This window comes from Neomesorhizobium albiziae (genome assembly GCF_900114255.1).
Taxonomy (GTDB): domain Bacteria; phylum Pseudomonadota; class Alphaproteobacteria; order Rhizobiales; family Rhizobiaceae; genus Neomesorhizobium; species Neomesorhizobium albiziae.
In genome coordinates this window covers 55,413-167,656 of the sequence record NZ_FOSL01000005.1, presented here as the reverse complement: position 1 = coordinate 167,656, position 112,244 = coordinate 55,413, and the positions used below count along the sequence as shown (strand labels likewise).

Genomic DNA, 112,244 nt, shown 5'->3' with positions numbered 1-112,244 from the left:
GGCGGCGCCTTGCCGGTCCATGACGCCAGCCACTCGGCGATGTCCTCCAGCCGCCCAAGCGATCCCTTCGGCTTGCCGGTTCGCGCGTAGAGCGCGCGGACCCGTGCGGCCGCTTCCTCGTTCGGCCCGTCGAGACGGGCCAGCAGATTGCGAAAATCGTCGAATGGGAGGCCGCTTGTCATCTGCTGTCCACCTGTGCCGGCGCCTCGGCGCGGATAATTCAAACCATATTGTTGCGCATAGACGCGCTTGTCGCTGCACACAATCACATAGGCTTGAAAATCGTGTGGCGCAGACGCGGCTATTCCCGGCGAATTCGAAGGGGCTTGCATTGGCTTTGCGGCTGCACCATGTGGGATGAGCGAAAATGGGATCGCCATGACGGCCATCGAATCACCCTGCATCCTTGTCTGCTCCGTCGACATGAAGACCGGCTATTGTTTCGGCTGCGGCCGCACGCGTGACGAGATCGCCGGCTGGATCGGCATGACGCCGGAAATGCGCCGCGAGGTGATGGCCGTGCTGCCGGCGCGGCTGGAGACGGTCGAGCGCAGGCCGCGCCGGGAAACGCGCCGCACCCGCATGGCGCGCGAACGCGGTGTCGCCGGCTAGCATGGGCCGCTCTCTCTGGATCATTCTTGCGGTGCTGGGCGGCGGGCTGATCCTGCTCATCGTCAACGATTCCAGCGGCGAGACCTTCGGCATGAGCAACGATGCCTTCGGCCAGACGCTCTATCTCGGCGTCTGGGGAGCCGTCGTGGCGGCTGGCATACTGGGGTCGGGCATGCGTCTCGGCTACGTCGCCCGCAGCCTGGCGCTGTGGATGCTTTTGATCCTGGTGTTCATCGCCGGCTACCAGTACCGCTACGAATTGCAGGATTTCGCCAGCCGCGTCACCGCCGGGCTGGTGCCGGGCAGCCCGCTGTCGATCACCGACAGCGATGGCAACCACACCGTCATGCTGGACAAGCTTTCGAACGGCCATTTCGGCACACGCGCCGTCATCAACGGCGCAGCAATAAACGTGCTGGTCGATACCGGCGCCACCTCGACCGTGCTGACTGCCGCCGACGCGCGGCGCGCCGGCTTCGACACGTCGAAGCTCAGTTTCACCATTCCGGTCTCTACGGCCAACGGCATGGCGCGCGCCGCGCAGGTGACCGCCGACGAGATTTCCATCGGCGCCATCGTGCGCCGCCGCGTGCCGATGCTGGTCGCCGAAAGCAATGCGCTCGACCAGACGCTGCTCGGCATGAATTTCATCGGCACGCTGTCCGGCTTCGACGTGCGCGGCGACAGGATGATTCTTCGCGACTAGTTTCCGATCTTGTTTGGGATGTCCGGCGCCATCAGTCCGGGCATTCCGCCGGCCGGCAGCGCCAGTGGCGCGTTGATGTTGCGGCGTTCGTAGATGTGGTCGACGATGCCCCAATCGCGCGCCTCCTCGGCGCTCATGAAGTAATCGCGGTCGAGCACCCGCTCGACTTCCTCGAGCGTCTGGCCGCAATGCCGCGCGTAAAGCTCGATCATCCGCCGCTTGGTCCTGGCGACGTTGTCGGCATGCCGCGTTATGTCCGAAGCCTGGCCCTGAAACCCACCCAGCGGCTGGTGCAGCACGACATCGGAATTGGGCAGCGCGATGCGCAGCCCCGGCGTGCCGGCCATCAACAGGAACGACGCCATCGAGCGCGCCGTGCCCATGCACACCGTCGAGATCGGGCTCGATATGTACTGCATCGTGTCGTAGATGGCGAAGCCGCTGGTGACCGCGCCGCCCGGCGAGTTGATGTAGAGCGCGATTTCCTTCTTCGGATTGTCGGATTCCAGCGACAGAAGCTGCGCGCAGACCAGCGCCGAAACGTTGTCGTCGATGGGGCCGTTGAGAAAGATGATGCGCTCGCGCAAAAGCCGCGAGAAGATGTCGAAGGACCGCTCGCCGCGGCTCGACTGCTCGATCACCATCGGGACAAGATTGTTCATCGGAATATCTCCTGGCTCGAACCGCTCATGCGGCGCGCAGCATTATGGTTGGACGGTTCGAATTGGCAGCCGACATCAGTACCGGCTTGCCGACCTCGGCGCGCGGCAGGACACTGTGCGCAATGCGCAGATGCGTGCCGCCGGCCTCGGTGCGCACCAGTTCGAAAGTGACGGTGGAATCAAGCGAATTGCGGCGCTGATCTTCGTCGCGCCAGGAATAGCGGATCAGCCGTTGCGGCTCGATGTCCAGCACTTCGCATTCGACCTCACCGCCCTCGCCCGGCCTGCCGCTGAACGTGAAGCGGGCGCCCTGCTCCGGTTTGAGATCGTTGGGCATCAGCCATGCCGCGACGAGTTCCGGCACGGTGAGCGCCCGCCAAACCTTTTCGGGAGCTTCGGGAAGCTCGTATTCGAAGGCGATCTCCTGCTCTTGCGCCGGAGCCTTCACCGTCGTTTCAACGTCGGTCATTGGTCCATCTCCTTCAGAACATCCTTGAGCTTGTCGATCTTCGCCGGCCAGAAGCCGCGGTAGCGGTCGACCCAGCCGGCCAAGGGCTGCAAACCCGTCGGGCTGATGGAATAGAAAGCGTGACGGCCTTCGCGCCGCTCCTCCACAAGCCCAGCCTTGCGCAAGGCGGCCAGATGCTGCGACACGGCCGGCTGCGAGATGTCGAAACCCGACTTCAGCTCGCCAACGCTCTTCTCGCCCGTCGCCAGGCTTTCAAACACCGCGCGGCGTGTCGGATCAGCCAGCGCGCGAAAGATTTCCGATTCCATCATGCCAAACATATAAGTGAATACTTATTCGATTGGCAAGCGACAATCGTGCGGGCCGAAGGACGGCCCGCGACAAGCCGGGGTTTATCCAGCGAAGGTCAGGCGGCAGCGCGGAGGGATGAGAGGTCGACCGTCGCGAAGGCGGCATGCAAGACCTCCGGCCCGGCGCCGGGCCGCGATGCGTCGGTCGAGAGTATCTGCCGGTAACGACGGGCGCCGGGCAGGCCGTGGAACAGCCCCACCATATGGCGGGTGACATGGGCAAGCCGCCCGCCCCGTTCGATGTGGCGCGCCGCGTAACCTGCCATCGCGTCGATCACGCCGGCAAAATCGACCGGCTCGGCCGCGTCTCCGTAGAGGCGGGAATCGGCCTGCACCAGGATGCCGGGCGTGTGGTAGGCTGCACGGCCGAGCATCGCGCCATCGGTGTGGCGAAGATGCGCAACTGCCTCATCAAGCGTTTGAATGCCGCCGTTTATCCCTATGAAGCGGTTTGGATTTTTATTCTTCAGCCTATAGACCCGATCGTAGTCGAGCGGCGGGATGTCACGGTTTTCCTTCGGCGAGAGGCCTTCCAGCCAGGCTTTGCGTGCATGCACCCATAGGGCATCCGCCCCTGCTGCGAAAACCTTGTCCGACAGTTCGTCGAGCGCGATTTCGGGATCCTGGTCGTCGACGCCGATGCGGCATTTGACGGTGACCGGGATTTTTGCCACCGCAGCCTTCATCGCCGCCACACCTTCGGCAACGAGATCCGGTGTCTTCATCAGGCAGGCGCCGAACGTGCCGGACTGCACGCGGTCGGACGGGCAGCCGACGTTCAGGTTGATCTCGTCATAGCCGAACGTCTCGCCGATGCGCGCGGCCTCGGCAAGCTTGGCCGGATCGGACCCGCCGAGCTGTAACGCCACCGGATGTTCGGCCACGTCGAAGCCGAGCAAGCGATCGCGGGCGCCATGGATGACTGCATCGACCACCACCATCTCGGTGTAGAGCAGCGCACGCCGCGTCAGCTGGCGATGGAAGAACCGGCAATGACGGTCGGTCCAATCCATCATCGGGGCAATGGCGAGCTTGAAGTCCTGGTAATTGCTCATCTTCTTCTAGTCTATGACTTACGTTCGATCCTGGCAGCGCCAAATTTTCCAACTTCGACGACTTCGCGCTCTTTCCCAACTGGGGTACTACGTTGCCGCCCATCCTGTACCGCGATCGGAACCGAGACGCCATGGGTACTGTGGGCTGCAGGTAAACGAGAGGACGCCCCACGGACCAGGCGTACAGGTTTTTCCGGGTAAATGGCACGACGGCTCGAGTCCCAAGCTTGGTGATCTATGATCAGGAGACCGATCCGGCGACCCGCCAAGATCAATCGATCGGTCGCTGCTCCGCACGCGCCTCGTCCATCGCGAGGCGTGATGCATCGCCGGCACGGTCGTAGACCAGCCATTTGAGCGAATTCGCGCCGACATGAAACACAGCCTTGGCCAGCGTATTCTCGTGATCGGGGCCGTCGGGTTGCGTGCGATAGATGGGAAGCGCCTCGGTGCCGCGGTCCCACAGGATATTGGCCGACGGGTGAGCCGCAGGGAACCCCGTGCGCGCGGCTACCCTTCATTGCAGGGCATGAAACCGGAAAAGCCGGGCGCCGTCGGCCGGATCGGTGACGATGCTTGCGCGCACGCCGAAAACCGCGTGCAGGCGCTCGACGGTCAGCACCTCATGTGGAGCACCGAGTGCGACGAGCCTGCCGCGGGCCAGAACGCCAACACGGTCACAGGCTAATGCCTGGTTGAGGTCGTGCAGCGCAACGATCGAAGTTACCGGCAGCCGGGCGACCAGTTCGAGTATGGAAAGCTGATGGTGGACGTCAAGGTGGTTGGTCGGCTCGTCCAGAAGAAGGATTTCCGGGCATTGCGCCAGGGCGCGCGCGAGGTGGACGCGCTGACGCTCACCGCCGGAGAGCGTCGCCCAGGAGCGCTGTCCAAACCCCGCCATGTCGACGTCGGCCAGGGACTGCGCGACGATCGATTCGTCCTTGTGGGACCATGGCTGCAGCGCGGTCAGCCAGGGCGTGCGGCCAAGTTCGACCGCGTCGCGCACCGTGATTGCCTCGGACGTCTCGGCATGCTGCTCCAGAAAGGCTATGGATTGCGCCGCTTCGCGACGCCGCATTGCGGCCAGCGGCCTGCCCTTTACGGCGACCGACCCGCTGCTCGGCTTGCGGATGCCGGCCAGCAACTTCAGCAAGGTCGACTTTCCCGAACCGTTGGGGCCGACCAGTCCAAGTGTTTCGCCCGCGATAACATCGAGGTCGATTGCCTCGACGATCGGAAGGCCCCGCGCGGACCAACCGAGATTTCTTGTTTGCATGATCATCGTGCGCGCCGCCCCCGAATGAGAACCAGCGCGAAGGCCGGCGCGCCGACCAAAGCTGTGATGACGCCGATCGGCAGCACCTGACCGGCAATCATGGTGCGCGAAAGGATGTCGGCGGCAATCAGGAATGCCGCGCCGATGAGCGCGGTCGCCGGCACCAGCCGGCCGTGGCGCACCCCGACCAGGAAGCGGGCGGCGTGCGGGATGACGAGGCCGACGAAACCGATGGAGCCGACGATGCTCACCATGACGGCGGTTACCAATGCCGTGGCCCCAATCAACATAACCTGCACGGCGCGAACGGGAACGCCCAGCGAGGCGGCAGACTCCGCACCGAAGGCAAATGCATCGAGCGCCCGCGCATGCCAGATGCAGGCGACGAGCCCCAGGAGGACAACCGGCATGGCCAGCCACACATCCGGCCAGCGCGCGCCGCTGAGGTTTCCGAGCAGCCAGAACATGATGCCGCGCGCCTGCTCGGCATTGGCGGACTTCGTGATGATGAAAGAGGTCAGCGCGTTGAAAAGCTGCGATCCGGCAATACCGGCAAGCACGATCTGTCCGGTGCCGTGCAGGGTGACGCCGCCGCCGGCAGCGCGCGCCAGCATCGCAACCAGCAGGAAAGCCGTCACGGCGCCCGCGAATGCACCGAGCGAGAGCGAGACCACACCCGCCCCGAGCCCTGCGATGGTGACAGCCACCGCGCCGGTGGAGGCGCCAGCGGAAATACCGAGCAGATAGGGATCGGCCAGGGCGTTGCGCAGCAGGGATTGGAGCACCAGCCCAGATATCGCCAGCCCTGCCCCGCAGCAGGCCGCGACGATGGCGCGTGGCAGCCGGTAATTCCAGATGATGCCGGCCTCGATCGGATCAAGCGGATAGGCAGCGCCAAAAATCTTGTTCGCGAGCGTCTGGAGTGCGACCGCCACAGATATGGGTGTTTCCCCGATGCAAGCTCCCGCCAGAACCGCCACCGCAAGCAGGGCGAGCGCAATCGTCCCCCGGCCAAGCCGGGAGACGTTGTGATGCCGGATCGCCGCAAGGCTCATTTTGCCTGGCCGGACTTATCGAGCGCGTCGGCGAGAACCTCGATTCCGGAAATGGTGCGGATCGTGGCGTCCATTGCATGCGCATCCATGACGACGATGCGCCCATTCTTGACCGCGTCCATCTGGCTGGCGACGGGATCGCTCTTGAGGAACTCCAGCTTCTTCTCGTGGTCATCGGCGGGATAACGGCGCCGGTCCATTTTTGCGATCACGATGAGCGTGGGATTGGCTTTCGCGATCGTCTCCCAGCCGACCACCGGCCATTCTTCATCCGACTCGATGATGTTTCGAATGCCGAGCTTGTCCATCATGTAGGCCGGCGCTCCTTTGCGGCCCGCCACATAGGGATCGATGTCCTTCTCCGGGCTGGAAAACCAGAACACCGCGGACACATCCCTAGGGTTGAGCGCCCTCGCCCGTTCGACAGCAGCGGCTTCACGCTTCTTCAGGTCGGCGACGAGTGCTTCGCCCTTGTCCTGGACATCGAAAATGGTGGCCAGTTCACGCACGCCCTGATGGATGCTTTCGGTCGAGAACAGCGCGCTGCGGGTGCCGTCGCTGCCGACCGTGTTGTCCTTGGCCACGCAGTCGGCGGGCAGCACATATGTCGGAATGCCCACATCGTGGAATTGCGTGCGCGTGGCGACGATCCCTTCCGGGCCGACATGCCAAACGAACTGCACGGCGACGAGGCCAGGCCGCTTGGCGACGACGCTCTCGAAGCTCGGATCGTTGTCCGCCAGCCGCTCGACCTTGTCGTTGACAGCCTTGAATTCAGGCAGCACCTCGTTGAACCAGACCGAGGTGCCGGTGACCTTGTCGCCCAGCCCGAGCGAATACAGCACCTCTGTTGCCGCCTGACCGACCGTCACGGTCGTTGCCGGTGCTTTTTCGAAACTGATGGTTTCGCCACAGTTCTGCAGCGTCAGCGGATATTTCGTCGGCTCGGCATCAGCCGCGGTGACGAGAAGTGTGAAACTGGCGGCAGCCAGTGCGAGGCGGAAGACGGTCATGACCCGAATAACTCCGATCGGTTGTTGGCGTGGATCGGAGGAAACGGGCCAGGACGGCAATGATCGAACCCATGTCCCAAAGGACATTAGGCGGCTGCACCTCAGGTGTGGCTAACGACATCGACAACCTTCCCCGGACACCCCGCCCGGCGCGTTAAGTTACAGGTGTCGGTAGGTCTCCTGACTGACGGGTCGTCATCCTCTCGGCCTTCCCGGGGGCAATCCCCCAGTGGCGTGATTCGAGACCGGACTCACCGTCTACAGTTGCGGGGGCAGTTTCGTTTCGCAGCCAGTGTGGGCCGCGCCGAATTCCCTGTTATTTCCTTGCGGAAACCGACACCACTCCCGTAGCCAATTGCGCCGCCCCGATCAAGCGGCGCGCGCCTGTTTCCGAATTTATTCGCCGGACTTGGACAAGAGAGCCCGTACCCCCCTGTCTATTGGGGATGAGCCATCTCGCCGACTGCTGACCTCCAACGCTCCACGTAGTCGCTCCAGTCTTCCGGATCGAGGCGGCTGGCGGAATGTGAGGGCATGACCGGGAAGCCCTCGGGTGCCGCCAGAAGTGCCGCGCCGACGCTTGTGCCGGTGGCGGCGGCGGCGTCAGCCACTGCCGGGCGACGCGTGGCGGCGGCAAGCATGCGCACGAATGCTGCATTCCTGGCGAAGGGCCCCTCGACGACCGTCGGCCCGTCGGCGCCGATGAGGTCGAGGCAGGTCGCGGTCATCAGCGCGAGGTAGAAGGAAGCCGCGACGGCTCGCTTTGCGTCGGCCTGCGGCTCGCTCGGAGCCCAATGTGCCTTCAACGTGCCGAAAGGACCCGATCCTCGCTGAACGGCGGGTAAGAGCATAACGCCGCTGCTCAGCACTTCCCGCAGATCAGCTTCCTCCCAATGCGTGGAGCGTCCGTTCATCAACGTTTCGAATTCCCGCCCGCCCATGAAGCGGGCTGAGGGCACGGGATCGCCGAGAGCATTCACGTTGATGAGCGTGTCGCGCGTGGGATCGAGGCTCACCGGCCTGCCCCCGACCGCCATCGACACCACCCAGGTTCCGGTAGACACGACCGCGAACGGTTTTGCGCGCGAGAGCAGGTGCGGCAGCAGCGACGCGTTGGAATCGTGAATGCCGCAATGGACCGGCGTGCCAGGCGCTAACCCTGTCTTTTTCGCTATTTCGGGAAGAACGGAACCAAGCCTGTGACGGGCAGGACGAACCGGCGCCATCAGCGCGCGCCAGCCCTGCCCACTGACGAGCGAGGAATATTCGCAAGCCGCCGGGTTCCAGAGATCGGTGTGGCAGCCAAGCGACGTCACTTCGTTGGCAAGCACGCCCGACAGGCGATGCGACCAGTACTGCGCATACATGACGATAGAGGCTACGCCGGCGAACGCGCGCGGAAATGTCTTCGCCTGCCAGAATATCTGCGCCCCGACATTGAGCCCCGCAGGCAGGCGCGGCGAGCCGGTTTCCTCGAACGACGGGCGAACCGCAGCGTATTCGGCAGCCAGCGTATCGGGGCCGGTGTGTTCGTAATCGAGCACGGGAAGCGCCAGGTTTCCCTGCGCATCGAGCAGTGCTGCGGTAGCGCCGTGCGTCGTCACCGAAATCGCGTCGACGGGGTGTTCGCGCCGGACACCCGCGAGACCGCCGAGAACGAAATCCCACAGAGCCTCGACATCGAAATGCGGGTATGGTCCGTCGCGCAGCACTGAATTCGGCCGCGTGCGCATCGCGATTTCCCGCATCTCTCCCAGATCGACCAATGCCACCTTGGCATTGGTCTTGCCGATGTCGATGACGGCGACGTAGCGGGTCATTTCATGTGGAAGACGGTTTCGAGCGGCACGGCCACCGGCTCGTTGTCCGGCTTCGTCTCCATGATGTCGGCCATGTGAGCCCACCAGCGCTTCATCACGGCATGGTTGGGCAGGTCGTCCATCGTGTGGCCGTCACGCCGCCACAGGACAGCAAACAGCGTATTCGTCTCTTCGTCGAGATGGATGGAATAATCGGAAATGCCCGCATCCCTGAGCAGCGCCACGAGTTCCGGAAAAATCGCGTCGTGCCGCTTCCTGTATTCGGCCTTGCGGCCAGGAAGCAATTTCATCTTGAAGGCGTATTTCTCCATGGCTCACCGGATCGGGCGCACGCGCACCTTGTCGAGGATGCGCGGGATGGCGATGACGGCGATCAGCAGCGCGCCGATGTAGACACTGACCACCTGGCCCGGGATATTGTTTAGCGACATGCCGAAAGTGACGAGGCCGAGCACCAGCACCGCAAGCACCACGCCAAGAATGGAGCCGACGCCGCCGGCGATCGAGACGCCACCGAGGATGACCATGGTGACGATGTCGAGTTCCCAGCCGACGCCGATGTTGGAGCGCATGGAGCCGAGGCGCGCGGTAAGCAGTGCGCCGGCAAGGCCCGACAGCATGCCGGAAACTACAAAAAGCAGGAAGCGGAGCTTATCGACGGGGATGCCGGAGAAACGGGCGGCAACGGGATTCGAGCCGATGGCGAAGAGCTGGCGCCCTACCGCCGTCTTGTGGAGGACAAGCCCGAACAGCACGGCAAGCACCAGGAAAATCAGGAACGACAACGGCACCGGCGGCACAAACAGCCAGGAGATGCCCGTCTCTTTCATCTTGATGAAATAGCTCTGGCCGAGGTCGAGGAATTCCTGCGGATATTTCGTCTTGGCCTGATCGCCGAGTATCACCTGCGTGATGCCGCGAAACAGCGACATGGTGCCGATGGTGACGACGATGGAAGGCAGGCTGAACCAGGTGACAAGCATGCCGTTGAAGGCGCCGCACAGAAGCCCGATGCCGATGCCGGTGGCAAACAGCCCGACGGGACCGAAGCCGGCTTCGGCTGCATAACCGATGCCCATGGCGGCTAGCGCGACGATGGCGGCGACCGACAGGTCGATCTCGCGCACCAGGATCAGCAGCGCCATGGCGAGCGCGATGATGGCCTTTTCGGAAAAATTGAACGTCGCGTCGGCAAGATTGAAGACATCGAGGAAGTAAGGCGAGACGATCGTGTTCACCACGATTGTCGCGACCAGCAGGATGACGAGAATGACTTCCCAGCGCAAAAGCACGTCGCGCAGGCGGCGCGGCGGCGCATCGAGAACGATGTAACGGTCCACGGGTGGCACGGGCGTGTCCATGTTCATACCCGCCTCAAGCGCCTTGCTTCGGGCAATATGAGCTTGTCCGGCCGGCGTTCAGCCCGCGCGTTGATGACGACTGCGGCGAGGATCACGGCGCCGGAGATGGCCATCTGCCAGAACGGGGATATCTGCAGGACGGGAAGCGCGGTCATGACGATGCCGAGGAACAGCGCGCCGAGCAGCGTGCCGGCGACCGAGCCGACACCACCGCCGATCGATACGCCGCCGATGACGCAGGCAGCGATAACGGTCAGTTCATAGCCGCTGGCGATCTCCGAATAAGCGACGCCGTAGCGGGCCACCCAGAGATAGCCGCACAGGCCGGCGACCGCGCCGGAGATGACGTAGGCAAGCAGTTCCTGCCGGCGCTGGTCGATGCCACAATAACGCGCTGCAACCGGATTGCCGCCGACGGCGTAGAGCCCGCGTCCGGCCCGGGTGTAGTTGAGGAATATCCAGAACAGCAGTGATACGGCGATGGCTATCCACACCGGGCTGGCAAGGCCGAGGAATATCTGCTTCGGAAACGCCTGGAAAGCCGCACCCATCTCCGATGCGTTCACCTGGTCGCCGCCGGCGATGATGATGATGAGGCCGCGGAAAATGGCCAACGTGCCGAGCGTCATGACAATGGGCGGGATGCCGAGAAAGGCTATCAGGAGCCCGTTGAAAAGACCAAGGATAAGGCCGCAGACAACGCCGGTGAGGATCATCAGGACGAGCGGTATCTCGGGATAATACTGGCTGACGAGAGCGGCGAGCATGCCCGACAGGGCGAGATTGGCCGCGACTGACAGGTCGATGCCGCGCGTCAGGATGACCACCATCTGCGCCAATGCCATCATGAACAGCACCGACGTCTCGGTCAGCATGTCGCTGATGTTGCCCCAGCGCAGGAAAGCCGGCTGATAGGCGCCGATCGCCGCGATGCCAACCAAGAGGATCGACGCCAGGATCAGCTCGCGATAGTTGAACAGGCCCTTCACGCGGCCTCCTTCGCGGCGCCAGTGGCGGCGCCCACGATCGCCTCGGCGCTCCATTGGCCTCGTTTGAAGGCATCGACGACCCGGCCCTCCTTCATGACCAGAACCCGATCGGCAAGGCCCATCACCTCCGGGAGTTCCGACGTGATCAAAACGACCGCGAGCCCCTCGCTCGCCAGTTCGCCGATGAAATCATGCACAGCCGCCTTGGAGCCGACATCGATGCCTTTGGTCGGCTCGTCGAGCACGATCACTTTCGGCCGCGTGGCGAGCCATTTGGCGATCACCACCTTCTGCTGGTTGCCGCCGGAAAGCTCAGCCAGCTTCTGCTCCCAATTTGCCGCCTTCACGGCAAGGCGCTTGCCGAGGCGACGCGTTTCCGCTTGCTCGGACGTGCGGGACAGGAACAGGCCACGGATATATTTCGACAGATTGGCCAGGGTCACGTTCTCGCGGATGCCAAGCGACACGATCGCACCCTGTTCCTGGCGGTCTTCCGGAACGTAGGAAATGCCGGCCGTTATGGCGTCGGACGGAGCGCCGATCGACAATCTCCTGCCCTCCAGCGTAACGGTGCCGCGCGTCTTCGGCGTGATGCCGAACAAGCCCTGCATGGCTTCGGTGCGGCCAGCGCCGACAAGGCCATAGAGACCCAGGATCTCGCCCTTGCGCAGATCGAAGGAAACATCGGCATATTCCGTCGCATTGGAAAGGCCCGCGACCGACAGGACGACGTCTCCAATGGCAACGTCGCGCTTGGGGAACACTTGATCGACGGGACGCCCCACCATCATGCGCACCAACTGCGGCTCGGTAACGGAGGCTATTGCGCCCTCGCCCACTTTCTCGCCATCGCGCAGGCAGACGAAATCATCGGCTATGCGGAAGATTTCATCGAACTTGTGGGAGATAAACAGGACAGCGCGGCCTTCCGCCTTCAATTGCGCGACGATGCGGAAAAGGTCGTCAATCTCGTTGGCCGAGAGAGCGGCGGTCGGTTCGTCCATGATGACGACCTGAGCCTCATGGGAGAGCGCACGGGCGATTTCCACCAGGTGCTTCTGCGCGACCGAGAGGCGCTTAAGCTTGAATTCGGGAGGTATCGCGGCGTCGATGCGCTTCAGAAGGGCTGCCGCCCTGGCATGCATCTCGCTCCAGTCGACGAAACGCGCCGGGCCCGTCGGCATATGGCCCATGAAAATGTTCTCGGCCACCGAAAGCTCGTCGAACATCACCGTTTCCTGATGGATTGCGGCAATGCCGGCCGCCCATGCATCGCGCGGCGAGGAAAACGATTTCAGTTCACCGCGGACGCGAATTTCGCCATCGCTCGGGCGGTATATGCCGGTCAGAACTTTGACGATCGTGGACTTGCCGGCGCCGTTTTCGCCCAGAATGGCGGTGACGCTTCCCGGTCGAAGCGAAAGGCTGACATCGTGCAGCGCCCTGACGCCGGGAAAGCTCTTCGAAAGGCCGGAAAGGGTGAGAATGGGCTGAGACACGGCAATCCGGCGAATTCAGACACTCGGTTACAGTCATGACCGGAAAAGCACCCGGTCATGACCATTCACGCTTCCAGGCGCAGCGGCCTAGAAGATTTTCGCGAACTCTTCGACGTTGGTCTTGTTGAACTCGAATGGCTCGCCCATCACGGCCTCGCCATCCTTGCCCACCGTCGTCTCGCCCTTCTTGCCCATCGAGAGCTTTGCACCCTCGGCGGTGTCCTTGCCGCTGAGGATGTCGGCCATGATCATGGTCGAGGAGTAGCCATACTCGACAGGGTTCCAGATCGCGAAGGAATCGCAGGCCCCGGCAAGCACGTAGTCCTTCATTTCAGAAGGCAGGCCGAGACCCGTGATGAAGACCTTGCCGGTCAGGCCGCCGTCGACGATAGCCTTGGCGCCGGAGCGGATGCCGATGGTGGTCGGCGAGATCACGCCTTTCAGGTTCGGATGCGCCTTCACCAGGCCCTGCATCTCGCGGTAGCTCTTGTCATCCTGGTCGTCGCCATAGACGGTCGCCACCAGCGGCATATCCTTGTATTCCGGCTTCTTCCACTCCTCCTTCATGGCCTCGATCCAGGAATTCTGATTGGTCATGGTGGAGGCAGCCGAAAGAATGGCCACTTCGCCCTTGCCGCCGAGCGTCTTGGCGATCATCTGCACCTGCTTGGCGCCGATGAGCGGGGTCGACGACGCGGACAGATGGACGATGCGGCCGGCAGGCGCGATGGCGCTGTCGAAGCTGATCACCTTGATGCCGCGTTCCATCGCCTTCTTGCCGACCGGCACCAAGGCGTCGGCGTCGTTGGCCGAAACGATGATGCCGTCGACTTTCTGCGCGATCTGCGCGTCAATCACCGCGATCTGCTCTTCGGCGGTCGGCTTGGCTGAAGCGGTGTAGATGATCTCGATGCCGCCGAGTTCCTTGGCGGCTTCCTTGGCGCCGTTGGCGCAGGCGTCAAAGTAGCTGTTGCCGAGATTCTTGACGATCATGGCGATGCGCTTGTCGGCGGCGCGCGCCGGCCGCGTCAGGATCGCTGGAGCGGCGGCGACGAACACCGTTCCGCCGGCAAGTTTCAAAAGAGTGCGACGCGTAGTCTTCATGGCAATTCACCTCCCAATCTTCTTTTCACTTCCCCAGGCCGGCGCTTGCCGGCCTAACCGCCCGCTGGCATTTTCCTGCCGCGGAAACGATCTGCTTTACCGCGACGGACTGCCTCCTCATGCATTCCGTCATGGCATTCCTCCATGCGTCCGGCTCCTCAGCCCTGCCGGGCCTGCTTATCCTGCGTCGCCGACGCAGCAGCCGCAACGACCAATTTCACGCCCGCTTCTTCCAGCATCTTCGCATCGCGATCCTCGATGCCGGCGTCCGTCACCACCGTCGCGATGCGCGACAGGCGGCACAGGATGAGGCTCGAGCGCTGCCGGAATTTCGATGAATCGATCAGCACGACCAACTCGTCGGCCTGGTCGATAAGCTTCTGCTCGGCCTGGATCAGAAGCGGATCGCCTTCCATCAGGCCGAGCGGGCTGAGGCCCTGCGCGCCCATGAACATGCGCTTGGCGTAGAAGTTGCGCGTGACGTCATTCTCGAACGGCGAGAGGATGACGTTCTGCTCTCGGTAGATGACGCCGCCGGAGAGCATCACGGTGTTCTTCGAATGCTTCAGCAGGTGATCGGCGATCGGGAACGAATTTGTGAAAATCGTCATCCGCCGGTTCGACAGGAAATGCACCATCTGGAAGGTTGTGGTGCCGCCATTGATGATGATCGGCTCGCCGTCCCGGCACAGTTCGACCGCTTCCCTGGCGATGGCGCGCTTTTCCGCCTGATGCAGCGTTTCGTTGACGCTGAAGGGGCGGCCAGCAATGCCCATGAACTGGGGCGGCGTGATCGATTCAGCGCCACCGCGCACACGGCGCAGGCGCTTCTGCAGATGGAGGGCAGCGATATCGCGTCGGATCGTTGCCTCGGAAGAGTCCGTCAGTTCGACCAGCTCCGCCACCGTCGCAACAGGTTTTTCCTGGACGGCGGACAGAATGATCCTGTGGCGCTCTTTCTCGTGCATCTCTCCTCCCAGCCTTGCAATCTAGGCGGCAGCTTTGCGCAATGTCAATCAAGTTCGATCAGATTAATTCATTGTGCGATGCAATATGATTGCTCTTGATCGTTTCTGATTGACACTTTGGAAACGATCATGCGAGGCTTAACACCAAAATACGTGCCGGCTTCGCCGCACACGGGAGGATGCCTGTCATGCCTGAAACGCGAACCGCTTCGCGCCTCTCCAATCTTTGGAATGATGGAAAAGCTGCCGCGATGACTGAAGCGGAGCGGCTTCTTTACCGTTCGAACCTGCTTGGCTCGGACAAGCGCATCACCAATTATGGCGGCGGCAATACGTCGGCCAAGGCAATGGAAACCGATCCGCTGACCGGCGAAAGCGTCGAGGTGCTTTGGGTCAAAGGCTCCGGCGGCGACGTTGGTACGATCAAGCTCGACGGCTTCGCCACGCTTTACATGGAAAAGCTCGAAGCGCTGAAAAAACTCTACCGGGGCGTCGAGCACGAAGATGAGATGGTCGGCTATCTGCCGCATTGCACCTTCAACCTCAACCCGCGCGCCGCCTCGATCGACACGCCCCTGCACGCTTATGTGCCGAAGAAACATGTCGACCATATGCATCCGGACGCGGTGATCGCGATTGCCGCTTCGAAAAACAGCAAGGAACTGACGCAGAAGATCTACGGCGGCGAGATTGGCTGGCTGCCATGGAAGCGGCCGGGCTTCGAACTCGGCCTCTGGCTGGAAAAATTCGCTCGCGAAAACCCCGATGCGGTCGGCGTCGTGCTCGAAAGCCATGGTCTCTTCACATGGGCCGACACCGCCAGGGAGTGCTACGAAACGACGGTCCGCGTCATCAACCGCGCGATCGCATGGTTCGAGGCCGAGACGCGCGGCAAGACGATTTTCGGCGGCGAGGCGGTGAAAGCGCTGCCGGCCGAAACACGCCGTGCCATCGCCTCGAAACTGATGCCGGCGATCCGGGGCATGATCTCGGCCTCGGAGTACAAGGTCGGGCATTTCGACGACCAGGAAGCGGTGCTTGAGTTTGTCGGCTCGAAGGATGTTCGAAAACTCGCGGCCCTTGGCACCAGCTGTCCCGACCATTTCCTGCGCACCAAGATCAGCCCGCTGGTGATCGAGTTCGACCCGGCGCAACCGGATGTGGAAAAGACGCTTGCGGCTTTGCCCGCCGCGATCGAGGCCTACCGCCGGGGCCACACCGCCTATTACGAGCGGTGCAAGCTGGCGGATTCGCCGCCGATGCGCGACACCAACGCCGTCGTCTACCTCGTTCCCGGCGTCGGCATGATCACCTTCGCCAAGGACAAGGCAACCGCTCGCATCTCCGGCGAATTCTATGTCAACGCAATCAATGTGATGCGCGGCGCCTCGACCGTGTCAAGTTACATGGGCCTCCCGGAAAAGGAAGCATTCGGCATCGAATACTGGCAGCTCGAGGAAGCCAAGCTGCAACGCCTGCCGAAGCCGAGACCGCTTGCCGGGCAGATCGCGCTCGTGACCGGAGGCGCCGGCGGTATTGGCAAGGCAAGCGCCAGCCGTCTGCTCGCCGACGGAGCCTGCGTGGTGCTTGCCGATATCGACGAGGCGGCGCTGAATTCGGCCGCCGCAGAACTTGCCAAAACCGCAGGCAGCGATTTCGTCCGCGCGGTGACGCTCGACGTCACCAGGGAGGATGCGGTGATTGCCGGCTTTGGCGAGGCTTCGGTGGAGTTCGGCGGCATCGACATACTGGTTTCCAATGCCGGCCTTGCCTCGTCCGCGCCAATCGAGGAGACGACGCTTGCGCTCTGGAACAAGAACATGGACATCCTGTCGACAGGCTATTTCCTTGTCAGTCGCGAGGCGTTCAAGCTGTTTCGCGCGCAGGGGATCGGCGGCAAGGTGGTGTTCGTGGCGTCGAAGAATGGGCTTGCCGCGTCGCCCAATGCCGCCGCCTACTGCACGGCGAAGGCCGCGGAAATCCACCTCGCACGCTGCCTGGCGCTAGAGGGCGCGGAAGGGCAGATCAGGGTCAACGTTGTCAACCCGGATGCGGTTTTGCGCGGGTCCAAGATCTGGAGTGGAGAGTGGAAGGAACAGCGCGCCGCCGCCTACAAATTGTCGACCGACGAACTGGAAGAACATTACCGCTCCCGCTCCATGCTGAAGCGGTCTGTTTTTCCGGAGGACATCGCCGAGGCGGTCTATTTCTTCGCCTCGGAGCTGTCGGCCAAGTCGACCGGCAACATCATCAACGTCGACGCAGGCAACGCGATGAGCTTTCCGCGCTGAACGGGCGGCGCAGCACCCGGACCGGGAGGAACAATGTCGGAGCAGTTGATTGCCGCTGAGATCGTCGCCAGCGAGAATGCGTCGCGCGAAGCGGTCTTGAAGCGTGACTATGAGGCGCTTGGCGAACAGCTCTCTCGCCGGAACATCTCAATCGACGACATCAGGAAAAAGGTCGCGGAATTCGGCGTCGCCATCCCCTCCTGGGGCGTGGGCACCGGCGGAACACGCTTCGCGCGTTTTCCCGGCGGCGGCGAGCCGCGCGACATCTTCGACAAGATCGAAGACTGCGCGGTGATCGCACAACTGACCCAGGCGACGCCGACTGTTTCGCTGCACATCCCCTGGGACAAGGCCGACCCGAAACGCCTCAAACAGGCGGCGTCACGCTTCGGCCTGCGCTTCGACGCCATGAATTCCAACACTTTTTCGGACGCCCGGGATCAGAAGCTCTCCTACAAATACGGCTCGCTGAGCCACGCCGACGCCGCCGTGCGCAAGCAGGCGGTCGAGCACAACATCGAATGCATCGAGATCGGCAAGACGCTCGGGTCCAAGGCTCTGACGGTGTGGATCGGCGACGGGTCGAACTTTCCGGGCCAGGTGAATTTCGCTACAGCCTTTCGCCGCTATCTCGACGCCATGCAGGAGATTTACGCCGAACTGCCGGATGACTGGCGGCTGTTCACCGAACACAAGATGTACGAGCCGGCCTTCTACTCGACCGTCGTGCAGGACTGGGGCACAAATTACCTGATCGCGCAGGAGCTTGGCCCGAAGGCCTTTTGCCTGGTCGACCTTGGCCATCATGCGCCCAACGTCAACATCGAGATGATCGTTTCCCGCCTGATCCAGTTCGGCAAGCTCGGCGGCTTTCATTTCAACGATTCGAAGTATGGCGACGATGATCTCGACGCCGGCTCAATAGACCCCTACCGGCTCTTCCTCGTCTTCAACGAACTGGTCGACGCCGAGCTTTCGGGCGCCAAGGGGTTCGATCCCGCCCACATGCTCGACCAGAGCCACAACGTCACCGATCCGATCGAAAGCCTGATGCTCTCGGCGGTCGAAGTGCAGCGCGCTTATGCGCAGGCGCTGCTGGTGGATCGCAGGGCGCTGGAGACCTATCAAGGTTCAAACGACGCGCTGATGGCGACCCAAACGCTGAAGGCCGCCTACCGCACCGACGTGGAGCCGATCCTGGCCATGGCGCGTTTCGAAAAGGGCGGCGCCATCGATCCCGTCTCTGCCTATCGGGCGGCGGGCTATCGCGCCAAAGTCTCGACTGAGCGGCCCGCCGTTGCCTCGGCGGGCGGCGGGATTGTTTGACTGGAGCAGCGTGCGCACTTTCCGGCCCAACCCGCTGAAGTTGCCAGCGTTCCCGAAAATAAGTTCGCGTAGGCCTGGCCGGGGTTACGAGGTCGCCGGGGTGGTCGAGGAACTGGCTTCTTCCTGCTTTTCCGCCGCGAGACGCTCTTCCTCGCGTTTGCGTTCGACCATGCGGGCCGTCCAGATGGAAACCTCGTAGAGCAGGATGGTGGGGATGGCGAGGCCGATCTGGCTGACCGGATCAGGCGGCGTAAGCACCGCGGCGACAATGAAGGCAATCACGATCGCCCATTTGCGCTTGTCCTTGAGCCCCTGCGAGGTCAGAAGCCCGACGCGCGCCATCAGGGTCGTCACGACCGGCAGCTGGAAGACCAGGCCGAACGAGAAGATCAGCGTCATGATGAGGCTGAGATATTCCGAGACCTTCGGCAAAAGCGAGATCTGCACGTCGCTGCCGGGGCCGGTCTGCTGCATGGCGAGGAAGAACCACATAACCATGGGCGTGAAGAAGAAATAGACCAGCGAGGCGCCCATCAGGAACAGGACCGGCGACGCGATGAGGAAGGGCAGGAAGGCGGCGCGCTCGTTCTTGTAGAGGCCGGGCGCCACAAATTTGTAGAGCTGCGCGGCGATCAGCGGAAAGGCGATGATCAGGCCGCCGAACATTGCCAGCTTCACCTGCGTGAAGAAGAACTCCTGCGGCGCGGTATAGATCAACTCGACCTTCTGGTTGGCGAGGCCTGCCCAATGGACCGCCCATTTGAATGGGATGACCAGCAGGTTGAACAACTGTTTGGCGAAATAGAAGCAGACGAGGAAGGCGACGAAGAAGCCGCCGAGCGCCCATATCAGCCGCGAGCGCAGCTCGATCAGATGCTCGATCAGCGGCGCCGAGGATTTTTCGATTTCGTCGTCTTCGGCACTCACGAGGCGGTTCCCGCTTTCTTTTTCCCGGGCTTGGGGGCAGCCTGGGCTGCGATCTTGACCGGGGCAACTTTGGCCGCCGGCTTTGCGGGCGCTGATTTCGCAGCCGGCTTAGCAGGTGTCGCCTTCGCCGCCGCCGTGGATTTACCGGCCGCGGGTTTCGCTGCGACTTTTGCCTTGACCGCAGCAGTGGCTTTCGCCGGCTCGCTGTTCACTGCCGCAGGCACCGGATCAGACATGACCGGGAACAACGGTGCCGTGGAAGGCATCGCCGTCGGGCCGGCAACGATCGATGCGGTTGCACCGTTGACGACCGATGCGGTCGTGCTCGGCATTTCGGTGGCGCCGTTCTTCAACGGCTCTGCCGCATGAACGTCCGGCGCGGCCGGTTCGGCTGGCTGAGCGCTGGGTTGCTTCAGCGAATCGAGGCCGGCCCGCACGTCCTGTGCAGCCTTTTCGAACGGGTTGAGCTGCTTCCTGACCTCGTTGCGCGGATCGAGGCTGCGCAGCTCGTCGACCGATTTCTTGACGTCGTCTAGTTCGGCTTCCTTGAGCGCCTCGTTGAACTGTTTCTGGAAATCGCCGGCCATCGACCTGAGTTTCGCCGTGGTCTTGCCGAAGGTCCGCAGCATGCGCGGCAAATCCTTCGGTCCGACGACGACGATCATCACGATCGCGATGACCAGCATTTCGGTCCAGCCGATGTCAAACATGCGTTTCGTTCCGGCTCAGAGCGGCGGGATCACCAGGATCCTGTAAAAAATCAGGACTTGGTCGCCTTTTGCTTCGCCGCGTCGATGGTCTCATCGTTGCGGTGCTCGACGGTTTTGGCGTTTTCAGCCTCTTCCTCGTCCGACATGCCCTTCTTGAAGCTCTTGATGCCCTTGGCCATATCGCCCATCAGCTCCGGAATCTTGCCGCGCCCGAACAGCAACAGCACGACCACAAGCACGATGAGCCAGTGCCAGATTGAAAAGGAACCCATTATTTTGTCTCTCTTTCGACCGTTTCCCTAAGTATCGAGTTCAGCCGATGTATCCAGCCTGAATCTCAACACGCCCATTTGTTGATTTATGCGCTTTCGGTCTGTCTTTCAAACACAAGCACATCGGACTTCCGAAGCGACAGGTAAATATCGCGTGCGCCAGTGGACAAAGCGCCGCACCTCACCCGCGCCCTGACCGAAGTCTCGGAACCCTCTACAGCCAGATCGAGCAGTTCGACAACACCCAGATAGCGGCGTGACAGGATGCGCGCGGCAACCTCGCCTTCCGTTTCGCTGACGTCGAAGCCCGACATACGCACAGCGACCGTGGCCATGGCCCCCTCACCGAGCCCAGGTGCTGCGACCCTGCCGAGCGGCGTTTCCGCCATGCCGCCCCGGATTTTGGCCTCAAAAACGTTGAGTTCGGAAAAGAAACCGGCCGCGAACAGGTCGGCCGGCCGCTGGTAGAGCTCTTCGGCCTTGCCGATCTGCACCAGCCGGCCGTTCTTCAGAAGCGCGATGCGGTCGCCCATGCGCATTGCCTCCTCGGCATCGTGGGTGACAACGATGGCGGTGGCGCGGCTGTGACGCAGGATATCGAGCGTTTCGGCGCGCACGCTGTCCTTCAGCCGCGAATCCAGCCCGGAAAACGGTTCGTCCATCAAAAGCACCGAGGGCCGCGGCGCCAGCGCACGGGCGAGCGCGACGCGCTGCTGCTCGCCGCCGGAGAGCACGTGCGGATAGGAAGACGCATAATGTTCGAGCCCGACCCTGGACAGAGCGATCATAGCCTCGCGCCGGGCCTCGTCGCGTGAGAGGGCGGTGAGGCCGAAACGAACATTGTCGAGGATGGTCAAGTGCGGAAACAGCGCGAAATCCTGGAAAACCAGGCCGATTGAGCGCTGTTCTGGCGGCAAGAACACCGACGGGCCTGCGATTTCGCGGTCGTTCATCAAAACGCGGCCGGTGGACTGGCTCTCGATGCCCGCGGCGATCCGCAACAGCGTCGTCTTGCCGGAACCGGACGGCCCGAGCAGGCACAGCACTTCACCAGGCTCAGCCGACAGGCTGATATCGCTCAGTGTCTCGGTATCCGGGCCGAATGCATGGCTGATGTTCTCGAACGACAGGCGCGCAGCGAAGGTGACGCCGGCGGTGACGCGCGATGCCGGATGCGTTTCCTGCCTTGCCAAGGGAAAACCTTCAGACGCTGAACAACTTTACCCGGTCAATCATCCTCGACGCGGGGTGTCAACAGGCCGAGTTCCTCTAGGTCGATATCGGTCAGCGGATCCTCGTCGTCGGTCAGGGCATCGGGATCGGAGGGCGGCACCGGCATCGAGAAGTTCGAGGGCATGCGCGTGGACAACAGCCCTGCCCCCTTTAACTCTTCCATACCCGGCAGATCGCGGATCTCCTCGAGCTGGAAATGATCGAGGAACTTTTCGGTGGTGCCGTAGGTGACCGGCCTGCCGGGCGTCTTGCGGCGACCGCGCATTCTCACCCACTCGGTCTCCAGCAGCGTATCCAGCGTGCCCTTGGAAGTCTCGACGCCGCGGATATCCTCGATCTCGGCACGGGTTACCGGCTGGTGGTAGGCGATGATGGCCAGAACTTCGAGGGCGGCGCGGGAGAGTTTCTTCTGCTGCACCGTATCCCGGCTCATCAGGAAGGCAAGGTCGCCGGCGGTGCGGAAGGCCCAGCCGTCGCCGACATGGACCAGATTGACGCCGCGCTTCTCGTAGATCTTCTGTAGTTCCAGCATGACCGCCGGGATGCTGATGCCATCCGGAAGGCGGCCGGCAAGCTGTTTTTCCGAAATCGGCTCGGCACTGGCAAAGACCAGCGCTTCCGCCATGCGGACGGCTTCGGCAAGGAACAGCCGTTCGGCGGGATTGTCGTCGTGCATGTCGCCGTCGGCCTCCTCGTCGATAACGAAGGGGATCACCGCCGCGTTGCGGCTGTCGCTCATGCTGTCACCTCGATGGCTTTCGGCTTCTCAAGCCGGTTGCGCATGTAGAGCGGCGCGAACGCCTCGTGCTGGCGGATTTCGATCTGGCCTTCCCGTACCATTTCCAGTGAAGCGGCAAAGGAGCTGGCAAGGGCCGTCGCGCGATCTTCCGGGCTGGAGAGATACTTGATCAGGAAGCTGTCGAGCGCGGTCCAATCCTTGAATTCGCCGATCATGCGGCCGAGAACCTCGCGCGCCTGCTTCAACGACCAGACACCGCGCTTGGCGATCAAAACGTTGGTGATGGCCTGGCGCTGGCGCTGCGAGGCGTAGGCAGTCAGGAGGTCGTAGAGGCTCGCCGAATATTCATTGCGCTTCTCGACGATGACCAGTTCGGGCATGCCGCGCGCAAACACGTCGCGACCGAGCCGGTTGCGGTTGACCAGGCGGGCGGCGGCATCGCGCATTGCCTCTAGCCGCTTCAGCCGGAATTGCAGCACGGCGGCCAGTTCTTCGCCGCTTTCGCCCTCGTCGCCGGCCTGCTTGGGGATCAGAAGCTTGGATTTGAGATAGGCGAGCCAGGCGGCCATGACGAGGTAGTCGGCGGCAAGTTCCAGCCGCAGCGCCCGAGCCTGCTCGACAAAAATCAGATACTGCTCGGCCAGCGCCAGGATCGAGATGCGCGCCAGGTCGACTTTCTGGGTGCGCGCCAGATGCAGCAGGAGATCGAGCGGGCCTTCGAAACCGGTGACATCGACGACAAGCGAGGGCTCGCTGACACCGCGTGAATCGTCATTCTCGGCCCAGAGACGATCCATCGGTGCGGCCTTCCCCGCTTTTTTGTCTTCTGTCTCCGCCACCTTGCCTCGTTTTCACTCCATGCAGGTTATGCGACCGCCTCGAAATATTGTCCGAACTCGGCGCGCAGTTCCGTCTCGTCCTTGCCATCGTGGCCGCTGACCGAGGCAAGCGCCCGGTTGGCCCGCTCCAGCGCCTTGCCTTCCAGCGGCCTTGCCCGCGAAGCGATAGCGACCATTTCCTCCATGACGCCATTGCAGTGAAGTACCAGATCGACGCCCGCCGCAAGGATCGAGGCGGCCTTTGTCTGGAAATCCCCAGAAAGTGCCTTCATGGAGGTGTCGTCGGACACTAAGAGCCCGTCGAAACCGATCTCGCCGCGGATGATTTCCTCAACGACCCTGCCCGACGTCGTGGCCGGATTGTGCGGATCCACGGCGCTGAAGATGACATGCGCGGTCATCGCGATCGGCAGATGGTTGAGCGCCTGGAATGGGGCGAAATCATGCTTGCGCAGGTCCCTCAGAGGAGTCGTCACTGTCGGCAGTTCGAAATGGGTGTCGGCAAAAGCGCGGCCGTGGCCGGGAATGTGTTTCATCACCGGGATGACCCCGCCGGCCATCAGGCCTTCGGCCGATGCGCGCCCAAGCGCGGTGACGATGGAAGGATCCTTGCCGTAGGCCCGTGCGCCGATGACATCGCTGGCACCCTCGACCGGAACGTCGAGCACCGGCAGGCAGTCGGCGGTGATACCGTAGCGCGACAGGTCGATGGCATGCAGCCGGGCAAGCAGCCAGGCGGCGCGCAGGCCCGCCTCCTCGTCGTCGCGATAGAGCGCGCCAAGCGCCCCGCCCGCCGGATAGTTCGGCGCCAGAGGCGGCCGCAGCCGCTGCACGCGCCCGCCCTCCTGGTCTATGAAGACCGGTGCGCCAGGACGGTCGACGCAGTCGCGCATCTCGGCGACCAGATCGCGTATCTGCTCCGGCTCGGCGACGTTGCGGGCAAACAGGATGAAACCCCAGGGAGCTTCGCCCCGGTAGAAGCTTTTTTCCTCACGAGAGAGCGATTTCCCGGCACAGCCGAGGATGAGTGTTTGCGATTCGGTCATGCCTTAACTCTAAAGGTTTCGGCCGGCCAAGGGAATCCACGGCGGTGAACGGCCGCAAACCGTCCCTCTTTCCCGACCTTTAGCTCAAAACGCAGAAGGGCGCAGCCAAGGCCGCGCCCTTCCAGATGAAATCCGACTTAGGCTTACTTCGAGACGAAGCAGTTGCCGCCGGCGGCCTTGTAGCTCTCGCAGAGCGAGATGGCGTCGTTGCGCGAACCGGCCGGTACGCGAACCCGCCAGAAAGTGCCCTTGCCGGCGATCTCGGCCTTGACGATGTTGACACCCTTGTCGCCGATCACGCTGCCATAGCGGCGGGCGAGATCCTGATAGCTCGACTGGGCGGCGGCTTCGCTGGGCTGCGACGCGATTTGCATCGACCAGGAACCCGCGGCGGCGGCACCGCTGGCGGCAGCGACCTGCTGCGGCTTGACCTCGCCAACGACGTCGACCGGCTGATCCGCGGGACGCGACGGGGCGACCGGGCCGGAATCCGGCATCGCCGCCTGGGCAGCAGGCGCAGCCGGGGCAGCGGCGGCTGTTTCAGCCGGCGCGGCGGGCGTCAGCGATCCGGTTGCGTCCGTCGCGATCGGATCGGCAAGGCTCTTCGATGGATCGGCAGGTTCAAGCGCGGAAGCCGTGGCCTGGTCGGCCTGCGGCTCTGCGGCGACAGGCGCCGGTGCTTCGCTCGGAACCAGGGTGCCGTCGGCGCGGACGACCATCGTGCGGACACGGCGTGGCGCAACCGCTGCAACCTCGTTGTTGGCGGTGGTCGTCGTTGCGTCCGGCGCGAGACGGTCCTCGCCCTTCGGCGCCGCGGCGATCTCGGCGGCGACCGGATCCTCTCCGTCGGCGGCCATTTCGTCGTCGCCCGTCAACGGCGCGTCCTCGATGGCTGCCTCACCGTCTTCGGCTGTCTGCGGGGTAACATCGCGCGGCGCGGCGCGGGCTGCGACGTCAACCGGCTCTTCGGTTCCCGAAATCAGCTTTTCCTGCGTCGGGCCAGTCGCCTTGTCGGTCCCGTTCATGGTCTGGAAGACCTTGTTATCCTGGTTCGGTACGCTGGTGCCGCCGGGATTTTCCGGACGCACCTTGACCGGATCGGTGTCGGCGAGGACGACTGCGGGAGCATCAGAACCGCTGCCGCCACCGAACAGGACATAAGCACCGACACCGCCGATCAGAACCACGCCACCGACGATCGCCGCCATCATCAGGCCACGCCGGTTGCCGGAAGATTGGCGCTCGGCGGCTTCATGATAGGCCGGGATCGCCATGTCCTCGTTGAGCTCGGGATCGTAGGCGAGATCGTCATCGTCCATGGCGCGATCAGCGCCCTGTGCCTGGCCGCCAGCCGGAGTACGGCCGTTGGGGTCGGCATAACGGTCATCTGCATAAGCGGCCGGCTGAGCCGGCTGGGCCGGAGCATAGGCAGTAGACGCAGCCGCCGCAGCGGCTATCGCCGCAGCGCCATAATAGCCCTGCTCAGCTGGTGTCGGCTGCTGTTGGTACTGTGCATATTCGTGCTGGTAGGCCTGGCGCGGAACGTCGCGCACCGGCTCGGCAGCAGGGTGCGCAACCGGCTGCGGGTTGAATGCGCTCGCCAGTTCGGCTTCGAAATCGTCGAAATCGGTGGCCGGCGGCAGATCATCCTCGAAAGTGAGTTCCGGAATATCGAGATCGTCGGCAAGCGCCACCGCCGTCTCGGGCACATCGATGGTGTCGATGTCCGGCACGTTGACCGGTGCGCGATTGGCATGTGAACGGCTCTGATACTGATACTCGGTCGTCGACACTGAACTCTCACTGACTTTGGGAGCTTCGCTCCGCGGTAGATCCTGGAAACTCATGCTGGCCGAAGCCGGCGACCGGACAGTTTGCTGGGCGACCGGCGGGGTGTCCCGCACCATGGCGGCGAGCATCGCGAACGGATCTTCTTCCTCGGCCTCGACCGGCGCCGGCTGCGGCGCCCTGGGCGCCGACGGAGGCGCGAACGCGGCCTTTGTCGCCTGCGACTGTTCCGAAACAATCGGTTGCTCAGCCAAAGCGGCAGCGACCGGTTCGTCATCCAGCACCAGGTCGTCAAGACCGAGATCGATGTCATCCTCGAGCCCGGCAAGCTCGGCTTCAAGCTCCTGCTCGACGACAAACTCGCTCAGCGGGTCGTCTTCTTCCTGTCCAGACTGTTCCCAGGACATCGTCTCGGCGACGATTTCGGCGGGTGCTTCTGTCGGCGCGGCATAAGCCGCCGGCTGAACGATCGCGTAGGGAGCTGAGGTATAGGCCGGCTGTTCTGCGGCATAGGCCGGTGTCTCAACCGGCTGATAATCTGCATCCTCGGCAAATTCGTCCCGTTCGTCGGCCATGAGCGGCTCGTCGAAATACGGCTCGACATCGGCTTCAGCGGTTTCCGCTGCCGCCAAATATTCCGGCTCGGGGGAAATCTCCTCGGCAACAGCCTCGGCGACCATGGGCTGCGGGTCCTCGTGGTCTGCAGACCAGTCGTCCATGGACACCGCCGGTTCATCGGCGGAGTATTCTGGTTCGTCCTGCTCGGCGGCTTCCGCGATTGCCGGCGCCGCAACCGGCGTCAGGGCGGACTTGCCCTTGCCGAGCAACGCGCTCAATTCAGATTCGAGATCGTAATCGTCCGCCTCTGCCTCCCCGGCGGTGGCCGGAGCATCGAAGGACTGCGACCGTTCGCTGTTCAGTTCGGCGTCGAAGTTGCTATCGATCGAGGCAAAATGCTCGTCGGCATGCGCAAGATCGCGAGCCGCACCAAGCGGGATCAGCGGCGCATCCTCAACTTCGTCGCAGGCCCGGGCTTCTTCGGCAACCGGCTCGGGCGCTTCCACCGCGACAGCCGCGAATTCGGATTCGGAAACGAGGTGGGGTTCGGCCAAAAACTCCGGCTCGACCGCAGGTTCCTGCAGTTCCGGCTCGGCAGCCACCGGCTCCTCCGCCATATCGGCAGAAAGATGATCATCAAAATGCGCAGCGAAGGTATCGCCGATCTCGGCAGCCAGACCATCTGCAAGCGCTGCACCGTGCTCTTCGGCGACCGTGTCGTCGGCGTAAACCGTCTCGATTTCACCAACCGCCAGGTCGTCTTCCACCGCCTGCAACGGCGCAGGCTCTTCGGCTTCACCATCAAACGCGGTTTCGAACTCGTCCGCCAGGGCCTCGTCTTCGAGCGGAACAGGAACAAGCTCGGCAGCCACGGGTTGCTCGACGGGGATTTCGTCGGCAAATGCAACGGCGTCCATTTCGGCAGCACCTGATTCGCGGACCGGCTCGGCGCCGAAGGCAGCGTCCAGTTCGTCGGCAAGCGCCTGATGGGCGGCCGCGGCGATGGCGGGATCCTGTTCGGGAGCCGCTACATCGGCATCGAAGACAAAGTCGAAGTCTTCGACCGCAGCGTTGTCGACCGGCGCATTGTCCTGGTCGTGCGCCACCTGGGCGGCTGCATAAGACGTCACTTCAGCGTCTTCTTGCAAGCCGTCAAACTCGCCCATCAACTCCTTTTCGAGGTCGATCGAAAAATCGTCCTCTTGGGCGGCGAGCGCTGCAAGCTTTTCCATCGCTGGCGGCTGTCGCGGCGTAACCGGGACGCGCGGATCGAACCCCATGATACGGGTCAGTTCAGCGAACGGATCATCTTCTGCGATTGGCTTCTCGGGGGCTTTTTTAAGCTGATTTCTGTCTGCCATGGTCTTTTCCGCACTCACACTCAGTCGGACGCCGGCGACGTCACTTGGGGTTGGCCCTACCAGCGCAATGTGGGCAAATGGTGACAGGCAATCCCGTGGTTTTCCTAGCGCATCTCCGTCGGAGCCTCGGCTCCGATCAACGCCAGGCCGGATGTCAAAACATCCGAAACGGCCTGCACCAGCCCTAGTCTGGCATGAGTCAATTGTGGGTCGTTAACCTTAACAAAACGTAAGTCCACATTATCGGTGCCACGATTCCAGTGTCCATGGAACGTGCTGGCCAAGTCATAAAGGTAAAAAGCCAGCCTATGTGGCTCGTGCGCTAGCGCTGCACTTTCGATCAGCCGGGGATATTCAGCGAGCTTCTTGATGAGCGCGATCTCGCCCTCGTCGGTCAACCGGCCGGCAGCGGCCTTCAGCGACGCCCGGTCGAACGGCAGGTCGCCGAGCTGTTCCCGCGCCTGGCGGAACACCGAATGGGTGCGCGCCGAGGCATACTGGACGTAGAACACCGGGTTGTCCTTCGACTGCTCCGTTACCTTGGCGAAATCGAAATCGAGGGGCGCGTCGTTCTTGCGGTAGAGCATCATGAAGCGGATGGGATCGCGGCCCACCTCCTCCACCACTTCGCGCAGCGTCACGAATTCGCCCGCGCGCTTCGACATGCGGACTGGCTCGCCGTCGCGGTAGAGCTTGACCAGCTGGCAGATCAGGATGGTGAGCGATGCCGCGCCGCCGGACACGGCCTTGGCCAGCGCTTCCATGCGCTTGATGTAGCCGCTGTGGTCGGCGCCCAGCACGAAGATCAGGTCGTTGAAGCCCCGGTCGAGCTTGTCCTTGATGTAGGCGACGTCGGCGGCGAAATAGGTGTAGCTGCCGTCGGACTTGACCAGCGGCCTGTCGATGTCGTCGCCGACATCGGTGGAGCGAAACAGCGTCTGCTCGCGATCCTCCCAGTCCTCGTCCTTCTGGCCCTTGGGCGGCGGCAGCGTGCCCTTGTAGACGTGGCCCTTCAGGGTCAGGTCGGTGATCGCCGAACGGATCGCCTTGGCGTTGTCGGCGTGCAACTTGCGCTCGGAGAAAAACACTTCGTGGTTGACGTTGAGCAGCGCCAGATCCTCGCGGATCATCGCCAGCATGGCGTCGATCGTGCGATCGGCGATGAGGCCGAGTGCCTCGTCTTCCGGTTTCTGCAGCAGATCGCGGCCGAATTCCTTGGCCAGGGCCTGGCCAACCGGCACGAGATAATCGCCGGGATAGAGGCCCGCCGGTATTTCGCCGATGTCGTCGCCCAGCGCCTCCCGGTAGCGCAGCAGCGCCGAGCGGGCGAGGACGCCGATCTGCACGCCTGCGTCGTTGATGTAATATTCCTTGGTCACATCGTGGCCGGAGAACGCCAGGATGTTGGCCAGCGCGTCGCCGACGACGGCGCCACGGCAGTGACCGACATGCATCGGGCCGGTAGGGTTGGCCGAAACATATTCGACGTTGACCTTGCGACCGGCCCCGATCTCGGAGCGGCCATAGTCGGTGGCTTCGTCAAGTATGCCGGCAAGGCGGGCCTGCCAGAAACCGTCGTTGAGCCTCAAATTGACGAAACCCGGCCCGGCGACCTCCACACCGACCACATCGGCGTCGCGCTTCAGTTCGGCAGCGATGCGCTCGGCAACCGCGCGCGGATTTTCGCCCACCTGCTTAGCGAGAACCATCGCGGCGTTGATCGCCAGATCGCCATGCGATGCGTCGCGCGGCGGCTCGACGGCGATGCGCGAAAGGTCAAGCGCGCCGCCGTCTTGGGCTTTCAGTTCAAGCGTTTCTACGATCTTTTTGATCCGCTCGTTGAAATCGGCGAAAATGTTCATCATCAAGGTCCAGGAATTTCGGGGATGCGCCGGCAAAAAACAGCCGGAAAACTGGGTTCGCCCTAACTCAAATCCGGCGTGTGGTCAAACAAGCGGCGGTGTTCCTTGAGGGCGTAGGTGTCGGTCATGCCGGCCAGGAAGTCGGCCACATGGCGCGCCTTGATGCGGTCCTCGGCGCGGCCGAGGATTTCGCGCCAGCCCTCCGGCATGATCGCCGGGTCGGCGAAATAGGCGTCGAACAGGTCGCGCACCACCTGATCCGCATCGGCGCGCACCCGCATCACTTCTTCGGCTCGGTAAAGGTTCTTGTAAAGAAACGCCTTCAGCGACTTCTCCGCCTCGCCCATTTCCACGGAGAAGGAAACCATGGCCCGGCCGGCGGCGTGTACATCGTCGGGGCTTTGCGGGTCGATCTCGGCAATGTTTGCGGTTGCTGTCGCGATGACGTCCTCGACCATGTGGGTGATCTGCCGGCGCATCAGCTCGTGGCCAGTGCGGACGGGATCGAGGACCGGGTAGCGGGTGCGCACGCCTTTCAGGATTTCGCCCGACAGCGGCACCTCCTCCAGCATCTCCAGGCTGAGCAGCCCTGCCCTCAGGCCGTCGTCGATATCATGGGTGTTGTAGGCGATGTCGTCGGCAATCGCCGCGCACTGCGCTTCCACGCTGGCGAAACGGTCGAGTTCGAGGTCGTGCAGGGTGGAATAGTCGAGGATGGTCTTGGGCACCGGGCGTTTCATCGCGGCCCCGCTGGCGTCGGTGAGCGGGCCGTTGTGCTTGACCAGGCCTTCCAGCGTTTCCCAGGTCAGGTTCAGCCCGTCGAATTCGGCGTAGCGCTTCTCAAGACTGGTCACGACACGCAGCGACTGCGCGTTGTGGTCGAAGCCGCCCCATGCCGCCATCTTTTCGTTGAGCGCATCCTCGCCGGTGTGGCCAAATGGCGTGTGGCCGAAATCGTGGACCAGCGCCACCGCTTCGGCGAGATCCTCGTCGCAGCGCAGCGCACGCGCCAGAGCGCGGGCGATCTGCGCCACTTCAATGGTATGAGTAAGCCGGGTGCGGTAGTGGTCGCCTTCATGGGCGACAAACACTTGCGTCTTGTGCTTCAGCCGGCGGAAGGCGGTCGAATGAATGATGCGGTCGCGATCGCGCTGGAACGGCGTGCGGGTCGGGCTCTCGACCTCGTCGCAAAAGCGCCCGCGCGACTTCGCCGGATCGCAGGCATAGGCGGCCCGCGGCCGGTAGCCGAAGCCGATATCGCCGAGCTTTGCAGGTACCATCCGCTGATGCCGCCGGTTGACTTGCCCCTCGCCCGTTCATACCTATGGTGCAGAGACGAAAGCAAGGTGACGTCGATGGGCGCCGATGCCAAGACTGCCATGAAAGTGGAGATGACCGAAGCCGCGGCAAAGCGGATCGCCAAGATCGTCGCCGACGAGCCGGGCAAGATCGCGCTGCGCATCTCCGTCGAAGGCGGCGGCTGTTCCGGGTTTTCCTACAAGTTCGATCTGGTCGATGGCCGCAACGATGACGATGTCGCCATCGAAAAGGATGGCGCGACGCTGCTCGTCGATGACCTGTCCCTCGTCTACATGGGCGGCTCGGTGGTCGATTTCGTCGACGACCTGATGGGCCAGTCGTTCCAGATCAAGAACCCCAACGCGGTCGCTGGCTGCGGCTGCGGCACCAGTTTTTCAATCTGATCCAATGGGTGGGGCGGTCCAGCGCCCGAACGCGATACGACAGGTCGCACTTGCCGCCGGCCCCGATCTCGACGCCACGCTCGCCTATTGGCGCGACATTCTTCTCGTTCCCACCCACGCCCGCTTCGATCCCCCCGGCATCGCTTTCGTGATGATCGGCGGTGTGCGCCTGTTCTTTTCCGCCACCAATAAGCCGGCAACGACCTATCTCGACATCGCGGATATCGACAGCTTCTGTGCGGGAATTACGGTGAAAGGCGTCGACATCGCCATTCCCGCCGAACTTGTTCACACGGATATGGCCGGCCAGTTCGGCCCGGCCGGCGAAAGCGAGTGGATGGCTTTCGTGAAAGATCCTGCCGGCAATACAATCGCGCTGGTCGAGCGCAAGCCGAGCTGAACGCCCTCCCATACTTCGGCCCGCATCGAAACATCGCGCCATGGTGGCGCGCTAGAACAGCCTCATCGAAAACACATGAGGACGCCTGCGATGCCCGCCAAGACCAACCAACCCACCGAACTTGCCCTGCTTCTCGTGCTGGCGACGCTATGGGGCGCCTCTTACACCTTCATCAAGATCGGCGTGGAGACCATCCCGCCGCTGACGCTGATCGCCATGCGCACGCTGATTGCGGGATCGATCCTGCTGGCGGTGCTGCGCTGGCGCGGGCTGAGACTGCCGCTTGATGTGGCAACGTGGGGAAAATTCCTGTTCCAGGCCTGCCTGAACAGCGCCATCCCCTTTACGCTGATCGCCTGGGCCGAGCGTTCCATCGATGCCGGGCTGGCCGCCATCCTGAACTCGATGACGCCGATCTTCGCCTTCCTGCTCACCGTGCTGGTGACCCGCCACGAACAGGTGACGGCGCGAAAACTGTTCGGCGTGGTAGCGGGATTGGCCGGCGTCTGCCTGATCATCGGCGTGCAGGCGCTGAACGGTCTCGGCGACCAGTTGTGGGCGCAGCTCGCCGTCGTCGCCGCAACCGTCTGCTATGCCGCGGCCGCGACCTTCGGCAAAAGCTTCGGGGATTTCGATCCGATGGTGCCGGCTGCCGGTTCACTGATTTCGGGCGCAGCGATCCTGATGCCGCTAAGCCTTGTGATCGACCGGCCGTGGACGCTGACGCCGTCGATGGATTCCATGCTGGCGCTCGCCGCGCTTTCGGTCTTCTCGACCGCACTCGCCTTCGCCATCTATTTCAGGCTGCTCCGCACGCTGGGTTCGGTTGCCGCTACCGCGCAGGCCTACATAAGGGTGCCTGTCGGCGTAGCGATCGGTGTGGTCTTCCTCGGCGAAGCGGTTACCACCACCGCCGGCATCGGGCTGGTCTGTGTCATCGCAGGCGTGGTTGCCATGACGATGCCTGCCCGCAAGCGCGCGACAATAGCGGCTTGATGGACGCCAAACGCAGAAAGGGCCGCATTACGCAGGCCCTTTCCTTGTTTCAGGCGATCAAGCCTCGGCGGCCATCGCCGCTTCGCGCATTTCGGCCTCGTCGACGCGGGTGCCGTTGAAGAAGGCGTTGAGCACGACCGCCGATACCGTCGCCAGCAGGATGCCGGATTCGACCAGCGGATGGATGGCGTGAGGCAGCCACATCTTGAAGTCGGGCGCCACAAGCGGGATCATGCCGAGGCCAACCGACACCGCGACAACGAACATGTTGTTGCGCTGCGTCTTGAAGTCGACATTTGACAGGATGCGAATGCCCGTCGCGGCGACCATGCCGAACATCACCAGTCCGGCGCCGCCAAGCACCACGGTCGGCAGCGCCTCGACCAGCGCGCCCATCTTCGGCACCAGGCCGAAGATGACGAGGATGACACCGCCGGCGACGCAGACAAAGCGGCTCTTGATACCGGTGACCCCGACCAGTCCGACATTCTGCGAGAAGCTGGTGTAGGGAAACGTGTTGAAGATGCCGCCGATGACCGTGCCCAGACCATCGGTCCTGAGGCCGGCAGACAGGCTTGCCTGCGTCATTTTGCGCCCGGTGAGATCGGAAAGCGCGAGGAACATTCCGGTCGACTCGATCAGCGTGACGATCATCACCAGCGTCATGGTGATAATCAGCACGGGATCGAAGATCGGCATGCCGAAATGGAACGGCGTGATGATGGCGAACCACTCGGCATTGGCGACCTTGTCGAAATGCATCATGCCTAGGCCCGCAGTCAGCAGGCCGCCGATGACGATGCCGAGCAAGACTGCGATGTTGGAGACAAAACCCTTGCCGAATTTGGCGATCAGCAGGATCGACCCCAGCACGACCGCCGACACCGCAATGTTGGACAGCGGCGCATAGGCGGCATTCTCAAGCATCGGCGCCAGCGCGAGCTTGGCCGGAATGGCCGGAATGGCAGAGCCGGCGGTTCCAGCCATTTCGGTTACGGTCTTCAGCCACTCGGCGTGTTCGGGGGCCACGAGCCTCGGCGCGGTCGGACCGGCCGGCGTACCGAAAATCCAGTTGATGCCGACCCGCATCAGCGAGGCGCCGATCACCACGATGATGGTGCCGGTGACCACCGGGGGAAAGAACCGCAACATACGGCTGGCGAGCGGCGCAATGACGATGCCGATCAGGCCGGCACCAATGATGGCGCCAAACAGGATGCGGGCGCCATCCGGACCCGGGTTGGCATTGGCAATGGCGACCATCGGGCCGACAGCGGCGAAGGTGACACCCATCATCACTGGCAGCTTGATGCCGAACCATTGGGTGGCGCCGAACGACTGGATGATGGTGACGATGCCGCAGACGAATAGGTCGGCGGAAATCAGGAAGGCAACCTGTTCCGGGTCCAGCTTCAGGGCGCGCCCGACGATGAGCGGTACGGCGATGGCGCCGGCGTACATGACGAGGACATGCTGGATGCCGAGCGCGGCAAGACGCGGTGCGGGCAGCACCTCGTCCACGGGATGCGTGGTTGATGACATAACGGTATTCCCATTTATTTGCCGGCCGTTCCCTGGCCGGGTTCCCTTCCCTCGAAGGATATTGCAGGATCGACCGGTCCCGTGGATTCCGCCACCCAAGAATTCCTTGAAATAGTTGCGTGATTTTAATGAAAATAGTGACCTGGAACATAAACGGCGTCAGGGCCCGCATTGGAAACCTGCTGCATTGGCTCACCGAAAGCGCGCCGGACATCGTCTGCCTGCAGGAGATCAAGTCGGCCGACGACCAGTTTCCTCGCCTGGAAATCGAAGCGCTCGGCTATAATGTCGAGACCCTTGGCCAGAAAGGTTTCAACGGTGTCGCCATCCTGTCGAAGCTGCCGTTCGACGAGGTGAACCGGGGACTGCCGGGCGACGATGCCGACGACCATGCGCGATTCATCGAAGGCGTGTTTTCGACCGACAAGGGGGCGCTGCGCGTCGTCTCGCTCTACCTGCCCAACGGCAATCCGGTCGGCACGGAAAAATTTCCCTACAAGCTCGGCTGGATGCAGCGGCTGGAGCGCTGGGCCGCCCAGCGGCTGGAACTCGAGGAGCCTCTGGTGCTGGCCGGCGACTACAACGTCATCCCCGAGCCTATCGACGCGCGGTTTCCGGAAAACTGGGTCACCGATGCGCTGTTCCAGCCGGAAACCCGCCAGGCCTTCCGGCGTCTGGAAAACCTCGGCTTCACCGAGGCCCTCCGCGCGACAACCGACGCGGCGGGCGTCTACACGTTCTGGGACTATCAGGCAGGCGCCTGGCAGAAGAACAACGGCATCCGCATTGACCACCTGATGCTGTCGCCCGAAGCGGCCAATCGGTTGGCCTCGGCCTCGGTGGAAAAGCATGTGCGCGCCTGGGAAAAGCCGTCCGACCACGTGCCGACGGCTATTGAGCTGTCGCTGCAGGCAGCCTGACGCTGCCAAGAAAAGCCGAGGCCTGGTGTGGCGAGGCCAATGAATGGCAATGCAACAATCTTCTCTTCGCTCAAGCGATGGGCGCGAAGCGTCAAGCGAGACGTCGTTGCGCTCTGGCTGGCCGCCCGCGACCCCCGGGTGCCCTGGTATGCAAAGGCTGTAGCCGGCGCCGTCGCCGCCTATGCGCTGAGCCCGATCGATCTCATCCCGGACTTGATTCCGGTGGTCGGCTACCTCGATGATTTGATCATCGTGCCGCTTGGTATTCTGTTTGCCATAAAGCTCGTTCCAGCTGCACTGATGCAAGAATTTCGTGAGGAGGCAGTCCGGAGAGAGCTTCATCCGGCAAGCCGCGCCGGGCTGATCTTCATCGCGACGGTCTGGGTCGTAACCGCCACGTGGCTGGTCTGGTTTTTCTGGCCAAGTCGCGGCCGCTGATAACACCCGATCCTGACGCCGATCCCGCGTGCAAGCAGTGAGCCGGCGTGTTATTGTCGGGTCATGAAGGCGTTGATCGGATCATGCCTGATTGCCCTCGCGGTCCTTGTTGCATCGCAAGCGCCGGCGTACGCAGACTGCCAGTGCCGCGCCAACGGACGCGAATTCGAACAGGGCCAGCTAGCCTGCCTGAAACTGCCGGACGGCATGCAGCTTGCCCGCTGCGGCATGGAACTCAATAATTCGTCATGGAAGAAAGTGCAGGACGGCTGCCCCAGCGCATCCGCCGCCCCTATCGATCAATCGTGGCTTTCAGCTGCCGCATCTGCCCTTGTCGGTCATGTCCACACGGACAATCCAGAGAAGCCGACAGCCCGATAATTATTGTCCGAAGCCGAGCCGGCTCCCGCCGCCGCCATTGTCAGCCGCCGCATCGGCGCCATCTCCGCCGTCGGCCTCAGGTCCCTTGGTGAGGATATCCTCGGCCAGCGCAATCGCCGTGCGGCGATCCGATTCGCCGGCCAGCGAAAACGCTTCTTCCTGCATCGAACGGATCCAGATGCGGTCGATCGGATTGGCACGCTCCAGGGCTGCCGTCATCATGGCGAGGCCGCGCACCACCTTGCCTCTTTCGAAGAGGAGGTTGCCGAGCGTCGCCTGGGCGCCCGCATGGCCCTTTTCGGCGGCGAGCTGGAACCAGCGGCCGGCCTGGCGCAGGCTGGCCTTAACGCCGCCCTCGCCCTTGAGGAACATGTTGCCCATTTCGAACTGGGCGACCGGGTTGCGGTAATTGGCGGCCGCCCGCATGTAGAATTCCTGCGCCGCGGCCGGATTGGCGCGGACTGGACTGCCGGGAATGCCCTGCTTCAGGTATCCACCCAGCGCAACAAGAGCATCTGACACGTAGCTCTCTTCCGGGCTGCCGGGCTCGACATCCTGCTGCGCGATCTCGTTGAAGAACTTGAACGCCTCGTAGTCGTCGCGGGTGACGCCGTCGCCTTCCGCATACATGCGGGCGAGCTTCCAGGTGGCCCCGATCTGGCCGTTTTCGGCGGCGTAGCGATAAGCCTCCACGGCCTGGTCCTTGTGGCCGTTCTTGTATGCGGAGAAGCCGAACTTGAACACCGCCCAAGGGCTGGAGCGCTTCGGCGCTTCGTCCTGCGCAAACGCACCTCCGGCACAGCCGAAGGTCGCTGCGGCGACGACAGCCGACAGGATCGCGGTCCTCATGGTTTCAAATGTCGGCATAGCAATGCGTTTCTTTCGCTCCACCGGGATGGGTCACCGCGCCATTGCGGGCCGGACCCACCGTTTGTGCATATTTCCAAAGCGCGCCCGACTGATAGTCGGTGGTGCGCGGCTTCCAGCCCTTTGCCCGGGCTTTGAGTTCTTCGTCGGACAGCGCAACGTCCAGGACGCCATTCACGGCATCGATGGTGATGACATCGCCATCCCTCAGCAATCCGATGGGACCGCCGACGGCTGCCTCAGGGCCGACATGGCCGATACAGAAGCCGCGGGTGGCGCCTGAGAAGCGCCCGTCCGTTATCAAGGCGACCTTGCCGCCCATGCCCTGGCCATAGAGTGCCGCCGTCGTCGACAGCATCTCGCGCATGCCCGGGCCGCCCCTGGGGCCCTCGTAGCGGATGACGAGAACCTCGCCTTCCTTGTAATTACGACTGGACACCGCCTCGAAACACTCTTCCTCGCTGTCGAAGCAACGCGCCGGGCCGGAAAACTTCAACACGGCCATACCCGCAACCTTCACGATCGCGCCTTCAGGGGCCAAATTCCCCTTGAGCCCGACGACCCCGCCAGTCACGGTGATCGGCTTGTCGGCCGGATGTACCACGTCCTGGCTGTCATTCCAGCGAACATGCTCCATGTTTTCGGCCAAAGTGCGACCCGTCACGGTGAGGCAATCGCCGTGTAAGTAGCCGTTTTCCAACATTGTTTTCATCAGCAGCGGAATGCCGCCAGCCTCGAACATATCTTTCGCCACATATTTGCCACCCGGCTTCAGGTCGGCAATGTAAGGCGTCTTCGCAAAGATTTCGGCAACGTCGAAAAGATCGAACGAAATACCGGCTTCATGGGCGATCGCCGGCAGATGAAGTGCTGCATTGGTCGAGCCGCCGGTTGCGGAAACGACGGCGGCGGCATTTTCCAGCGATTTGCGGGTGACGATGTCGCGCGGCCGGATGTTTTTGGCGATCAGCTCCATCACCTTTTCGCCGGACGCGAAATTGAATCGGTCGCGCATCTCGTAGGGCGCCGGCGCACCGCAGGAATAGGGTAAGGCAAGGCCGATCGCCTCGGCGACCGTGGCCATGGTGTTGGCAGTGAATTGGGCGCCACACGAGCCGGCCGACGGGCACGCAGCCTGCTCGATCTCCAAAAGCTCGGCATCGTCGATGGCGCCGACCGAATGCTGGCCCACCGCCTCGAACACGTCTTGCACGGTGATCTGGCGACCGCGATAGCTGCCCGGCAGGATCGAGCCGCCATAGATGAAGACTGCCGGCACGTTGAGCCGCACCATGGCCATCATCATGCCTGGCAGCGACTTGTCGCAGCCGGCAAGCCCGACGATGGCGTCATAGCAATGGCCGCGCATGGTGAGCTCAATGGAATCGGCGATGACGTCGCGCGACACCAGCGACGACTTCATGCCCTGGTGCCCCATGGCGATACCGTCGGTAACGGTGATCGTGCAGAATTCGCGGGGTGTGCCGTTGGCGGCGGCGACGCCCTTCTTCACCACCTGCGCCTGGCGCATCAACGAGATGTTGCAAGGAGCCGCCTCATTCCAGCAACTCGCCACCCCGACAAGCGGCTGGGCGATCTCAGTGGCCGACAACCCCATGGCATATAAATAGGAGCGGTGCGGCGCACGCGCCGGCCCCTCGGTCACATGCCGGCTGGGAAGCTTGGCCTTTTTGGTTACGCTAGCGTCCATCGATGTCCTTGCCGCTGAGATCGCGGCGCCCTCATGCCGCGGTCATACTTTACGCGCACAAGAACTACCTTTCGGGTGCGCTTGGTTTATGGCGGGAAATGGGCAAATCAGGCGGCCGGAATATGTAGCCATTCGCATATCGAGACAGTGTTGCCGAATCGTCACAAATCGCTGAGCGGCCAACGCCAGACATGCGGCGTATAACGCCCGCTATCGCATGCTGAAGCCTTGGATAACTATCGGACCAGACAACAAAAAAGCCGGGCAGTGCCCGGCTTTTTCTCAGTCTGTTGCTGTTACCACTTGATCTTCAACTGTGCCGACAAGGCGCTGACCAGATCATTGTCGAAATCATAGGCCACGTCGTTGCCATAAGAGACGCCATCCTTGACGACCCGACCAGCGGAGCCGCTGGTCATTATGCCAAGGGCGCCGGCGAGACGAAGCTCGACGCTCTGGTTCGGCGTGTAGGCGACACCGCCACCGAACGTCCAGGTATCGGTCTGGGAGCTGAGACCGGTGGTGGTACCGCGATCCCAGGTAATGTTGGCTGCGCCGCTCCACTGATCGTTGAACTTGTGGCCGACACCGCCGGAAACCGTCCAGCCATCACGATAGAGCAGATCGAGAGACGTCACGAAGGTCGGGCCGCCCTGAACGCAAGGGATGGATTCCGTGCCGGCAACGCACAGGTCGACGGTCTGGAGCCGGCTCCAGTTGGTCCACTTGATCGAACCGAAAGCCAACCAATCGGGCGCGATGCCGGACTGAACCTTCAATTCAACCATTTCAGGCATGGTCGCTTCACCGAAGACCGATGTCACCCGACCGAAGATGGCGCGGCGTGGATCGGTGGGAGGCAGAATGATCGCCGGGATCTGCGTCAGATCCACCGTGCCGCTCAGGCCATCAAGATCGACCGAGGAGTTGTAAACCAGGCTCGCGCGCAGGGCGATTTCGGGGATTTCATAGGCCGCGCCAACGCGCCAGCCTACCCCCGAGTCGCCCAGGTCGAGACGGCCGACGCCGGTTCCGAGGGCCGCAGGCACGCCACCCACCACAAGGCGTTCCTTGAAGCCGTCGACTTCCTGATAGAAAACGCCGCCGAGCAAGCGGAACTGGCCGCTGCCTACCGGCATCTTGTACGAGCAGGTGGCTCCATAGTTGTCGCTGTTGATCTTTGTTTCGATGTTGTCGTTGGCGCCTGCCCAGTTGCGGCCCGGATTGGTGTGGGCGCCCCATGGCTGCGAATAATCGACCAGACAGTCGACACTCTCGCCTATGCCGGCCTTGAAGCCGATGCGCGGCACCCAATAGTCCTCGGTGTCCTTGACGCCGTTGGTCTGGCCACCGCCGCGGCCTGTGGCGCCGACGCCGTTGAGCGGGTTGGTGTCGCGCACGTTATTCAGTTCGCGATCCGGCATGACATAGGTGGCTGCCGCCTCAGCCGCGAAACGCGACGGATCGAACAGCAGGTCGATGTTGTAGCCACCGCGCTCCAGGCCGCCGGCATTCGCTGCTCCAACCATCGCGACAACCGCGCAGCCTGCCCCAAGCAGCGATTTGAATAGAGTGTTCATGAAAATCCTCTCCCCGAATTCCGTAAACGTAAGCTAGAGCGAATTCACCCGGTGCGTGCAACAGTGATTTTGTGGCCGAGAGGTTTCCAAAATCCGAAGCGGTGAGCGGACGGCCACAAAGCCGTGCGAAGCGGTCGGCAAAATGGCGTTTTCGTGAATGTATCGGCGGAAATTTCGCAATAAAATCGGTCAAGTCTGCGCGAAAACTGCCCGTTTTGGGCCTTCGCCGGTCAATTGTTACATTATGGCAACAATACGGCTTAAAATTGCAGCAGTCGCTGCATGTAACGCTGGGGAATGCCTATTTCAGGGGGAAAAAGCCCGCCTTCCCAAGGGGAAAGCGGGCTTTGGAATCACCCTCGATTTGCCGTCAATCGGCGTCGCGCAGACGCGACAGCGCGGCCTGCAATTTGTCCTGCGCTTCCTGAAATTCGGTAAGCTTCTGGCGCTCCGCCGCCACCACATCTTCCTTGGCGTTGGCGACGAACTTCTCGTTCGAAAGCTTCTTCAGGATGCGCGCGATTTCCTCCGTGACCTTCGCCACTTCCTTCTGCAGGCGCTGCGCCTCGGCCTTCAGGTCGATCAGGCTGCCGAGCGGCAGGCAGACGGTCGCCTCGTTGACGACGATCTGCGCGGAGCCCTTGGGGGCGCCAGCAGCGTGGGTGATGTCGCCGACACGCGCCAGGCGCTTGATCGCGGACTCATGCCGCACCAGGCGTTCCCGTGTCGCCGCGTTGGCGCCAACCATCACCAGCGGCGCAATGGCCGCCGGCGGGACGTTCATCTCGGCACGAACGGAACGGATGCCGCTGACAAGATCGACCAGCCAGTTGATCTCCGCCGCCGCCTCGACGTCCTGGAAACTAGGCTGCGGCCATGCGGCATGGCAGATCAACGTCGGGCGCTCACGCCCATTGCCCGCCGTATGGGCCCACAGCTCCTCGGTCATAAATGGCATGAAGGGATGCAGGAGCTTGTAGATCTCGTCGAGCACGAAGGCCGCGACCGCCTGGCTTTCCGCCTTGGCCGCCTCGTCGTCGCCCATGAACACCGGCTTGAGCAGTTCCAGATACCAGTCGCAGAACAGGTTCCAGACGAAACGGTAGGCAGCACCTGCCGCATCGTTGAACCGGAACGCGGTAATGCCTTCGGTTATTTCCCGTGTCGCCCGTGTGAGTTCGGTCAGGATCCAGCGGTTGATCGTCAGCTTGGCGTCGCCCAGCCAGAGATCGTCGTTGCGGGCAACCCCGTTCATTTCGGCAAAGCGCGTGGCGTTCCACAGCTTGGTGCCGAAATTGCGGTAGCCGGCGATGCGCGCCGGATCGAGCTTCACGTCCCTGCCCTGCGCGGCCATGATCGACAGCGTGAAACGTAGCGCGTCGGCGCCATATTCGTCGATCAGGTCGAGCGGATCGATGACGTTACCCTTCGACTTCGACATCTTGGCGCCGTTCTTGTCGCGCACCAGGGCATGCACATAGACGGTATGGAACGGCTCTTCGTCCATGAAATGCAGGCCCATCATCATCATGCGGGCGACCCAGAAGAAGATGATGTCGAAGCCGGTGACCAGAACGTCGGTCTGATAGTAGGTCTTCAGCTCCGGCGTATGGTCGGGCCAGCCAAGCGTCGAGAAAGGCCACAGCGCCGACGAGAACCAGGTATCGAGCACGTCCTCGTCGCGGGTGAGGATCTTGCCCGGTTCGTAGTTCTCCAGCTGGTCCTCGACCCAGGCCTTCCACGGTCCTTCCAGCGCGAGATAGTACTCGACAGCTGCGCTGAGGGCTTCCTCCTCCGTCTTCTCGACGAAGATGCGCCCGTCGGGACCATACCAGGCCGGGATCTGATGCCCCCACCAGAGCTGGCGGGAAATCGTCCAGGGCTGGATGTTCTCCATCCAGTCGAAATAGGTCTTTTCCCAGTTTTTCGGGACGAAGTTGGTGCGGCCCTCGCGCACCGAGGCGATCGCCGGCTTGGCCAGCTCGGCAGCGTTGACATACCACTGGTCGGTAAGGAAGGGCTCGATCGGCACACCGCCGCGGTCGCCATGTGGCACCGCATGCTTGTGGGACTCGACCTTTTCGAGGAAACCGCCCGCTTCCATCATCTCGACGACACGCTTGCGCGCCGCAAAACGGTCCTGGCCGTGCAGCGTGTCCAGCGTGTTTTCCAGTTCGGACGATGAATCAAGACCTTCCAGGAAGTCCTCGTTATCCCTGAGGTTTAGCGCCGCCTCCGTGGTCATGATGTTGATGGCGTGCAGTTTATGGCGCTTGCCGACATCGAAGTCGTTGAAATCGTGCGCCGGAGTGATCTTGACCGCTCCGGTGCCCTTTTCCGGATCGGAATAGGCGTCGGCGACAACGCGGATTTTCCGGCCGACAAGCGGCAGGATGACGTTCTTGCCGACGAGGTGGCGATAGCGCGCATCGTCGGGATGGACGGCCACGCCGGTGTCGCCAAGCATCGTCTCCGGCCGCGTCGTGGCGACCGTGATGAAGGTTTTGGGGTTTTCAGGATCGAATTTCTGGCCTTCGATCGGATAGCGGAAGTGCCAGAGGTTGCCGTTGACCTCCAGCTGCTCGACCTCGATGTCGGAAATCGCAGTCTGCAGCTTGGGATCCCAGCTGACAAGACGCTTGTCCTTGTAGATCAGCCCCTGCTTGTAGAGGGTGACGAAAACCTCGATCACCGCCTTGGACAGGCCCTCGTCCATGGTGAAGCGCTCGCGCGACCAGTCGCAGGAGGCGCCGAGCCGCTTCAGCTGGTTGAAGATCATGCCGCCGGATTCGGCCTTCCACTCCCAGACTTTATCGATGAACTCCTCGCGGCTGAGATCGCGGCGATGGATCTGCTTTTCCATGAGTTGGCGCTCGACCACCATCTGGGTGGCGATGCCGGCGTGATCCATGCCCGGCTGCCAGAGCACGTTCTTGCCGCGCATGCGCTCGAAGCGGACCATGATGTCCTGCAGCGTGTTGTTGAGCGCGTGGCCCATGTGCAGCGAGCCGGTGACGTTGGGCGGCGGGATGACGATGGCGAAAGGCTCGGCGCCGTCGGCGGCACCGGCGCCGGCGCGGAACGCGTCGGCATCCTCCCACAATTTGGCGATCTTCGGCTCGACGGCCTTGGCGTCGTAAGTCTTCTCAAGCATCGAAAAATGTCCGCAACTGTCGGGATACCGGATGGCCCGGTGTAAATCGGAAGGGTGGAGGCGAGTCAACTCCGCACCTTCCTAACACAAGCCGGGCGTTCCAGGTCGAACGATTGCGCGATCCTGTTTTAACGATGCTTCGCGTTTTCAGATGTATGCGACGGCGCAAATCCCGGCCCGGCCGATGGGTCGTCCGAACATGAGACAGTTCGAATGAAAACGGTCGCGACCGTTGCGACCGCGATTCTTAAGGCTGCTATGCGGTTCCGACATCCACCCTAGATGCACAGCCTCTGCGCACGGCACGCCTCGATGACATGCGCCGGCGGCAGCGAAGGCGCCACGGCCCGGCGCTCGGCACGTTTGAAGAGCAGCCTCAACTCTTCCGGCCGCACGCGGTCGCGCGCCATCACCAGTTGAACCATGGGATCGCTCAGAAGCTCGTCCAGTGTCTGGATACCGTCGGTCATCTTTTGCTCCTCGAAGCTTGCGCTGCCCCTTAGATAGGGATCAATCATGACCTGCCAATGATGGTTCGGCGGCTAACTCGTGACGGCCGGCATTTTTTCGAAACGGTTCGGGCCGGTGTTGCGCATCAGACCGGAGGCGGCGCTCCTTCATATTGCGGAAGACCGTCCTCCAACCTCACCCACGGCTGCTTGGAAGCAGTGAAAATATGCATCTCGGGCTCGAACAGCGACGGTTCGTCGAGCGAACCGCAGGTGAGCCCGATAATCCCGGCCTTCTGCCGCCGTGAAAAAATCGTGGTGCCACAAAGCGGGCAATAGCCACGCTCCAGGTCGGCCGATGAATTGACCGTCGCTGCCGGCCCATCGAGGATCACGTCACCGATGCCGAACAGCACTCGGGCGTTGAAGGCAGCGCCGATCGCCTTCTGGCAGAGCCGGCAATGGCAGACACGGCTGTTGATCGGCACCGCCTCGGCGCGATACCGCACTGTGCCGCAGAGGCATCCGCCTTCGTAAACCGCCATCGCCAATTCCTTCCGACAATGGCTGAACGCTAGCCACCCGGCCCTTGCGGTCAAACGAAAAGCCTTGATGGCTTCATCGACCGCCTTCATGCGTCGACCGACAGCGGCGCGCGATGGCTGTTCTAACCGTCGACCAGCGCGCCGCAGGATATGTTCACCTCCGGCTGGTGTTGGAGGTGGCAGTTCTGCCCCAAGAACGATTGGACGTTTTGTGATCCGACATTTTCTCCGGAATTTTTTCGAGGTGGACCGGCGCGGGATGCAATCTGAAGATCCGACTTCTGGAGACAAGCCTTGCTCCAGCCGGTTCACCACAAATTCTTGCCGTCGATCTCGAAGACCTCGATACTGCCGACGTCGAAATCGTCGAACAGGCGCGCATTGATGACGATCTGCGGGTTGTCGAAATTCGGCGCGCCGGTCGAGAAATCCGGCGTCTCGTTGTAAGTGGAGCAGCCGCACACGGAACAAAAATTGATCTTGCAGACCTTTGTCTGCCATTCGTAGCTCGACTTGGAATTATCCGAGATGAAACGCACGTCGGCCGGCTTGTAGTAGGCCCACAGTCCACCGCGCTTCGAGCAGATGGAGCAGGTACACCGTGTCACTGTTTCCGGCACATAGGCCACCTCGAACTGTGTTGCCTTGCAGTGGCAGCTTCCCTTGATAATCATGTCCGTGCTCCGTGGTTCGATGCTCCGGAGCTACCACCGCACTGCTGACAACCTACGTCAGCAACCCATCATGGGCACGGATTGCCTGTCCGCTGGTGGATGGCGTCGACCGCCTTCTGCATTTCGTCGGTCCATGTCACACCAGCCGAAGAGAGCGCCATGTCGAGTTGTTCGAGGCTGGTCGCCCCTACGATGTTGGACGTGACAAAGGGACGGTTCGTCACGAAGGCGTTGGCGAACAGTGCCGGCTCTATACCGAAATTCCTGGCAAGCTCGTTGTATTCGAGCTGAACTTCCGCGGCGTTGGGCGTCTCGTAACGCTGGCCGCGGTTGAAGAGCTGCGAGCGCGAGCCGGCCGGGCGGGCGCCGTGGTCGTATTTGCCGGTGAGATAGCCCTGCGCCAGCGGCGAATAGGCGAGCAGGCTCACCGTCTCGCGATCAGAGAGCTCGGCGAGGTTCACCTCAAAGCTGCGGTTTACCAGATTGTAGGCGTTCTGCAGCGAAACGGCGCGCGGACCGTTGCCTTTCTCGCTTTCGAACAGGAAACGCATGACGCCCCATGAACTTTCGTTCGAAAGGCCGAAATGGCGAATTTTTCCGGCCTTCACCAGTTCGTCGAAGACGGCGATCGTCTCGGCGATCGGTGTTTCGTCGGCGTCGCGCGACGCAGGCCAATTGCCGACCCGGCTCGGATTCGAGCCCCACGGCACCTGCCGTTCCGGGAAATGGATCTGGTAGAGATCGATATAGTCGGTCCGCAGCCGCTTCAGCGACTTTTCGACGGCGTCAAAAATGTCGGCGCGCACCAGTTTCGACGGATATCCGTCGCGAAACCAGGCATTGGCGGTGCGGCCAACAACCTTCGAGGCGACGATTATTCGGTCGCGATTGCCACGCGCCCGTATCCAGTTGCCGATGTAAGTTTCTGTCCGGCCTTGCGTTTCAGGCTTCGGGGGGATCGGGTACAGTTCGGCCGTATCGAGGAAGTTGACACCCCGCGCAACAGCGCGATCCATCTGCTGATGCGCCTCGTCTTCGGTATTCTGTTGGCCCCAGGTCATGGTGCCCAGGCAGATCGCCGATACGGACAGGTCAGTGCGGCCAAGCCGGCGCTGCTGCATGGCAAAAACTCTTCGGAACAGGAATTGTGCTCAAACCCGGCGCAGCCGGAGGCGTATGCCTTCCCGGCTTAGGTGACCAGCGCGACGATGGAGGCGATGCAGAATCCCGCCGAGACGATAATCAGGCCGCCGTAGATGCGTGGTCGGTCGAAAAGCACCGAAAAGCCTGAAAGCCAGCCAAAAAAACCACCACCTAGAGCCCACAGAAAGGCCGGCCGATCGCCCATCGACAACCCGGCTGCCATCAACCCGCCGACGATCAGCGCGCCAAAAACAATGATCACCGCAACGGCATATTTCTCGTAATTGTCTTCCATGTCTTCCTTCTCACAGGCGAGCTGTCCCACTCTGCCGGCGTAATCAATTCATCTCGGGATAGCGCGTGATGGCGACCGTCCCCAGCGGGACTAGAGAGGGCTTTGGCGCCGAAGTCAATTTTATGCCGGCGGCCGTTCACACCGTTTCGGCACAATCGACGGCATCGTTGCGCGGAAAACACACGCGGCCCTGCCCTTGACGGCACAACCGCAAAGGCTTGCCGTCATTCGTATGGAATCTTCAGTCAATACGAGCGCGGCGGCACGAACAGGCAGATCGTCCTGCTGTCGTTTTTGCCGGCAACGGAGCACCAGTGATATTCGCCGTCAGGCGAGTCACGCAGCCGTTTGTCGTGATAACCGACGACCTCGCCAGTGCCCGCGATCACATAACCTTCCGGTCGCTCGCTGATCGACTTGGCGTTCACTTCCCGGCAGTCGTAGCCGGAACAACAGGAGTAGGGATAGGTCCAGCCTTTCGGGGCGTCGTGGGCATTTGCCGGCGCTCCGATCAGGACTGCGAGTGTGGCAGCCGATGCAATTGAGGCCTTGAGGCCGAAGGGAAAGATTCCTGCGTAGAACATGTCATGTTCTCCAAGGTTTCCTCCCTGACTCTCGAATCTGCTCCCGCGTGATTAACCGAGTGTAAATTTCTTGCACGGAGCCCTGCCAGCAATAAACGATTCGCTGGTTCTTCGCTTCATACTATCTATCAAGCGCCGACCGATCTGTGCGCCAAGTCACAGCGGCCCAAAAATCTTGCATCGACTTCGACAGTAGCGGCGTATCGAAAATGAAAAGGCGGCTTAGGTCTGACCTGGCCGATCCCAACCTTCACCCGGCGAGAAATCGTGCTCGCAAATGCGCCTGTTTGCGCCGGTAAGCGCACTGATCGCCGCCATTTCGGCCCGCGAAAGCGCAAAATCGAAGATCGCGGCGTTTTCGGCGAGGCGCTCCTTTTTGGTTGTGCGGGGAATGGCGACGACGCCGTCCTGCTGCACATGCCAGCGCAGCACCACCTGCCCCGGCGTCTTGCCGAGGCGCGATGCCGCGGAAAGAACTGCCGGTTCATCGAGCAGTCCGCCGCCGCGATAGAGCGGGCAATAGGAGACCATGGCGATGCCGGCGGCGCGGCAGGCCACATGAACCTTCGTCTGATCGAGATAGGGATGATACTCGACCTGGTTTGCCGCCAAAGGCGCGTCGGAAAGCGCAATCGCTTCGGCAAGCAGCTTGGTTGGGAAGTTGGCGACGCCGATATGGCGGGTCAAACCCCTCTCCCGAATGCGGTTCAACGCCTTGATGGTGCCTTCGAGCGGGATACGCGCGTTTGGCCAGTGGATGAGTAGGAGGTCGACATGGTCGAGGCCGAGCCTTCCCAGGCTCCCCTCGGCCGACCGTTCGAAATCGACGGGCGCGAGATCGGTGTGCCACACTTTCGTGGTCAGGAAGATGTCGTCGCGCGGAACGGGAGAGGCCTTGATGCCGGCACCGACAGCAGCCTCATTGTCGTACATGCGCGCCGTGTCGATGTGCCGGTAGCCCACCGCCAGCGCATGGCTTACGAGATCGCTGCACTCGTCGCCCGTTAACGTCCAGGTGCCGAGCCCGATCGCCGGGATCATGGCACCGTTTGCCGCCACTTCATGCATGTCTCACCTCCGGCAAGCAGGACGCTATCATTGGTGACGCTTGCGCTTCACACAAAACCGGGCGACAGGAGGGCATGGATTCCGAACCAGCGTCAATGCAGCCCCGGCAGCGTATTCCCACAATCGACATTGCCCGCGGCGTCGCGCTGGTGGCGATGGCGATCTATCACTTCACCTGGGACTTGGAGTTCTTCGGCTATGCCGATGCCGGCCTGACGGCCGTCGGCGGCTGGCGGCTGTTTGCCCGCTGCATCGCCTCAAGTTTTCTGTTTCTGGTCGGCGTCAGTCTGTATCTTGGCCATGCCAAGGGTACTCGGTGGCCCGGTTTCCTGCGCCGGCTGGCGATGGTTGCCGGGGCTGCAATCGCGATCTCTATCGCAACCTACGTCGCTATACCGGGCGGCTTCATCTTCTTCGGCATCCTGCACCAGATAGCGCTGGCGAGCCTGCTCGGGCTCTTGTTCCTGCGCCTGCCCTCACTTGTCACGCTCCTGGCCGCGGCTGCGGTGATCGCCGCTCCGTCCTACTTGCGGTCGGCCTTTTTCGATCATCCGGCCTGGTGGTGGGTCGGCCTGTCGACCATCAATCCGCGCTCGAACGACTACGTTCCGCTGTTTCCGTGGTTCGGCGCCGTGCTGCTGGGCATTGCTGCCGCAAAGGCTGGCGAAGCGGCGGGGCTGTTCCGTTGGCTCGCCGGCATCATACCGGGCCGCTGGGCGCGGCCGCTGGACTTTGCCGGCCGGCACAGCCTGGCCTTCTACCTGATCCACCAGCCGGTGCTCATCGGCTGCGTCTGGCTGTTCTCGCAAGTGGTCCCCCCGCAGGTGGAAACGCCGGAGGTGCAATTCCGCAACTCCTGCGAACGCGTCTGCGAACAGGAGCGCAACGAGGAGTATTGCGCCTACTATTGCGTGTGCATGCTGGACAGGCTCCAAAGCGAAAAGGCGCTCGACAGCGTATTCGCCGGCGATCAGAATAATGTGCTGAAGACGCAGGTTCAGAATATCGCAGCCGCCTGCACCGCCGAAACGGACGAAAAAATGTCACGAGGGACGACCGAATGACCGAGATTCAGGCGCGGCCCAATCGCCTGCCCTGGCCTCCCCTGGTCTATCTCGCGGCAATAGCGGCGAGCATCGCACTGCACCTCCTCTATCCGCTGCCTTTCATCGGGCGGCCACTTTCCGACATCCTGTTCGCCGCCGGCGCGCTGCTGATTGTGGCAGTCGTCGCCATCGACCTTTCGGCGATCCGGGCCCTGCAGCGCGCTAAGACCACGGTGATGCCACATCGCGGCGCCGAGCATCTGGTGACCGACGGACCGTTCTCCTTCACCCGCAACCCGATCTATCTCGCCAACACCATGCTGATGTTCGGCGCAGGCCTGCTCTCTCAAATCACCTGGTTCTTTCCGCTTGCCCTTATCGCCGCCTTCATCACGCAGAAGCTGGCGATTGAACGCGAGGAAAAACACCTCGAAGTGCGTTTCGGCAAGAAATACCGCGACTACGCCAAGCGGGTGCGGCGCTGGATCTAGATTTGGATTTCTAGAATTCCGGCCAGACGGTCCGACGCAGGATCAGGTGTTGACGCCGAGTTCGACCAGCCGCTCGACACAGGATTCCTCGGCCTGATCGAGCTCTGCAAGCGTCTCCTCGAGATCGCGGCGCTTCTGGCGAAGATCCTCGCGCTTTTCCTCGATGCGCTTGATCATCAATTTGAGTTGCCCGACCTCGCCCGGAGGCTCGCGGTACATCTGGATGATTTCGCGAATCTCATTAATGGAGAAGCCAAGCCGCTTGCCGCGCATGATCTGCTTGACGAGATGGCGGTCGGATGGACGGAACAGACGTGTACGGCCACGGCGCACCGGCTGGATCAGCCCTTCGTCCTCGTAGAAGCGGAGCGTGCGCGTCGATATGTCGAATTCGCGGGTCAGCTCGGTAATCGAATAATATTCCCGCATCGCCTGCCTTGACCTGATGGATTCGCAGGCAAAAGCTTCGCACGGCATTTACGTAAAAGTCAATTCGGCCCGGGCAGCGGCCACCGCCGTCAGCCAAGGCGCAGCCACCAGGCGGCAAGCCCGAGAAAGACCATGAAGCCGGTCACATCGGTGATCATGGTCGTGAATATCGAAGACGAAATCGCCGGGTCGGCGCCATAGCGGTCGAGCACCAGCGGGATCAGGATGCCGGCCAGCGCCGCGGCAAGCATGTTGATGATCATCGCCGAGGCGATGACCAGGCCGAGGTGCGGGTTCTGGAACCACGCGCCGGCGACCAGACCGAGTATGGTGGCGATGACGGCGCCGTTGAGCAGCCCGACCATGACTTCGCGCCGGATGACGCGGCCGGCATTGTAAATGTCGAGATCCTTGGTCGCCAGCGCGCGCACCGTCACCGTCATCGTCTGCGTGCCGGCATTGCCGCCCAGCGACGCAACAATCGGCATCAGGGCCGCCAGCGCTACCATCTGCTCGATGGTCGCCCCGAACATGCTAATGACCGAAGCCGACAGGAACGCCGTCATCAGGTTGATCAACAGCCATGGCACCCGCGAACGCGACGTATCGACGACGGTGTCGGAAAGCTCTTCGTCGCCCACGCCGCCCATGCGCAACAGATCTTCCTCGGCTTCCTGCTGGATGACGTCGACGACATCGTCGATGGTGAGCACGCCGACCAGCCTTTCGTCCTCGTCGACGACGGCGGCCGAGAGCAGGTCGTATTGTTCGAATTCCCGCGCCGCCTCTTCCTGGTCCATCGTGGCCGGGATGGCATGGCGGGTCTCGTGCATGATCTCTTCGATCTTGACCGAACGCTTGGTGCGCAGGATCTGGTCGAGGTCGACGGCGCCGAGCAGCTTGAAGCTTGGATCGATGACGAAAATCTGGCTGAACCTGTCCGGCAGGTTGTGATCCTCGCGCATGTAGTCGATGGTCTGGCCCACGGTCCAGAATGGCGGCACCGCGACGAACTCTGTCTGCATGCGTCGACCGGCCGTTTCTTCCGGATAGTCGAGCGCCCTTCTCAGCCTGATCCGTTCGGTGAACGGCAACTGTGCAAGGATGTCTTCCTGATCCTCCTCGTCCAGGTCTTCCAGGATGTAGACGGCATCGTCGGAATCGAGCTCCTGCACCGCCTGGGCGATCTGGTCGTTGGGCAGGTTGTCGACGATGTCGAGGCGGATCGCCTCGTCGACTTCGGTCAGCGAGGAAAAGTCGAAATCCGACCCCATGAGTTCGACAAGGGCGCGCCGCTGCTCGGGCAGCAAGGCTTCCAACAGGTCACCGAGTTCGGACTGGTGAAGGCCGGCGACATCATGCTTGAGCGCCAGTGTGTCGCGGTCGGCGATGGCCGCGCCGATATGAGCGAGGAATGAAGCGCGGATGGCGCCGTCTTCTCCATAAATATCGGTTAGGCTGTCGGGCGCCCCGGAGCCGGGCGACTGCTCTTCTCGACCTTCCAACGGCGCCTCCCGTCCGGCTTCGTGCACGATCCGCGGATCATACGGAAATTCAAAGTGTTAGAGCATCTTGTGCGCGTTCGCAGGCGACGCATGGCGTTGGCTGCGAGTTCGCACCACTCCTATCGCGGGGCGCGACGGAATACAAAAGCAAATGCACCCGCGCCTGCGGCCAACGCTCACCGCATTCACACGTGCCCAAAAAGGGATTAGCGGTTCCGGATAAAGTTCATGCTAGAATAAATCAGATCGATTTCCAGTTGTCATAAGTCTTTCTTATCGAAAATCGCCAGGTACCGGAGGGAGACCCGATGGATAAGCAGAGCGTAGTGGCGTTGTTTGCGCACCTGGAGCAGGGACATGGCGAGAAATTCTTCGAACGCGTCTCCGACGATGTCGACTGGACGGTGGAAGGCACGCATCCACTTGCCGGCCGTTATCATTCGAAGAAGGACTTCTTCGCCGGCACCTTCGAGAAACTGCACCAGGTGTTACCCGAGGGGGCGCAACTTTTCACCGAAAACGTGCTGATCGATGGCGACTGGGCAATCGTCGAACTGCACTCGATGGCAACCGCGAAGAACGGCATGCGCTTCAACAACCATTATTGCTGGCTCTGTCGGTTTGCCAATGGCCAGATCGTGGAAGTCCGCGCCTATCTCGACAGTTGGCTGGTCGGCGAACTGTTCCGGCAGAACCCTGTTTGAAGAGGTGGCAAAGGTAGAGAGCGTGGAATGTCTTCATGCAGGCGATTTCCGCAAAATCGCCGCGTCGTGCTTCGACCAGCATCCCTGAGGAGGCCAGTGCCCGCACCTGGGACAACGCGTAGACCTGTCTATTTTGCAGAGAAGAAGAGTTCGGATGGTGCGGTCGAGAAGACTCGAACTTCCACGGGTTGCCCCACAGCGACCTCAACGCTGCGCGTCTACCAATTCCGCCACGACCGCACTGTCACGAAGGGCCGGCTCGCACCGGCCCGCGGCATGTAGCAAATCGTTTCCTGCGAAACAAGAGCGCTCGACGCATTAAGTTCCCACATATTTTCAGCCGAAAGCTGATACCCGGCACAGCCGGCGAACCGGGGAAAACTGGACGTCCGCGCCCTTTGCCGCCATATGTGGGAAAAGCGGAAACCAGAATGCCCGGACGCGATCACATCACCACGTCGTTCCTGCCCTTGCCCGGCTCGTCGCCGGTCGAGTGGCGAATCGAAACAAAGCCCGTTCCCTACCCGGAAGCGCTTGCCGCCATGGAGGAGCGCGCCGCCGCAATCCGCGATGGAACTGCGCCCGAAATGGTGTGGCTGATCGAACATCCGCCGCTTTATACCGCAGGGACAAGCGCCCGGTCGGACGATCTTATCGACGCCGAGCGGTTCCCGGTCTTCAACGCCGGGCGCGGCGGCGAATACACCTATCACGGCCCCGGCCAGCGGGTTGCCTATGTCATGCTCGACCTGAAGCGGCGGCGCGAGGACGTGCGCGCCTTCGTCGCGGCACTCGAAGACTGGATCATCCGCACGCTGGCGAGCTTCAACGTGAAGGGCGAGCGGCGCGAAGATCGCGTCGGCGTCTGGGTGGTGCGGCCCGACCGGCCGCCCTCGCCGGACGGTTCGCCCGCCGAGGACAAGATCGCTGCGATCGGCATCCGGCTGAGGCGCTGGGTGAGTTTTCACGGCATCGCCATCAACGTGGAGCCGGACCTTTCGCATTTCGGCGGCATCGTTCCGTGCGGAGTCGCTGACCATGGCGTCACCAGCCTGGTCGATCTGGGCCTGCCGGTGACGCTGGCCGACGTCGACGTTGCGCTGAAGGCCGCGTTCGAGGATGTTTTCGGACCGGCGGAGTTTTTTTCCGAGTTGGGGGATGCAGTCGAATCGCAGCGGAGGAGCGCCTGAGATGAAACTAGACAAATGGGCCACAGCGGCGTCGTTCGTTGCAGCGGCGGCGCTCTGGGTTGGTAGCACTGCTTTCGCGCAACAGGCGACGGATGCCGTCGCACCGGAGGCCGCCAGCGGCGTGGCTGCCAAACAGCTCGTGCATGCCAAGGACCGAATGGTCGTCGCCGCCAACCCGATCGCAGCGCAAGCCGGCCTCGACGTGCTGCGGGCAGGCGGCAATGCAGCCGACGCGCTGGTCGCCGTACAGACGATGCTAGGGCTTGTCGAGCCGCAATCGTCGGGCATCGGCGGAGGCGCCTTTCTCGTCTGGTACGATGCGGCAACCGGGAAGATCACCACTTTCGACGGACGCGAGACGGCGCCCGCAGCCGCGACCCCGTCGCTGTTTCTCGACAAGGACGGCAAGGCGATGCCCTTCTTCGAGGCGGTGGTGGGCGGCCGCTCGGTTGGCGTTCCCGGCGTCGTGCGGTTGATGGAAATGGTGCATCAACGCTATGGTAAGAAGCCGTGGGCCGAGCTGTTTACGCCCGCCGCCGATCTTGCCGAAAAAGGTTTTGCTGTTTCGCCGCGGCTTTCAGCGCTGATTGGCGACGAAGTCGGCCGGCTCGATGGACAGGCTGCGGCAAAAGCCTATTTCTTCGATGCTGGCGGCGCACCTCTGAAAGCCGGTGTGACGCTCCGGAACCCGGATTATGCGGCGACGTTGCGCAGCATCGCGGCAGGAGGCGCCAGCGCCTTTTATTCCGGCCCGATCGCAGAAGCCATCGTCAAGCAGGTCCAGGGGCATCCCACCAATCCGGGTTCGCTCAGCCTCGACGACCTCGCCAAATATCAGGTGAAGGAGCGCGAGGCCGTCTGCGCACCCTATCGCGGGATGGAGGTATGCGGCATGGGACCGCCCTCTTCCGGCGCGCTGACAATCGGCCAGATCCTTGCCATGACCGGCGAGTTCGACCTGCAAACATTGGGTCCCGACGATCCGGAGGCCTGGCGTATCATCGGCGAAGCGACGCGGCTCGCCTTCGCCGATCGCGACCGCTACATGGCCGACGCGGATTTCGTGAAAATGCCTGCCGGCCTGCTCGACCCCGACTACCTCAAAAGCCGCGCCGCGCTGATCCGCCGGGCGACGGCGCTTTCCGAGGACGAGGTCAGCGCCGGCGAACCGCCATGGGAAAAGGCCGAGCTGCGCCGCGACGGAAAAAGCTTCGAGGTGCCGGCGACCTCGCATTTCGTCATTGTCGACGACGCCGGCAACATCGCCTCGATGACCACCACGGTCGAAAGCGCCTTCGGCTCGCGGCTGATGGCGGCGGGTTTCGTGCTCAACAACCAGCTCACCGATTTTTCCTTCGTTCCCGAAGCCGACGGCAAGGCCGTCGCCAACCGGGTCGAACCGGGCAAGCGCCCCCGCTCCTCGATGGCGCCAACCATCGTACTGGAGGACGGCAAGCCGATCTATGCGCTGGGCTCACCCGGCGGCAGCACCATCATCCCTTATGTCGCCAACACCCTGATCGCGCTGGTCGAGTGGGACAAGGACATGCAGGCGGCGATCTCGCTGCCGCATCTCGCCAACCGCTTCGGCACCTACGAACTTGAAGCGGGCACCTCGGCCGAAGCTCTCGCGGACGATCTCGAAGCGCTGGGCTACGCGGTGAAGGTCGGCGAGCTGAATTCCGGCCTGCATGGCGTCAAGATCACGCCGCAAGGCCTCGAAGGCGGCGCCGATCCGCGTCGCGAAGGTGTGGCGGTCGGCGACTGATCAGGCGCGCCAGACGTTCGACCGGCTGGCATTGCCGGCCGATCTCCAAGCGGCAGCAACCAAAAACCATCAGGATCGCGATGGCGCATTTCATTCCTCCCGCGCTAGGCGCAGCGTAACAGCACGGTTAAAGGAAGCCTTTAGCAAGCGGCCCGGGCTCCAGCGGCACCGAACGAGCGGTGCCGCACCCTCGCATTTTTCAGAGTGCGCCGATCCACAAGGCGGTGGAAATGAGGAACGCGCTCATGCAAACCATCGATACGACATCCTGGACAAGATCGGTCATTGCTCTCTCCTGTATCCCGATTGTTCGTACTTTGTTCTAATTTTGTTCATGCGTCAAGCCAGGAATCCGACGGCTTGGTCCAGCAAGGTGAGAGCTTCCAGCGAGGGTTAAGAAGAGGTTACCCAGGGGTTACCTGCCCTACCCGGCCAGCGGCCCGGATGCTAAGCCTTGCCAGGCAGGCCGAGCGGGGACGATGGCGGTGAACACAAGCGGATTGCACGAGATTCTGGCGATGCCGGCGCGACGGCCGGCCAAGGCAACGCTGGTCGGACAAGCCGACAGACCGGGGTTCACCCTCGAACATCTGCATTTCGATCTCGGCGACGGACAGCCGGTGCGCGGGTTGCTGACGCGGCCGCCAACTTCCTTCGGCCGCATGCCCGCAGTGCTCTACTGCCATGCACATGGCGGCAAATACGGCATCGGCGCCGCTGAACTCATCGATGGCCGGCCAAGCCTACTAAGCCCTTATGGCTCGTTGCTCGCCCAGGCCGGGTTCGTAACGCTGGCGATAGACATGCCGACCTTCGGCGAGCGGCAGCTGCCCGGTGAAGATTCTCTGTCGAAAGCACTGCTCTGGCGAGGCGAGACGCTGATGGGAAAAATGCTCGGCGACCAGCTGGCAGCATTCGACTGGCTAGCTACGCGCGGCGATGTAGACGCTCAAAGGGTCGCCGCGTTCGGCCTGTCGATGGGGGCGACGCATGCCTTCTTCCTCGGCGCGCTTGAGCCGCGCCTCAACCGTATCGCGCATCTCTGCTGCTATGCCGACTGGGCGACACTGGTGGAAACCGGCGCGCATGACCTGCACGGCCACTACATGACCGTTCCGGGCCTGCTGGCGAAAACCTCGATCGTCAAAATCGCCGGGATGGTGGCGCCGCGCCCGCAACTGATCTGCGTCGGCGAAACCGACCCGCTGACGCCGCAGCAAGCGGTGGAGCGCGCCTATGACGAAACGCTGGCCGCGTACCGCGCTGCGGGCGCCGAATCCGCCTTGCGGCTGATCGTCGAGCCAGGCAGCGGCCATGTGGAGACGCCGGCTATGCGCCAGGCCGTCATGGCGTTTCTCGGCGAGATGTAGAACGAAACTCCGCGCCAGATGGCGTGAAGCGGATCAGGGCATATCAAAAACGCCTTTCGTCGCAAACAGCGCATCCGACCATGTGGTTGGCCGTTCTATCATGCGATGGACGCGCGGCGGCTCGGCCCCGCTGTGCAGTGCCCGGATCTTTTCGCCGACCACCGCGTCGGCATGGGTGGTGCGGAAATTGTGGCGGCGGTATTCGAGCCAGGTCGGCAGATGGTAGGTTTCCATCCAGGACTGCGGATTTTCGAGATCGCGCGACAGCGTCCAGTTGCGGGCGCCGTTGCGGCCGCGCACCCGCCGACGCTCAGCCATGGCTTCGAGGAAGGCGTGCGTGTCAGCCTCTTCGATAATGTATTCGATCATGATCACGATCGGCCCGCTGCGCGGTTTCAGCTCCAGCGCCAGCGGCGGCTCTTTCCAGCGGTTGAGCGGATCGAGATTGAGCGCGGTTTCTTCCGGAAGAGCGAATTTCAGCCCGAGCGACGCACCAGCCAGCAACAGCACGCAGGAGCCGAGCAACGCCTTGTCGGGACCGTATTCCTCGGCTGCCAGGCCCCATAGCCAACTGCCCAGGGCCATGCCGCCGAAGGTGGCCGTCTGGTAGATCGAAAGCGCCCGGCCGACCACCCACCGCGGCGTCGAAAGCTGCACGGTGACATTGAACAGAGACAAGGCCAGCACCCAGCAGGCGCCGCCGATCATCAGCGCCGGACCGGCCTGCCAGGGGCTCCACGCCACGGCCAGGCACAAAGCGCAGAAAGCGAAGCCGATAAAGGCCAACCGGACGATCCATTCGACGGTCATGCGCTGCCGCAGCTGGCTGCTGAGGAACGCACCGCCGATGGCGCCGATGCCGAAGCAGCCCAGCATGACGCCATAGACCAGCGGGCCGCCCTGCAGCAGGTCGCGCGCCACCAGCGGCAGCAAGGCCAGGATGGAGATCGCGGTGAGGCCGAACGCGAAGCTGCGCAGCAGCACCTTTTCGATGTTGGGCGACATCGCGACGTAGCGCAGGCCGGCGGTCATCGCCGTGCCCAGCGTTTCGCGCGGCAGCGTGCTCGCCTGCTCCACCGGCCGCCAGCGCCCGAGCACGAAAAGCAAGGCCAGGTAGCTGACCGTGTTGACGGCGAAAGCCGCCGCCGCGCCCGCCGCTGCCACGATGGCGCCGCCGATCGCCGGACCGACGCTGCGGGTCAGGTTGAAACCGACGCTGTTCAGCGCGACTGCCGCTGGCAAGTCGGATCTCGGCACGATGTCGCCCACCGAGGCCTGCCAGGACGGATTGTTCAACGCCACGCCGCAGCCGATCAGGAAAGTGAAGCCCAGCAGAAGCCAGGGCGTGATCAGGCCGAGATAGGCAAAGACGGTCAGCCCCGCCGAGACCACAAGCATGAACACCTGCGCCACCAGCATTACCCGCCGGCGGTTGAAATTGTCGGCAATGGCGCCGGACGCCAGCGAAAACAGCATGATCGGCAGGGAGGTTGAAGCCTGCACCAGCGCAACCATGCCAGCCGAATCGGTGATCGAGGTCATCATCCAGGCCGCCCCCACCGCCTGGATCAGCCCGCCGAAATTGGACGCAAGGCTCGCCACCCATATGGCGCGGAAGGTCGAATGCCGGAACGGCGCAAGCGAAGAAACCGGAGCTTTGTCGGGAGTGTCGATCATGGCCTCGAAACGGCGACTGCTCGAGTCGCCAAGCCGCACCTTAATAACCCCGGCCAGTCAGCGAAAGCGTCTTGGGCAGATAGAATGGGCGGCGCGAATTTCACGGCGGACGCCCTGTTCTCCTGCCTGCCGCCGATGCTAAACCGGCTGCGGACAAACCGGCTCTCTCGAAACGGACGCAAAGAAGACATGAACGCCAAACCGACAGCGCTTCCCCTCATCGAAATCTGCGTCGAAGGAATCGACGGACTTCTGGCCGCACAGGAAGCCGGCGCCGACCGTGTCGAACTCTGCGCCAGCCTGGTCGAGGGCGGCATCACGCCGAGCTTCGGCACGGTAAAGCTGGCGCTGCAGATGGCGACCATACCTTTTCATGTGATCGTGCGGCCGCGCGGCGGCGATTTTCTCTACAGCGATGCCGAATACCGGTCGATGCTGGCTGACGTCGAAGCGCTGAAGGAGATGGGGGTTGCCGGGGTCGTCATCGGGTGCCTCAACGCGGATGGAACGATCGACGAGGCCCGCATGGCCGCTCTCACGGCCGCTGCCGGCCCGCTCAATGTCACCTGCCACCGCGCCTTCGACATGACGCGCGACCCGGCCGAGGCGCTGGAAGCGCTGATCCGCTGCAAGGTCGGCCGCGTGCTGACCAGCGGCCAGCGCGACACGGCGGTCGAGGGCGCCGACCTGCTTGCCCAGCTGGTCGAGCAAGCGAAAGACCGTATCGTCATCATGGGCTGCGGCGAACTCGACGCTGAAAACATCGGCGGCGTGCTTGGGAAAACTGGCTTGAAGGAGATGCACTTCGCTGCGCTGAAGAACGTGCCGAGCGGCATGCTCTACCGCAACCCCCGCGTCGGCATGGGCGGTACCGATCTCGACCGCGAATACCGCAATACGATCACCGACGGGGCCGCGGTGAAAGCGACGATCCAGGCAGCGCGGGTGGGCTGAGCGCCTTGACCGCCTTCGGCAAGCCGCCGCTACAGCCGGATCACATATTCCTTGCGGGTCGTTTCAAGCACTTCCCAGCTTCCCTTGAAGCCGGGCCGCAGGACAAAACTGTCGCCCGCCTTCACGGTACGCGCCTCGCCGCCGTCCTCGGTGACCACCGAGACGCCGGACAGGATGTGGCAGAACTCCCACTCATCGTAAACGATGCGCCATTTACCGGGCGTCGCTTCCCAGATGCCGGCATAGAGGCCGCCCTCGGCCTCCTCGACATTCCAGGTGCGGAACTTCGGCGCGCCCGAAATAAGCCGGTCGGGCGCCGGAGCGCCCTCTTCCGGTTCCACTGAATCCGTATCGATGCTGAGGAAATGCGTCGGCATCGCTCAGGCCCTGACCAGCGCCTGTTCGAGATCGGCGATGATGTCCTCGACATTCTCGATGCCCACCGAAAGCCGCACCACATCCGGCCCTGCACCCGCAGCCGTCTTCTGCTCGTCGGAGAGCTGGCGATGCGTGGTCGACGCTGGATGGATGATCAGCGATTTTGTGTCGCCGATGTTGGCGAGATGCGAGAACAGTTCGACGCCTTCGACCAGCTTGACGCCGGCGGGATACCCGCCTTTCAGGCCGAAGGTAAACACCGAACCCGCGCCGAGCGGCGAATACTTTTTCTGCAGTGCGTTGTTCTTGTCGGACGGCAGACCTGGATAGGACACCCAGGCGACCTTATCCTGCTTCGACAGCCATTCGGCGACCTTCTGCGCGTTGTCGCAATGGCGCTGCATGCGCAGCGGCAAGGTTTCGAGGCCGGTCAGGATCAGGAACGCATTGAAGGGCGAGATCGCCGGGCCGAAATCGCGCAGGCCGAGCACACGGCAGGCGATCGCGAAGGCGAAATTGCCGAACGTCTCGTGCAGCACCACGCCGCCATATTCGGGCCGCGGCTCCGACAGCATCGGATAATTGCCGGATTTCGACCAGTCGAAGGTGCCGCCATCGATGATGGCGCCGCCCATGGAGTTGCCGTGGCCGCCGATGAACTTGGTCAGCGAATGCACGACAATGTCGGCGCCGTGCTCGATCGGGCGCAAGAGATAGGGGCTCGCCAGCGTGTTGTCGACGATCAGCGGCAGGCCGTGCTTGCGGGCGATATTGCCGATTGCCTCGATGTCGACGAACTCGCCGCCAGGGTTGGCAAGGCTCTCGATGAAGATGCCACGCGTCTTGTCGTCGATCTGCTTCTCGAAGGTGGAGACGTCATTGACATCGCCCCAGCGCACCTCCCAGCCGAAATTCTTGAAGGCATGGCCGAACTGGTTGATCGAACCGCCGTAAAGCTTTCTGGCAGCGATGAAATTTTCGCCGGGCTTGAGGATAGTGTGGAAGATCAGAAGCTGCGCGCCGTGGCCGGAAGACGTCGCTACGCAGGCGGTGCCTCCTTCGAGCGCCGCCATCCGCTCCTCCAGCACCGCCTGGGTGGGGTTCATGATGCGGGTGTAGATGTTGCCGAATGCTTTCAGTCCGAACAGCGAGGCGGCGTGATCGACATCGTCGAACACATAAGCCGTCGTCTGGTAGATCGGCGTGGCGCGCGCGCCGGTTGCCGGATCGGGTTTGGCACCCGCATGGACGGCAAGCGTATTGAAGCCCGGAGTGCGCTGAGACATGTTCCCTCTCCCGAAATCCTTAAAATCGCCGCGCTGGGACCGGGCGAAGACCGGCGGTTCGGTTCCTGCCCGTGCGGTGACAAATGACCGGCGCATTCTTGGCGAAGCTTGGCGTCGATTGCAAAGAAGAAAATGCTCCTCCAGGTGCTTTGTCTGCCGGTTGCGCGCCCAAAAACGCCTGCGCGGCGGAATGGTTTATTTCTGGCGGATGCCGAAACTCTGGAAACCTTGCCGCATTATCGGCCGCTTCGATGAGATCACGCCCGAATTGACGCCGTTCCAGCCAATTTCGCCGGAAAGGCGGCCATATTCGATCTTTGGACAACGGTTCATGACCACCTTGATTCCGGCGGCCTCGGCCCGCGCTGCAGCGGCATCGTGACGGACGGTCAGTTGCATCCAGATCACCGTCGGCAGCGGATCGAGGGCCAGCGCCTCATCGACGACGGGCGTCACCGCGTTCGAGGCACGGAAAATATCGACCATGTCGATCGGCCCTGGAACCTCGGCAAGCGATCCATAGACCGGACGCCCGAGGATTTCCTTGCCGGCCTGCCCCGGATTGACGGGAAAGACAGTAAATCCCTTGTCGATCAGATATTTGGTGACAAAGAAGCTTGGCCGCACGTCGTTGGCGGAGGCGCCGACGATTGCGATCGTCTTCACCGAGTTCAGGATGCCGGAAATATAGGCGTTGTCATAGGAATCGTGGTTCATGCCGGCAATGAGATATTGCCTTTCGCGTCGAGCGGAAAGTCCGGGTTGTGGGCCACCTCCCACAAATTGCCTTCGGGATCGCTGAAATATCCGTACCAGCCGCCCCAGAATGCCCTTTGCGCCGGCTTGACGATCTTGCCGCCGGCTTTCTCGGCCGTTGTCAGAACCTCGCCGACCTCCGCTTCGCTGCGTGTGTTGTAGGCGAGATAAACCCGCGAAACCCCTTCGCCGAACCGAATACTGGAGTCTTCCTCGGCGCTGGGCCGATGAAAAAGCCCGAGGATCACGCCCCCCATCTGGAAGAACGCCACATTGTCGGTGATGCCTTGATGACGTTTCAAACCCATCGCTTCGTAAAAGGCGGTTACGCGGTCGAGATCGTTGACGGCAATCGTGACGATGGAGATGCGCGGCTCCACCGTTACTCCCCCGTCCATTTCGGATCGCGCTTGGCGATAAAAGCGTCGATCCCCTCCTTGGCGTCGCAAGCCAGCATGTTCTCGACCATGACACGCGAGGCGTATTCATACGCTTGCGCCAACCCCATCTCGGCCTGCGCATAAAACGCCTCCTTGCCGAGCTTCAGCGTCAAAGGAGATTTGGAAGCAATGGTTTGTGCATATTTCATCACAATCTGATTCAAGTATTCGCGCGGCACCACGCGGTTGACGAGGCCGAATTCCCGCGCCGAGCTGGCGTCGATCATCTCGCCGGTGAGCAGCATCTCCATCGCATGTTTCGGCTGCAGGCCGCGCGCGAGTGCTACGCCGGGTGTCGTGCAAAACAGGCCGACATTGATGCCGTTGACGCCGAAGGTCGCCTGATCCGAGGCAATCGCTAGGTCGCAGCTTGCCACGAGCTGGCAGCCGGCGGCCGTGGCCACCCCGTCGACTTCGGCGATGACCGGTTTCGGATGCCTGACGATCGACTGCATGAGGCGCGAGCAGATGGCAAAGGTCTTCTCGAAGAATGCCTTGCCGCCGTCGGCATCGGCGCGGCGCGCGTTCATCTCCTTGAGATCATGCCCGCCGCTGAACAGCTTTCCGGTCGCCGCAAGCACGATCACCCGTACTGCCCTGTCGTCGCGGGCGCGGTCGAGCTCGCCTTGCAGGGCTTCCATGACGGCGATCGAAAGCGCGTTGGCCGGCGGGTTGGCGAGCGCGATGCGCAGCACCTCGCCGTGCTGTTCGACATGCAGCGGACCGGGAAACTCGGCGCGTTTCAAAGCCAGAACCTCGGCCATGGTGTCTCCTGCAATGCTTCGTCTCTGGCCGGCTGCGCGATGCCGAACCTGACCAAAGGATTACCACGCGACGGCTTGAAGAACAGCACCGAAATGTGGCTTGTTGGCTTCCGTTTACGGAAACGGAACAGCAATTTCGACGAACCGGGACGTCAGATTCCGGACTAGGAACAGGAAACAACGGATGCCAGCACAGGCCGGACTGACGCCGCTGATGAATGCGGACGAGGTCAACAAGCTCTTGAAGACCATCTATCCCCAACTCAACGACGATCTCGATTTGTATTATGCAACCGATGTCTTTGCCGGCGGCTGTACGGTGCGGCTCGATGCTGACGGCCGGCATCTCAGACCCGGCGGCACTGTATCGGGGCCCTCATTGTTCACGCTTGCCGACATCGGCGGCTATGTCTGTGTGCTTACCCACGCCGGACCGGACGCGCTGTCGGTCACCACGAACCTCAACATCAACTTCACACGCAAGGCGGAAGCCGGGCCGATCGATGGCCATTGCCGCATCCTCAAGCTTGGAAAAAGCTTGATGGTGTTCGATATCGACATCGTCGCCGGCCAGGAGAAACAGACGGTCGCGCATGCGACGGGAACCTATTCGATCCCGCCGAAACGAAAAACTGCATGAGGTAAAATAATACCTCTTTTCTAAAGCATTGAAATTGCTGCGGTATCCCGAGACGGTGAACTTTCCAGCAGCTTGACGCTGCGCTCTCACCTCCGTATAAGCCCATCCAGACAGCGGCCCGCGAAGGCCGCCGTTTTATTTTTGGCCGTTGGTGCAGACCATCGGTCGAATGCAAGCAACAAGAAACGCCTCTCTCTTTCCATCTGGATTGGGAAGGTTCGAACAGAAAGCAAGAAACCATGGCAACCTTTTCGCAGAAGCCTGCGGACGTGGTGAAGAAGTGGGTGCTGATCGACGCCGAGGGTCTCGTCGTCGGCCGTCTCGCCACCATCGTCGCCAACATCCTCCGCGGCAAAAACAAGCCCACCTTCACGCCTCACGTCGACGACGGCGACAACGTCATCGTCATCAACGCCGACAAGGTCGTGTTCACCGGCAAGAAGTTCACCGACAAGGTGTATTACTGGCACACCGGCCATCCCGGCGGCATCAAGGAGCGCACCGCGCGCCAGCTGCTGGAAGGCCGTTTCCCCGAGCGCGTCCTGGAAAAGGCCGTTGAGCGCATGATCCCGCGCGGTCCGCTCGGCCGTCGCCAGATGAAGAACCTCCGCGTCTATGCAGGCGCCGAGCATCCGCATACCGCCCAGCAGCCAGAGACGCTCGACGTCGGCGCGCTGAACGCCAAGAACAAGAGGGCTTGAAAATGGCTGAGCTGAACTCGCTCGCAGAACTCGGCACTGTTGCCGCCGTCGCACAGCCGGCCGCACCGGTGCATGTCCAGAAGCTCGACAAGTCGGGCCGCGCCTATGCCACCGGCAAGCGCAAGGACGCCATCGCCCGCGTCTGGGTCAAGCCGGGCTCCGGCAAGATCATTGTCAACGACAAGGAATTCGCGGCCTATTTCGCCCGCCCGGTGCTGCAGATGATCCTGAAGCAGCCGATCGTCGCGACCAACCGCGAAGGCCAGTTCGACATCGTCGCAACCGTCATCGGCGGTGGCCTTTCCGGCCAGGCCGGTGCCGTGCGCCACGGCATCTCGAAGGCGCTGACCTACTACGAGCCGGGCCTGCGCGCCGTTCTCAAGAAGGGCGGCTTCCTCACCCGCGACAGCCGTACCGTCGAGCGTAAGAAGTACGGCAAGGCGAAGGCCCGCCGTTCGTTCCAGTTCTCCAAGCGCTAAGCCGCTTTCGGAGACTTCATTTCGAAAGGCCGCCTCCGGGCGGCCTTTTTCGTTGAGGGTCATTTCCGCGAATTTGAGTAGCTTCGCCGGACGCCAAATTCCAACGAGCAGGGGCCGAAACGGAAAGAGGCCCCGGTTCCCTCGGGGCCTCTTAAATCTCAAAACCAGGTCGGGATTGACCTCAATCGTCGCGATAGACTTTTTCGCGACGCTCGTGGCGCTCCTGTGCCTCGATCGACAGGGTTGCGATCGGACGGGCATCGAGCCGCTTCAACGCGATCGGCTCGCCGGTTTCTTCGCAATAGCCGTAAGTTCCCTCGTCGATGCGGTTCAACGCCGCGTCGATCTTCGCGATCAGCTTGCGCTGACGATCACGCGCCCTGAGCTCGATCGCACGGTCGGTTTCGGAAGACGCACGGTCGGCAAGATCGGGAAGGTTGGCATTTTCCTGCTGAAGGATTTCGAGGGTCTCACGCGCTTCGCGCAGAATATCGTTCTTCCAGGAGACAAGCTTTGAACGGAAATACGACTTTTGCCGTTCGTTCATGAATGGCTCGTCTTCCGAGGGTATGTAATGGGCATCAACGACTGCGTTCATTCGACTCACCCTACCACCTCAATTGGGCGCCTATATATTCGGCGACCAAACGCCGCACAAGATCATTTGGCACACGGCTCACGTATTTGTTAGCGCGAGCTTATCCGTGCCCCCGCCCGTGGTGGTGGTGTCATTATAGCGCCGATTCGGCAGCCTCCGCACCTTGGCCTAAGGGCGTGTTGCGCGAGATGCTTCCCCCCACTAAACCGTCAATTGGATGAACCGTTCATCCGTCCGCGACGGTGACCATGACCAGGCTTTTTCTCCTGAGGCACTCAAAGGCCGGCTGGGCAGAGCCCGGAATGCGCGATTTCGACCGGCCGCTCGACGCCACCGGCAAGGCGGACGCGGAGGCCATGGGTGCTGCGATGCGGGCCTGCGGCTATGCCCCCGAACTGGTGATCTGCTCTTCGGCGCGCCGCTGTCGCGAAACGTTCGACGGGCTGCTCAGGCATTCTGCCATCGACCACCGGCGGGTTTCGCACCTGGACTCGCTCTACACCGAAGATGCGCACGGATATCTGACCATCATCCACGAATACGGCCAGAAAACCGCGTCGATGATGATCATCGGCCACAACCCGATGATGGAAGACCTCGCAATGGCGATCTCGGGCGACGGCGAGGACCAGGCGCGCGGCGCCATGATCGGTGGTTTCCCGACCTCCGGCCTTGCCGTCATCCGCTTCAACGACGGGATTTCCGAAGCCGCCCCGGGTAAAGGTTATCTGGAGGCATTTTTCACGCCGGCCGATCTTTGAACGCTTACAGCTTTCCACTTTGCGTAGAAGGCGTTTTGCCGATGTCCGATAGGGTCAGCAAGCCGAACACATCGTGACGATGCAGCGTGCGGACCGTGACGTCGGAAATTCCTGCCGGCGACGCCAACCATTTCCATCCCTGCCCGCAGTGCCTATATCGGGAGCCACGATTGGCCGGAACCGAACGATTGGCGTCTCTGACTACCTACACCGACGAGGCGCGCATCGCGCTCGATACCCTGGCCGGCCGTGCCACCGGCCTGTTGTCGTCACCATCTCTGAGGCTCGGAGTAACCGGACTTTCCCGCGCCGGCAAGACGGTGTTCATCTCGTCGCTGGTGCACAACCTGATCCATGGCGGCCGCCTGCCGCTGTTCGAGGCCCAGAAATCCGGCCGGATTTCCCGCGCTTTCCTGGAAGAACAGCCGGACGACGCAGTGCCCCGCTTCCAGTACGAGGATCACATCGACGCGCTGGTGACGAGCCGCGTCTGGCCGGATTCGACGCGCGCCATTTCGGAACTTCGACTGACCATCGAGTATGAATCCGCATCCGGCTGGAACCGGATGTTTTCAAGCGGAAAGCTTTCGGTCGACATCGTCGACTATCCCGGCGAATGGCTGCTCGACCTGCCGCTGCTTGGGAAAACCTACCGGGAATTCTCTGCCGAAGCCTTCGAAATGGCCGAACTGCCAGTGCGCGCCGACCTGTCGGCGGCATGGCGCAAGCTTTCGGCGACCATCGACCCGACCGCTGCGGCGGACGAAATGGTGGCGCGCAGCCTGGCCGAGAGCTTTTCGGCCTATCTGAAAGCCTGCAAGGATGATGGGCGGGCGTTGTCGACGCTGCCGCCCGGACGTTTCCTGATGCCGGGCGATCTCGACGGCTCGCCAGCGCTGACATTTGCGCCGCTGCCGGGCTTGTCCGACGACCGCGCACGCGCCGGCTCGCTGCTGGCGATGATGGAGCGGCGCTACGAGGCCTACAAGACCCATGTTGTGAAGCCGTTCTTCCGCGAACACATCACACGTCTCGACCGACAAATCGTGCTGATCGACGCCATGCAGGCGCTGAATGCCGGCCCCGGCGCCATGGCCGACCTCGAACGCGCGGTGATGGAGATCCTGGCCTGCTTCCGGCCTGGACGTGGCAGCTTCCTGACCGATCTTTTCTCGCGGCGGATCGACCGCATCCTAGTCGCCGCCACAAAAGCCGACCATCTGCACCACGAAAGCCATGACAGATTGCAGGCGATCGTGCGCCGCCTTGCCGACAGGGCGATCAAACGCGCAAACTTTTCAGGTGCCGAAGTGGACGTTCTGGCGATGGCGGCGGTGCGGGCGACCCGCGAAGGCACGGTCAAGCAGGGCCGCGAAACCTTGCCGGTGATCATAGGCACGCCGCTCAAGGGTGAGACCATCGGCGACGAGAAATTCGACGGTGAGACGGAAACGGCTATTTTCCCCGGCGACCTGCCGGCGAAGATCGACACAGTGTTCATGCAGGATGAAGATGCACCGGCCGCCGATCCGGCACTGCGTTTCGTGCGTTTCCGGCCGCCGAAACTCGAAAAGACCGCTGAGGGCATCACTCTGTCGCTGCCGCATATCCGGCTCGACAGGGCGCTGCAATTCCTGATTGGAGACCAGCTGGCATGACGGGAGAGCGCAAACCCGCCGCGTTCCGGCTCGAGCCGGAAGCACCGCGCAAATCGCAAGCGACGCCGCACGCCGAAGCGGAAGCTTCACGCAAGCCGCGCGCGCTGAAGGCGGTGGTGACGCCCGACGCCGTCGATATCTTCGACGAACCGGATATAGCTACCAGCGAACCGCCGCCGGCAACGCCGCCAAGGCGACGCTCCCGCCTCGGCGCGATCTTCTTCGGCGCCTTCGGCATCCTGGTTTCGCTGGCGGTCGGGCTGTGGACCGACCGGCTGATCCGCGATCTCTTCATGCGCGCCGACTGGCTGGGCTGGGTGGCGATCGCCGCGGCGGCTATCGCGGCGCTGGCGCTCGCCGTCATCCTGACGCGGGAACTCTTTGCGCTGTCGCGGCTGGCCTCGGTGGAAAAACTTCAAGACCGGGCCGCCGACGCGATCCTGCGCGACGATCCCAAGGCTGCGCGCGCCGTCGTCGACGAATTGTCTTCCTTGCTCACCAGCCGTCCAGAGACGGCCGCCGGCCGCCGCATGCTTGGCGAATTGCGCGACGATATCATCGACGGCGCCAATCTGGTGCGCCTGGCCGAGACCGAGATGCTCTTGCCGCTGGATGCTAAGGCGAAGCTGATTATCCTCGACGCGGCCAAGCGCGTGTCGCTGGTGACCGCGGTCAGCCCACGCGCGCTGGTCGACGTCGCCTATGTGGTGTTCGAGGCAGGACGGCTGATCCGCCGCCTGGCCGAACTTTATGGCGGCCGGCCGGGAACGCTCGGCTTCTTCCGGCTGGCCCGCAGCGTGCTGGCGCATCTTGCCGTCACCGGATCGATCGCCGTCGGCGACAGCTTTGTCCAGCAGATCGTTGGTCATGGGCTTGCCGCGCGGCTTTCGGCCAAGCTCGGTGAAGGCGTGGTCAACGGCATGATGACAGCGCGCATCGGCATTGCCGCCATGGAAACGGCGCGCCCCCTGCCCTTCACCGCCGTCAAGCGTCCAGGCATGGGCGATTTCCTGTCGGCGCTGACCTCTTTTGCGACTGCACGGCAGGCCGAAACAGCCAAGCCCGGAAAATGAACTTGCAGTCGTGGAACGACCGACGCATGGTGCGCTCGAAAGCTTAAATAGACGAAGCATTAACCATTGTTGTTCATGGTCGGGTGAGTTCCTTTCCAGTCTCTGTTGCCGGGTGTCCTCGATGAAACGCGCAATCCTGTCCGCTTTGCTGCCGCTCGTGGCCGCCACCGCAACCACCGGAATGGGCCTGGCAGCCGACGGCCCCGAGCGCGACAAGAAGTTCTTCCAGTCGGTGGAAGGCGAATGGGTCGGTCCCGGCGAAATCGTCGCCGGCAAATACAAGGGCACCAAATTCAACTGCACGTTCACCGGATCGACGCCCGACGTAAAGGTCGGAATGACGCTGGACGGTTCCTGCCGCGTCGGCGTGTTCACCCAGAAAATGAAGGCTACCGTCGAGCGCGCCGGCAAGGGTTATACCGGCAAATTCCTCGATGGCGCCGCCGGCAAGGGCCTCGATGTGGTCGCCGGCAGCGTCGACGGACGCAAGGTTGTGCTGTCACTCCACCGCAATCAGTTGAAAGGCGCGATGCTCGCCCGCCTGCCCGACGAAAACACGATGAACGTGACGGTTTCCGTCCGCGTCGAAGCGCAGATGGTGCCGGTGATCGGCATGAGCCTGAAGCGCGTCGATGCCGCGGCGGTCGGTTCGGTCGCGCAGCAGTAAATCCATACAGTTCAGCTGTCAAAAGCTGGGCAGCCTCGGTCGCCGCCCGATGCATCCTCGGGTTAGGATAAGCGAGCAGCGATCCAATCCCAAGCTGCCCATAGTATCTTCAGAGGCAAGAACTCTGGGAACAAAATCGAACCTGCAATCATCGCAGTGATTCCGGCCACAACTCCGGTCAATGCCAGGCTCTGAGACGATCGTTCGCGAAGAATTTCAATATTTGCACGTACGGATGTGATCCGGTTCGATCGATACAAAGATCTCTCGTATTCGAAAGCATCGTCGCTTGCCCGGCGGCTCATGAGCCACAATCCAACACCCCACCCGATCACCAGCAACGTTAAAATTACAAAGCTAATCAGGAAAAGGAATCCCCAAGGGAAGGCTGCCGCGCTGTCGACCGTGCTCCTTGCAATGTCCCTGGCCAGACAAGCCAAGCAAAATAGAGAGATCGGGATGACAATAAAATTTCCAATTTTCATTATATACTTCCCCAAATGAATTACAATTTTACCCCGAACACCATCCAAGTTCGATGCATCAAATTGATTAATATAACCTACACCAACAGTATATTTATATCCTGATTAATATACTCCGACGACGATGCATTTATACCCTCTTCCTCGCGGTTTGCGATTCCTCCGGCCTCAACGTCCAACGCGTCACGATTGCCTTTGCGCGATCGTCTCCTCATAGTCTGGATAACTTGAATGTTAAGAATCTGGAGACCACATGGCAGCGGAAGCGGCGGGGAACGACCTGGTGCAGGTGGTGGTGCTCCTCACGGCGGGCGTGGTGGCCGTGCCGATCTTCAAGCGCCTCGGCCTTGGATCCATCCTCGGCTACCTCGGGGGAGGCCTCCTCATCGGCCCCTTCGGCCTTGGCTTCTTCAGCGATTCGCAAGCAATCCTGCATGTCGCCGAACTCGGAGTGGTGATGTTCCTGTTCATCATCGGACTGGAGATGCAGCCGCTGCGGCTGTGGGGCCTGAGGCGGGAGATTTTCGGGTTGGGCATTCTCCAGGTCGGCCTGTGTTCCGCGCTCCTGACCTGTGTCGGCCTTGCCACCGGCTTTCCCATCGCTGTCTCATTCGTGGCAGGCGCCGGCTTCGTGCTGACCTCAACGGCGATCGTCATGCAGTTGCTGGAGGAAAGCGGCGACACAGCCACGCCGAAAGGCCAACGCATGATCTCGATCCTTTTGCTGGAGGATCTTGCCATCGTCCCGCTGCTGGCGCTGGTGGCGTTTCTGGCGCCGCTTGATCCGAATGCGGCCGAAACAGCGATGCGCTCGCGCTGGATCGATGTCGGCATCGGCCTTGCATCCATCCTCGGCCTGGTGATCGCCGGGCGTTACCTGCTCAATCCCTTCTTCCGCATCCTGGCCGATTCGCGCGCACGCGAGGTGATGACGGCGGCAGCCCTTCTGGTGGTTTTGGGTTCCGCACTCGCCATGCAGCTTAGTGGCCTGTCGATGGCGATGGGCGCCTTTCTGGCTGGCGTCCTGCTGTCCGAATCGACCTTCCGGCACCAGCTCGAGGCGGATGTCGAACCATTTCGCGGCATCCTGCTTGGCCTGTTCTTCATTGCGGTCGGCATGTCGCTCGACCTCTCGGTGGTGGCGGCCAATTGGCGGCTCGTCGTTTTCTACGTCTTCGCCTACATGGTGGTGAAGGCCATCGGCATCTATGTCGTCGCGCGCATCCTGAAATCGAACCACCGCGAGGCGCTTGAGCGCGCAGTGGTGATGGCGCAAGGCGGCGAATTCGCCTTCGTGCTCTATTCCTCGGCGACCGCAGTCGGCATCATCGACGGCGAGGCGAACGCCACACTGACGGCCATCATCATCATCTCGATGGTGCTGACGCCGCTGGCTATCACCGTGCTGCGCTATTTCACACCGAAGGAAGAACCCTCTATGGAAGGGATCGAAGTCGCCGACGGACTGACCGGCAGCGTGCTGGTCATCGGGTTCGGTCGTTTCGGCCAGATCGCCAGCCAGCCGCTGCTTTTGCGCGGCATCGACGTCTCCATCATCGACAACGACGTCGAGATGATCCAGGCCGCGGCGCGGTTCGGGTTTAAGGTCTATTATGGCGACGGCACACGCCTCGACATCCTGCATGCGGCAGGCGCCGGCCGCGCCAACGCCGTGTTGATCTGCGTCGACAAGGGCGAGACGGCGGTCAGGATCGCCGAACTCATGCGCCATGAATATCCCCTACTGCCTGTGCTGGCCCGTTCCTACGACCGAGGGGTTTCGCTTCAACTGATCAATGCCGGCGTCGATTACCAGGTGCGAGAGACCTTCGAATCCGCGCTGCTTTTCGGCCAAAGCACCCTGGTGAAACTCGGCGTGGGGGAAACGGAGGCTGCCGAAATCATCGAGGATGTCCGCCGCCGCGACCATGCGCGCTTCGACGAGCAGTTGGCCGGCATCGACCCCGTCCAGGCGGCGGGCAAGCTGCTGAAAGGCAACTTGCCGGTGCCGACGCCGCTCAGCCAACCACGCCGGCCCGGGCGGGCGCTGAACGAAGAAACTGCTGCCGTGCTTGAGGATGCGGAGAAGGAGCCGACTTAGACCTCATGGCCATAGCATTGAGGGACGCCTGCTTCCACAGGCCGGCGGCCAATACCAGCGCCGCTACAATGCTCAGCGGCGGCGGGTCACGAAAGAACAGAGGATGGCCGCCGCCCTGTCAGCCCTTCCACCAGTCGCGGCCGGGCAGTTTTTCGATGCCGCCGGCGTCCAGTTTCGCCAGATGGCCGGTAACGGGCAGCCCCTCAATCCGGTAGTCGGCGGCGATTTCGGCGAGCGGCACCAGCACAAAGGCGCGCTGCAACATGCGCGGATGCGGCAGTTCGAGGCCCTCCTCGTCAAGGACGCGGTCCCCGAACACCAGGATGTCCATGTCGATCAGGCGCGGCCCCCAGCGTTCGCGGCGGACGCGCTTGAGGCGGCGTTCAGCGTCGAGGCAAAGGTCGAGCAGCCCGCGCGGCGAAAGGTTCGTGCGCAGTTCGGCGGCTGCGTTGAGAAAATCCGGCTGATCGGTCTTGCCCCAAGGCGGTGTACGATAGAGCGATGAGACGGCAACGACACGCGTGTCGGGATCCGCGTCGAGCATGCGCAGCGCCTCGGCCATGGCCTTGGCCGGCTCGCCGAGGTTGCCCCCCAGGCTGAGGAAGACCCGCTCCGGGTTCTTTTCAGACAAGATCGCCTCGCCGCAGCAAGGCTACCTCGGATGCAGAAAAACAGAATCTCTTCAATGGCTTCCGGGTCGTCATTCCTGGCAAATTTTCCATCTTCTAACGCTGCCGCTCGAGCATAGCATCGGCAAACACCAGCGCATCCATGTTCATGCCGACATTGTGGACCCGAAAAAGGTCGGCGCCTTTCAGCCGCAAGATGACGCTGGTGGCTGCGGTGCCGGGATCGCGGGTTTCGGGATCGCGACCGGTAACATGGCCGACCAAACGTTTGCGGGAGGTGCCGACAAGCCAGGGGTGGCCCAGCCGGCGCAACTCCTCGAAGCGTGCCATCAGCTGCAGATTCTCCTCATAGTCCTTGGCGAAGCCGAAGCCCGGATCGAGCACGATCTGCTGTTGCGAAACGCCTGCCAGCCGCGCGATTTCCAGCGACTTTTCAAGGAAAAGAAACTGGTCGGCGATCACGTCGGCGAGTTTTTCTCGATCGCGGCCGGTGTGCATGATGACCAGCCCTGCCCCGGTCTCGGCGGCGACCCTTGCGATGCCCGGTTCGCGCTGCAGGCCATGGACATCGTTGACGATATGGGCGCCGGCGGCGACGGCCACGCGCGCCGTCTCCTCGCGGTAGGTGTCGACCGAGATCAGGATGTTTCCGGCGGACGACAATGCCTCGATGACCGGCAGGATGCGCGCCTGTTCCTCGGAGGCCGTCACCGGCACGGCGCCTGGGCGGGTCGATTCGCCACCGACGTCGATGATTGTGGCCCCCTCGCCGATCATGCGCTCGGCCTGCACGAGCGCAGTATCCAGCACGTCGAACCTGCCACCATCGGAAAAGCTGTCCGGGGTGACGTTCAGAATGCCCATGACCAGCGCCTTGGCGCCAAGATCGAGATGGCGGCCATGCGCCAGTTGCCAGCGTGTCATGTCGAAAGGTCCAGCGCGTTGCGTGCGGCTTCTTGCCGTTGCGCCGGCTCAAAAATCAAGTGGCAAAAGGTACTGGCATCGCCAACGTCAATTCAGGGTGTCGAAGAGGCGGAAGATGAAGGAAATCTGATAGACGAGGCTGGCCACGACGAAGGCTACGTGGAAGCGCCGGTCCGTAACATGCATGGCAACGAGACAGAGCAGTACATAGGCCGGAATGCGGATCATGTATTCCGGTCCGAACTGCTCGAAATGCGCGCGGCCCTTGATCAGCGTGTCGACGAGGTCGAGCAGATAGGACACCGCCAATATCCCGAAGAACCACTGCCTGCGCGACATGAAATAGTCGCGGTAGCCGGTGTATTCGGCGATGTCGTCGGGAAACAGCAGCGCGCAAAGCAGGAATAGAACGATCGTGTAGACGATCAGGAACAGGTAGATTCCGAACGTCCACATCGGTATGCCCGACAGCCAGAATTCCCACCACCAGAAATGCACCAGCATCAGGAGCAGCGAGAAAGCCCAGCCCAGATGCACCAGATCGGGCCGCTGGCGGTGCGGATGCTGGACGAATTTTGCGGCGCCGGCGAGCAGCCGCGTAATGCCGAAGCCAAGCACGATGCCCATCACCACGCGGATATGCAGGAATATTTCAGCTGTCGTCGGATCGGGCTGCACGGCGTTCTCCCGGGCCTGCGGGAAGTCGACCATCCCAAAAAGGAGGCTGCCGATCAACCGGTCGAAAATCGTCGCCCGAACGGGTTTTTTAATTGCCTGGAGAGGAGCGCTGGCGCATGGTCGGCCAAATGAGACCGCGCATGCTTGCTAGACTATCGCTGACTGCCCTTCTCGTTGCCGGCACGGTGTTGCCAGCGGCGGCCGCAAGCGTGAACAAGACCTACAGCTATTTCTCGATCGGCGGCCGCACTCTCGAGGAGATCGAAACGGAACTGGCCAAACGCGGACCGCATGTGAAAAACACCGGCAAACGGCATCCAGGCGCTACCCAGATGGAATTCACCACACGCCTCGCCTATGCGGAGAACACCGGCAGTTGCACCATCGTAAAGGCGTCAGTGAACGTGCGCGCAAAGATGATCTTGCCGCGTTGGGGTCAGCGGGCCGGGGCCGACCGCGATACAACGGTAATCTGGGACACGCTGTCGGCAGACATCAAACGGCACGAGGAAAGCCATGTGGTGATCGCCAAGAACCACGCCCGCGAGCTCGAGCAGGCGCTGAAGGCCATCGGCCGGCAGAAGAATTGCGCGATCGCAGCGACCAAGGCCAAGGCAACCTCCGAAAAGATACTCGCCCGGCACGACCGCGCGCAGGATGAGTTCGACCGGGTGGAAGGCATCAATTTCGAAAGCCGTATCATCCGGCTGCTGCACTACCGGATGGACCGCATCGCTGCCGCCAGGAAGCCGAGATAGCGGCTCCTGAGCAAGCGGATCTTTTGCCATCCGCGGGTCGACGGGAAAACCGCGGCCGGATATTCCCGCCCCGCAAATTTCAACCGGCGGTTTTGCGCCATACACGCAACCACAGAGCGAGCGCGCGGGAAAATTCCGCCGCATCGAGTGCGCCAGCCTGTTGGCGACCGGGTCAAGACCAGAGACGTTCTTCTTCCATCGAAGTAGTTTTTATGTTCAAATAGAAGCGAATTTGCTTCTTTTGTGAGGGGAGGAAGTCATGCATTTTTCTTCGAAGAAAACAGGCGGCTATCGTGTCTTTGCAGTGAGCGGTACGAACACCGTTTCTTTTTCCATAGATTTCAATGGAGCAGACACAAAGGGCCTTCTCGGCTTTGCAGTGGAGCGGGAAGACCCGAAGGAGAATGAACGTTACTTCATGTACGGCTTCAAGGTTTTCGAAACTGTCCTGCCTTCCCCCTCCGAAGACACGACGGTGTCGACATTCAACCATCCGGTGCAAAGCTTCATATGGGACGATTTCACCGGCAAACCGGGCCGCACCTACACCTACTGGTTCTATCCGCTCAAGGGAAAGCCCAAGAACCTCGACCGTTCGGCAAAGCCCATCGAAATCAAGGTAAAGACGGAAGGGCTTTTCACCAGAGGAAAGCATGACGTGTTCTTCAATCGCGGCGTCGCCTCGAGCCAGGCCTATGCCCGCAAGTTCAACAACCTCCCTCCGGACAAGCAGCCGACTGCGAAAAAGCGAACCGAAGCCCTGCAATGGCTGAGCCGCGAACTCGACGAAGCGATGCTGAAGTTCGTCGACAACGCCAAGGCCGGCGACACGCTGCTCGGCTGTTTCTATGAATTCCGCTACGGGCCGGTAGCCGACAGGCTCAAGGCAGCGGCGATACGCGGCGTCAATGTCCAACTGATCGTCGATGCCAAGGTCAATGAATCGACCGACAGCAACGGCAAATTCCACGAGAGTTTTCCGCGAGTCGAAAACCTCAAGCTGGTCGACGCCAAGGGGCTGCGGCCGCAGATCGCGCTTTTGCGCGTCAACAACCCGTCCAATATCCAACACAACAAGTTCATGGTGCTGCTGAAGGGTGCTGCCGCGAAACCCTCGGAGGTGTGGACCGGCTCGACCAACCTTTCCGAAGGCGGCATCCACGGACAGACCAATGTAGGGCATTGGGTGCGCGATGGCGCCGTCGCCACTTCATTCGCGCGTTATTGGAACCTTCTGCTGTCCGATCCGGGCTCAGCCGACGGCGACGACAGGACCACGGCGAGCAAGAAGAAGAAGGTTTTCCGCGAACAGGTCGCCGCACTGGAAGCGGTGCCCGAGGGATGGCCAGCGATCCCCGAGGGCGCGTCGACCGTCTTCAGCCCGCGCCCAGGAAGGTCAGTGCTGGAAATGTATGCGAAATCCATCGACGATGCCGCCGACACCACCTGCATCACGCTCGCCTTCGGGGTCAACAAGGCGTTCAAGGACCTGCTGAAGGACAACACCGCGCAGTCGGCGATCACCTTCCTGCTGCTCGAAAAGCGCGACCTCCCCAAAGCCAACGCCACGACGCCGTTCGTCGTCTTGAAAGCCAGCCACAACGTTTACCAGGCCTGGGGCTCTTTCCTGCGCGATCCGCTCTATCAGTGGACGCGCGAGACCAACGCAATGGGACTCGGCCTCAACAAGCATGTCGCCTATATCCACTCGAAGTTCCTGCTGAAAGACCCGCTCGGCCACGATCCGATCGTCGTCACCGGCTCGGCCAATTTTTCCGATCCTTCGACCAACGACAACGACGAGAACATGCTTCTGATCCGCGGCAACCAGCGTGTCGCCGACATCTATTTCACGGAATTCAACCGGCTGTTCTTCCACTATTATTTCCGCTCGGTGCAGGAGGCGCTCTTCGGCCGCAAGCCGACCGAGGCCAATGCCGCGGCGAACAGCAAATCGAGCCTGTTCCTGCGTGAAGACGACAGCTGGCTGAAAGACTACCGACCGGGGAAGCTGAAGCGCAAACGCATGGAAATGTTCACCCGCATGGCGAACCCCGTCACCTTGTGAGGAGTGGCCGGCAAGCGGTTGACTCAATTGGTAAATCGCCCCCCGGCGATACCCAGCCGTCAGGCTACGCCGAGTTTCTTCTGCAGGCTGGTCGACGAAGTGGTGTACTGGAACACGATCCTTTCGCCGGGGCTGACGATGCGCTTTGCCGCTTGCGCCATCAGCGCCACCTCGTGGAAGCCCGAAAGAATGAGTTTCAGCTTGCCCGGATACCAGTTGATGTCGCCGACGGCGAAGATGCCGGGCACCGATGTCTCGAATTTCTCGGTGTCCACCGGTATGAGGTTTTCGTGGAGATTGAGACCCCACTCGGAAATCGGGCCAAGCTTCATGGTCAGCCCGAAGAATGGCAGCATACGGGTGCAGGGAACCTCGGTATCGCCATCCGGTCCCTTGATGGTTGCCGAAGCAAGCTGACCGTCTGCACCGGAGAGGCCTGTGACCTGCCCGACCTGGAAGTCGAGCTGCTTCATCTCCTGCATGGCGTACATCTTGTTGACGCTGTCGGGCGCGGCGCGGAATTCGGGGCGGCGATGGACCAGGGTGACGCTTTTGGCAATCGGCTGAAGGTTGAGCGTCCAGTCGAGCGCCGAGTCGCCGCCGCCGACGATGACAAGGTCATGGCCGCGGAAATCCTCCATCCGGCGAACGGAATAGAAGACGCTCTTGGCTTCATAAGCCTCGATGCCGGGGATCGGCGGGCGCTTCGGCTGGAATGAGCCCCCGCCGGCGGCAATCACCACGATTTTCGCTTCGATCGTCTCGTTTTCGTCCGTGGTGACGCGGAAACTGCCGTCCTCCACCCTTTCCAGCCCCGAAACCATGCGGTTGTAGGTGAATTGCGGATTGAAGGGCGCAATCTGCTGCATCAGTTGGTCGACCAGGCCCTGCGCCGAAATCTTCGGCCATGCCGGTATGTCGTAGATCGGCTTTTCCGGATAGAGCTCGGCGCATTGTCCGCCCGGACGGTCGAGAATATCGATCAGATGGCATTTCATATCGAAGAGGCCGAGCTCGAACACGGCGAACAGGCCGACAGGCCCTGCCCCGATGATGACGACGTCGGTCTTGGTGGTGTTCATGCTGTTCATCCGGCGATCCTAGGCTCCCAACGCCGCAGTCTTTCAGAAGCGGCGCGGCAAGGCCAGCGGGCCAGCGGCGGAAAGTCTTTGGACGTAAACCGAGGCTGGTTTCAGCCCTGGCGCTCGGGCACCTGCACGACCAGGCCGTCGAGTTCGTCGCTCACCTTGATCTGGCACGACAACCGCGAAGTGGGCCTGACGTCGAAGGCGAAATCCAGCATGTCCTCTTCCATCGCCTCGGGCTCGCCCACGACATCGGTCCATGCCTCGTCGACATAGACATGGCAGGTCGCGCAGGCGCAGGCGCCGCCGCATTCGGCCTCGATGCCCGGCACCGCATGGCGGATGGCGTTCTCCATCACCGTCGAGCCATTTTCGGCCTCGACGTCGAAACGCGTGCCGTCAAAGGCGATGTAAGAAATCTTGGTCATGCGACGGCCTTCTGAAGCACTGTCCCCGAAATTATCCCCCGCCGAGATAATCACTCCGGCGGTCAAGTCAACTGCGGCTGAAAAGCGCCGCGATATGGCGTATTTGCGGGAAAGTCCGCCGAAACGATATCAGCGGCTGATAGCGGCGATGAAGTCGCGGACGTCGTCGATGAGGACTGCGAGGCGTTTCAAGGCTGCGCGGTCGTCGGGAGACTTCTCGATGCGGTCGGCGCAGTCGGCAAGCGTGAAGGCGCCGATGCCGCGAGCCGAACCCTTAAGGCCATGCGCAAGCTGGAACCGTTCGCTGGCGTCGGCTTGCAGTATGCGGTCGCGGACGGCGAGCGCCTGGCCGACAAACAGCGCCAGAACCTCCTGCTCCACCTTGCGGTCGCCGAGAGTTTGGCGACTGAGGTGTTCCAGGTCGATCGGCCGGGACGGCGAAGCGAGCGACGTTTCACCTCCTGGGCGGTCGAGACCGACGGCCCGGGAACCCTGCGATGCCATGGGAAGTCCCACTCCTAAATTTTGGTAGCGATTATCGCTCAAACTACGTCATTCCTGTGGATAGCGGGTTAATGTGTGTCTCTTATAGAGACTGCCGGGTGGCTTGCCGGAAAAAGGCCTAAAAGGCCTGGGGTGTTAACCCTATGTTTAAACTTTTACGCATGTGGCCAAATCCGGGTTTCCTTTACCGGTGTGTCTCACTACGATACGGCAAGACCATAATATGCCACGCGCGCAGCCGACGAGGAACCGGTTTTGGTTCGGCTGCGCCTTTTTGTACAGGGTAATGGCGGCATGGCGCGTAAGACAACGACAACACAGAATCTCGACAGCGACGTCGCCAAGGAACTTGAAGAGGCGCTCGATTTTGACCTGACCGGGAGCGGCGATCTCGACATCGCCGCCTCCATGGAAGATCTGGAAGCGCAGATTTCGCAAGCCGCAGACGAGTTGGCGCGCGAAAGCCGCAACGGAAACAACAAGCCCGCCGCCGCGCAGCCGCCGAAGGCGGAAGCCAGTAGGCCGGCCGCTAAGCCAGCCAAGCCAGCCAAGGCGCCGCTGCCCCAGCCCGAACCGCACCTGCCGATGGGCTTGCGCCCCGCGGACGAACCGATGGGTTTGCGCCCCGTGGACGAACCGGCTGAAAACGGGCGGCCGGCCGGACCCGGATTCGCCCCGGCCAATGACGACCGGCAAAAAGACTTCCGCGCTGCCGTCAACGGCCTCAATCGGCGCTCCTCGAATGCGATCTACTGGATGGTCGCGCTGCTGACGGTCGCCTGGATCGGCGGCGGTCTCCTTTTGGCACAGGCGCTGTTCGGTCCCGAGATCTGGCAGATCCGCAACGGGCAGCAACTCGCCGCCCGCCCCTATCTGGTCCTGCTCGCGGTCGGCACCCTCCTTCCCGTTATCATGTTCTGGGCTTTCGCCGTCATGATGCGCCGCGCCCAGGAAATGCGCATGGCGGCGCGCTCGATGACCGAGCTGGCGTATCGCCTTGTCGAGCCGGAATCGATTGCCCAGGATCGTGTCATGATGGTCGGCCAGGCGGTTCGCCGCGAGGTCGCCGCCATGGGCGAAGGCATCGAACGCACGCTGGCGCGTGCGGTCGAACTGGAAACGCTCGTCCATACCGAGGTCAACGAACTCGAACGCGCTTATTCGCAGAACGAAATGCGCATCCGTACCCTGGTCGATGGCCTCGGCAGCGAGCGCGACGCGCTTATCAGCCACGCGGAGCGCGTGCGCTCCTCGATTTCCGGCGCCCACGAGACGCTGCGCGACGAACTCGGCTCCGCCACCGACATGATCCGTGACAGCATCCTGGCCGCGTCGACAAAGCTGTCGATGACGATCACCGATTCGGGTGGCACGCTGATCGACCGCATCAACGAAAGCGGGCTGTCGATCTACGATTCGATCGACCAGCGCATGGATACGATCTCGGAGCGCATCTCCACCTCCGGCGAAGCCTTCGCCAGCCTGCTCGACACGCGCATCGCAACATTGACCCAGAGCACCGACGACGTCACCCGCTCGCTGTCGCAGATGCTCGACGAACGCGCCACCGGCATGGTTTCGCTGCTTGGCGGCGCCACCGATAGCCTGAATGCCGAACTCGAAACGCGCCTGAGGAGCATCGAGACGACGCTTGCCGAACGCGGCCAGGCGCTTATCGGCGAATTCGAGACGCGTGCCGAAGCGCTGGATACCGGGACGCAGAAGCTCAACGCCGCACTGGAAGCGCGCGCGCGCCAGATCAACGACACGCTGGTCGAGCGTGCCCGCGAGATCGCAACGACCTTCACCGCAGGCAAGCAGGACCTGTCTGCGATGATCGACGAGGGCAAGGCGCTGATCGGCGCCGAGATGGCTGACATTGTCATGTCCACCTCGACCATGCTGGAAGCCCGCGCCTCGGAATTCGCCAACCGTCTCGAAGCCGGCCGCAGCGTGATTGGCCAGGCCTTCGAAGCCGACATCCAGAAACTCGCGGACGCACGCGACGACCTCGACGCCGCGGTGGAAAACAACGCCCAGAAGCTCGCCGAAAGCCGCCAGCGCATGGCTGCGGCCCTGCATGACGACCTGCAGAAATTTGCCGACGGCCGCGCCGAGATCGACCTTGCCATCGGCTCGCACCTGCAGAAGCTGTCCGAAGGACGAAGCCTGCTCTCCAAGGCGCTTGACGACGACCTGCGCAAGGTTACCGAACAGCGCGCGACGATCGACGCGGAACTGGGCACCCAACTGGAGCGGCTGGATGCAGGCCGCACCGCGCTCGCCCGCGCCTTGAGCGAGGACGTCAACAAGCTTGGCCAGACAAGGGCGGCGATCGACGAAACGATCACCACGCATGTCAGCAAGCTTGCCGAAGGCCGCAACATCCTGGCCCAGGCGCTGGAAGCCGATTTGCAGAAGTTGCAGGAAAGCCGTTCCGGCATCGACAACATCGTTGCCGGACAGGTCGCGAAGCTCGCCGAGGGCCGCGACATCCTTTCGCGTGCGCTCGAAGCCGACCTGCAGAAGCTCAACGAAAGCCGCACCGGCATCGACAACATCGTCGCCGGACAGGTCGAAAAGCTGGCTGAAGGCCGCGACATCCTTTCGCGTGCGCTCGAAGCCGACTTGCAAAAGCTCAACGAAAGCCGCACCGGCATCGACAACATCGTCGCCGGACAGGTCGAAAAGCTGGCGGAAGGCCGCGATATCCTTTCGCGTGCGCTGGAAGCCGACCTGGAAAAGCTCAACGAGAGCCGCGCCGGCATCGACGGCATCGTGGCCGGACAGGTGGGCAAGCTCGCCGAGGGCCGCGACATCCTTTCGCGCGCCCTGGAGGCGGACTTGCGCAAGCTGAACGACAGCCGCTCCGAAATCGACGGCATCATCGCCGGGCAGGTCGCGAAGCTGGCAGAGAGCCGGGGCGTGCTCACCAGTGCGCTCGAAGGAGATCTGGAGAAGCTCGCCGAGGCCCGCTCCAGCATCGACGACACGATTGCCGGCCAGGTCGGCAAGCTCGCCGAAGGCCGCAACATACTGACACGGGCGCTTGAAGACGATCTGCGCCGGCTCGGCGACACCCGCGCCGACATCGACAATGCTGTCGTCGCGCATATCCAGACGCTCGCAGACCGCCGCGCCGACATTTCCGAAGCGCTCTCCTCCGACGTGGAGAAGATAGAGGACGCGTTCCGCCGCCAGACCGGCATCATCGAGGAACGCACGGGCACGATGGAACGCGCGTTGGCGACCGGCATCGAAAACGTTCGCGGCGTGCTGGAACGCAGTGCTGGCGCGGTTGCCGGAGCGCTGCGCGACAAAGTGCTGGAGATTACCTCGGCGCTCAGCCAGGAGGCCGACAAGGCGCTCGGCGATGCCGACGATCGGATCGCCCGTCGTGCGGAACAGACGGCCGAAAACCTTGCAATGCGGACTGCCGAAATCGCCCAGACGTTCGACCAGGCCGACGAACGGCTTTCAGCGCGTGCGCTGGAATCGGCCGGCTCGCTGATCAACCGCGTCGCCGACGTCACGCGCACCTTCGAGGAAGCTGACCGCCGCCTCGTGACCCGCGTCGAGGAAACCGCCGACGCAATCGCGGCGCGAGCCGATGTCGTGGTTCAGGCTTTCGACACCGCGGACCAGCGTCTCTCGGCGCGCGCCGAGGAAACCGCGGGAGCACTGGTTGCCCGGGCCGAAGAAACGGCAAGTGCGCTTGCCGCCCGAGCCGAAGAGATCGCCCGTTCGTTCGACGACGCCGATCGCCGCCTCATCGCCCGCGCTGAGGAGACCAGCAACGCCATCCAGGTCAAGGCATCGGAGACCGCCGGCGCGATCGTCGCCAAGGCCGCCGACATCGCCCGCTCGTTCGAAGATGCCGACAAGCAGCTTGCTGCCCGCGTCGGTGAAACAGCCGAGACGCTGCAGGCGCGCGCCGATGCGATCGCCCGCACCTTCGAGGACGCCGACAAGCGGCTTGTCGCCCGCGCCGAGGAAACCTCCGGTGTCATCGCCGCGCGCGCTTCGGAGGCCGCCGGCACGATCGTCGCCAAAGCTGCCGATATCGTCCGGTCCTTCGACGAAGCCGACATGCGGCTTGTGGCGCGGGTCAGCGAAACGGCGTCCTCGCTTGAGGGCCGGGCCGCCGAACTTGCCCGTGCATTCGAAGCCGCCGACCAGCAGCTCGCCGCACGCGTCGACGACACGGCCTCGGCGATAACGGCGCGCGCCGCCGACATCGCCAACGTCTTCGACGAGACCGAGCAACGCATTATCGCCCGGACGCACCAGACATCCGCCGAGCTCGACGCACGCGCAGTCGCGATAGCCGGGGCGCTCGCCTCCGCCGATGAGCGGCTGGCGGCAGGCGTCGACGCGATTGCGGCCCGCGTCGCCGGCCACGCCTCGGACGTGGAAAGCCGCTTCGCGGCGAGCGCCGAGGCGATCGGCCAGAAGCTCAACGACCAGGTCGCCGAAAGCGAGGCGCGCCTTGCCCAGCGCGCCAATGTGATTGCCGAGACGTTCAGCGCCGTCGGCCAGCACATCAGCCAGCGCACCAACGAGGCCGCCAAGTCGATCGGCGAGAACACCCGCGAACTGAACGCCATGCTGGCCAGCCGCTCGTCGGAAATCTCGCAGATCCTCGATGAGACCGCCCGGCCGCTGGTCGCGCGTTTCGCCGAGAGCGGCGGCGAGCTACAGCGGAGCCTGGAAGAGGCCACGCAACACGCAACCGAACGGCTGCGCATGGAGAATGCCGCGCTCGTCAACGCACTGGCCAACCGTACGGCCGAAACGCTGACGGCGCTCGACAGCGCCAAGATGAACCTCGCCGACGGCGTCGGCGCGCTGATCGAACGCCTCTCGCATTCCAACTCACAACTTGGCGAGCTCATCGAAAAGGCGGCGGAGAACCTCACGGGAGTGGACGAGCGGCTGTCCTCGACGACACGCAGCTTCCTGGTGACCACCGAGAAGGCTGCGCAAACCTTCGCCAGCTCGGCCCGGCTGATCGACGCCAATGCCGGCCGGTTGACCGAACTGTCGTCGCACACGCTCAAGGACATCGCCGCGATCGCCGACCGCTTCGACGATCACAGCAAGCTTCTGTCCGGTGCTTCCGACTTGCTCGGCTCGGCGCAGACCAACCTTGCCTCGACGCTCGGCGAGCGGCAGACGGCGCTGGAGGAACTGGCTGTCGGCCTGGTCAAGAAGTCCGAGGACATCGAGCGCATGATGCATTCGTTCGAAGGCATCGTGAGCCGCGCCCTGGAGTCCGCCGAGGGCCGCACCCGCAAGTCGACCGACCAGATCCGCGGCTCCATTTCGGAAGTGGTCGAGGCGGCGACGCAGCGTTTCGCCACCGCAACCGAGGAAATGCGGCGTACAGCCGGCACCATCCGCCAGGAACTGGAGCAGACCCGCGCCGAACTGAAGCGGGGCGTGCTCGACATGCCGGCAGAAGCGAAGGAGTCGACCACGGCGATCCGCCGCGCCGTCACCGAGCAGATCAACGCGCTGAAGGAACTTTCCGAGATCGTTGCCCGTTCGGGCCGCACGGTCGACGTTTCCGAAAGCCGCCGACCGGCAGCAGCCGCACCGCAGCCGCGCCCTGCCGAACCGGCACGCCGGCCGACATCTGCTCCGGCGCCGGTGACCGAGCGTCCGGCCACGCCGGCCGCCCGCAACAGCAACGGACAGCAGCGTCCGGGCGGCTGGGTCAGTGATCTCCTCACCAACGCGTCGCGCGATGAGCCGGAGGCCAAGCCGGCCGGCGCGCCACGGACAGCGGCCAGCCAACGTTCGCCGCTTCATGTGGTCGAATCGCTGAACTCGCTGTCGGTCGATATCGCCCGCGCCATCGATCACGAAGCGTCGATCGAGCTGTGGGACCGCTATCGCCGTGGCGAACGCGATGTGTTCACCCGCCGCCTCTACACGCTCAAGGGCCAGCAGACCTTCGACGAGATTCGCCGCAAGTATCAGGCGGATCCGGAGTTCCGCGCCGCCGTCGACCGCTACTGCGACGATTTCGAGAAGCTGCTAAACGATGTCGCCCGCAACGACCGCGAAAACATCATGACGCAGACTTATCTCACTTCGGATACCGGCAAGGTCTACACCATGCTGGCCCACGCCAGCGGCCGCCTGCGGTAAGCGCATACATAGAGCAATCAAAAAAGGCGGGATGATTTCCCGCCTTTTTTCGTCTCCGCAAAAAGGTCCGAAATGCCACCGGTCGAACGAGGCTGTCTTCGCCGCAACGTTGCGGTGGCTACATCACGCTGGCCGACCAGCGGACGACTTCGCTGGCGACATCGCCAAAGGCGGCGTCGAGCGCCCTGACATAGGCATCGTTGCCGGCGGCGGCGCCGCCCACCGTCGCGCTGGCCTCGAAGGTACGCGAGGCGCGAACCACGCCGTTGCGGTCGTTCAGCACCTTCACGAAAATCTCCACGTCGGCGCGGCTGCCCTGGCCGACATCGATCTGGAAGGAGCGGATTTCCGAAAGCACCTGATAGTCGATGGCAAGGCCCTCGCCCGGCTTGCCGACGCCGGCAAAGCTGCCGGAGCGCTGAAAGGCCTCGGCCAGGCGCGCCTGCACGACCTTTGGCAGGCGGTCGGCCCACTGGGCGCCCTTGAGAAACTGGATGACGCCCGGCGACGGCACGATGACGATGTTCTGGCCGTCGAGCGATTTCAGCGCCGACGGCTCGCCAATCAACACCTGTATGCCACGGCGGTTGCGAGCGGCGTCGGGTGTGGGTGCGGAAAGTTCGTAGGTGTCGAGGGGGGCCGGGCCGCCGCCCGGAAAAAGAGCGCAGCCGGAGAGAACAAGGGCCAGGAACGCTGCCCCGGACAAAAGCTTACCAAATCTCACGTGCGGCTCCCCGGAGACTCAAATGCAAAAGCCTACATCCCTCACGGATTCTCTCTTGCGGGGTGGCGCAAGCGATGTCAACGGCGCGCCCGGCCGTCGAATTGGCGAACCTCGCCGTCTCCACCGCTCAATATGCGTTGCGGGTTGCGTTCGAGGTCGCTGACGGCTTGCTCGATGCGATTGATGGACCGCCGGCTGTCCACCGCCAACGCCTCGATCTCGCGCAGGCCCTGATTGGAGAAGCGGGCAAAGCCATCGGTGATGGTGCCGAGCCGCTTGTTCAGCGTATCCGCTACTTCCTTGAATGATTTCAGCGTCGCACTGGCGTCGGCCATCACGCCCTGCGCCTCGCCGGAGCCGAGCAGGCTGTCGACCTTGGCCAGAACGCCATCGACCCGCACCGAGGCCTGATTCAGGCGCTGCGTCAGTTGCTGGGCGTCCGAAATCATCTGGTCGATGTCGTCGGCACGATCGCCGAATTTATCCGTCACCTTGGCCACCTCCTCGGCGACACGATTGGCGGTTTCGCTGGCCTTGCCGATGTTGGAGAGCGCCTCGCGGACAGTCCCCGGATCGACCGCGCCGATGACGCCATCGACCTTGTCGAGCGTGGCCGTCGCCTTGCCGGCGAATTGGTTCACCGAACTTACCGTGGTGTCCACGTTGGCGATGATCTTTTCGAGATCCTGGCTCCTGTTGCTGAGGCTCTTGGTGAAGGTCTCGACATTTGCAACGATCGTGGCGACCCTTTCCCGATCTACCGAACGCAGCAATTGCTCCGCCGCATCGAGCGTCCCGTCGAGCTTGCCGGAGACACCCGCCAGTTCGTCGGAAAGGGCGCTCACGCTTGACAGGAACTTCTGCACGCCGTCGGCATTGGCGGCCAGCGCGTCGGAAAACTTCTGCGCGTTCTGGACCGTTTTGGTCAACGGCCCACGGGCATCGCCGACAAATCCTTCAAGTTGCGTCAGCACGCTGTCGGCGCGCTTGAAGATATCCTGGGCGGTTTGCAGAAGGTTGGTCACCGCCGACGGATTGGCGACGATCTCGGCGACTGTGCCGTTCGCCTCGGCTTCATCGAGGATGTTGGGCTCCTTGGAAACCGCGCCTTTCAGCTCGATGTTGGCCTGGCCGGTGAGGCCGGCAAGGCCGATGTCGGCCTGCGTCGAACGGGTGATCGGCGTATAGCGGTCGACGATCGTATCGGCGATCGCGACGCTCGGATTGTCGACGTCGATGAAGACGCGGCGAACATCACCTACCTTGACGCCGTTGAACAGCACAGCGCTGCCCCGCGTCAGTCCGGAGGCCGAGCCCGGAATGCGGACGCGCAGTTCGATCGTCTCGCCACGGTCGCCGATGGCAGCCGTCCAGTAGACGAAACCGAAAGCCGCGAGAATCGCGGCCAGCGTGAAAATACCGACAATGACGTAGTTGGCTTTGGTTTCCATGCGCCTAGTTCCTCGCCGCGAGGTCGAGTTGCCGCGCCCTCTTGCCGCGGAAGTAGGATTTAACCCAAGGTTCTTCGCTTGCCAGCATGTCCTTCACGGTGCCTTCCACAAGGACTTTCTTGTTTCCGAGCACCGCTATTCTGTCACAGACCGAGAACAGGCTGTCGAGGTCATGCGTGACCATATAAACGGTCAATCCCATCGTGTCCCGCAACTTGGCGACAAGTTCGTCGAAATCCGCCGCACCGATCGGGTCGAGGCCCGAGGTCGGCTCATCGAGAAAGACTATATCCGGATCAAGCGCCAGCGCACGTGCGAGCGCCGCGCGCTTGATCATGCCACCCGAAAGTTCGGAAGGGAATTTCACCGCCGCGTCGCGCGGCAGCCCGACGAGCTCGATCTTGAGCAGGGCCAGTTCGTCCATGAGTTTCTTCGGCAGATCCAGATATTCGCGCATCGGCACCTGCACATTCTCCTGCACGGTAAGCGCCGAGAACAGCGCCCCGTGCTGGAACAGGACGCCAAGCCGCATGTCGAGCCGCTGGCGGTCGAGCTCGTTCGCCTTGTCAACGTCGATGCCGAAGAGCTTGATTGCGCCGGCCTTTTTCTTGTTGAGACCGAGAATAGTGCGCAGAAGCACCGATTTGCCAGCGCCGGATGCGCCGACGAAGCCCAGAATCTCGCCCCGGTAGATATCGAGCGACAGCTTGTCGAGCACCACCTTGTCGCCGAAAGCGACCGTGACGTCGCGCGCCGACAGAACGACCTCGTGCTCGCCGTTCGACCGCGGGGCGTCTTCTATGATGGTATTTTTCCTACCGAGCATCCGCCGCCCTAAAAATCGATCGCCGCGTAGAACATCGCAAACAATCCGTCGACGATGATGACGACAAAAATGGACTTCACCACCGACGACGTCACATGGAGGCCCAGCGATTCGGCGCTGCCACCGACCTTCATGCCCTCGACCGAACCGATGATGCCGATGATCAGCGCCATGAACGGGGCCTTGATAAGACCCGCGAAGATCGTCGAAACATCGATGCTGGCGCGCATGCGGTCGATGAAAGCTTCCGGTGGAATGCCGGAATAAAGCCACGAGACGGCGATCGCCCCGCCGATCGCCGCGAAATTCGCGGCAATGGTCAGGCAAGGCAGCGCGATCACCAGGGCGACGAGGCGCGGAAACACAAGGACGCCGACCGGGTTCAGGCCGATGACGGTCAGCGCGTCGACCTCTTCGCGCATCTTCATCGAGCCGATTTCGGCTGTGATGGCGCTGCCGGAGCGGCCGGCGATCATGATGGCGGTGAGCAGGACGCCGAGTTCGCGCAGCACAAGGATGCCGACCAGATCGACGACGAAAATCTCGGCGCCGAAGTAGCGCAGTTGGAAAGCGCCTTGCTGGGCGACGATGGCGCCGACGATGGCCGACATCAGGAGGACGACGGGTATGGCGCCGACGCCCATGCGGTCTATCTGGGCGACGATCGCCGCGAGATTGACGGCATTGCCGCGGCCAAGCTTCATCTGCGCGCCGCGTATGGTCGACCCCAGAATGTACATGCCGGCGATGAAATCGTCCCGGCCGGCATATACGCCGCGCCCGAGCGTTTCGAGAAAGCGGATGAAGATGTTGTCGCTAGCCGGCGCCGCCGGGGCTTCCTTGCCCCTCGTCGCTTCCGCCACTGCATGAAGCAGGATGCCGGCAGCCTCGCTTTCGCCGACCACAGTGGTCTCGACGCCGCGGGCCGCGTTGGCCGCGATCAGGCGCTCGACAAGCCAGGCGCCAGCGGTGTCGATGCGCTGGATGCCCGAAATGTCCAATGTCATCTTTCTGACGTCGCCACGCAATTCGAGCGCACGCACATCGTGGTCGACAAAATGCACGCGGCGCGTCGTCCAGTTGCCCGAAAACGCGACAGCCAGCCCGTCCTTGTCCTCGCGGACATTGACCTCGGGCTGATTCTGCGCGTCCGGCGTGCGGCTTGCTTGCAGCGGAGCATCATTCAACATGGCGTGGAGTCTTAACCCGCCGCCTGCGGTCTGTCACTTTGTGCGGAACCTAGCGCACTGATTCCAAGGAAGAAAAATATGCCGCGTGACATTTCCGTCCAGGCCGAGCGTTTTCCGATCGCCGGAACCTTCACCATTTCGCGCGGCTCGAAGACGGAAGCCGAGGTGTTGACCTGCACGATCACCGAGGGAAAGCACGGCGGGCGCGGCGAATGCGTGCCCTACCGCCGCTATGGCGAGACGATGGAAAGCGTGCGCCAGGCGATCGAGGCCGTGCGGGCAGATATCGCGGGCGGCGCCGACCGCAACGCGCTGCTCTCCATCATGCCGGCTGGAGCTGCACGAAACGCGGTGGACTGCGCGCTCTGGGACCTCGAGGCGAAAATCTCCGGCAGGCGCGTCGCCGAAAGCATAGGCAAGGCAAAGCCGAGCCCGCTGACGACAGCATTCACGCTGTCTCTCGGCGAGCCCGAGGCAATGGCGGCGCAAGCCCGGGCCAATGCCGGGCGGCCGCTGCTCAAGGTGAAGATCGGCGGCGATGGCGACATTGCCCGCATCCGCGCCGTCGTCGAAGCGGCGCCCGACAGCAGGATCATCCTCGATGCCAACGAGGGCTGGAGCGACGCCAACATCCGCGAAAACCTGACGGCGGCCGCCGAACTTGGAATCGTGCTGATCGAACAGCCCCTGCCCGCCGGTAAAGACCAGATTCTGCGGGAGATCACGCATCCCGTGCCCATCTGCGCCGACGAAAGCGTCCACACCGCCGAGGGACTCGAAGCCCTGAAAGGGCTTTACGACGCGGTCAACATCAAGCTGGACAAGGCCGGAGGGCTGACGGCTGCGATCGCATTGCGCGACCGGGCCCGCGACATGGGCTTCGGCGTCATGGTGGGCTGCATGGTCGGCACATCGCTGGCGATGGCGCCGGCGGTGCTGCTGGCCCAGGACGCCGATTTCGTCGACCTCGACGGACCCCTACTGCTGGCGCAAGACCGTTCGCCGGGACTGGTCTACGAAGGGTCGATGGTGTCAGCGCCAGAGGCCGCGCTTTGGGGCTGAGCGGCGCGCCATGATGCCAAGGCCGAGGCCTCCCAACGCAACGGCGGCCATCACGTAGAAACCAGACTGCGCCATCGCCTCGTAAATGGGACCGGACAACAGCGTCATGATGGCCAGGCCGAAACCGCTGGCGAAAAAGTTGATGCCCTGGGCTGCTCCCGTCCGGGCTTCCGAAACGGTCTCGGCGATCATTTTCTGCAGGCTGAGCAGGATCAGCCCGGTCGACACCGCATGCAGGGCCTGCACGAGGAAAAAGCCGAAGACGCCGAGGCCCAGCGGCCAGATCAGCGGAAACGCGATCCAGCGGACCATCGCGGCGATCGAAGCGAGCATCAGCGTTGTGGTGGCCGGCACCCGGCCAAAGAGCCGCGTGAACACCATGAACATGCCGACTTCGGCAACCACCGCGAATGCCCATAGAATGCCGATCGTCGAATCGGAAATGCCAAGCGATTTCCAGTAGATGGAGACGAAAGCGTAGAGAAGGGCGTGGCTGGCGACGGTGACACCGGCGCTGGCGACGAAAAACAGGAAGTAAGGCCGCATCAGCGAGGGCGCTGCTTCCGGAAGGTCGGCGGTCGAAAGCGGAGAAGCAAGCCGCGGGCGGCCGAGGCGCGGCGCCAGGAAAGAGACAGCAAGCCCGACCGCCAGCCCCACCGAGATCATAACCGGTACGATCTGCTCACTGGTCTGGGCGATGATGACGCCACCGAAAAAATTGGCGCAGAAGAAGATCACCGAGCCCCAGATGCGCATTTTCGAATAGTCGCAGCCGAACCGCCGCACGCCCGACAGCGCCAGCGAATCGACCAGCGGCGAATGCGGCGTCCAGACGATTGCCAGAAGCAGCGAAACGCCGAGCACGATGCCGTAGGTCGGCGGCAGGAAATAGCCCGACGATATCGCCAGGGATGCGCCGCAAAGCCCGATCAGCACGTCGGCCCGATCGTTGGCCCGGTCGGCCAATGTCGAGATGATGGGCGTGGTAACGACGCGCAGGAACATCGGCGCAGCAAGGATGACCGCGATCTCTTCGGCGTTGAAGCCGTTCGCTTCGAGCCACACCGGAAAATAGGGAAGATGCACGCCCGACGAAATGAAGATCGCCATGAAGATCAGCGAAATGCGCAACTCGAAATGGCGCGGTTTGATAAGCTGTTCGGGCGTGAGCGGCGGGAGCGACATCGAGGAAGGCCGGAAGGAGCAGGCACGGGCAAGCAGCATGGTTTGCCAGCTGCAGGCTCCCATAACATGATGGCCGCGGGCGCGATACCGGTGGCCTAATCGATTTATGTCAACAACCCGGACGTTCGAAACAATCGGCTGACACATGCGTTGGCGGATCGGGCGTGCAGGCTGGCCGCCGCCGGACGCGTGCGTGATCGCCGGGCTTCCGCGTCAGTGGAACAACGATTTGCCGCTCCGAAACCTTGCGCCCCGCGCCGGCTTCAAAACAACCGAGCACGCCGAGCCGCACGGCGTGACGGGACGCCGGCGAGAGTTCCGGCAAACCCGCCGGCATGGTACCAAACGACTGCATTCCTGCCCGAGAGATATTCCGGGGTTTCGGGCACATAGCCCACCTCAGGCCGCTTCCGCGGCATCGCCGTCGATGACGACGGGAACGAACCTGCCGCTCGAGGCCGGCACGTCGGCCAGCACATGCGCCCAGTGGATGATTTCCATCGAGCCGTCGAAATGTTCGGCTATCGCCGTACAGCTTTCGACCCAATCGCCGGTGTTGACGTATTCGATGCCTTCGATGCGCTCCATTGCGGCGTGATGGATATGGCCGCAGATGACCCCGTCGACATTGGAGCGGCGCGCCTCCTGGGCGACGATCTGCTGGAAATGGCTGATGAAGTTGACGGCTTTCTTGACCTTCACCTTCGCCCATGAGGAAAACGACCAGTAGGGCATGCCGAAAAGGCGGCGGAACCGCGCGACCACCCGGTTGACGATGATGGCGGCGTCGTAAGCCTTGTCGCCGAGATAGGCGAGCCAGCGGACATTGTGGACGATGGAATCGAACTGATCGCCGTGGATGACCAGGAAACGCCGGCCGTCGGCTGTTTCGTGGATGGCGCGATCGGCAACCACGATGCCGCCGAAATGGGTGCCCTGGAAGTTGCGCAGGAATTCATCGTGATTGCCGGCGATATAGGTGATCCGGGTGCCCTTGCGCGCCTGGCGCAGCAACTTCTGCACGACGTCATTGTGCGTCTGCGGCCAGTGCCAGGAGCGGCGCAGCCGCCAGCCGTCAACGATGTCGCCGACCAGGAAGAGCGTCTCGGCCTCATGATGGCGCAGGAAATCGATCAGGAACTCCGCCTTGGCCGGTTTCGAGCCAAGATGGACATCGGAGATGAACAAAGTGCGGAAATTGCGTGTCTTGTCGCAGGACATCGAGCTTTCCCAACCGGTTGCGGCGCGTTTGCTATGCCCCGATTCATGCAACAGGCGTATGACGGTTGCGGCTGAAGCGTCGGCCGCGATAGGTTGCCGCAGCATCGTGAAAAGGAGTGCATCATGGATCTCGGCATCCGGGGAAAGAAGGCGATCGTCTGTGCGTCGAGCAAGGGGCTCGGCCGCGGCTGCGCCACCGCGCTGGCTGAAGCCGGCTGCGATATCGTGGTCAACGGACGCGATGCAGACACCGTTGCCGCAACCGCCGCCGACATTCGCCAGCGTTTCGGCGTGACGGTAGCGGAAGTGCCGGGCGATGTATCGAAACCCGAAATCCAGAAGGCGCTGCTCGCCGCCTGCCCGCAGCCCGATATCCTGGTCAACAACAATGGCGGCCCGCCGCGCCGCGACTTCGCGGACCTGACGCGCGCGCAGATTCTCGAAGGAGTGACCAACAACATGGTGACGCCGCTGGAACTCATCCAGGCGGTCATCCCAGGCATGGCGGAGCGCGGTTTCGGCCGTATCGTCAACATCACATCGCTGTCGGTCTACATGCCGATCCCCGGCCTCGACCTGTCGTCCGGCGCGCGGGCCGGGCTGACCTCGTTTCTCGCCGGCGTCGCCCGTACCGTCGCCGACAGAAACGTCACCATCAACAGCCTCCTGCCCGGCAAGCTCGATACCGAGCGGCTGCGCGGCGCAAACCGCGCCGGGCACGAGCTTGCCGACGACGAAAAGAAGATGCTGGCCGATATTCCTGCAAAGCGCCTGGGAACTCCGGAAGAATTCGGCCAGATCTGCGCATTCTTCTGCTCGGTGCATGCCGGCTACCTGACCGGGCAGAACATCCCGGTCGACGGCGGCAGCTACGTCAGCGCGTTTTAAGGTCACGCCGTGCGCGCCAGCCATTGCGCCCTGACTGAGATTTTGGGGGTAACCGTTTGCAACAATATGCTTTTCCGCCGCACCTGTTCGGAAGGCTTTTTGAGGCATGGCACTCGCCAATATGATTTCGCGTGCTAAAACCGGAGAGAAAACCGCAGAGGAGCTCGCTGGATGAACATCGAGAACAAGAAGGCCGAGCTCTCGGACTTGGACGAGGCAGCGCTCTTCTTCCACAAGCACCCGACGCCCGGAAAGCTTGAAATCCAGGCGACGAAGCCCCTCGGTAACCAGCGCGACCTGGCGCTCGCCTATTCGCCGGGCGTTGCTGCTCCCTGCCTTGCGATCAAGGACGATCCGGCGACGGCCGCCGACTACACGGCGCGCGGCAACCTCGTCGCCGTCATTTCAAACGGCTCGGCGGTGCTCGGTCTCGGCAATATCGGCCCTCTCGCCTCCAAGCCGGTGATGGAAGGCAAGGCCGTCCTGTTCAAGAAGTTCGCCGGCATCGACGTCTTCGACATCGAGATCGACGCGCCTGAGATCGACCGGATGGTGCAGACGGTGGCGGCGCTCGAACCCACCTTCGGCGGCATCAACCTCGAAGACATCAAGGCGCCGGAATGTTTCGAGGTCGAGGAACAGCTGAAGGCGCGCATGGCCATTCCTGTGTTCCATGACGACCAGCACGGAACCGCCATCATCGTCGCAGCGGCGGTGCTGAACGGGCTCGAATTCGCCGGCAAGAAAATCGAGGACATCAAGATCGTCACCTCAGGCGCCGGGGCGGCAGCGCTTGCCTGCCTCAATCTGCTGGTATCGCTTGGCGCCAAACACGAGAATATCTGGGTCACCGACCGCCACGGCGTCGCCTTCAAGGGCCGCCTGGAAGAGATGGACCGCTGGAAGGACCCTTACGTCAAGGAGACCAACGCACGCACGCTGGCGGACGTGATCGGCGGCGCAGATGTTTTCCTGGGATTGTCGGCCGCGGGCGTGTTGAAACCCGAACTCCTGGCCGGCATGGCTGAAAAGCCGCTGATCCTGGCGCTCGCCAATCCGACGCCGGAGATCATGCCGGAACTGGCGCGGACGGCGCGGCCCGACGCGATGATCTGCACCGGGCGTTCGGATTTTCCGAACCAGGTCAACAATGTTCTGTGCTTCCCCTACATTTTCCGCGGCGCGCTGGATTGCGGCGCAACCGCCATCAACGAGGAAATGAAGATGGCAGCGGTGCGCGCCATCGCGGCGTTGGCGCGCGAAGAGCCTTCCGACATCGCGGCGCGCGCCTATTCCGGCGAGACGCCGACCTTCGGTCCGGATTTCCTCATCCCCTCGCCTTTCGATCCAAGGCTGATCCTGCGCATTGCGCCGGCCGTTGCCAAAGCCGCCTGCGAAAGCGGTGTCGCCAAGCGACCGATCGAGGACTGGCCGGCCTATCTCGACCGGTTGAGCCGCTTCGTATTCCGCTCCGGCCTGGTGATGAAGCCGGTGTTTTCGGCGGCCAAGAGCGCCAACGCCAAGCGCGTGATCTATGCCGACGGCGAGGACGAGCGGGTGTTGCGCGCCGCGCAAGTGGTGCTTGAGGAAGGCACCGCGCTGCCGATCCTGATCGGCCGCCCGCATGTCGTCGACGTCCGGCTGCGCCGCTATGGCCTGAAGATCAGGCCGGGCATCGACTTCGAACTGATCAATCCGGAAGACGATCCGCGCTATCGCGGCTATGTCGACCTGCTGATCGAGCTTGGCGGGCGCCGCGGCGTCACGCCGGAAGCAGCGCGCACCATGGTGCGCACCAATACCACTGTGATCGCCGCGCTGGCGCTGAAACGTGGCGACGCCGACGCGATGATCTGCGGGCTGGAAGGCCGGTTCGAGCGGCATTTGCGCAATGTGCAGTTGATCATCGGCCCGCGCGCCGGCGTCACCGACCGCGACCTGTCGGCGCTGTCGATGCTGATCACGCAGCGTGGCGTGGTTTTCTTCACCGACACCTATGTATCGGTCGACCCCTCGGCGGAGGAAATCGCCGAGATGACCGTGCTTGCCGCCGAGGAGATCAGCCGCTTCGGCATCGAACCGAAGGCGGCGTTGCTTTCGCACTCGAATTTCGGCTCGCGCGATTCGGCCAGTGCATTGAAAATGCGCGAAGCAGCAGCGATTCTGCAGCGCATCGCGCCCAAACTTCAGGCCGATGGCGAGATGCACGGTGATTCAGCGCTTTCGGAGCAGCTCCGCCACCGTGTCAACCCGCACTCGACGCTGAAGGGCGAAGCCAATCTCCTGGTGTTCCCGAACCTCGATTCGGCCAACATCGCTTTGACCACAGTCAAACAGATGATGGACGCGCTGCATGTCGGGCCGATCCTGCTCGGCGCGGCCAAGCCGGCGCATATCCTGACCCCATCGGTCACCTCGCGGGGCGTTGTCAACATGACGGCGCTGGCGGTGGTGGAAGCCGCGCAGCAGGCGCAGAACCCCGCCTGACATAAATGCGGCAGACAGCCGGTAACCATGCCGTTCAAGCCGGGATTAACCCGGCGGCTGGTAGGGTCTAGACTTCAGGTGCCGGCGCCCGGCTCGGGAGGTTGCATGGCTGCGCGGATGCAAGGGCTGAAACGGCTTGTCGCGACAATCGCGGCGATTGCCGCCTGTCTCGTCCTTCACACCGGCGCAGCACTTGCCGACGCGCGGCTCTGCCGACAGCTTGAAGCCCAGCTTGCAGCGCTTTCGCCGGGCGGTGGCGGCGGAGCGCAATACAGGAAATACGACAAGGCCGTCGCGACCCAGCGCGACCAGTTGCGCCAGGCGCGCGGACGCGCGCGTGCGTCAGGCTGCGGGTTTTCACTCTTCGGCGGTGGTGGCGGCGGTGAGTGCGCGAGGCTGAACCGCACCATTGACCGCATGGAGAGGAATCTTTCGGCCTTGCAAAGTAAGCGCACGCAGCTCGCCGGCGCCGGCGGGATGAAACGACAGCGCAACCGCCTGCTGGCTTCGCTCGACGCCAACGGCTGTCGCGACATGCCGGCACAACAGCGAGAGGCCCGGCGCTCGCTTGAGGAAACCGGCCGCGGCATGACCCTCTTCGACCGGCTCTTCAATGGTGGCGTCAGGCCTCTCGAGGAACTCGAGGCGGAGATGCCGGATAATCTGCGTCGCGTGCCGAGCGACGAGTGGCAGTCATCGGGCGGACAGTACCGCACATTGTGCGTGCGCACCTGCGACGGCTACTATTTCCCGATCTCGCCATCCTCCTCGATGCGAGACTTCGACCGGGACCAGCAGAATTGCGAGGCCATGTGCCCTGGCACCGAGGCCCAGATCTACTACCAGGATGCCGCCGAGGAGAGCGCGGAAACCATGCTGTCGACTGCGACCGGCGCACCTTATGCGGATCTGCCGACGGCATTTCTCTACCGGCGGGCCGGCACTGTGCGCCCGACCCAATGCGGCTGCAACCCGGACAAAAACTTCTCGATCATCGCGGGAACGCCACCGGCCGACGAATGGCGGACCGTCGACCCCGAGTCCGCAACCGTTGCCGCTCCGCCCACCGAGGGCAGCATAACCACGTTCGGCGAGGCGCCGGCCAGCCCGGCGGCGGAGCCGCCCGCACCGGCTGAAGTCACCACCTTGCCGCCGCCCGGTGAACGCAAGGTCAGGGTCGTCGGGCCAGTGTTCCTTCCCGACCAAGAAGGGGCAATAGATCTGCGAGCTCCGGCCCGGAGTGGAGCCCAGTGAGCGCCAGGCGCAGCGGCATGAACAGCGCCTTGCCCTTGCGACCGGTCTTTTCCCGGACCTGACCGGTCCATGTCTTCCAGGTCGAGCCATCCCATGGTTCTTCGGGCAGCAGGTCGAAGGCTTCGCCGACGAAGTCGCGATCCTCATCTGAAAGCTGCTCGCCCTGCTCAGGGCTTTCGTTGACGATCCGCCACCACTTCTGCGCGTCTGCCAGCGTGTCGAGATTGCCCCGCACCGCCAGCCAGAAAGGCTCGGCGCGCTCGCCATCGACGCCAAAGGCCAGCAGGCGTGTCTGCGCCTCCTCGAAGGGCATTGCATGCAACAGCACGCGGTTCAGGACGCCGAGTTCGGCGGGATCGAATTTGGAGGCGGACTTGGAGGTCGAGGCGGGGTCGAAATTTTCGGCAAGCTCTTCCATCGTGCGTACTGCCGAGACATTCTCGGAGGTGCCGATCAGCACTGCGAGCGAGGCGATCGCCATCGGCTCGATGCCGCTTTCGCGCAGGCCGGATATCGACAGGGCGCCGGTGCGCTTGGACAGCCCTTCACCCGACGTCGTGGTGAGCAGATTGTGATGGCCGAAGGCCGGCGGCTCGGCGCCAAGGGCCTGGAAAAGCGCGATCTGGACGCCGGTGTTGGTGACGTGGTCGTCGCCGCGGATGACGTGGCTGACCCCCATGTCGATGTCATCGGCAACGGAGGGGAGCGTGTAGAGATAGGTGCCGTCGGCGCGCACCAGCACTGGATCCGACAGCGATCCAAGATCGACCGTTTCCTCGCCGCGCACGACATCGTTCCAGTGGATTTCTGTGCGTTCGGTCTCAAACGGATCTGTGCGGAAGTTCGGCAGCAGGAAACGCCAGTGCGGCTGGCGGCCCTCTCCTTCAAGATCAGCCTTCTCGGCTTCGGTAAGCTTCAGCGCCTCGCGGCCATAGACCGGCGGCAAACGGCGTGACAGCTGCACCTTGCGCTTGAGTTCCAGCTCTTCCGCTGTCTCGTAGCAGGGATAAAGCCGGCCGGAAGCCTTCAGCCGCTCGACCGCGGCATCATAGGTGTCGAAGCGCCGCGACTGGTAATCCACCGCATCGGGGAAAATACCCAGCCAATGCAGGTCGTAGAGAATGCCGTCGGCATATTCCTGTTTCGAGCGGCCAATGTCGGTGTCGTCGAAACGCTGGATGAAACGGCCCTTGTTCTTCAGCGCAAACAGCCAGTTGAACAGCGCGGTACGCGCATTGCCGATGTGGATATGGCCGGTCGGCGACGGGGCAAAACGGACGGTTACGGTCATGGCCGGGGGCGTAACCGATGCGGTGGGCCTTGGCAAGGCATCCGGTCATCCCCAAGAAAAAGGCCGCGCCCGAGGCGCGGCCTTTTCAAGTCACAGAAGGCCTTTGGTCAGTTCCAGCGCCTGCCGTTCGAACAGCCGGCGATAGATGCCGCCGTCGAGCCGGATCAGCTGGTCGTGATCGCCCTCCTCGGTGATCCTGCCATTGTCGAATACCAGCAGCCGGTCGAGCGCACGAACCGTCGACAGCCGGTGCGCGATGACCAGCGTCGTGCGGCCCACCATCAGGCGCTCCATCGCCTGCTGGATCAGCACCTCCGATTCCGAATCGAGGCTGGACGTCGCCTCGTCGAGGATCAGGATCGGTGCATCGGCGAGGAAGGCCCGGGCAATCGCCACACGCTGGCGCTCGCCGCCCGACAGTTTCACGCCGCGTTCGCCGACCAGCGTTCCATAGCCCTTGGGCAGCCGCATGATGAAATCATGGGCGCTGGCGAGCTTGGCCGCTTCCTCGATCTCCGCCTGGCTGGCTCCGGGCCGCGCGTAGGCGATGTTCTCGGCGAGCGAACGGTGGAACAGGATCGGCTCCTGCTGCACGATAGCGATCTGCTGGCGCAGCGACGCCTGGCTGACCTTCGCGATGTCCTGGCCGTCGATCAGGATCTGGCCCGACGTCAGGTCGTAAAGTCGCTGGATCAGCTTGACGAAGGTCGTCTTGCCCGAACCCGAGTGGCCGACCAGGCCTACCCGCTCGCCCGCTTCGATCGTCACCGAGAAGTCGCGATAGAGCGGCAACCGGTGCTGGCCGTAGTGGAACGTCACGTTGTCGAACTCGATGCGGCCGGCGCCGATGCGAATCGGCCTGGCGCCCGGCCGGTCCGCGATGCCCAGAGGCTGACCCTGAATGTCGACCAGTTCCTCCATGTCGTTGACGGAGCGCTGCACGTTGCGGACATGCATGCCGACGTCGCGCAGATAGCCCTGCAGCACGAAGAACGAAGTCAGAACGAAGGTGATGTCGCCGGCGCTCGCCTGGCCACGCGACCACAAAAGCAGCGCAAAGCCGATCACCGCCGCCCTTAACGCGAGCAGCGTCACGCCTTGCGTGGTGCCGTTGATGGTGCCTCTCGCCCAGGTCCGCTGCGTGCGATGCCGCCACTTGGCTGTGACCTTCGCCAGGCGGGCGTCTTCGCGCTCCTCGGCGCCAAAACCCTTGACCACCGCGTTGCAGGAGACCGCATCGGCCAGCGCACCGCCCAGCCGCGTGTCCCAGCTGTTGGCGAGGCTCGCCGCCGGCGCGACATAGCCGAGCGACAGCGACACGGTCAACGCCACGTAGATGATGGAGCCGACGGCGATGATGAGGCCCATCATCGGCCAGTACCAGCCGAGCAGCAGCGTCGAGCCTATCAGCATGACCAGCGACGGAAACAGCGCCACCAGGATCGTGTCGTTCAGGAGGTCGAGCGCCCACATGCCGCGCGTCACCTTACGCACGGTCGAACCAGCGAAGCTGTTGGCATGCCAGTCGGTGGAGAAGCGCTGGACACGATGGAAGGCGTCACCGGCGATGTCCGACATCATCTTCAGCGTCAGGTCGATGATCCCCGAGAAGGCGATGTGACGCATGACGATGGCGCTGCCTGCCAGCGCTATTAGTGTGGAAAACGCTGCGATTGCCGCATTCCAGGCAACTTCGTCGGAAGCCGCGCCGCGAGCGACGGCGTCAACCAGCCGGCCGGAATAGAGCGGCGTCAAAACGTCGGCGAGCGTCGACACCAGTACGGCGCCCATGATGATGACAAGCCGGCCGGGCTGGCGCCGCCAGTGCACGGCGGTGAATTTGAAAACGCTGCGGAAAGCCCCGCCGCGCAGGTCGATACGAAAACGAGCCATGGTGTCATTTCGGGCGCAAAAAACGCCCGGCCTCACAAAAGATGGAAAAGAAACGCCGCGGTGAGGACGGAAAAATGTCGCTCGAATGCGGAGTACGAACAGATTCGGCGATCAAGCCTGTCAATTCAGGCGGTGATCGCGGCCAGCGAACGCCAGTTCTGCAGCTGATCGCTCCTCGCAGAGCGAAGCTGAAGACCTAGGCCTCGCGGCCTCGTGTAACAACACTGTTGAATACTGCCATTTGTACCTCCCGCAAGAAATTGCGGAGAGGCGCTTATAAAAGAGGCAACACGCTTCGCCAACCCCTTTGCTGCACGAATTCGCCGTTGGCATAGCCGGTGCGGCAGCTCTGCAACAATTCAGCAATCCTAATCAAGCAGGCAGGGATGCCAACGCGGGTTGGTTCGCACCAAGGCCAAGCCGCCTAAAAGATTATTATTCCGACCGAGGACGCGGCGGGCGCACGAGGCGCATGTATATGCCGTCATTGGAGGTCACGAAGCCGAACCGTTCGTAGAGCGCATGCGCGTCGGTGGTGCGCAGGCTCCAGCCGCTGACGGATGCGAGTTCGGGGTGATCGAGCAGCGCCTGTATCAGCTTTTTGCCGATGCCGGCGCCTTGGTGCTCCGGCCAGATGATGACATCGGCGATATAGGCGAAATGCGCATAATCCGTGATGACGCGACCGAAACCGACCTGCTTGCCGTCGAGATAGGCGCCAACGCACAGCGAATTGTCGAAGGCCCGGCGATGACTTTCATCGCTACGGCCCTCGCCCCAGTAGCTGGCCTTGATCATGTCGGAGGTCGCCCGGAAATCGATCCGCGACCGGTCGAAGCTGATTTCGAGATTGTTCATCGGTCTTCCTAGAAGTGAGAGGCAATCAGTGCCACGGACCGGGCAAGATCAATGGGCTAGGTCGCATATCCGATTGTGCCTGCTGCATTTGCAACCTTCGGGTTGGCTATTGTCGCGCCGACCGCGCCAAGTCAGTCGAATCGTGTTATGTTGGTGCGGTTGACAGCGCGAAGGCATGTACGATGGCCAAGGTGCGACACGACAGTTTCGAACGTTTCTATTACGAGAAGATCGGGCTCGGCGAAGGCTGCGGCTGCGCCGAGCATGTCACACGCATCCGCGATCTCGACGCGCTGGCTGCGCAAATAGCTGCGCATCGCGCGCGGCCCCAAACATGGGCCACAGTCTCCGTCTGGCTGCGGAGTTTGGTTGCTCCCGCCGGACGCAAGGCCGCATCGGCCCTAGCCCGCAATCCGGCCCCCGTTAGCCGCGATCCCTGAAGCGGTTGGTGATGGGATAGCGGCGGTCGCGGCCGAAGTTCTTCTTGGTGATTTTCACTCCCGGCGCTGCCTGCCGGCGCTTGTATTCGGCAATGTAGAGAAGGTGTTCGACGCGCGTCACAGTCTCGCGCGGATGGCCGCGCGCAACGATCTCGTCGACACCCATCTCGTTCTCGACCAGGCATTCCAGAATGTCGTCCAGCACCGGATAGGGCGGCAGCGAGTCCTGGTCGGTCTGGTTTTCGCGCAATTCCGCCGACGGCGCCTTGTCGATGATGTTTTTCGGGATCACCTCGCCCGAAGGCCCCAGCGCACCGGGTGGCACCGTGGTGTTGCGCCACGCCGACAGCGCATAGACCTGCATCTTGTAGAGGTCCTTGATCGGGTTGAAGCCGCCGTTCATGTCGCCGTAAAGCGTCGCGTAGCCGACCGACATCTCGCTCTTGTTGCCGGTGGTGACGACCATCGAGCCGAACTTGTTGGAGATTGCCATCAGAATAGTGCCGCGCGCACGGCTCTGCAGGTTTTCCTCGGTGATGCCTTCCTTGGTGCCCTCGAAAAGCTGCGTCAGCGCGTGCGAAAAGCCCTCGACCGGCTCGGCGATCGGCACGATGTCATAGCGACAGCCGAGCGCGCGGGCGCAATCCTCGGCATCTTTTAGCGAGTCCTTCGAGGTGTAGCGGTAGGGCATCATCACCGTGCGCAGCCGCTCCTCACCGAGAGCGTCAACGGCAAGCGCCGCACAGATCGCCGAATCGATGCCGCCGGAAAGGCCGAGAACGACGTTCTTGAAGCCGTTCTTGTTCACATAATCGCGCAAGCCCAGCATGCAGGCGCGGTAATCGGCCTCGTCGCGCTCTGGGATTTTCGACATCGGCCCGCCGGTACAGGCCCAGCCGTCGGACTTTTCTTCGTTTTGCGCGCCTGCGGCGTCGCGGCGTTTCCAGGTGGTAACAGCGACTGCCTCTTCGAACTGACTCATCTGACATGCCAGCGACTTGTCGGCGTTGATGGCGAAGCTGGCGCCGTCGAAGACCAGTTCATCCTGGCCGCCAAGCTGGTTGGCGAACAGGATCGGCAGTCCAGCCTCGATGACCTGGCGCAACACCACCTGATGGCGCACATCGACCTTGCCGCGATAGTAGGGCGAACCGTTCGGCACCAGCAGGATCTCCGCCCCGTTTTCGGCCAGCGTCTCGCAAATGCCGAGGTCGTTCCAGATCTCCTCGCAGATCGGGATGCCTATCTTCACGCCTCGGAAATTGTACGGCCCCTGGATCGAGCCCTCGTCGAAGACGCGTTTTTCATCGAACTCGCCGTAATTCGGCAGATCGACCTTGTAGCGTTCGGCGATGATCTTGCCGCCGTCGGCGACAACGACCGAATTGTGGGTGCCCGTCTTGCGTTTCAGCGGCGTGCCGACGACGACGCCCGGACCGCCATCGGCGGTATCGGCGGCAAACTCCTTCACCGCGCGCTCGCAGGCGGCGAGGAAGGCCGGCTTCAGCACTAGGTCTTCCGGTGGGTAACCGGAAATGAACAGCTCGGTGTAGAGCACCAGGTCGGCGCCCTGCCGCGCGGCGTCCGCCCTCGCCTCCCGAGCTTTGGCCAGATTGCCGGCGATGTCGCCGACAGTCGGGTTCAGTTGGGCGACGGCGATACGAAGGACATCGGGGCGTTTGGTCATGGCAGCGGTTTAGCGCGACACCATTCGAGCGGCAATGCCGTTCGCTTGTGCCACGTTCGGGATCAGGCTTAATCCCCCATATACTCCCGCAGCACTTCAGGCGGATGGTTCTCGCCGATCGACATCGAGAGAATGCGCGAAAGATGCCGGTAAGGCAGTCCGGTTTTTTCGGCCCAGGCGTTCATCTGTTCCTGGATACGGGCAAGGTCCTTCTTCGAAGTCGGCGTTTCGGCGACATCGAGGCCGCTGTCACGCAGTGCTGCGACGAAGTCGCGCGACACGATGAAACAGTCCCAGCCGATCCAGCGCAGGAAATACTGGCCCGTGTTGCCGCCGAGCCGGCTGCCATGCTTGCTAAGGTAAGCGGTCAGGCCGATCTGGTCATCTTTCGGCCAGTTGGCGAGAAATTTGCCGAACCCGCCATGCTCATTCGAGACGCGCTCCACGAAGGCGGCATTCTCCCTGACCGACTTGATCTTCTGCGGGTTGCGCACGATGCGCTTGTCGGATGCCAGCTCGTACCAGAAATCGTCCGGCTGGAAGAGCAGGCGCTTCGGTTCGAACCCGAGAAACGCTTCCTCGAAGCCCGGCCATTTGTTCTCGATGACGCTCCACACGAAACCGGCCGAGAAAACCCGGCCCGCCATGGTTGAAAGGATGCGGTCGTCGGTGACATCGGCGACGGAGGCATTATCGGGCAGCGGCCCGAGCAGCGACCGCAGGACGTCGTCGCCACCTTTGCGTTTCGCCGCGCGGGCGCGGATTTTCGCGAAATCGGACATCGGTTCACCCTCCCCTTAGAACAGCCCAGGCGAAAAAGTCCCGATGGCTTGCCGTACCATCTTCATATAGTTCGGCCATGACGTGCAACCGGGGTGTAATGGAGGAAAGGCGAGATGAACAAGACCGTGGCCGACCTGGCTCACCGCTGGCTTTCCCGCAACAGCGAAACACTGAGCGACGCAGAACGACGGGTCCTCCAAAGCGCCATCGAACGCAGGCCGGTGGCGCGCGACACGAACAAGAAGCACTTGGACACATCCAGTCTGGGCGAGCGGGTCGCCGACGCGGTGGCGCGGGTCGGCGGGTCCTGGAACTTCATCATCGGGTTCCTCGTTTTCCTCGCCGCATGGACCTCTCTGAACTCCGTTCTGCTCTTGAGCCATGCTTTCGATCCCTATCCCTACATTTTCCTCAACCTCATCCTGTCGATGCTGGCCGCCTTACAGGCGCCGGTGATCATGATGTCACAGAACCGGCAGGCCGAACGCGACCGCCTCGACGCGGCGCACGACTACGAGGTCAATCTGAAGGCGGAGATCGAAATCATGGCGTTGCACGAAAAGCTCGACGAACTGCGGCACCAGGAGATGCTGGGGATACGCGACCAGCTCGCGGAACTAACCCAGGCCGTACGCCGGCTCGACCGGCGGCCTGGCGGGGCGGAGCCGGCCTGAATGGCCGACACGATCCATGTCCTGATTGCGAAATACGGGTTGCTTGCCGTCTTTCTAGGCTGCATTGCCGAGGGCGAAAGTGCAGCCATCCTCGGCGGCTTCTTTGCGCATCAGCGCGTCTTCATTCCGTGGCAGGTCTTTTCGGCGGCTTTCGCCGGCGCCTATCTCGGAGATGCCGCGCTGTTCTTCCTCGGCCGCCGGTATTCCGGGAATTCCTTCGTGTTGCGCATGCGCGAAAAGCCGGGCTTCAGCCATGCGCACCGCTTCATCACCACCCATCCCAACACATTCGTGTTCTTCAACCGCTACGCTTACGGCATGCGCGTCATCGGCGGCATCACAGCCGGACTGTCGGGCATTCCGGTCAGCCGTTTCCTTCTCCTCAACGCACTCTCGGCACTGATCTGGGTCACCCTGTTCGGATCGATCGGCTATCTCGGCGGCATGGGCGCGGAAAAGCTGCTTGGCGAAACGCTGGCCGAGCATCAGCGCCTGATCCTCGCATTGGTCGGCGGACTGACGGTTACCGCGCTCGCCTGGTACGCGGCGCATCACTTCTTCCGGAACGGCAACGGCAAAGAGGACGGTTAGCCGACGCCCAGCCCCTGATCGCCGCGATCGAGGATCAGCGGAATGATCAGGTCTTCCTCGTCGGCAAGGTGGCGGGTGAGCATGGCGACCAGCCGGGTGTTCTCGTCGGCATAGGCATCGGCCGCGAAGCGCTGCTTGTCGGTGTCTTCCTGCAAGGCGCGCAGAAATCCGTTTGCCGTGTCGGCATTGCGGTCGAGCGCTTCGTGGATGAGATGATGGTCGGCATCGAGAATGTCGAAACCGCGCTTCAGCTTTTTCTCGGCAGCCGCGAAAATCGGAAAGTAGTGCTGATCCTCGACATTGTGGTGACCGTCGAGCTGACCGAGGAAGAATTGCAGCCTGGGCGCGAAGAACCGAGCGAACTCGGGTGCGGTCGCCCTGCCCTCGCGGTAATCGGAGATAGCGCCGCTCAAAAGGCCGCCAAGCTCGCGAAGCATGTCATGGCGCTGCAGCCACATCGAGGCCATGCCGCCGATATTGGCGTGGCCCTGCCACGCCTCGCGCGGATATTTTTCAACGAGATAACGCAGGTCGTCAGGCAGACCGGCGCGGCGCTCAAGTCCCAGTTCGGTTTCAATGCCGGCCATGTCGGTCTCCTTTGGTAACCGACATATAGGAAGGGGAGCGTCAGATCGTAAGCCCGGTGAGACGTTCGACGATGGCGATGCCCCAGACGCCGGCGGCAATCACTACTGAGATCAGCACGGCAAGCGAGCCGCAATCCTTGGCGAGCTTGATGTCGATGTTGAATTCACGCGAGACTGCGTCGCAGGCGGCCTCGATGGCGGTGTTCAACACCTCCACCACGAGCAAAAACAGCACCGACCCGATCAGTAGCGCATAGCCGCGCCAGGTGGTCGCAACGAACCAGCCGAGCGGCAGCGCCAGCACCAGAAGGAAAAGCTCCTGCTGGAATGCAGCCTCGTGGCGCATCAGGTAGCGCGCCGCGCGCATCGAGTTCTGGAATGCCTTTATCAGCCGCTCCATTCAGCCGAATCCCCTTGCGATTTCCCAAACGCGATCATGTAGCGCAGAGGATAGTCCGTGGAACAGCCGGGAATCGTCGGCACGGCCGATGCATGCAGTTTGGTCGGTTCAACTGCCGGCGACCTTTATCGACGGCGTCGAGCCGGCGTGCCGGGGCAGATCATCGTCGATCTCGTAATAGTCGCCCTTGTCGCCGACAAAAATATGCACTTCGCCTTTAAGCACGGAAGGCTGGTCGAACGCGCCGGCCATGACCGATATCTCGGCGAGTTCGTTGTGTTTCCAGAAAAGAGCCGAGCCGCAGATCTTGCAGAAGCCGCGGCGGGCGACATCGCTGGCGCTGTACCAGGTCAGGTTTTCTCCGCCGGTCACGTCGAGATCGATATCGGCGACATTCGTCGCGGCGTAATAGTGCCCTGACTGCTTACGGCACTGCGAGCAATGGCAGTAGATCACGCCGCGCAACGCGCCGCCGGTCTTGAAACGCACCGCGCCGCAAAGGCACGAACCCGTATGGATATCCGTCATCTTTCCCCCATCGTCCGGTCAACTCCCTTCGCACAGTAGCGTGTCGACATGAATGGCGAAATTTTCAACCGAGGATCAGATAATTGCGACGTGTCGCGCGCCCGGCGTACCGAGGGAAAACCAGAAGCGTTGCATAGATGAAAAACTTCTTCATTCATCAATATAAAATCCATGGATACTGTTCTGAGTGCACTCCTTTTGGATTTTTTGGTTTTTAAGAAAACTTTAGCGGCATCGCTTTATATTGCGTACTGAAATCGCATTCAGGCACGGCGCCGCCGCTGCAGAATGCCCGAGGGGTGGCCCGCATTTTCCGTCCATGACGACAGTCGGCAGTAGGAAGATCGCGGGCTCGGGGGTCGAGCGGACGGAATGCAAGCTGCCAGTACAGTGGAAGAACGGGTCACCGACATTGCGACAACGATCGCGATGACCATGCGGCAAACGGGCGTGCTCGGATTGCCCCGTAACTATGAGATCTTCTACGAGGCGCTGACCGGGGCAAACCATGCGTTGAGCCTCGAGCTCGTGTCGCTCGGCAATCGGCCCAAGCAAGAGGATCTCGACAAGATCGGACGCAAGTATTTTGCCCAGCACCATGGCCACGGCATCGTCGAGAACGCGCGCGAAATCATCGCACGTGAGCTCGAAGAGATCGCAGCGATCATGCGCAACGAACGCATCCATCTGGAAAAATACGGCAAGATTCTCGGCGAAACATCGGATGGCCTTGCCAATCGCACCGTCAACAAGGACCTGCTGCAAAAGATCATCGGCGTGATGGCGGTCGCCACCAAGTCGACCATCGACCACGGCAACCAGGCGACGGCCTCGCTGGGCGACAAGACCGCCGAGCTCGAAACGGTGAAGACGAAGCTTGAGGAATACAAGAAACTCGCCGACACCGATCCGCTGACGCACATATGGAATCGCCGCGCCTTCGACACGCGTATGGCCGGTATCTACAACAACAACACCCGCATTCTGTTCAACGCGCTGATCCTGGCCGATATCGACCGCTTCAAGGAAATCAACGACCGCTACGGCCATCCCGTCGGCGACAGAATCCTGCAAATCATCGCCGAGATCCTGCGCGAGAATGTCAGCGAAAGCGCTTTCGTGGCGCGCACCGGCGGGGAGGAATTCGCACTCATCATCGAAGGGGCCGGTGAGGAAGCCATTTTCGAACTGGCCGACCGCATCCGCAACGCGATCCACCAGACGCCGTTCGGCAACGTCCAGACCGGCGAAAGTTATGGACCGATCTCCATCTCGATGGGCATCTGCATGGCGGCGGACGCAGACGGTCCGGACGATCTCTATGCAAAGGCTGATCGCGCGATGTACCGTTCCAAGGTGGGCGGGCGCAATCAGGTGACCAAATACGCCGCCCCGGCGAAGCCGAGCAAGAACTGGTTGCTCTACCGACCGGACTGAGAGCGCGACGAACCCTTTCCCTGGGAAACTTTTTGCACTATATTTCCCACAGAAAGGAAATCTCGATGCTGAAGCCGATTCCGCAGCCAACATCCCAGGCAGACGCCGTCATCACCAAGGCAGCCTTGCGCGCCGCCGACCAGCTCGACGTCACTGCCCGCACCTTCGCGGCGGTGATCGGCGTTTCCGAAGCCACCGTATCGCGGATGCGCAAGCAGGAATTCGCTCTGGAACAGGGCACCAAGCCGTTCGAACTCGCGGTGCTGTTTGTACGGCTGTTTCGTTCGCTCGACGCCATTACCGGTGGCGACGAAACCGTCTCCCGTGCCTGGCTGAAGAGTTTCAACACCGCGCTCGACGGCAAGCCGCTCGAGAAAATCCTCACGATCGTCGGGCTCGTCGATGTCATTGCCTACCTGGACGCCCGCCGCGCTCTCGTCTGAGACCGTCCGTCTCGACGGCAAATGCTGGCGCATGGTCGAGGCACAGCACCGCGTCTCGACGCTGAAGCTGGTCGACAGCCTGGATGAGCAGGCGGTGCTGGAAGACCTGATAGAGGAAACCAAGCCCGCCATTCCCGTCGAATGCCGGCATCTCGACTACCTGCTGGCGACGCCGTTCCGCTACGGGTCGCCTTACCCGTATGGTTCACGGTTCCGCCGGGCCGGCCGGACGCGGGGCGTCTATTACGCCGCCGAACACGTGACGACGGCGGTCGCTGAGATGGCCTTCTACCGGCTGCTGTTCTTTGCCGAGTCGCCGGAAACGCCATGGCCGCGCGACGCCGCCGAATATACGGCGTTTTCCGCATCCGTTCGCGCCGAAAGGGCGATCGATCTTACCTTGCCGCCGCTCGACCGCGACGACGCGAAATGGACAGACCCCACCGATTACGAAGCTTGCCAGCAGCTTGCCGACGTCGCCCGCGAAGCCGGGATCGAAGCCATCCGCTATCGATCGGTGCGCGACCCACAGCGGCAAGCCAATATCGCCCTGCTTTCCTGCCGTGCCTTCGCCAAGCCAAGGCCGGTCGACCGCCAGACGTGGCGGATCCGCCTCAGCGCTTCGGGCGTGCACGCGCTGTGCGAATTCCCGGAAAGGCGCATCGGTTTCGATCGAACCGCGTTCGATGATCCGCGGCTGGCGTCACTGCGCTGGGACCGCCGGCGCTGAGCGGGTCGCGGCCGCTTCGGCGATGATCCAGTCGCGGAAAAGCTGGACCTTCCGCGACCGGCGGCGCGCTTCGGGATAAACCAGGAAATAGCCGCGGCCATCCTCGACGACATGGCTGAAAGGCTGCACCAGCCGCCCGCTCTTCAATTCTTCCGCGAAGAATGTGGTGACCACCATGGCGACACCCTGCCCCAGCAGCGTCACCGCCACGTCCATCGCCTGGACGCCCAGCATCAGCCCCACGTCGTTGCCGTCGTCGAGATTTTTGACGCCGGCCTCCGTCAGCCAGCGCCGCCACCAGTTGGCGGAACCGAAGCGGCGGACCGTCAACAGGTCGGCGGGGTTGGCCAGCCGGTGACGGTCGCGGAATTCCGGTGTGCAGACCGGTGCGTAGACCATCGGAAACAGCAGGAAGACATCGTTGCCCGGCCAGTTGCCGCCGCCGCTTCGCACCACCAGATCGATATCATCCCTGATGAAATCGACCATCTCGTTCGACGTATGCAGCCTGATCTTGATGTTTGGATTGGCGGCCTGAAACGACGAGAGGCGCGGAACCAGCCATGCCGAAGCGACCGTCGGCAGCACCGAAATGGCAAGCTCGAGGGTGGCCTTCTCGGCGACCTCCGCAAAAGCCGAGCCAAGCAGGTCAAGCGCTTCGGTGACTTTGGGCGACAATCTGCGCCCGGTCTCGGTCAGCGTCACCTGCCGCGGCTCGCGGGTGAACAGCGGTGTACCGATCCGCTCCTCGAGCAGCCTTATCTGGTAGCTCACCGCGGCCTGCGTCATGCCGAGTTCGTCGGCGGCCTTGGTAAAACTCTGATGGCGTGCGGCGGCTTCGAAGGCGCGGATGGCAGCAATAGGCGGCAGCTTCATGCGCATACATAAGCATTCTTTATGGCAGATGGCGATAATTCGCTTTGTGAATCCGCTTCTCAGACCCCAACTTCCCTATCAGGAGCGAGCCGTGTGGGAGGAAAGGATGAGAGCAGCGTTCAAGAAGGTAGCAAAAACGCTGTTGAACCCGCGTTTCTGGAAAACGGCGGTGGGAGGCGGACATGCGAGGCGGTTTCGTGCGCCCGGTCTCGACGGCTTCGGCGACGGTCAGCTCGGCGACATCGCGGTCAGCCGCGAAACCGAGCACCGATACAGCAGACTGCGCGAGCCGCGGGAGCTGGGAACTCTGTTCCCGAAACCCGGCGGAATGCCAGCCGGCGATATCGAGTTCGGCCCGACCGAGCCGCGCCGCCGCGAGCCCGTCAAGCAGCTGACCGAGGTGTAACCCTATCTCTTTGTTGGAGCATGATCTTTTCCGAAAACCGGTCCCCACTTTTCGGGATCATACTCTAGCCGGCGCCATCAGTTGGTGAGGTCGTAAGGGATGCGATAGCCGTTGGCGGTCAGCCAGTCGATCGCAGCCTTCGGCTCGTCGGTCTGGATGACGGTGACGCCACGGTCGACCCAAAAGCCGAACGCCTCGCCCGGAGCGTCGGCAAGCACCGCTAGCTTGTCGCCGCGTCCACCCGACAGATAACCGCCAGCTTTGTTGACGATCGAATAGGTGTTGACCCAGAGGTGCCAGTCGCCCCGCGCAGCCACCGCCCGGGCCCGGGTCGTGAAGAGTGCACCGCCTGTATCGGTCATCGCTTCGCCCGCCTGGTGCCAGTTGATCATTTCGACGGCATCCGCCGAGAAGGCTCGGCTGGCGGTTTCCAGGAAACGCACGTCCTTCACCGCATCGTCGGCGATGATCGGCATGAATTTCACGCCCTCGCCGATGGCCGCGACCGTACGCTTCATTTCGGCGATCTTTTCAGCGCTCCAGAGGTTCTGCTTGATCACCACCTCCTCGGCCATGCCAAGGTCGCGAGCCACCGCCACCATCCCGGTAAGGTCCTCGATCTCAAGCTTGTTGTCGATGTTGACCAGCACCTTACCCCTGGTGAAGGCAAGCATCTCGCGCAGCGTCGGCACGCGCTCGTCCGTCACTCGGCCATTTCCCTCGACCGCCAGCCGGCATTGTTTCAGTTCGGCGACGGTGCGCTGCACCACCTCACCCCTGCAATCGGTGGTGCGGTCGAGCCAGCTGTCGTGCATGACAACATACTCACCGTCCTTCGAT

Annotated in this window: 108 protein-coding genes, 1 tRNA gene and 1 riboswitch (2 of these 110 cut by a window edge); of the genes, 39 read left to right on the top strand and 70 right to left on the bottom strand. The window is 62.5% G+C overall.

The annotated features are described in order from the left end of the window. Positions 1-182, bottom strand: partial view of a nicotinate-nucleotide--dimethylbenzimidazole phosphoribosyltransferase gene (locus F3H98_RS11015; protein WP_149760190.1) — the beginning only. The gene continues 814 nt to the left of window position 1, outside the view; only the first 182 of its 996 coding nucleotides appear in the window; its start codon is at positions 180-182; its stop codon lies off the left edge, out of view. Positions 183-378: 196 nt separating this feature from the next. On the opposite strand from F3H98_RS11015, the gene F3H98_RS11010 reads away from it, so the two are divergent. Further along, positions 379-612 (top strand): DUF1289 domain-containing protein, encoded by a 234-nt coding sequence (locus tag F3H98_RS11010; RefSeq protein WP_149760189.1) that lies wholly within the window; start codon positions 379-381, stop codon positions 610-612. A 1-nt stretch (position 613) separates the two neighbouring features. After that, positions 614-1,318, top strand: a complete 705-nt coding sequence (locus F3H98_RS11005; RefSeq protein WP_149760188.1) for a TIGR02281 family clan AA aspartic protease — start codon at positions 614-616, stop codon at positions 1,316-1,318. On the opposite strand, the gene F3H98_RS11000 is transcribed toward F3H98_RS11005, so the two are convergent. The 14 genes from F3H98_RS11000 to F3H98_RS10935 all read right to left on the bottom strand — a co-directional run bounded on the left by F3H98_RS11000 (position 1,315) and on the right by F3H98_RS10935 (position 14,939). Further along, positions 1,315-1,980, bottom strand: coding sequence for an ATP-dependent Clp protease proteolytic subunit (locus F3H98_RS11000; protein ID WP_149760187.1), 666 nt, complete (start codon positions 1,978-1,980; stop codon positions 1,315-1,317). The two genes, F3H98_RS11005 and F3H98_RS11000, sit on opposite strands and share 4 nt — an antisense overlap. A gap of 25 nt (positions 1,981-2,005) precedes the next feature. Then, positions 2,006-2,449: an SRPBCC family protein gene (locus F3H98_RS10995; protein ID WP_149760186.1), complete on the bottom strand. Its 444-nt coding sequence runs from the start codon at positions 2,447-2,449 to the stop codon at positions 2,006-2,008. After that, entirely contained in the window at positions 2,446-2,760 is a 315-nt protein-coding gene (locus F3H98_RS10990; protein ID WP_149760185.1) for an ArsR/SmtB family transcription factor, read from the bottom strand. The genes F3H98_RS10995 and F3H98_RS10990 overlap by 4 nt, the downstream gene beginning before the upstream one ends. 95 nt (positions 2,761-2,855) lie before the next feature. Continuing rightward, entirely contained in the window at positions 2,856-3,854 is a 999-nt protein-coding gene (gene dusA / locus F3H98_RS10985; RefSeq protein WP_149760184.1) for a tRNA dihydrouridine(20/20a) synthase DusA, read from the bottom strand. 517 nt (positions 3,855-4,371) lie between these two features. Beyond that, complete coding sequence (locus tag F3H98_RS10980) at positions 4,372-5,136, bottom strand: ABC transporter ATP-binding protein (protein ID WP_149760183.1); 765 nt, start codon at positions 5,134-5,136, stop codon at positions 4,372-4,374. Further along, positions 5,133-6,185 carry a FecCD family ABC transporter permease gene (locus F3H98_RS10975; protein ID WP_149760182.1) on the bottom strand — a complete coding sequence of 351 codons (1,053 nt, stop codon included), beginning with the start codon at positions 6,183-6,185 and terminating at the stop codon, positions 5,133-5,135. Before F3H98_RS10975 ends, F3H98_RS10980 begins: the two co-directional genes overlap by 4 nt. Further along, complete coding sequence (locus F3H98_RS10970; RefSeq protein ID WP_149760181.1) at positions 6,182-7,198, bottom strand: ABC transporter substrate-binding protein; 1,017 nt, start codon at positions 7,196-7,198, stop codon at positions 6,182-6,184. Before F3H98_RS10970 ends, F3H98_RS10975 begins: the two co-directional genes overlap by 4 nt. Before the next feature lie 153 nt (positions 7,199-7,351). Further along, a riboswitch (cobalamin riboswitch) is annotated at positions 7,352-7,551 on the bottom strand. An 84-nt stretch (positions 7,552-7,635) separates the two neighbouring features. Next, on the bottom strand, positions 7,636-9,018 hold the full coding sequence (locus tag F3H98_RS10965; RefSeq protein WP_149760180.1) for an FGGY-family carbohydrate kinase: 1,383 nt from the start codon (positions 9,016-9,018) through the stop codon (positions 7,636-7,638). After that, positions 9,015-9,329: an L-rhamnose mutarotase gene (rhaM, locus tag F3H98_RS10960; protein WP_149760179.1), complete on the bottom strand. Its 315-nt coding sequence runs from the start codon at positions 9,327-9,329 to the stop codon at positions 9,015-9,017. The genes F3H98_RS10965 and rhaM overlap by 4 nt, the downstream gene beginning before the upstream one ends. A gap of 3 nt (positions 9,330-9,332) precedes the next feature. Beyond that, positions 9,333-10,379: an ABC transporter permease gene (locus tag F3H98_RS10955; protein WP_149760178.1), complete on the bottom strand. Its 1,047-nt coding sequence runs from the start codon at positions 10,377-10,379 to the stop codon at positions 9,333-9,335. 2 nt (positions 10,380-10,381) lie between these two features. Then, the gene (locus F3H98_RS10950; RefSeq protein ID WP_149760177.1) at positions 10,382-11,368 is read right to left on the bottom strand and encodes an ABC transporter permease; all 987 of its coding nucleotides are present in this window, start codon (positions 11,366-11,368) and stop codon (positions 10,382-10,384) included. Next, complete coding sequence (locus F3H98_RS10945; RefSeq protein WP_244621668.1) at positions 11,365-12,867, bottom strand: sugar ABC transporter ATP-binding protein; 1,503 nt, start codon at positions 12,865-12,867, stop codon at positions 11,365-11,367. The genes F3H98_RS10950 and F3H98_RS10945 overlap by 4 nt, the downstream gene beginning before the upstream one ends. Before the next feature lie 87 nt (positions 12,868-12,954). Beyond that, entirely contained in the window at positions 12,955-13,971 is a 1,017-nt protein-coding gene (rhaS, locus tag F3H98_RS10940) for a rhamnose ABC transporter substrate-binding protein (protein ID WP_149760175.1), read from the bottom strand. Between the two features lie 158 nt (positions 13,972-14,129). Next, positions 14,130-14,939 (bottom strand): DeoR/GlpR family DNA-binding transcription regulator, encoded by an 810-nt coding sequence (locus F3H98_RS10935; protein ID WP_149760174.1) that lies wholly within the window; start codon positions 14,937-14,939, stop codon positions 14,130-14,132. Positions 14,940-15,127: 188 nt separating this feature from the next. Here F3H98_RS10935 and F3H98_RS10930 point away from each other — a divergent pair, with 188 nt between their 5' ends. After that, the gene (locus F3H98_RS10930) at positions 15,128-17,230 is read left to right on the top strand and encodes a bifunctional rhamnulose-1-phosphate aldolase/short-chain dehydrogenase (protein WP_149760173.1); all 2,103 of its coding nucleotides are present in this window, start codon (positions 15,128-15,130) and stop codon (positions 17,228-17,230) included. Between the two features lie 33 nt (positions 17,231-17,263). Further along, positions 17,264-18,556, top strand: a complete 1,293-nt coding sequence (gene rhaI, locus F3H98_RS10925) for an L-rhamnose catabolism isomerase (protein WP_149760172.1) — start codon at positions 17,264-17,266, stop codon at positions 18,554-18,556. Between the two features lie 84 nt (positions 18,557-18,640). Here rhaI and tatC read toward each other — a convergent pair whose 3' ends face one another. The 10 genes from tatC to F3H98_RS10875 form a co-directional block, all read right to left on the bottom strand. After that, entirely contained in the window at positions 18,641-19,483 is an 843-nt protein-coding gene (gene tatC, locus F3H98_RS10920; RefSeq protein ID WP_149760171.1) for a twin-arginine translocase subunit TatC, read from the bottom strand. Continuing rightward, on the bottom strand, positions 19,480-20,193 hold the full coding sequence (tatB, locus tag F3H98_RS10915) for a Sec-independent protein translocase protein TatB (protein ID WP_149760170.1): 714 nt from the start codon (positions 20,191-20,193) through the stop codon (positions 19,480-19,482). Before tatB ends, tatC begins: the two co-directional genes overlap by 4 nt. Before the next feature lie 50 nt (positions 20,194-20,243). Continuing rightward, positions 20,244-20,465: a twin-arginine translocase TatA/TatE family subunit gene (locus tag F3H98_RS10910; RefSeq protein ID WP_149760169.1), complete on the bottom strand. Its 222-nt coding sequence runs from the start codon at positions 20,463-20,465 to the stop codon at positions 20,244-20,246. Between the two features lie 86 nt (positions 20,466-20,551). After that, positions 20,552-21,658 carry an ABC transporter ATP-binding protein gene (locus F3H98_RS10905; protein ID WP_149760168.1) on the bottom strand — a complete coding sequence of 369 codons (1,107 nt, stop codon included), beginning with the start codon at positions 21,656-21,658 and terminating at the stop codon, positions 20,552-20,554. Positions 21,659-21,693: 35 nt separating this feature from the next. Beyond that, a complete protein-coding gene (gene scpB, locus F3H98_RS10900; RefSeq protein ID WP_149760167.1) occupies positions 21,694-22,437 on the bottom strand; it encodes an SMC-Scp complex subunit ScpB in 744 nt (247 codons plus the stop codon). After that, the gene (locus F3H98_RS10895; protein WP_149760166.1) at positions 22,434-23,234 is read right to left on the bottom strand and encodes a segregation and condensation protein A; all 801 of its coding nucleotides are present in this window, start codon (positions 23,232-23,234) and stop codon (positions 22,434-22,436) included. The genes scpB and F3H98_RS10895 overlap by 4 nt, the downstream gene beginning before the upstream one ends. 68 nt (positions 23,235-23,302) lie before the next feature. Continuing rightward, a complete protein-coding gene (gene nagZ, locus F3H98_RS10890; protein ID WP_149760165.1) occupies positions 23,303-24,322 on the bottom strand; it encodes a beta-N-acetylhexosaminidase in 1,020 nt (339 codons plus the stop codon). A gap of 143 nt (positions 24,323-24,465) precedes the next feature. Next, entirely contained in the window at positions 24,466-28,029 is a 3,564-nt protein-coding gene (locus F3H98_RS10885) for an SPOR domain-containing protein (protein WP_149760164.1), read from the bottom strand. Positions 28,030-28,133: 104 nt separating this feature from the next. Next, complete coding sequence (argS, locus tag F3H98_RS10880; protein WP_149760345.1) at positions 28,134-29,891, bottom strand: arginine--tRNA ligase; 1,758 nt, start codon at positions 29,889-29,891, stop codon at positions 28,134-28,136. A 62-nt stretch (positions 29,892-29,953) separates the two neighbouring features. Continuing rightward, positions 29,954-31,171 carry a deoxyguanosinetriphosphate triphosphohydrolase gene (locus F3H98_RS10875; protein WP_149760163.1) on the bottom strand — a complete coding sequence of 406 codons (1,218 nt, stop codon included), beginning with the start codon at positions 31,169-31,171 and terminating at the stop codon, positions 29,954-29,956. Positions 31,172-31,246: 75 nt separating this feature from the next. Here F3H98_RS10875 and erpA point away from each other — a divergent pair, with 75 nt between their 5' ends. The 3 genes from erpA to F3H98_RS10860 all read left to right on the top strand — a co-directional run bounded on the left by erpA (position 31,247) and on the right by F3H98_RS10860 (position 32,990). Then, positions 31,247-31,594, top strand: coding sequence for an iron-sulfur cluster insertion protein ErpA (gene erpA, locus F3H98_RS10870; protein ID WP_149760162.1), 348 nt, complete (start codon positions 31,247-31,249; stop codon positions 31,592-31,594). A gap of 4 nt (positions 31,595-31,598) precedes the next feature. Beyond that, positions 31,599-31,994: a VOC family protein gene (locus F3H98_RS10865; protein WP_149760161.1), complete on the top strand. Its 396-nt coding sequence runs from the start codon at positions 31,599-31,601 to the stop codon at positions 31,992-31,994. Between the two features lie 90 nt (positions 31,995-32,084). Then, positions 32,085-32,990 carry a DMT family transporter gene (locus F3H98_RS10860; RefSeq protein ID WP_149760160.1) on the top strand — a complete coding sequence of 302 codons (906 nt, stop codon included), beginning with the start codon at positions 32,085-32,087 and terminating at the stop codon, positions 32,988-32,990. Positions 32,991-33,047: 57 nt separating this feature from the next. Here F3H98_RS10860 and F3H98_RS10855 read toward each other — a convergent pair whose 3' ends face one another. Further along, positions 33,048-34,532: a nucleobase:cation symporter-2 family protein gene (locus F3H98_RS10855; RefSeq protein WP_149760159.1), complete on the bottom strand. Its 1,485-nt coding sequence runs from the start codon at positions 34,530-34,532 to the stop codon at positions 33,048-33,050. A 128-nt stretch (positions 34,533-34,660) separates the two neighbouring features. Between F3H98_RS10855 and xth the strand changes: the two genes are divergently transcribed. From xth to F3H98_RS10840, 3 genes are all read left to right on the top strand, one after another. Then, complete coding sequence (xth, locus tag F3H98_RS10850; RefSeq protein WP_149760158.1) at positions 34,661-35,452, top strand: exodeoxyribonuclease III; 792 nt, start codon at positions 34,661-34,663, stop codon at positions 35,450-35,452. Positions 35,453-35,491: 39 nt separating this feature from the next. Continuing rightward, the gene (locus F3H98_RS10845; protein WP_149760157.1) at positions 35,492-35,890 is read left to right on the top strand and encodes a YkvA family protein; all 399 of its coding nucleotides are present in this window, start codon (positions 35,492-35,494) and stop codon (positions 35,888-35,890) included. Positions 35,891-35,953: 63 nt separating this feature from the next. Next, positions 35,954-36,271 carry a hypothetical protein gene (locus F3H98_RS10840; protein WP_188130392.1) on the top strand — a complete coding sequence of 106 codons (318 nt, stop codon included), beginning with the start codon at positions 35,954-35,956 and terminating at the stop codon, positions 36,269-36,271. Here F3H98_RS10840 and F3H98_RS10835 read toward each other — a convergent pair whose 3' ends face one another. The 11 genes from F3H98_RS10835 to F3H98_RS10785 form a co-directional block, all read right to left on the bottom strand. Then, the gene (locus F3H98_RS10835; protein ID WP_149760156.1) at positions 36,272-37,138 is read right to left on the bottom strand and encodes a tetratricopeptide repeat protein; all 867 of its coding nucleotides are present in this window, start codon (positions 37,136-37,138) and stop codon (positions 36,272-36,274) included. Beyond that, a complete protein-coding gene (gene ilvD / locus F3H98_RS10830) occupies positions 37,125-38,849 on the bottom strand; it encodes a dihydroxy-acid dehydratase (protein WP_149760155.1) in 1,725 nt (574 codons plus the stop codon). Before ilvD ends, F3H98_RS10835 begins: the two co-directional genes overlap by 14 nt. A 296-nt stretch (positions 38,850-39,145) precedes the next feature. Continuing rightward, entirely contained in the window at positions 39,146-40,429 is a 1,284-nt protein-coding gene (locus tag F3H98_RS10825; RefSeq protein WP_149760154.1) for an OmpP1/FadL family transporter, read from the bottom strand. A 370-nt stretch (positions 40,430-40,799) separates the two neighbouring features. Continuing rightward, positions 40,800-43,583: a valine--tRNA ligase gene (locus F3H98_RS10820; protein ID WP_149760153.1), complete on the bottom strand. Its 2,784-nt coding sequence runs from the start codon at positions 43,581-43,583 to the stop codon at positions 40,800-40,802. Between the two features lie 278 nt (positions 43,584-43,861). Beyond that, the gene (locus F3H98_RS10815; RefSeq protein WP_149760152.1) at positions 43,862-44,053 is read right to left on the bottom strand and encodes a hypothetical protein; all 192 of its coding nucleotides are present in this window, start codon (positions 44,051-44,053) and stop codon (positions 43,862-43,864) included. A gap of 125 nt (positions 44,054-44,178) precedes the next feature. Next, positions 44,179-44,577, bottom strand: a complete 399-nt coding sequence (locus tag F3H98_RS10810; protein WP_149760151.1) for a GFA family protein — start codon at positions 44,575-44,577, stop codon at positions 44,179-44,181. Positions 44,578-44,885: 308 nt separating this feature from the next. Beyond that, positions 44,886-45,251, bottom strand: coding sequence for a GFA family protein (locus F3H98_RS10805; protein ID WP_149760150.1), 366 nt, complete (start codon positions 45,249-45,251; stop codon positions 44,886-44,888). A 68-nt stretch (positions 45,252-45,319) separates the two neighbouring features. After that, the gene (locus F3H98_RS10800; protein WP_149760149.1) at positions 45,320-46,372 is read right to left on the bottom strand and encodes an aldo/keto reductase; all 1,053 of its coding nucleotides are present in this window, start codon (positions 46,370-46,372) and stop codon (positions 45,320-45,322) included. 68 nt (positions 46,373-46,440) lie between these two features. After that, positions 46,441-46,689 carry a hypothetical protein gene (locus tag F3H98_RS10795; RefSeq protein WP_149760344.1) on the bottom strand — a complete coding sequence of 83 codons (249 nt, stop codon included), beginning with the start codon at positions 46,687-46,689 and terminating at the stop codon, positions 46,441-46,443. A 245-nt stretch (positions 46,690-46,934) separates the two neighbouring features. After that, entirely contained in the window at positions 46,935-47,273 is a 339-nt protein-coding gene (locus F3H98_RS10790) for a hypothetical protein (RefSeq protein WP_244621667.1), read from the bottom strand. A gap of 222 nt (positions 47,274-47,495) precedes the next feature. Next, positions 47,496-48,341, bottom strand: a complete 846-nt coding sequence (locus F3H98_RS10785; RefSeq protein WP_149760148.1) for an aldo/keto reductase — start codon at positions 48,339-48,341, stop codon at positions 47,496-47,498. Positions 48,342-48,415: 74 nt separating this feature from the next. Here F3H98_RS10785 and F3H98_RS10780 point away from each other — a divergent pair, with 74 nt between their 5' ends. Beyond that, positions 48,416-49,405, top strand: coding sequence for a heparan-alpha-glucosaminide N-acetyltransferase (locus F3H98_RS10780; RefSeq protein ID WP_149760147.1), 990 nt, complete (start codon positions 48,416-48,418; stop codon positions 49,403-49,405). After that, positions 49,402-49,878, top strand: coding sequence for a methyltransferase family protein (locus tag F3H98_RS10775; RefSeq protein WP_149760146.1), 477 nt, complete (start codon positions 49,402-49,404; stop codon positions 49,876-49,878). Before F3H98_RS10780 ends, F3H98_RS10775 begins: the two co-directional genes overlap by 4 nt. Positions 49,879-49,920: 42 nt before the next feature. Here the strand turns inward: F3H98_RS10775 and F3H98_RS10770 are convergent, their stop codons facing one another. Together F3H98_RS10770 and mgtE are read right to left on the bottom strand one after the other, a co-directional pair. Continuing rightward, complete coding sequence (locus F3H98_RS10770) at positions 49,921-50,307, bottom strand: MerR family transcriptional regulator (protein ID WP_149760145.1); 387 nt, start codon at positions 50,305-50,307, stop codon at positions 49,921-49,923. Between the two features lie 89 nt (positions 50,308-50,396). Further along, on the bottom strand, positions 50,397-51,812 hold the full coding sequence (gene mgtE / locus F3H98_RS10765; protein ID WP_149760144.1) for a magnesium transporter: 1,416 nt from the start codon (positions 51,810-51,812) through the stop codon (positions 50,397-50,399). Positions 51,813-52,120: 308 nt separating this feature from the next. On the opposite strand from mgtE, the gene F3H98_RS10760 reads away from it, so the two are divergent. After that, positions 52,121-52,516 (top strand): nuclear transport factor 2 family protein, encoded by a 396-nt coding sequence (locus F3H98_RS10760; RefSeq protein ID WP_149760143.1) that lies wholly within the window; start codon positions 52,121-52,123, stop codon positions 52,514-52,516. A 155-nt stretch (positions 52,517-52,671) separates the two neighbouring features. Here F3H98_RS10760 and F3H98_RS10755 read toward each other — a convergent pair. Beyond that, a tRNA-Leu gene (locus F3H98_RS10755) sits at positions 52,672-52,756 on the bottom strand. 191 nt (positions 52,757-52,947) lie between these two features. Here F3H98_RS10755 and lipB point away from each other — a divergent pair. The 3 genes from lipB (at position 52,948) to F3H98_RS10740 (ending at position 56,844) form a co-directional block, all read left to right on the top strand. After that, the gene (gene lipB / locus F3H98_RS10750) at positions 52,948-53,706 is read left to right on the top strand and encodes a lipoyl(octanoyl) transferase LipB (RefSeq protein WP_149760142.1); all 759 of its coding nucleotides are present in this window, start codon (positions 52,948-52,950) and stop codon (positions 53,704-53,706) included. Position 53,707: 1 nt separating this feature from the next. Beyond that, positions 53,708-55,474 (top strand): gamma-glutamyltransferase, encoded by a 1,767-nt coding sequence (ggt, locus tag F3H98_RS10745; protein WP_149760141.1) that lies wholly within the window; start codon positions 53,708-53,710, stop codon positions 55,472-55,474. A 479-nt stretch (positions 55,475-55,953) separates the two neighbouring features. Continuing rightward, positions 55,954-56,844, top strand: coding sequence for an alpha/beta hydrolase family protein (locus tag F3H98_RS10740; RefSeq protein WP_149760140.1), 891 nt, complete (start codon positions 55,954-55,956; stop codon positions 56,842-56,844). Between the two features lie 33 nt (positions 56,845-56,877). Here F3H98_RS10740 and F3H98_RS10735 read toward each other — a convergent pair whose 3' ends face one another. After that, positions 56,878-58,521 carry an MFS transporter gene (locus F3H98_RS10735; protein WP_149760139.1) on the bottom strand — a complete coding sequence of 548 codons (1,644 nt, stop codon included), beginning with the start codon at positions 58,519-58,521 and terminating at the stop codon, positions 56,878-56,880. A gap of 189 nt (positions 58,522-58,710) precedes the next feature. Here F3H98_RS10735 and F3H98_RS10730 point away from each other — a divergent pair, with 189 nt between their 5' ends. After that, on the top strand, positions 58,711-59,475 hold the full coding sequence (locus F3H98_RS10730; RefSeq protein WP_149760138.1) for a copper homeostasis protein CutC: 765 nt from the start codon (positions 58,711-58,713) through the stop codon (positions 59,473-59,475). Between the two features lie 29 nt (positions 59,476-59,504). On the opposite strand, the gene F3H98_RS10725 is transcribed toward F3H98_RS10730, so the two are convergent. From F3H98_RS10725 to F3H98_RS10705, 5 genes are all read right to left on the bottom strand, one after another. Beyond that, the gene (locus tag F3H98_RS10725; RefSeq protein WP_149760137.1) at positions 59,505-59,852 is read right to left on the bottom strand and encodes a cupin domain-containing protein; all 348 of its coding nucleotides are present in this window, start codon (positions 59,850-59,852) and stop codon (positions 59,505-59,507) included. A 3-nt stretch (positions 59,853-59,855) separates the two neighbouring features. Next, positions 59,856-61,139: an O-acetylhomoserine aminocarboxypropyltransferase gene (locus F3H98_RS10720; protein ID WP_149760136.1), complete on the bottom strand. Its 1,284-nt coding sequence runs from the start codon at positions 61,137-61,139 to the stop codon at positions 59,856-59,858. A gap of 195 nt (positions 61,140-61,334) precedes the next feature. Beyond that, the gene (locus F3H98_RS10715) at positions 61,335-61,856 is read right to left on the bottom strand and encodes a CoA-binding protein (protein ID WP_149760135.1); all 522 of its coding nucleotides are present in this window, start codon (positions 61,854-61,856) and stop codon (positions 61,335-61,337) included. After that, on the bottom strand, positions 61,853-62,275 hold the full coding sequence (locus tag F3H98_RS10710; RefSeq protein WP_149760342.1) for a VOC family protein: 423 nt from the start codon (positions 62,273-62,275) through the stop codon (positions 61,853-61,855). The genes F3H98_RS10715 and F3H98_RS10710 overlap by 4 nt, the downstream gene beginning before the upstream one ends. A 2-nt stretch (positions 62,276-62,277) precedes the next feature. After that, on the bottom strand, positions 62,278-63,099 hold the full coding sequence (locus tag F3H98_RS10705; protein ID WP_149760134.1) for an enoyl-CoA hydratase: 822 nt from the start codon (positions 63,097-63,099) through the stop codon (positions 62,278-62,280). 184 nt (positions 63,100-63,283) lie between these two features. On the opposite strand from F3H98_RS10705, the gene F3H98_RS10700 reads away from it, so the two are divergent. The 3 genes from F3H98_RS10700 to rpsI all read left to right on the top strand — a co-directional run bounded on the left by F3H98_RS10700 (position 63,284) and on the right by rpsI (position 64,919). Then, positions 63,284-63,739, top strand: coding sequence for a PaaI family thioesterase (locus F3H98_RS10700; RefSeq protein ID WP_149760133.1), 456 nt, complete (start codon positions 63,284-63,286; stop codon positions 63,737-63,739). Positions 63,740-63,978: 239 nt separating this feature from the next. Next, positions 63,979-64,440 (top strand): 50S ribosomal protein L13, encoded by a 462-nt coding sequence (rplM, locus tag F3H98_RS10695; protein ID WP_149760132.1) that lies wholly within the window; start codon positions 63,979-63,981, stop codon positions 64,438-64,440. A gap of 2 nt (positions 64,441-64,442) precedes the next feature. Next, positions 64,443-64,919 (top strand): 30S ribosomal protein S9, encoded by a 477-nt coding sequence (gene rpsI / locus F3H98_RS10690; protein WP_149760131.1) that lies wholly within the window; start codon positions 64,443-64,445, stop codon positions 64,917-64,919. Between the two features lie 181 nt (positions 64,920-65,100). Here rpsI and dksA read toward each other — a convergent pair whose 3' ends face one another. Next, a complete protein-coding gene (dksA, locus tag F3H98_RS10685) occupies positions 65,101-65,517 on the bottom strand; it encodes an RNA polymerase-binding protein DksA (RefSeq protein WP_149760130.1) in 417 nt (138 codons plus the stop codon). Between the two features lie 248 nt (positions 65,518-65,765). Here dksA and F3H98_RS10680 point away from each other — a divergent pair, with 248 nt between their 5' ends. From F3H98_RS10680 to F3H98_RS10665, 4 genes are all read left to right on the top strand, one after another. Beyond that, positions 65,766-66,278, top strand: coding sequence for a SixA phosphatase family protein (locus F3H98_RS10680; RefSeq protein ID WP_149760129.1), 513 nt, complete (start codon positions 65,766-65,768; stop codon positions 66,276-66,278). A gap of 188 nt (positions 66,279-66,466) precedes the next feature. Then, positions 66,467-67,936, top strand: coding sequence for a YcjX family GTP-binding protein (locus F3H98_RS10675; RefSeq protein WP_149760128.1), 1,470 nt, complete (start codon positions 66,467-66,469; stop codon positions 67,934-67,936). Then, positions 67,933-69,009, top strand: coding sequence for a YcjF family protein (locus F3H98_RS10670; protein WP_149760127.1), 1,077 nt, complete (start codon positions 67,933-67,935; stop codon positions 69,007-69,009). Before F3H98_RS10675 ends, F3H98_RS10670 begins: the two co-directional genes overlap by 4 nt. 121 nt (positions 69,010-69,130) lie before the next feature. Next, on the top strand, positions 69,131-69,676 hold the full coding sequence (locus F3H98_RS10665; protein ID WP_149760126.1) for a hypothetical protein: 546 nt from the start codon (positions 69,131-69,133) through the stop codon (positions 69,674-69,676). A 62-nt stretch (positions 69,677-69,738) separates the two neighbouring features. Here F3H98_RS10665 and F3H98_RS10660 read toward each other — a convergent pair whose 3' ends face one another. After that, a complete protein-coding gene (locus F3H98_RS10660; protein WP_149760125.1) occupies positions 69,739-70,161 on the bottom strand; it encodes a hypothetical protein in 423 nt (140 codons plus the stop codon). A 253-nt stretch (positions 70,162-70,414) separates the two neighbouring features. On the opposite strand from F3H98_RS10660, the gene F3H98_RS10655 reads away from it, so the two are divergent. Then, the gene (locus F3H98_RS10655; RefSeq protein ID WP_149760124.1) at positions 70,415-72,262 is read left to right on the top strand and encodes a monovalent cation:proton antiporter-2 (CPA2) family protein; all 1,848 of its coding nucleotides are present in this window, start codon (positions 70,415-70,417) and stop codon (positions 72,260-72,262) included. Positions 72,263-72,380: 118 nt separating this feature from the next. On the opposite strand, the gene folK is transcribed toward F3H98_RS10655, so the two are convergent. The 3 genes from folK to F3H98_RS10640 form a co-directional block, all read right to left on the bottom strand. Continuing rightward, a complete protein-coding gene (gene folK, locus F3H98_RS10650) occupies positions 72,381-72,893 on the bottom strand; it encodes a 2-amino-4-hydroxy-6-hydroxymethyldihydropteridine diphosphokinase (protein ID WP_149760123.1) in 513 nt (170 codons plus the stop codon). 94 nt (positions 72,894-72,987) lie between these two features. After that, a complete protein-coding gene (gene folP, locus F3H98_RS10645) occupies positions 72,988-73,815 on the bottom strand; it encodes a dihydropteroate synthase (RefSeq protein WP_149760122.1) in 828 nt (275 codons plus the stop codon). A gap of 87 nt (positions 73,816-73,902) precedes the next feature. Continuing rightward, positions 73,903-74,442 (bottom strand): hypothetical protein, encoded by a 540-nt coding sequence (locus F3H98_RS10640; RefSeq protein WP_149760341.1) that lies wholly within the window; start codon positions 74,440-74,442, stop codon positions 73,903-73,905. Between the two features lie 191 nt (positions 74,443-74,633). On the opposite strand from F3H98_RS10640, the gene F3H98_RS10635 reads away from it, so the two are divergent. Both F3H98_RS10635 and F3H98_RS10630 read left to right on the top strand, forming a co-directional pair. Next, positions 74,634-75,251 (top strand): DUF922 domain-containing Zn-dependent protease, encoded by a 618-nt coding sequence (locus tag F3H98_RS10635; protein WP_149760121.1) that lies wholly within the window; start codon positions 74,634-74,636, stop codon positions 75,249-75,251. A 259-nt stretch (positions 75,252-75,510) separates the two neighbouring features. Next, on the top strand, positions 75,511-77,319 hold the full coding sequence (locus F3H98_RS10630; RefSeq protein WP_149760120.1) for a phospholipase D-like domain-containing protein: 1,809 nt from the start codon (positions 75,511-75,513) through the stop codon (positions 77,317-77,319). 59 nt (positions 77,320-77,378) lie between these two features. Here the strand turns inward: F3H98_RS10630 and F3H98_RS10625 are convergent, their stop codons facing one another. The 3 genes from F3H98_RS10625 to F3H98_RS10615 all read right to left on the bottom strand — a co-directional run bounded on the left by F3H98_RS10625 (position 77,379) and on the right by F3H98_RS10615 (position 79,336). Continuing rightward, the gene (locus F3H98_RS10625) at positions 77,379-78,401 is read right to left on the bottom strand and encodes an NAD(P)/FAD-dependent oxidoreductase (RefSeq protein WP_149760340.1); all 1,023 of its coding nucleotides are present in this window, start codon (positions 78,399-78,401) and stop codon (positions 77,379-77,381) included. 110 nt (positions 78,402-78,511) lie between these two features. Further along, a complete protein-coding gene (locus F3H98_RS10620) occupies positions 78,512-78,832 on the bottom strand; it encodes a 2Fe-2S iron-sulfur cluster-binding protein (protein WP_149760119.1) in 321 nt (106 codons plus the stop codon). Positions 78,833-78,961: 129 nt separating this feature from the next. Continuing rightward, positions 78,962-79,336: an Hpt domain-containing protein gene (locus F3H98_RS10615; protein WP_149760118.1), complete on the bottom strand. Its 375-nt coding sequence runs from the start codon at positions 79,334-79,336 to the stop codon at positions 78,962-78,964. Between the two features lie 294 nt (positions 79,337-79,630). Between F3H98_RS10615 and F3H98_RS10610 the strand changes: the two genes are divergently transcribed. Continuing rightward, positions 79,631-85,492 (top strand): kinesin, encoded by a 5,862-nt coding sequence (locus F3H98_RS10610; RefSeq protein ID WP_149760117.1) that lies wholly within the window; start codon positions 79,631-79,633, stop codon positions 85,490-85,492. A 118-nt stretch (positions 85,493-85,610) separates the two neighbouring features. Here the strand turns inward: F3H98_RS10610 and F3H98_RS10605 are convergent, their stop codons facing one another. The 4 genes from F3H98_RS10605 to F3H98_RS10590 form a co-directional block, all read right to left on the bottom strand. Then, the gene (locus F3H98_RS10605) at positions 85,611-86,216 is read right to left on the bottom strand and encodes an ABC-type transport auxiliary lipoprotein family protein (protein WP_149760116.1); all 606 of its coding nucleotides are present in this window, start codon (positions 86,214-86,216) and stop codon (positions 85,611-85,613) included. 77 nt (positions 86,217-86,293) lie between these two features. Then, on the bottom strand, positions 86,294-87,667 hold the full coding sequence (locus tag F3H98_RS10600; RefSeq protein ID WP_149760115.1) for an MlaD family protein: 1,374 nt from the start codon (positions 87,665-87,667) through the stop codon (positions 86,294-86,296). Positions 87,668-87,671: 4 nt separating this feature from the next. Further along, positions 87,672-88,493 (bottom strand): ABC transporter ATP-binding protein, encoded by an 822-nt coding sequence (locus F3H98_RS10595; protein ID WP_149760114.1) that lies wholly within the window; start codon positions 88,491-88,493, stop codon positions 87,672-87,674. An 8-nt stretch (positions 88,494-88,501) separates the two neighbouring features. Beyond that, positions 88,502-89,683, bottom strand: coding sequence for an MlaE family ABC transporter permease (locus tag F3H98_RS10590; protein WP_149760113.1), 1,182 nt, complete (start codon positions 89,681-89,683; stop codon positions 88,502-88,504). A 78-nt stretch (positions 89,684-89,761) separates the two neighbouring features. On the opposite strand from F3H98_RS10590, the gene dgcA reads away from it, so the two are divergent. Further along, complete coding sequence (gene dgcA / locus F3H98_RS10585; RefSeq protein WP_149760112.1) at positions 89,762-90,745, top strand: N-acetyl-D-Glu racemase DgcA; 984 nt, start codon at positions 89,762-89,764, stop codon at positions 90,743-90,745. On the opposite strand, the gene F3H98_RS10580 is transcribed toward dgcA, so the two are convergent. Next, positions 90,716-91,930, bottom strand: coding sequence for an MFS transporter (locus tag F3H98_RS10580; RefSeq protein ID WP_149760111.1), 1,215 nt, complete (start codon positions 91,928-91,930; stop codon positions 90,716-90,718). The two genes, dgcA and F3H98_RS10580, sit on opposite strands and share 30 nt — an antisense overlap. 399 nt (positions 91,931-92,329) lie before the next feature. Next, positions 92,330-93,151 carry a UDP-2,3-diacylglucosamine diphosphatase gene (locus tag F3H98_RS10575; protein WP_188130391.1) on the bottom strand — a complete coding sequence of 274 codons (822 nt, stop codon included), beginning with the start codon at positions 93,149-93,151 and terminating at the stop codon, positions 92,330-92,332. Between the two features lie 123 nt (positions 93,152-93,274). Here F3H98_RS10575 and F3H98_RS10570 point away from each other — a divergent pair, with 123 nt between their 5' ends. The 3 genes from F3H98_RS10570 (at position 93,275) to F3H98_RS10560 (ending at position 97,780) form a co-directional block, all read left to right on the top strand. Beyond that, on the top strand, positions 93,275-94,039 hold the full coding sequence (locus F3H98_RS10570) for an SDR family oxidoreductase (RefSeq protein WP_149760110.1): 765 nt from the start codon (positions 93,275-93,277) through the stop codon (positions 94,037-94,039). A 171-nt stretch (positions 94,040-94,210) separates the two neighbouring features. After that, complete coding sequence (locus F3H98_RS10565; protein WP_149760109.1) at positions 94,211-96,526, top strand: NADP-dependent malic enzyme; 2,316 nt, start codon at positions 94,211-94,213, stop codon at positions 96,524-96,526. A gap of 105 nt (positions 96,527-96,631) precedes the next feature. Beyond that, the gene (locus F3H98_RS10560) at positions 96,632-97,780 is read left to right on the top strand and encodes a DUF2865 domain-containing protein (protein WP_149760108.1); all 1,149 of its coding nucleotides are present in this window, start codon (positions 96,632-96,634) and stop codon (positions 97,778-97,780) included. Here F3H98_RS10560 and gltX read toward each other — a convergent pair. The 3 genes from gltX to F3H98_RS10545 form a co-directional block, all read right to left on the bottom strand. Beyond that, positions 97,698-99,071 (bottom strand): glutamate--tRNA ligase, encoded by a 1,374-nt coding sequence (gene gltX / locus F3H98_RS10555; RefSeq protein WP_149760107.1) that lies wholly within the window; start codon positions 99,069-99,071, stop codon positions 97,698-97,700. The two genes, F3H98_RS10560 and gltX, sit on opposite strands and share 83 nt — an antisense overlap. Before the next feature lie 90 nt (positions 99,072-99,161). Continuing rightward, a complete protein-coding gene (locus F3H98_RS10550; RefSeq protein ID WP_149760106.1) occupies positions 99,162-100,964 on the bottom strand; it encodes an ABC transporter ATP-binding protein in 1,803 nt (600 codons plus the stop codon). A 435-nt stretch (positions 100,965-101,399) separates the two neighbouring features. Continuing rightward, on the bottom strand, positions 101,400-101,822 hold the full coding sequence (locus tag F3H98_RS10545; RefSeq protein WP_149760105.1) for a GNAT family N-acetyltransferase: 423 nt from the start codon (positions 101,820-101,822) through the stop codon (positions 101,400-101,402). 182 nt (positions 101,823-102,004) lie between these two features. Between F3H98_RS10545 and F3H98_RS10540 the strand changes: the two genes are divergently transcribed. Further along, complete coding sequence (locus F3H98_RS10540) at positions 102,005-102,262, top strand: hypothetical protein (RefSeq protein ID WP_149760104.1); 258 nt, start codon at positions 102,005-102,007, stop codon at positions 102,260-102,262. Here the strand turns inward: F3H98_RS10540 and F3H98_RS10535 are convergent. Both F3H98_RS10535 and F3H98_RS10530 read right to left on the bottom strand, forming a co-directional pair. Further along, positions 102,246-103,949, bottom strand: coding sequence for an NAD+ synthase (locus tag F3H98_RS10535; protein ID WP_149760103.1), 1,704 nt, complete (start codon positions 103,947-103,949; stop codon positions 102,246-102,248). The two genes, F3H98_RS10540 and F3H98_RS10535, sit on opposite strands and share 17 nt — an antisense overlap. A 68-nt stretch (positions 103,950-104,017) precedes the next feature. Then, positions 104,018-104,731 (bottom strand): DNA-3-methyladenine glycosylase I, encoded by a 714-nt coding sequence (locus tag F3H98_RS10530; RefSeq protein ID WP_149760102.1) that lies wholly within the window; start codon positions 104,729-104,731, stop codon positions 104,018-104,020. Between the two features lie 114 nt (positions 104,732-104,845). Between F3H98_RS10530 and F3H98_RS10525 the strand changes: the two genes are divergently transcribed. Then, a complete protein-coding gene (locus F3H98_RS10525; protein WP_149760101.1) occupies positions 104,846-105,406 on the top strand; it encodes a DUF1003 domain-containing protein in 561 nt (186 codons plus the stop codon). Beyond that, entirely contained in the window at positions 105,407-105,997 is a 591-nt protein-coding gene (locus F3H98_RS10520; protein WP_149760100.1) for a DedA family protein, read from the top strand. It begins immediately after the preceding gene. On the opposite strand, the gene F3H98_RS10515 is transcribed toward F3H98_RS10520, so the two are convergent. The 3 genes from F3H98_RS10515 to F3H98_RS10505 all read right to left on the bottom strand — a co-directional run bounded on the left by F3H98_RS10515 (position 105,994) and on the right by F3H98_RS10505 (position 107,512). Next, complete coding sequence (locus F3H98_RS10515; RefSeq protein ID WP_149760099.1) at positions 105,994-106,584, bottom strand: hemerythrin domain-containing protein; 591 nt, start codon at positions 106,582-106,584, stop codon at positions 105,994-105,996. The genes F3H98_RS10520 and F3H98_RS10515 overlap by 4 nt on opposite strands. Before the next feature lie 40 nt (positions 106,585-106,624). Next, positions 106,625-106,984 (bottom strand): diacylglycerol kinase, encoded by a 360-nt coding sequence (locus tag F3H98_RS10510; protein WP_149760098.1) that lies wholly within the window; start codon positions 106,982-106,984, stop codon positions 106,625-106,627. 108 nt (positions 106,985-107,092) lie between these two features. Then, positions 107,093-107,512, bottom strand: a complete 420-nt coding sequence (locus tag F3H98_RS10505; RefSeq protein WP_149760097.1) for a GFA family protein — start codon at positions 107,510-107,512, stop codon at positions 107,093-107,095. Between the two features lie 372 nt (positions 107,513-107,884). On the opposite strand from F3H98_RS10505, the gene F3H98_RS10500 reads away from it, so the two are divergent. From F3H98_RS10500 to F3H98_RS10490, 3 genes are all read left to right on the top strand, one after another. After that, on the top strand, positions 107,885-108,949 hold the full coding sequence (locus F3H98_RS10500) for a GGDEF domain-containing protein (protein ID WP_149760096.1): 1,065 nt from the start codon (positions 107,885-107,887) through the stop codon (positions 108,947-108,949). A gap of 65 nt (positions 108,950-109,014) precedes the next feature. Continuing rightward, positions 109,015-109,392, top strand: coding sequence for an MbcA/ParS/Xre antitoxin family protein (locus F3H98_RS10495; protein ID WP_149760095.1), 378 nt, complete (start codon positions 109,015-109,017; stop codon positions 109,390-109,392). Beyond that, on the top strand, positions 109,352-110,122 hold the full coding sequence (locus F3H98_RS10490) for an RES family NAD+ phosphorylase (protein WP_149760094.1): 771 nt from the start codon (positions 109,352-109,354) through the stop codon (positions 110,120-110,122). Before F3H98_RS10495 ends, F3H98_RS10490 begins: the two co-directional genes overlap by 41 nt. Here the strand turns inward: F3H98_RS10490 and gcvA are convergent. Continuing rightward, positions 110,096-111,004, bottom strand: a complete 909-nt coding sequence (gene gcvA / locus F3H98_RS10485; RefSeq protein WP_149760093.1) for a transcriptional regulator GcvA — start codon at positions 111,002-111,004, stop codon at positions 110,096-110,098. The genes F3H98_RS10490 and gcvA overlap by 27 nt on opposite strands. Positions 111,005-111,104: 100 nt before the next feature. Between gcvA and F3H98_RS10480 the strand changes: the two genes are divergently transcribed. Then, positions 111,105-111,404: a hypothetical protein gene (locus F3H98_RS10480; RefSeq protein WP_149760092.1), complete on the top strand. Its 300-nt coding sequence runs from the start codon at positions 111,105-111,107 to the stop codon at positions 111,402-111,404. Between the two features lie 77 nt (positions 111,405-111,481). On the opposite strand, the gene F3H98_RS10475 is transcribed toward F3H98_RS10480, so the two are convergent. Next, a protein-coding gene (locus F3H98_RS10475) for a glycerophosphodiester phosphodiesterase family protein (protein WP_149760091.1) crosses the window boundary here: on the bottom strand, positions 111,482-112,244 show its 3' portion. It continues 260 nt past the right edge of the window; only the last 763 of its 1,023 coding nucleotides appear in the window; its start codon lies off the right edge, out of view — the gene reads right to left on this strand; it ends in the stop codon at positions 111,482-111,484.

Bases quoted from the DNA above. Each gene is read 5' to 3' on its own strand.
- F3H98_RS11010 (WP_149760189.1), top strand. From the start codon at position 379: ATGACGGCCATCGAATCACCCTGCATCCTTGTCTGCTCCGTCGACATG.
- F3H98_RS11005 (WP_149760188.1), top strand. From the start codon at position 614: ATGGGCCGCTCTCTCTGGATCATTCTTGCGGTGCTGGGCGGCGGGCTG.
- F3H98_RS11000 (WP_149760187.1), bottom strand. From the start codon at position 1,980: ATGAACAATCTTGTCCCGATGGTGATCGAGCAGTCGAGCCGCGGCGAG.
- F3H98_RS10995 (WP_149760186.1), bottom strand. From the start codon at position 2,449: ATGACCGACGTTGAAACGACGGTGAAGGCTCCGGCGCAAGAGCAGGAG.
- F3H98_RS10990 (WP_149760185.1), bottom strand. From the start codon at position 2,760: ATGATGGAATCGGAAATCTTTCGCGCGCTGGCTGATCCGACACGCCGC.
- dusA (WP_149760184.1), bottom strand. From the start codon at position 3,854: ATGAGCAATTACCAGGACTTCAAGCTCGCCATTGCCCCGATGATGGAT.
- F3H98_RS10980 (WP_149760183.1), bottom strand. From the start codon at position 5,136: ATGATCATGCAAACAAGAAATCTCGGTTGGTCCGCGCGGGGCCTTCCG.
- F3H98_RS10975 (WP_149760182.1), bottom strand. From the start codon at position 6,185: ATGAGCCTTGCGGCGATCCGGCATCACAACGTCTCCCGGCTTGGCCGG.
- F3H98_RS10970 (WP_149760181.1), bottom strand. From the start codon at position 7,198: ATGACCGTCTTCCGCCTCGCACTGGCTGCCGCCAGTTTCACACTTCTC.
- F3H98_RS10965 (WP_149760180.1), bottom strand. From the start codon at position 9,018: ATGACCCGCTACGTCGCCGTCATCGACATCGGCAAGACCAATGCCAAG.
- rhaM (WP_149760179.1), bottom strand. From the start codon at position 9,329: ATGGAGAAATACGCCTTCAAGATGAAATTGCTTCCTGGCCGCAAGGCC.
- F3H98_RS10955 (WP_149760178.1), bottom strand. From the start codon at position 10,379: ATGGACACGCCCGTGCCACCCGTGGACCGTTACATCGTTCTCGATGCG.
- rhaS (WP_149760175.1), bottom strand. From the start codon at position 13,971: ATGAAGACTACGCGTCGCACTCTTTTGAAACTTGCCGGCGGAACGGTG.
- F3H98_RS10935 (WP_149760174.1), bottom strand. From the start codon at position 14,939: ATGCACGAGAAAGAGCGCCACAGGATCATTCTGTCCGCCGTCCAGGAA.
- F3H98_RS10930 (WP_149760173.1), top strand. From the start codon at position 15,128: ATGCCTGAAACGCGAACCGCTTCGCGCCTCTCCAATCTTTGGAATGAT.
- rhaI (WP_149760172.1), top strand. From the start codon at position 17,264: ATGTCGGAGCAGTTGATTGCCGCTGAGATCGTCGCCAGCGAGAATGCG.
- tatB (WP_149760170.1), bottom strand. From the start codon at position 20,193: ATGTTTGACATCGGCTGGACCGAAATGCTGGTCATCGCGATCGTGATG.
- F3H98_RS10910 (WP_149760169.1), bottom strand. From the start codon at position 20,465: ATGGGTTCCTTTTCAATCTGGCACTGGCTCATCGTGCTTGTGGTCGTG.
- scpB (WP_149760167.1), bottom strand. From the start codon at position 22,437: ATGAGCGACAGCCGCAACGCGGCGGTGATCCCCTTCGTTATCGACGAG.
- F3H98_RS10895 (WP_149760166.1), bottom strand. From the start codon at position 23,234: ATGGATCGTCTCTGGGCCGAGAATGACGATTCACGCGGTGTCAGCGAG.
- nagZ (WP_149760165.1), bottom strand. From the start codon at position 24,322: ATGACCGAATCGCAAACACTCATCCTCGGCTGTGCCGGGAAATCGCTC.
- F3H98_RS10885 (WP_149760164.1), bottom strand. From the start codon at position 28,029: ATGGCAGACAGAAATCAGCTTAAAAAAGCCCCCGAGAAGCCAATCGCA.
- argS (WP_149760345.1), bottom strand. From the start codon at position 29,891: ATGAACATTTTCGCCGATTTCAACGAGCGGATCAAAAAGATCGTAGAA.
- F3H98_RS10875 (WP_149760163.1), bottom strand. From the start codon at position 31,171: ATGGTACCTGCAAAGCTCGGCGATATCGGCTTCGGCTACCGGCCGCGG.
- erpA (WP_149760162.1), top strand. From the start codon at position 31,247: ATGGGCGCCGATGCCAAGACTGCCATGAAAGTGGAGATGACCGAAGCC.
- F3H98_RS10865 (WP_149760161.1), top strand. From the start codon at position 31,599: ATGGGTGGGGCGGTCCAGCGCCCGAACGCGATACGACAGGTCGCACTT.
- F3H98_RS10860 (WP_149760160.1), top strand. From the start codon at position 32,085: ATGCCCGCCAAGACCAACCAACCCACCGAACTTGCCCTGCTTCTCGTG.
- F3H98_RS10855 (WP_149760159.1), bottom strand. From the start codon at position 34,532: ATGTCATCAACCACGCATCCCGTGGACGAGGTGCTGCCCGCACCGCGT.
- xth (WP_149760158.1), top strand. From the start codon at position 34,661: ATGAAAATAGTGACCTGGAACATAAACGGCGTCAGGGCCCGCATTGGA.
- F3H98_RS10845 (WP_149760157.1), top strand. From the start codon at position 35,492: ATGAATGGCAATGCAACAATCTTCTCTTCGCTCAAGCGATGGGCGCGA.
- F3H98_RS10840 (WP_188130392.1), top strand. From the start codon at position 35,954: ATGAAGGCGTTGATCGGATCATGCCTGATTGCCCTCGCGGTCCTTGTT.
- F3H98_RS10835 (WP_149760156.1), bottom strand. From the start codon at position 37,138: ATGCCGACATTTGAAACCATGAGGACCGCGATCCTGTCGGCTGTCGTC.
- ilvD (WP_149760155.1), bottom strand. From the start codon at position 38,849: ATGGACGCTAGCGTAACCAAAAAGGCCAAGCTTCCCAGCCGGCATGTG.
- F3H98_RS10825 (WP_149760154.1), bottom strand. From the start codon at position 40,429: ATGAACACTCTATTCAAATCGCTGCTTGGGGCAGGCTGCGCGGTTGTC.
- F3H98_RS10820 (WP_149760153.1), bottom strand. From the start codon at position 43,583: ATGCTTGAGAAGACTTACGACGCCAAGGCCGTCGAGCCGAAGATCGCC.
- F3H98_RS10815 (WP_149760152.1), bottom strand. From the start codon at position 44,053: ATGACCGACGGTATCCAGACACTGGACGAGCTTCTGAGCGATCCCATG.
- F3H98_RS10810 (WP_149760151.1), bottom strand. From the start codon at position 44,577: ATGGCGGTTTACGAAGGCGGATGCCTCTGCGGCACAGTGCGGTATCGC.
- F3H98_RS10805 (WP_149760150.1), bottom strand. From the start codon at position 45,251: ATGATTATCAAGGGAAGCTGCCACTGCAAGGCAACACAGTTCGAGGTG.
- F3H98_RS10800 (WP_149760149.1), bottom strand. From the start codon at position 46,372: ATGCAGCAGCGCCGGCTTGGCCGCACTGACCTGTCCGTATCGGCGATC.
- F3H98_RS10795 (WP_149760344.1), bottom strand. From the start codon at position 46,689: ATGGAAGACAATTACGAGAAATATGCCGTTGCGGTGATCATTGTTTTT.
- F3H98_RS10790 (WP_244621667.1), bottom strand. From the start codon at position 47,273: ATGTTCTACGCAGGAATCTTTCCCTTCGGCCTCAAGGCCTCAATTGCA.
- F3H98_RS10785 (WP_149760148.1), bottom strand. From the start codon at position 48,341: ATGCATGAAGTGGCGGCAAACGGTGCCATGATCCCGGCGATCGGGCTC.
- F3H98_RS10780 (WP_149760147.1), top strand. From the start codon at position 48,416: ATGGATTCCGAACCAGCGTCAATGCAGCCCCGGCAGCGTATTCCCACA.
- F3H98_RS10775 (WP_149760146.1), top strand. From the start codon at position 49,402: ATGACCGAGATTCAGGCGCGGCCCAATCGCCTGCCCTGGCCTCCCCTG.
- F3H98_RS10770 (WP_149760145.1), bottom strand. From the start codon at position 50,307: ATGCGGGAATATTATTCGATTACCGAGCTGACCCGCGAATTCGACATA.
- F3H98_RS10760 (WP_149760143.1), top strand. From the start codon at position 52,121: ATGGATAAGCAGAGCGTAGTGGCGTTGTTTGCGCACCTGGAGCAGGGA.
- lipB (WP_149760142.1), top strand. From the start codon at position 52,948: ATGCCCGGACGCGATCACATCACCACGTCGTTCCTGCCCTTGCCCGGC.
- ggt (WP_149760141.1), top strand. From the start codon at position 53,708: ATGAAACTAGACAAATGGGCCACAGCGGCGTCGTTCGTTGCAGCGGCG.
- F3H98_RS10740 (WP_149760140.1), top strand. From the start codon at position 55,954: ATGGCGGTGAACACAAGCGGATTGCACGAGATTCTGGCGATGCCGGCG.
- F3H98_RS10735 (WP_149760139.1), bottom strand. From the start codon at position 58,521: ATGATCGACACTCCCGACAAAGCTCCGGTTTCTTCGCTTGCGCCGTTC.
- F3H98_RS10730 (WP_149760138.1), top strand. From the start codon at position 58,711: ATGAACGCCAAACCGACAGCGCTTCCCCTCATCGAAATCTGCGTCGAA.
- F3H98_RS10725 (WP_149760137.1), bottom strand. From the start codon at position 59,852: ATGCCGACGCATTTCCTCAGCATCGATACGGATTCAGTGGAACCGGAA.
- F3H98_RS10720 (WP_149760136.1), bottom strand. From the start codon at position 61,139: ATGTCTCAGCGCACTCCGGGCTTCAATACGCTTGCCGTCCATGCGGGT.
- F3H98_RS10715 (WP_149760135.1), bottom strand. From the start codon at position 61,856: ATGAACCACGATTCCTATGACAACGCCTATATTTCCGGCATCCTGAAC.
- F3H98_RS10705 (WP_149760134.1), bottom strand. From the start codon at position 63,099: ATGGCCGAGGTTCTGGCTTTGAAACGCGCCGAGTTTCCCGGTCCGCTG.
- F3H98_RS10700 (WP_149760133.1), top strand. From the start codon at position 63,284: ATGCCAGCACAGGCCGGACTGACGCCGCTGATGAATGCGGACGAGGTC.
- rplM (WP_149760132.1), top strand. From the start codon at position 63,979: ATGGCAACCTTTTCGCAGAAGCCTGCGGACGTGGTGAAGAAGTGGGTG.
- rpsI (WP_149760131.1), top strand. From the start codon at position 64,443: ATGGCTGAGCTGAACTCGCTCGCAGAACTCGGCACTGTTGCCGCCGTC.
- dksA (WP_149760130.1), bottom strand. From the start codon at position 65,517: ATGAACGCAGTCGTTGATGCCCATTACATACCCTCGGAAGACGAGCCA.
- F3H98_RS10680 (WP_149760129.1), top strand. From the start codon at position 65,766: ATGACCAGGCTTTTTCTCCTGAGGCACTCAAAGGCCGGCTGGGCAGAG.
- F3H98_RS10670 (WP_149760127.1), top strand. From the start codon at position 67,933: ATGACGGGAGAGCGCAAACCCGCCGCGTTCCGGCTCGAGCCGGAAGCA.
- F3H98_RS10665 (WP_149760126.1), top strand. From the start codon at position 69,131: ATGAAACGCGCAATCCTGTCCGCTTTGCTGCCGCTCGTGGCCGCCACC.
- F3H98_RS10660 (WP_149760125.1), bottom strand. From the start codon at position 70,161: ATGAAAATTGGAAATTTTATTGTCATCCCGATCTCTCTATTTTGCTTG.
- F3H98_RS10655 (WP_149760124.1), top strand. From the start codon at position 70,415: ATGGCAGCGGAAGCGGCGGGGAACGACCTGGTGCAGGTGGTGGTGCTC.
- folP (WP_149760122.1), bottom strand. From the start codon at position 73,815: ATGACACGCTGGCAACTGGCGCATGGCCGCCATCTCGATCTTGGCGCC.
- F3H98_RS10640 (WP_149760341.1), bottom strand. From the start codon at position 74,442: ATGGGCATCGTGCTTGGCTTCGGCATTACGCGGCTGCTCGCCGGCGCC.
- F3H98_RS10635 (WP_149760121.1), top strand. From the start codon at position 74,634: ATGCTTGCTAGACTATCGCTGACTGCCCTTCTCGTTGCCGGCACGGTG.
- F3H98_RS10630 (WP_149760120.1), top strand. From the start codon at position 75,511: ATGCATTTTTCTTCGAAGAAAACAGGCGGCTATCGTGTCTTTGCAGTG.
- F3H98_RS10625 (WP_149760340.1), bottom strand. From the start codon at position 78,401: ATGAACACCACCAAGACCGACGTCGTCATCATCGGGGCAGGGCCTGTC.
- F3H98_RS10620 (WP_149760119.1), bottom strand. From the start codon at position 78,832: ATGACCAAGATTTCTTACATCGCCTTTGACGGCACGCGTTTCGACGTC.
- F3H98_RS10615 (WP_149760118.1), bottom strand. From the start codon at position 79,336: ATGGCATCGCAGGGTTCCCGGGCCGTCGGTCTCGACCGCCCAGGAGGT.
- F3H98_RS10610 (WP_149760117.1), top strand. From the start codon at position 79,631: ATGGCGCGTAAGACAACGACAACACAGAATCTCGACAGCGACGTCGCC.
- F3H98_RS10600 (WP_149760115.1), bottom strand. From the start codon at position 87,667: ATGGAAACCAAAGCCAACTACGTCATTGTCGGTATTTTCACGCTGGCC.
- F3H98_RS10595 (WP_149760114.1), bottom strand. From the start codon at position 88,493: ATGCTCGGTAGGAAAAATACCATCATAGAAGACGCCCCGCGGTCGAAC.
- F3H98_RS10590 (WP_149760113.1), bottom strand. From the start codon at position 89,683: ATGTTGAATGATGCTCCGCTGCAAGCAAGCCGCACGCCGGACGCGCAG.
- dgcA (WP_149760112.1), top strand. From the start codon at position 89,762: ATGCCGCGTGACATTTCCGTCCAGGCCGAGCGTTTTCCGATCGCCGGA.
- F3H98_RS10580 (WP_149760111.1), bottom strand. From the start codon at position 91,930: ATGTCGCTCCCGCCGCTCACGCCCGAACAGCTTATCAAACCGCGCCAT.
- F3H98_RS10575 (WP_188130391.1), bottom strand. From the start codon at position 93,151: ATGTCCTGCGACAAGACACGCAATTTCCGCACTTTGTTCATCTCCGAT.
- F3H98_RS10570 (WP_149760110.1), top strand. From the start codon at position 93,275: ATGGATCTCGGCATCCGGGGAAAGAAGGCGATCGTCTGTGCGTCGAGC.
- F3H98_RS10565 (WP_149760109.1), top strand. From the start codon at position 94,211: ATGAACATCGAGAACAAGAAGGCCGAGCTCTCGGACTTGGACGAGGCA.
- F3H98_RS10560 (WP_149760108.1), top strand. From the start codon at position 96,632: ATGGCTGCGCGGATGCAAGGGCTGAAACGGCTTGTCGCGACAATCGCG.
- gltX (WP_149760107.1), bottom strand. From the start codon at position 99,071: ATGACCGTAACCGTCCGTTTTGCCCCGTCGCCGACCGGCCATATCCAC.
- F3H98_RS10550 (WP_149760106.1), bottom strand. From the start codon at position 100,964: ATGGCTCGTTTTCGTATCGACCTGCGCGGCGGGGCTTTCCGCAGCGTT.
- F3H98_RS10545 (WP_149760105.1), bottom strand. From the start codon at position 101,822: ATGAACAATCTCGAAATCAGCTTCGACCGGTCGCGGATCGATTTCCGG.
- F3H98_RS10540 (WP_149760104.1), top strand. From the start codon at position 102,005: ATGGCCAAGGTGCGACACGACAGTTTCGAACGTTTCTATTACGAGAAG.
- F3H98_RS10535 (WP_149760103.1), bottom strand. From the start codon at position 103,949: ATGACCAAACGCCCCGATGTCCTTCGTATCGCCGTCGCCCAACTGAAC.
- F3H98_RS10530 (WP_149760102.1), bottom strand. From the start codon at position 104,731: ATGTCCGATTTCGCGAAAATCCGCGCCCGCGCGGCGAAACGCAAAGGT.
- F3H98_RS10525 (WP_149760101.1), top strand. From the start codon at position 104,846: ATGAACAAGACCGTGGCCGACCTGGCTCACCGCTGGCTTTCCCGCAAC.
- F3H98_RS10520 (WP_149760100.1), top strand. From the start codon at position 105,407: ATGGCCGACACGATCCATGTCCTGATTGCGAAATACGGGTTGCTTGCC.
- F3H98_RS10515 (WP_149760099.1), bottom strand. From the start codon at position 106,584: ATGGCCGGCATTGAAACCGAACTGGGACTTGAGCGCCGCGCCGGTCTG.
- F3H98_RS10510 (WP_149760098.1), bottom strand. From the start codon at position 106,984: ATGGAGCGGCTGATAAAGGCATTCCAGAACTCGATGCGCGCGGCGCGC.
- F3H98_RS10505 (WP_149760097.1), bottom strand. From the start codon at position 107,512: ATGACGGATATCCATACGGGTTCGTGCCTTTGCGGCGCGGTGCGTTTC.
- F3H98_RS10500 (WP_149760096.1), top strand. From the start codon at position 107,885: ATGCAAGCTGCCAGTACAGTGGAAGAACGGGTCACCGACATTGCGACA.
- F3H98_RS10495 (WP_149760095.1), top strand. From the start codon at position 109,015: ATGCTGAAGCCGATTCCGCAGCCAACATCCCAGGCAGACGCCGTCATC.
- F3H98_RS10490 (WP_149760094.1), top strand. From the start codon at position 109,352: ATGTCATTGCCTACCTGGACGCCCGCCGCGCTCTCGTCTGAGACCGTC.
- gcvA (WP_149760093.1), bottom strand. From the start codon at position 111,004: ATGCGCATGAAGCTGCCGCCTATTGCTGCCATCCGCGCCTTCGAAGCC.
- F3H98_RS10480 (WP_149760092.1), top strand. From the start codon at position 111,105: ATGAGAGCAGCGTTCAAGAAGGTAGCAAAAACGCTGTTGAACCCGCGT.